The 115,343-nt window shown below is 45.8% G+C and carries 107 protein-coding genes, 1 other RNA gene and 3 pseudogenes (2 of these 111 only partly in view); 31 read left to right on the top strand and 80 right to left on the bottom strand.

Annotation, left to right across the window (positions count from 1 at the left end; translation table 11 throughout):
* Both VSQ62_RS08035 and VSQ62_RS08030 read right to left on the bottom strand, forming a co-directional pair.
* Window positions 1-542: the 5' portion of a flavodoxin family protein gene (locus VSQ62_RS08035; protein WP_334634209.1), read on the bottom strand. It extends 10 nt beyond the left edge of the window; the window shows 542 of its 552 coding nt (coding positions 1-542); its start codon is at window positions 540-542; its stop codon lies beyond the left edge, outside the window.
* A 10-nt stretch (window positions 543-552) separates the two neighbouring features.
* Complete coding sequence (locus VSQ62_RS08030) at window positions 553-1,098, bottom strand: flavodoxin family protein (RefSeq protein WP_334634208.1); 546 nt, start codon at window positions 1,096-1,098, stop codon at window positions 553-555.
* 145 nt (window positions 1,099-1,243) lie between these two features.
* On the opposite strand from VSQ62_RS08030, the gene VSQ62_RS08025 reads away from it, so the two are divergent.
* Window positions 1,244-1,579: a winged helix-turn-helix transcriptional regulator gene (locus VSQ62_RS08025; RefSeq protein WP_334634207.1), complete on the top strand. Its 336-nt coding sequence runs from the start codon at window positions 1,244-1,246 to the stop codon at window positions 1,577-1,579.
* 87 nt (window positions 1,580-1,666) lie between these two features.
* Here VSQ62_RS08025 and VSQ62_RS08020 read toward each other — a convergent pair whose 3' ends face one another.
* From VSQ62_RS08020 to VSQ62_RS08010, 3 genes are all read right to left on the bottom strand, one after another.
* On the bottom strand, window positions 1,667-2,335 hold the full coding sequence (locus VSQ62_RS08020) for a YczE/YyaS/YitT family protein (protein ID WP_334634206.1): 669 nt from the start codon (window positions 2,333-2,335) through the stop codon (window positions 1,667-1,669).
* Between the two features lie 33 nt (window positions 2,336-2,368).
* Window positions 2,369-2,551 carry a MarR family transcriptional regulator gene (locus VSQ62_RS08015; RefSeq protein WP_502957811.1) on the bottom strand — a complete coding sequence of 61 codons (183 nt, stop codon included), beginning with the start codon at window positions 2,549-2,551 and terminating at the stop codon, window positions 2,369-2,371.
* A 185-nt stretch (window positions 2,552-2,736) separates the two neighbouring features.
* On the bottom strand, window positions 2,737-3,630 hold the full coding sequence (locus tag VSQ62_RS08010; RefSeq protein WP_334634204.1) for a LysR family transcriptional regulator: 894 nt from the start codon (window positions 3,628-3,630) through the stop codon (window positions 2,737-2,739).
* A gap of 210 nt (window positions 3,631-3,840) precedes the next feature.
* On the opposite strand from VSQ62_RS08010, the gene VSQ62_RS08005 reads away from it, so the two are divergent.
* The 4 genes and pseudogenes from VSQ62_RS08005 to VSQ62_RS07990 form a co-directional block, all read left to right on the top strand.
* The gene (locus VSQ62_RS08005; protein ID WP_334634203.1) at window positions 3,841-4,983 is read left to right on the top strand and encodes a M20/M25/M40 family metallo-hydrolase; all 1,143 of its coding nucleotides are present in this window, start codon (window positions 3,841-3,843) and stop codon (window positions 4,981-4,983) included.
* Window positions 4,984-5,003: 20 nt separating this feature from the next.
* Complete coding sequence (locus VSQ62_RS08000; protein WP_334634200.1) at window positions 5,004-6,188, top strand: hypothetical protein; 1,185 nt, start codon at window positions 5,004-5,006, stop codon at window positions 6,186-6,188.
* 16 nt (window positions 6,189-6,204) lie between these two features.
* Window positions 6,205-7,086: an alpha/beta fold hydrolase gene (locus tag VSQ62_RS07995; protein ID WP_334634199.1), complete on the top strand. Its 882-nt coding sequence runs from the start codon at window positions 6,205-6,207 to the stop codon at window positions 7,084-7,086.
* A 32-nt stretch (window positions 7,087-7,118) separates the two neighbouring features.
* A pseudogene (locus tag VSQ62_RS07990) lies at window positions 7,119-7,283 on the top strand (NAD-dependent malic enzyme); the annotation flags it as partial.
* Window positions 7,284-7,523: 240 nt separating this feature from the next.
* Here VSQ62_RS07990 and vapC read toward each other — a convergent pair.
* The 14 genes from vapC to VSQ62_RS07920 form a co-directional block, all read right to left on the bottom strand.
* Window positions 7,524-7,928 carry a type II toxin-antitoxin system tRNA(fMet)-specific endonuclease VapC gene (gene vapC, locus VSQ62_RS07985; RefSeq protein ID WP_334634198.1) on the bottom strand — a complete coding sequence of 135 codons (405 nt, stop codon included), beginning with the start codon at window positions 7,926-7,928 and terminating at the stop codon, window positions 7,524-7,526.
* On the bottom strand, window positions 7,925-8,155 hold the full coding sequence (gene vapB, locus VSQ62_RS07980) for a type II toxin-antitoxin system antitoxin VapB (RefSeq protein WP_334634197.1): 231 nt from the start codon (window positions 8,153-8,155) through the stop codon (window positions 7,925-7,927). Before vapB ends, vapC begins: the two co-directional genes overlap by 4 nt.
* 707 nt (window positions 8,156-8,862) lie before the next feature.
* Window positions 8,863-10,554, bottom strand: coding sequence for an AAA family ATPase (locus tag VSQ62_RS07975; RefSeq protein ID WP_334637596.1), 1,692 nt, complete (start codon window positions 10,552-10,554; stop codon window positions 8,863-8,865).
* 122 nt (window positions 10,555-10,676) lie between these two features.
* On the bottom strand, window positions 10,677-12,614 hold the full coding sequence (locus tag VSQ62_RS07970; protein ID WP_334634195.1) for a ComEC/Rec2 family competence protein: 1,938 nt from the start codon (window positions 12,612-12,614) through the stop codon (window positions 10,677-10,679).
* Between the two features lie 312 nt (window positions 12,615-12,926).
* Window positions 12,927-13,448, bottom strand: coding sequence for a hypothetical protein (locus tag VSQ62_RS07965; protein ID WP_334634194.1), 522 nt, complete (start codon window positions 13,446-13,448; stop codon window positions 12,927-12,929).
* Entirely contained in the window at window positions 13,445-14,893 is a 1,449-nt protein-coding gene (locus VSQ62_RS07960; RefSeq protein WP_334634193.1) for a hypothetical protein, read from the bottom strand. Before VSQ62_RS07960 ends, VSQ62_RS07965 begins: the two co-directional genes overlap by 4 nt.
* A gap of 2 nt (window positions 14,894-14,895) precedes the next feature.
* Window positions 14,896-15,504 carry a DapH/DapD/GlmU-related protein gene (locus VSQ62_RS07955; protein WP_334634192.1) on the bottom strand — a complete coding sequence of 203 codons (609 nt, stop codon included), beginning with the start codon at window positions 15,502-15,504 and terminating at the stop codon, window positions 14,896-14,898.
* A complete protein-coding gene (locus tag VSQ62_RS07950) occupies window positions 15,491-16,324 on the bottom strand; it encodes an alpha/beta hydrolase family protein (RefSeq protein WP_334634191.1) in 834 nt (277 codons plus the stop codon). Before VSQ62_RS07950 ends, VSQ62_RS07955 begins: the two co-directional genes overlap by 14 nt.
* Window positions 16,325-16,419: 95 nt before the next feature.
* On the bottom strand, window positions 16,420-17,271 hold the full coding sequence (locus tag VSQ62_RS07945) for a glycosyltransferase family 2 protein (RefSeq protein WP_334634190.1): 852 nt from the start codon (window positions 17,269-17,271) through the stop codon (window positions 16,420-16,422).
* Window positions 17,271-17,507: an acyl carrier protein gene (locus VSQ62_RS07940; RefSeq protein ID WP_334634189.1), complete on the bottom strand. Its 237-nt coding sequence runs from the start codon at window positions 17,505-17,507 to the stop codon at window positions 17,271-17,273. Before VSQ62_RS07940 ends, VSQ62_RS07945 begins: the two co-directional genes overlap by 1 nt.
* 89 nt (window positions 17,508-17,596) lie before the next feature.
* The gene (locus VSQ62_RS07935) at window positions 17,597-19,039 is read right to left on the bottom strand and encodes an AMP-binding protein (protein ID WP_334634188.1); all 1,443 of its coding nucleotides are present in this window, start codon (window positions 19,037-19,039) and stop codon (window positions 17,597-17,599) included.
* Window positions 19,036-19,746 (bottom strand): NRDE family protein, encoded by a 711-nt coding sequence (locus tag VSQ62_RS07930; protein ID WP_334634187.1) that lies wholly within the window; start codon window positions 19,744-19,746, stop codon window positions 19,036-19,038. The genes VSQ62_RS07935 and VSQ62_RS07930 overlap by 4 nt, the downstream gene beginning before the upstream one ends.
* A gap of 289 nt (window positions 19,747-20,035) precedes the next feature.
* Window positions 20,036-20,392 (bottom strand): hypothetical protein, encoded by a 357-nt coding sequence (locus VSQ62_RS07925; RefSeq protein ID WP_334634186.1) that lies wholly within the window; start codon window positions 20,390-20,392, stop codon window positions 20,036-20,038.
* A gap of 372 nt (window positions 20,393-20,764) precedes the next feature.
* Complete coding sequence (locus tag VSQ62_RS07920) at window positions 20,765-22,315, bottom strand: IS1634 family transposase (protein ID WP_334634052.1); 1,551 nt, start codon at window positions 22,313-22,315, stop codon at window positions 20,765-20,767.
* Between the two features lie 498 nt (window positions 22,316-22,813).
* Between VSQ62_RS07920 and VSQ62_RS07915 the strand changes: the two genes are divergently transcribed.
* Window positions 22,814-23,251 carry a LytTR family DNA-binding domain-containing protein gene (locus VSQ62_RS07915; protein ID WP_334634185.1) on the top strand — a complete coding sequence of 146 codons (438 nt, stop codon included), beginning with the start codon at window positions 22,814-22,816 and terminating at the stop codon, window positions 23,249-23,251.
* A gap of 86 nt (window positions 23,252-23,337) precedes the next feature.
* Here VSQ62_RS07915 and VSQ62_RS07910 read toward each other — a convergent pair whose 3' ends face one another.
* The 16 genes from VSQ62_RS07910 to argC form a co-directional block, all read right to left on the bottom strand.
* Entirely contained in the window at window positions 23,338-23,727 is a 390-nt protein-coding gene (locus tag VSQ62_RS07910; RefSeq protein ID WP_334634184.1) for a DUF6262 family protein, read from the bottom strand.
* Window positions 23,702-24,451 (bottom strand): tyrosine-type recombinase/integrase, encoded by a 750-nt coding sequence (locus VSQ62_RS07905; RefSeq protein WP_334634182.1) that lies wholly within the window; start codon window positions 24,449-24,451, stop codon window positions 23,702-23,704. The genes VSQ62_RS07910 and VSQ62_RS07905 overlap by 26 nt, the downstream gene beginning before the upstream one ends.
* Window positions 24,439-25,209: a hypothetical protein gene (locus VSQ62_RS07900; RefSeq protein WP_334634180.1), complete on the bottom strand. Its 771-nt coding sequence runs from the start codon at window positions 25,207-25,209 to the stop codon at window positions 24,439-24,441. Before VSQ62_RS07900 ends, VSQ62_RS07905 begins: the two co-directional genes overlap by 13 nt.
* Complete coding sequence (locus VSQ62_RS07895; RefSeq protein ID WP_334634178.1) at window positions 25,199-26,218, bottom strand: tyrosine-type recombinase/integrase; 1,020 nt, start codon at window positions 26,216-26,218, stop codon at window positions 25,199-25,201. The genes VSQ62_RS07900 and VSQ62_RS07895 overlap by 11 nt, the downstream gene beginning before the upstream one ends.
* A 236-nt stretch (window positions 26,219-26,454) precedes the next feature.
* Window positions 26,455-27,963, bottom strand: coding sequence for an ATP-binding protein (locus tag VSQ62_RS07890; RefSeq protein ID WP_334634176.1), 1,509 nt, complete (start codon window positions 27,961-27,963; stop codon window positions 26,455-26,457).
* Window positions 27,964-28,147: 184 nt separating this feature from the next.
* Window positions 28,148-30,691 (bottom strand): ComEC/Rec2 family competence protein, encoded by a 2,544-nt coding sequence (locus tag VSQ62_RS07885; protein WP_334634175.1) that lies wholly within the window; start codon window positions 30,689-30,691, stop codon window positions 28,148-28,150.
* Between the two features lie 3 nt (window positions 30,692-30,694).
* Window positions 30,695-31,642 carry a GerMN domain-containing protein gene (locus VSQ62_RS07880; protein ID WP_334634173.1) on the bottom strand — a complete coding sequence of 316 codons (948 nt, stop codon included), beginning with the start codon at window positions 31,640-31,642 and terminating at the stop codon, window positions 30,695-30,697.
* Window positions 31,643-31,672: 30 nt separating this feature from the next.
* Window positions 31,673-33,166: a sensor histidine kinase gene (locus VSQ62_RS07875; protein ID WP_334634171.1), complete on the bottom strand. Its 1,494-nt coding sequence runs from the start codon at window positions 33,164-33,166 to the stop codon at window positions 31,673-31,675.
* On the bottom strand, window positions 33,096-33,785 hold the full coding sequence (locus VSQ62_RS07870; protein ID WP_334634170.1) for a response regulator transcription factor: 690 nt from the start codon (window positions 33,783-33,785) through the stop codon (window positions 33,096-33,098). Before VSQ62_RS07870 ends, VSQ62_RS07875 begins: the two co-directional genes overlap by 71 nt.
* Before the next feature lie 28 nt (window positions 33,786-33,813).
* Window positions 33,814-34,512, bottom strand: coding sequence for a helix-hairpin-helix domain-containing protein (locus VSQ62_RS07865; RefSeq protein ID WP_334634168.1), 699 nt, complete (start codon window positions 34,510-34,512; stop codon window positions 33,814-33,816).
* 64 nt (window positions 34,513-34,576) lie between these two features.
* A complete protein-coding gene (locus tag VSQ62_RS07860) occupies window positions 34,577-35,008 on the bottom strand; it encodes a DMT family transporter (RefSeq protein ID WP_334634167.1) in 432 nt (143 codons plus the stop codon).
* A 74-nt stretch (window positions 35,009-35,082) separates the two neighbouring features.
* Window positions 35,083-36,264, bottom strand: a complete 1,182-nt coding sequence (locus VSQ62_RS07855) for an aspartate aminotransferase family protein (RefSeq protein ID WP_334634166.1) — start codon at window positions 36,262-36,264, stop codon at window positions 35,083-35,085.
* Entirely contained in the window at window positions 36,261-37,166 is a 906-nt protein-coding gene (gene argB / locus VSQ62_RS07850; protein ID WP_334634164.1) for an acetylglutamate kinase, read from the bottom strand. Before argB ends, VSQ62_RS07855 begins: the two co-directional genes overlap by 4 nt.
* A 20-nt stretch (window positions 37,167-37,186) precedes the next feature.
* Window positions 37,187-38,410, bottom strand: coding sequence for a bifunctional glutamate N-acetyltransferase/amino-acid acetyltransferase ArgJ (gene argJ / locus VSQ62_RS07845; RefSeq protein WP_334634162.1), 1,224 nt, complete (start codon window positions 38,408-38,410; stop codon window positions 37,187-37,189).
* A 52-nt stretch (window positions 38,411-38,462) separates the two neighbouring features.
* Window positions 38,463-38,909 carry a GNAT family N-acetyltransferase gene (locus VSQ62_RS07840; protein WP_334634161.1) on the bottom strand — a complete coding sequence of 149 codons (447 nt, stop codon included), beginning with the start codon at window positions 38,907-38,909 and terminating at the stop codon, window positions 38,463-38,465.
* A gap of 33 nt (window positions 38,910-38,942) precedes the next feature.
* On the bottom strand, window positions 38,943-39,983 hold the full coding sequence (argC, locus tag VSQ62_RS07835) for an N-acetyl-gamma-glutamyl-phosphate reductase (RefSeq protein WP_334634159.1): 1,041 nt from the start codon (window positions 39,981-39,983) through the stop codon (window positions 38,943-38,945).
* Between the two features lie 242 nt (window positions 39,984-40,225).
* Here argC and VSQ62_RS07830 point away from each other — a divergent pair, with 242 nt between their 5' ends.
* The 5 genes from VSQ62_RS07830 to VSQ62_RS07810 all read left to right on the top strand — a co-directional run bounded on the left by VSQ62_RS07830 (window position 40,226) and on the right by VSQ62_RS07810 (window position 43,691).
* Window positions 40,226-40,852 carry a DUF1847 domain-containing protein gene (locus VSQ62_RS07830; RefSeq protein WP_334634157.1) on the top strand — a complete coding sequence of 209 codons (627 nt, stop codon included), beginning with the start codon at window positions 40,226-40,228 and terminating at the stop codon, window positions 40,850-40,852.
* Window positions 40,853-41,064: 212 nt separating this feature from the next.
* Entirely contained in the window at window positions 41,065-42,291 is a 1,227-nt protein-coding gene (locus VSQ62_RS07825; RefSeq protein ID WP_334634156.1) for an argininosuccinate synthase, read from the top strand.
* A gap of 169 nt (window positions 42,292-42,460) precedes the next feature.
* Complete coding sequence (locus VSQ62_RS07820) at window positions 42,461-43,204, top strand: gamma-glutamyl-gamma-aminobutyrate hydrolase family protein (protein ID WP_334634154.1); 744 nt, start codon at window positions 42,461-42,463, stop codon at window positions 43,202-43,204.
* A 30-nt stretch (window positions 43,205-43,234) separates the two neighbouring features.
* Entirely contained in the window at window positions 43,235-43,417 is a 183-nt protein-coding gene (locus VSQ62_RS07815) for a hypothetical protein (protein ID WP_334634153.1), read from the top strand.
* A gap of 13 nt (window positions 43,418-43,430) precedes the next feature.
* Window positions 43,431-43,691, top strand: a complete 261-nt coding sequence (locus tag VSQ62_RS07810) for a spore coat protein (RefSeq protein WP_334634152.1) — start codon at window positions 43,431-43,433, stop codon at window positions 43,689-43,691.
* A 120-nt stretch (window positions 43,692-43,811) separates the two neighbouring features.
* On the opposite strand, the gene VSQ62_RS07805 is transcribed toward VSQ62_RS07810, so the two are convergent.
* Genes VSQ62_RS07805 through VSQ62_RS07795 form a run of 3 tightly spaced genes read right to left on the bottom strand, consistent with a single transcriptional unit; the run spans window position 43,812 to window position 48,473 of the window.
* Window positions 43,812-45,641 carry an ABC transporter ATP-binding protein gene (locus VSQ62_RS07805; RefSeq protein ID WP_334634151.1) on the bottom strand — a complete coding sequence of 610 codons (1,830 nt, stop codon included), beginning with the start codon at window positions 45,639-45,641 and terminating at the stop codon, window positions 43,812-43,814.
* Window position 45,642: 1 nt separating this feature from the next.
* Entirely contained in the window at window positions 45,643-47,979 is a 2,337-nt protein-coding gene (locus tag VSQ62_RS07800) for an ABC transporter ATP-binding protein (RefSeq protein WP_334634150.1), read from the bottom strand.
* On the bottom strand, window positions 47,976-48,473 hold the full coding sequence (locus tag VSQ62_RS07795) for a MarR family winged helix-turn-helix transcriptional regulator (RefSeq protein WP_334634149.1): 498 nt from the start codon (window positions 48,471-48,473) through the stop codon (window positions 47,976-47,978). Before VSQ62_RS07795 ends, VSQ62_RS07800 begins: the two co-directional genes overlap by 4 nt.
* 263 nt (window positions 48,474-48,736) lie before the next feature.
* On the opposite strand from VSQ62_RS07795, the gene gcvPA reads away from it, so the two are divergent.
* From gcvPA to VSQ62_RS07775, 4 genes are read left to right on the top strand one after another with little or no spacing between them, the layout of a single operon-like run.
* Entirely contained in the window at window positions 48,737-50,173 is a 1,437-nt protein-coding gene (gcvPA, locus tag VSQ62_RS07790; RefSeq protein WP_334634147.1) for an aminomethyl-transferring glycine dehydrogenase subunit GcvPA, read from the top strand.
* Between the two features lies 1 nt (window position 50,174).
* On the top strand, window positions 50,175-51,743 hold the full coding sequence (gcvPB, locus tag VSQ62_RS07785; RefSeq protein WP_334634146.1) for an aminomethyl-transferring glycine dehydrogenase subunit GcvPB: 1,569 nt from the start codon (window positions 50,175-50,177) through the stop codon (window positions 51,741-51,743).
* Window positions 51,744-51,758: 15 nt separating this feature from the next.
* Entirely contained in the window at window positions 51,759-52,787 is a 1,029-nt protein-coding gene (locus VSQ62_RS07780) for a zinc-dependent alcohol dehydrogenase (protein WP_334634145.1), read from the top strand.
* Window positions 52,788-52,793: 6 nt separating this feature from the next.
* Entirely contained in the window at window positions 52,794-53,906 is a 1,113-nt protein-coding gene (locus VSQ62_RS07775) for an ATP-NAD kinase family protein (protein WP_334634144.1), read from the top strand.
* Window positions 53,907-53,970: 64 nt separating this feature from the next.
* Here VSQ62_RS07775 and VSQ62_RS07770 read toward each other — a convergent pair whose 3' ends face one another.
* Window positions 53,971-55,914: a glycoside hydrolase family 127 protein gene (locus VSQ62_RS07770; RefSeq protein WP_334634143.1), complete on the bottom strand. Its 1,944-nt coding sequence runs from the start codon at window positions 55,912-55,914 to the stop codon at window positions 53,971-53,973.
* Window positions 55,915-56,013: 99 nt separating this feature from the next.
* Between VSQ62_RS07770 and VSQ62_RS07765 the strand changes: the two genes are divergently transcribed.
* From VSQ62_RS07765 to VSQ62_RS07755, 3 genes are all read left to right on the top strand, one after another.
* Window positions 56,014-56,892: a helix-turn-helix transcriptional regulator gene (locus tag VSQ62_RS07765; protein ID WP_334634142.1), complete on the top strand. Its 879-nt coding sequence runs from the start codon at window positions 56,014-56,016 to the stop codon at window positions 56,890-56,892.
* A 97-nt stretch (window positions 56,893-56,989) separates the two neighbouring features.
* Entirely contained in the window at window positions 56,990-58,240 is a 1,251-nt protein-coding gene (locus VSQ62_RS07760; protein ID WP_334634141.1) for an AAA family ATPase, read from the top strand.
* 51 nt (window positions 58,241-58,291) lie between these two features.
* Window positions 58,292-58,576 carry a PD-(D/E)XK nuclease domain-containing protein gene (locus VSQ62_RS07755; RefSeq protein WP_334634140.1) on the top strand — a complete coding sequence of 95 codons (285 nt, stop codon included), beginning with the start codon at window positions 58,292-58,294 and terminating at the stop codon, window positions 58,574-58,576.
* A gap of 344 nt (window positions 58,577-58,920) precedes the next feature.
* Here the strand turns inward: VSQ62_RS07755 and VSQ62_RS07750 are convergent, their stop codons facing one another.
* The 10 genes and pseudogenes from VSQ62_RS07750 to VSQ62_RS07705 all read right to left on the bottom strand — a co-directional run bounded on the left by VSQ62_RS07750 (window position 58,921) and on the right by VSQ62_RS07705 (window position 66,713).
* Window positions 58,921-59,103, bottom strand: coding sequence for a hypothetical protein (locus VSQ62_RS07750; RefSeq protein WP_334634139.1), 183 nt, complete (start codon window positions 59,101-59,103; stop codon window positions 58,921-58,923).
* A gap of 206 nt (window positions 59,104-59,309) precedes the next feature.
* Window positions 59,310-60,768 (bottom strand): annotated as a pseudogene (locus VSQ62_RS07745) (transposase).
* 344 nt (window positions 60,769-61,112) lie between these two features.
* Entirely contained in the window at window positions 61,113-61,505 is a 393-nt protein-coding gene (locus VSQ62_RS07740) for a hypothetical protein (protein ID WP_334634138.1), read from the bottom strand.
* Between the two features lie 38 nt (window positions 61,506-61,543).
* A complete protein-coding gene (locus VSQ62_RS07735) occupies window positions 61,544-62,398 on the bottom strand; it encodes a hypothetical protein (RefSeq protein WP_334634137.1) in 855 nt (284 codons plus the stop codon).
* A gap of 53 nt (window positions 62,399-62,451) precedes the next feature.
* A complete protein-coding gene (locus tag VSQ62_RS07730) occupies window positions 62,452-62,607 on the bottom strand; it encodes a hypothetical protein (protein WP_334634135.1) in 156 nt (51 codons plus the stop codon).
* Between the two features lie 5 nt (window positions 62,608-62,612).
* Window positions 62,613-62,759 (bottom strand): hypothetical protein, encoded by a 147-nt coding sequence (locus tag VSQ62_RS07725; protein ID WP_334634134.1) that lies wholly within the window; start codon window positions 62,757-62,759, stop codon window positions 62,613-62,615.
* On the bottom strand, window positions 62,746-63,804 hold the full coding sequence (locus VSQ62_RS07720) for a helix-turn-helix domain-containing protein (RefSeq protein ID WP_334634132.1): 1,059 nt from the start codon (window positions 63,802-63,804) through the stop codon (window positions 62,746-62,748). The genes VSQ62_RS07725 and VSQ62_RS07720 overlap by 14 nt, the downstream gene beginning before the upstream one ends.
* 122 nt (window positions 63,805-63,926) lie before the next feature.
* On the bottom strand, window positions 63,927-64,373 hold the full coding sequence (gene dtd / locus VSQ62_RS07715; RefSeq protein WP_334634131.1) for a D-aminoacyl-tRNA deacylase: 447 nt from the start codon (window positions 64,371-64,373) through the stop codon (window positions 63,927-63,929).
* Window positions 64,374-64,379: 6 nt separating this feature from the next.
* Window positions 64,380-65,729: a hemerythrin domain-containing protein gene (locus VSQ62_RS07710; RefSeq protein WP_334634130.1), complete on the bottom strand. Its 1,350-nt coding sequence runs from the start codon at window positions 65,727-65,729 to the stop codon at window positions 64,380-64,382.
* Window positions 65,730-65,831: 102 nt separating this feature from the next.
* On the bottom strand, window positions 65,832-66,713 hold the full coding sequence (locus tag VSQ62_RS07705) for a DMT family transporter (RefSeq protein WP_334634127.1): 882 nt from the start codon (window positions 66,711-66,713) through the stop codon (window positions 65,832-65,834).
* Window positions 66,714-66,879: 166 nt separating this feature from the next.
* Here VSQ62_RS07705 and VSQ62_RS07700 point away from each other — a divergent pair, with 166 nt between their 5' ends.
* Together VSQ62_RS07700 and VSQ62_RS07695 are read left to right on the top strand one after the other, a co-directional pair.
* Window positions 66,880-67,539 (top strand): TMEM164 family acyltransferase, encoded by a 660-nt coding sequence (locus tag VSQ62_RS07700; protein WP_334634125.1) that lies wholly within the window; start codon window positions 66,880-66,882, stop codon window positions 67,537-67,539.
* Between the two features lie 31 nt (window positions 67,540-67,570).
* Complete coding sequence (locus tag VSQ62_RS07695) at window positions 67,571-67,918, top strand: hypothetical protein (protein ID WP_334634124.1); 348 nt, start codon at window positions 67,571-67,573, stop codon at window positions 67,916-67,918.
* A 46-nt stretch (window positions 67,919-67,964) separates the two neighbouring features.
* Here VSQ62_RS07695 and VSQ62_RS07690 read toward each other — a convergent pair whose 3' ends face one another.
* The 3 genes from VSQ62_RS07690 to VSQ62_RS07680 form a co-directional block, all read right to left on the bottom strand.
* Complete coding sequence (locus tag VSQ62_RS07690) at window positions 67,965-68,852, bottom strand: YitT family protein (RefSeq protein ID WP_334634123.1); 888 nt, start codon at window positions 68,850-68,852, stop codon at window positions 67,965-67,967.
* A gap of 114 nt (window positions 68,853-68,966) precedes the next feature.
* Window positions 68,967-69,845, bottom strand: a complete 879-nt coding sequence (locus tag VSQ62_RS07685; protein WP_334634122.1) for a MerR family transcriptional regulator — start codon at window positions 69,843-69,845, stop codon at window positions 68,967-68,969.
* The gene (locus tag VSQ62_RS07680; protein WP_334634121.1) at window positions 69,776-71,053 is read right to left on the bottom strand and encodes a PstS family phosphate ABC transporter substrate-binding protein; all 1,278 of its coding nucleotides are present in this window, start codon (window positions 71,051-71,053) and stop codon (window positions 69,776-69,778) included. The genes VSQ62_RS07685 and VSQ62_RS07680 overlap by 70 nt, the downstream gene beginning before the upstream one ends.
* 159 nt (window positions 71,054-71,212) lie before the next feature.
* Between VSQ62_RS07680 and VSQ62_RS07675 the strand changes: the two genes are divergently transcribed.
* From VSQ62_RS07675 to VSQ62_RS07665, 3 genes are all read left to right on the top strand, one after another.
* On the top strand, window positions 71,213-72,532 hold the full coding sequence (locus tag VSQ62_RS07675) for an MATE family efflux transporter (RefSeq protein ID WP_334634120.1): 1,320 nt from the start codon (window positions 71,213-71,215) through the stop codon (window positions 72,530-72,532).
* Between the two features lie 80 nt (window positions 72,533-72,612).
* On the top strand, window positions 72,613-73,983 hold the full coding sequence (locus VSQ62_RS07670) for an NAD(P)/FAD-dependent oxidoreductase (RefSeq protein ID WP_334634118.1): 1,371 nt from the start codon (window positions 72,613-72,615) through the stop codon (window positions 73,981-73,983).
* Window positions 73,984-73,997: 14 nt separating this feature from the next.
* Window positions 73,998-75,593 carry an AAA-like domain-containing protein gene (locus VSQ62_RS07665; protein WP_334634117.1) on the top strand — a complete coding sequence of 532 codons (1,596 nt, stop codon included), beginning with the start codon at window positions 73,998-74,000 and terminating at the stop codon, window positions 75,591-75,593.
* Between the two features lie 97 nt (window positions 75,594-75,690).
* Here the strand turns inward: VSQ62_RS07665 and VSQ62_RS07660 are convergent, their stop codons facing one another.
* The 19 genes from VSQ62_RS07660 to VSQ62_RS07570 form a co-directional block, all read right to left on the bottom strand.
* Entirely contained in the window at window positions 75,691-76,290 is a 600-nt protein-coding gene (locus VSQ62_RS07660; protein WP_334634116.1) for a DUF1349 domain-containing protein, read from the bottom strand.
* Window positions 76,290-78,329 carry a hypothetical protein gene (locus VSQ62_RS07655; protein WP_334634115.1) on the bottom strand — a complete coding sequence of 680 codons (2,040 nt, stop codon included), beginning with the start codon at window positions 78,327-78,329 and terminating at the stop codon, window positions 76,290-76,292. Before VSQ62_RS07655 ends, VSQ62_RS07660 begins: the two co-directional genes overlap by 1 nt.
* Before the next feature lie 345 nt (window positions 78,330-78,674).
* Window positions 78,675-79,574 carry a hypothetical protein gene (locus tag VSQ62_RS07650; RefSeq protein WP_334634114.1) on the bottom strand — a complete coding sequence of 300 codons (900 nt, stop codon included), beginning with the start codon at window positions 79,572-79,574 and terminating at the stop codon, window positions 78,675-78,677.
* 140 nt (window positions 79,575-79,714) lie between these two features.
* Window positions 79,715-79,864, bottom strand: a complete 150-nt coding sequence (locus tag VSQ62_RS07645; RefSeq protein WP_334634112.1) for a hypothetical protein — start codon at window positions 79,862-79,864, stop codon at window positions 79,715-79,717.
* Window positions 79,865-79,992: 128 nt separating this feature from the next.
* Window positions 79,993-82,101: a glycoside hydrolase family 36 protein gene (locus VSQ62_RS07640; RefSeq protein WP_334634111.1), complete on the bottom strand. Its 2,109-nt coding sequence runs from the start codon at window positions 82,099-82,101 to the stop codon at window positions 79,993-79,995.
* Window positions 82,102-82,169: 68 nt separating this feature from the next.
* Window positions 82,170-83,012, bottom strand: coding sequence for a carbohydrate ABC transporter permease (locus VSQ62_RS07635; protein ID WP_334634110.1), 843 nt, complete (start codon window positions 83,010-83,012; stop codon window positions 82,170-82,172).
* A 17-nt stretch (window positions 83,013-83,029) separates the two neighbouring features.
* Window positions 83,030-83,938 (bottom strand): carbohydrate ABC transporter permease, encoded by a 909-nt coding sequence (locus tag VSQ62_RS07630; RefSeq protein ID WP_334634109.1) that lies wholly within the window; start codon window positions 83,936-83,938, stop codon window positions 83,030-83,032.
* A 74-nt stretch (window positions 83,939-84,012) separates the two neighbouring features.
* On the bottom strand, window positions 84,013-85,317 hold the full coding sequence (locus VSQ62_RS07625) for an ABC transporter substrate-binding protein (protein ID WP_334634108.1): 1,305 nt from the start codon (window positions 85,315-85,317) through the stop codon (window positions 84,013-84,015).
* A 184-nt stretch (window positions 85,318-85,501) separates the two neighbouring features.
* Window positions 85,502-87,076: a response regulator transcription factor gene (locus tag VSQ62_RS07620; RefSeq protein WP_334634106.1), complete on the bottom strand. Its 1,575-nt coding sequence runs from the start codon at window positions 87,074-87,076 to the stop codon at window positions 85,502-85,504.
* On the bottom strand, window positions 87,069-88,928 hold the full coding sequence (locus VSQ62_RS07615) for a cache domain-containing sensor histidine kinase (RefSeq protein ID WP_334634104.1): 1,860 nt from the start codon (window positions 88,926-88,928) through the stop codon (window positions 87,069-87,071). The genes VSQ62_RS07620 and VSQ62_RS07615 overlap by 8 nt, the downstream gene beginning before the upstream one ends.
* 10 nt (window positions 88,929-88,938) lie before the next feature.
* Window positions 88,939-90,294 (bottom strand): ABC transporter substrate-binding protein, encoded by a 1,356-nt coding sequence (locus VSQ62_RS07610; RefSeq protein WP_334634103.1) that lies wholly within the window; start codon window positions 90,292-90,294, stop codon window positions 88,939-88,941.
* A gap of 14 nt (window positions 90,295-90,308) precedes the next feature.
* Window positions 90,309-91,076 carry a ZIP family metal transporter gene (locus VSQ62_RS07605; RefSeq protein WP_334634102.1) on the bottom strand — a complete coding sequence of 256 codons (768 nt, stop codon included), beginning with the start codon at window positions 91,074-91,076 and terminating at the stop codon, window positions 90,309-90,311.
* A 45-nt stretch (window positions 91,077-91,121) separates the two neighbouring features.
* On the bottom strand, window positions 91,122-92,954 hold the full coding sequence (locus tag VSQ62_RS07600) for an ABC transporter ATP-binding protein (protein WP_334634101.1): 1,833 nt from the start codon (window positions 92,952-92,954) through the stop codon (window positions 91,122-91,124).
* Window positions 92,955-92,957: 3 nt separating this feature from the next.
* Window positions 92,958-94,745, bottom strand: a complete 1,788-nt coding sequence (locus tag VSQ62_RS07595) for an ABC transporter ATP-binding protein (RefSeq protein ID WP_334634100.1) — start codon at window positions 94,743-94,745, stop codon at window positions 92,958-92,960.
* A gap of 112 nt (window positions 94,746-94,857) precedes the next feature.
* Window positions 94,858-95,039: non-coding RNA, 6S RNA (gene ssrS, locus VSQ62_RS07590), on the bottom strand.
* Window positions 95,040-95,124: 85 nt separating this feature from the next.
* Window positions 95,125-96,606 carry a threonine synthase gene (gene thrC, locus VSQ62_RS07585; RefSeq protein WP_334634098.1) on the bottom strand — a complete coding sequence of 494 codons (1,482 nt, stop codon included), beginning with the start codon at window positions 96,604-96,606 and terminating at the stop codon, window positions 95,125-95,127.
* Between the two features lie 16 nt (window positions 96,607-96,622).
* Window positions 96,623-97,111, bottom strand: a complete 489-nt coding sequence (gene leuD, locus VSQ62_RS07580) for a 3-isopropylmalate dehydratase small subunit (protein ID WP_334634097.1) — start codon at window positions 97,109-97,111, stop codon at window positions 96,623-96,625.
* A complete protein-coding gene (gene leuC / locus VSQ62_RS07575) occupies window positions 97,111-98,385 on the bottom strand; it encodes a 3-isopropylmalate dehydratase large subunit (protein WP_334634096.1) in 1,275 nt (424 codons plus the stop codon). The genes leuD and leuC overlap by 1 nt, the downstream gene beginning before the upstream one ends.
* 167 nt (window positions 98,386-98,552) lie before the next feature.
* Window positions 98,553-99,494: a putative ABC transporter permease gene (locus VSQ62_RS07570; protein ID WP_334634095.1), complete on the bottom strand. Its 942-nt coding sequence runs from the start codon at window positions 99,492-99,494 to the stop codon at window positions 98,553-98,555.
* A 133-nt stretch (window positions 99,495-99,627) separates the two neighbouring features.
* Here VSQ62_RS07570 and VSQ62_RS07565 point away from each other — a divergent pair, with 133 nt between their 5' ends.
* The 8 genes and pseudogenes from VSQ62_RS07565 to VSQ62_RS07530 all read left to right on the top strand — a co-directional run bounded on the left by VSQ62_RS07565 (window position 99,628) and on the right by VSQ62_RS07530 (window position 107,873).
* A complete protein-coding gene (locus VSQ62_RS07565) occupies window positions 99,628-99,858 on the top strand; it encodes a FeoA family protein (protein WP_334634094.1) in 231 nt (76 codons plus the stop codon).
* Window positions 99,855-101,894, top strand: coding sequence for a ferrous iron transport protein B (feoB, locus tag VSQ62_RS07560; RefSeq protein ID WP_334634092.1), 2,040 nt, complete (start codon window positions 99,855-99,857; stop codon window positions 101,892-101,894). Before VSQ62_RS07565 ends, feoB begins: the two co-directional genes overlap by 4 nt.
* A gap of 126 nt (window positions 101,895-102,020) precedes the next feature.
* Window positions 102,021-102,382 (top strand): annotated as a pseudogene (locus VSQ62_RS07555) (TnpV protein).
* 655 nt (window positions 102,383-103,037) lie between these two features.
* A complete protein-coding gene (locus VSQ62_RS07550; RefSeq protein ID WP_334634090.1) occupies window positions 103,038-103,220 on the top strand; it encodes a helix-turn-helix domain-containing protein in 183 nt (60 codons plus the stop codon).
* A complete protein-coding gene (locus VSQ62_RS07545; protein ID WP_334634089.1) occupies window positions 103,217-103,879 on the top strand; it encodes a response regulator transcription factor in 663 nt (220 codons plus the stop codon). The genes VSQ62_RS07550 and VSQ62_RS07545 overlap by 4 nt, the downstream gene beginning before the upstream one ends.
* On the top strand, window positions 103,876-104,880 hold the full coding sequence (locus tag VSQ62_RS07540) for a sensor histidine kinase (RefSeq protein WP_334634088.1): 1,005 nt from the start codon (window positions 103,876-103,878) through the stop codon (window positions 104,878-104,880). Before VSQ62_RS07545 ends, VSQ62_RS07540 begins: the two co-directional genes overlap by 4 nt.
* Window positions 104,881-105,073: 193 nt before the next feature.
* Window positions 105,074-105,844 (top strand): ABC transporter ATP-binding protein, encoded by a 771-nt coding sequence (locus VSQ62_RS07535; RefSeq protein ID WP_334634086.1) that lies wholly within the window; start codon window positions 105,074-105,076, stop codon window positions 105,842-105,844.
* Window positions 105,831-107,873, top strand: coding sequence for an FtsX-like permease family protein (locus VSQ62_RS07530; RefSeq protein ID WP_334634084.1), 2,043 nt, complete (start codon window positions 105,831-105,833; stop codon window positions 107,871-107,873). Before VSQ62_RS07535 ends, VSQ62_RS07530 begins: the two co-directional genes overlap by 14 nt.
* Before the next feature lie 119 nt (window positions 107,874-107,992).
* Here the strand turns inward: VSQ62_RS07530 and VSQ62_RS07525 are convergent, their stop codons facing one another.
* From VSQ62_RS07525 to nadA, 9 genes are all read right to left on the bottom strand, one after another.
* A complete protein-coding gene (locus VSQ62_RS07525; RefSeq protein WP_334634082.1) occupies window positions 107,993-108,823 on the bottom strand; it encodes a PHP domain-containing protein in 831 nt (276 codons plus the stop codon).
* 173 nt (window positions 108,824-108,996) lie between these two features.
* Window positions 108,997-109,869 carry a hypothetical protein gene (locus tag VSQ62_RS07520; RefSeq protein ID WP_334634081.1) on the bottom strand — a complete coding sequence of 291 codons (873 nt, stop codon included), beginning with the start codon at window positions 109,867-109,869 and terminating at the stop codon, window positions 108,997-108,999.
* Window positions 109,870-109,884: 15 nt separating this feature from the next.
* Window positions 109,885-110,496 carry a DUF6465 family protein gene (locus VSQ62_RS07515; RefSeq protein WP_334634080.1) on the bottom strand — a complete coding sequence of 204 codons (612 nt, stop codon included), beginning with the start codon at window positions 110,494-110,496 and terminating at the stop codon, window positions 109,885-109,887.
* 92 nt (window positions 110,497-110,588) lie between these two features.
* A complete protein-coding gene (locus tag VSQ62_RS07510) occupies window positions 110,589-111,431 on the bottom strand; it encodes a putative manganese transporter (protein WP_334634079.1) in 843 nt (280 codons plus the stop codon).
* A gap of 3 nt (window positions 111,432-111,434) precedes the next feature.
* A complete protein-coding gene (locus VSQ62_RS07505; protein ID WP_334634078.1) occupies window positions 111,435-112,058 on the bottom strand; it encodes a cytidylate kinase-like family protein in 624 nt (207 codons plus the stop codon).
* A gap of 80 nt (window positions 112,059-112,138) precedes the next feature.
* Window positions 112,139-112,651, bottom strand: a complete 513-nt coding sequence (locus VSQ62_RS07500; protein ID WP_334634076.1) for a transcription repressor NadR — start codon at window positions 112,649-112,651, stop codon at window positions 112,139-112,141.
* A 28-nt stretch (window positions 112,652-112,679) separates the two neighbouring features.
* The gene (nadC, locus tag VSQ62_RS07495; RefSeq protein WP_334634075.1) at window positions 112,680-113,531 is read right to left on the bottom strand and encodes a carboxylating nicotinate-nucleotide diphosphorylase; all 852 of its coding nucleotides are present in this window, start codon (window positions 113,529-113,531) and stop codon (window positions 112,680-112,682) included.
* A complete protein-coding gene (locus VSQ62_RS07490) occupies window positions 113,528-114,724 on the bottom strand; it encodes an L-aspartate oxidase (RefSeq protein ID WP_334634073.1) in 1,197 nt (398 codons plus the stop codon). Before VSQ62_RS07490 ends, nadC begins: the two co-directional genes overlap by 4 nt.
* A 16-nt stretch (window positions 114,725-114,740) precedes the next feature.
* A protein-coding gene (gene nadA / locus VSQ62_RS07485; protein WP_334634072.1) for a quinolinate synthase NadA crosses the window boundary here: on the bottom strand, window positions 114,741-115,343 show its 3' portion. It continues 300 nt past the right edge of the window; only the last 603 of its 903 coding nucleotides appear in the window; the start codon falls outside the window, past its right edge; its stop codon occupies window positions 114,741-114,743.

Genomic DNA, 115,343 nt, shown 5'->3' with positions numbered 1-115,343 from the left:
GATTTTCCAAGCTCATAGGCTTTTTGAAGTTCTGGTTTCCCTTCAATGTCACCTACATCCCCATTCCCTCCAGCAAGGACAGCTCCAAGGTTTTCCCATTTCAGATGCTCCATCAAATGGTCATAGTAAAGAAGCACATCTTCAAAACCATTTCCTTCCGCAGCCATAAGCAATGCAGAAGCCCTGCCATGCCCTCGCAGGAGATTCCCATCGCCTTCCTCTAATGCAAACAGGCGGTCGATAGCCGTTCTGATCTGGCCGCTCATATTCCAGTAATACAACGGCGTGGCGAGTACGATCACATCACATTCTTTCACTGCCGGATAAATTTTATCCATATCATCTCTTTGGACACAGGGACATTCCCTGCTGCTATGGCCGCCAAAGCATCCCTTACACCCATGGATATCCATACCGTCAAGGAAAAATTCCGTAACTGCATTTCCTGCTTCTTTTGCGCCTTTCGTAAATTGTGCTGTCAAAGCTGCAGTATTCCCCGCTTTTCTGGGACTTCCATTCAGAATCACAATCTTCTTGCTCATATTCCCCTCCTTAAATCTTGTCAGCTAAAGCCGCCGCCTTTTTGCAGCCATCCGTCTTGTCAATATCACCCACATTCAGAACACCAGGAATCAGAACCTCGCCTACCATCTTCCATTTGTTCAAAGCACACATACGCTCCATGGGGATACGAACCCCATCCATGACTGACATATCATCTTCCTCACAGCAGGCAATCAGTGCACATTCTTTGCCAGAAATATCTTTACCGCCTACTACGAAAGAGAAAATCCGGTCAATAACCCCCTTAATCTGTGCCGGGATAGAATACCAATAGACCGGCATAGTGAACACAAGGGCATCTGCCTCCAGAATAGCTGGCGCTATCGTATTGAAGTCATCATCAAAGGTGCAGGCTTTCCCCGTAGAAAAGCAGGTTTCACAAGCACGGCATCCACCCACTTTTTTCGAAGCGGCATCAAAACGGGTTACTGTATGCCCTATCTCCTTGGCGGCCTTAATAAACGCCTCCGTCATGGCAAAACTGTTACCATTTTTGCGCGGACTCCCTGTAATAACAACAATTTTCTTACTCATACAACGATTCCTCCTTTACTGCAGGATTGACTTTTCCTGCTGTTGATATTATAATTATAGCGAGAATGAAATAGAACACAAGTACGCACCTTCAAGTGCGATACTAACCTAGAAGTTATATACTTACCTAGAGGAGAGTGTGAAAATGGGCAAACGGTGTATATCGCAAGAATGCTTAGAAACAACCGGTTTCAGCTACACATTATCCCTCATCAACGGGAAATATAAAATGACAATTCTTTATACGCTTATGGAATTTGGTATTGTCCGATTCAATGAAATGAAAAAATATATTGGTGAAATTTCTTTTAAAACATTAAGCTCTACACTAAAAGAATTAGAAGCAGACCAATTAGTACACAGAAAAGAATATCCTCAAATACCTCCAAAAGTGGAATATAGCTTGACAGAACGTGGGAAATCGCTCATTCCTATATTAGATGGGATGTGTGAATGGGGAGATAAAAACAGACTGCCATAAATTCCTATCGTTAATCCAATACACCCAAAGACTCATACTTGGGTGCATTGGATCTGTTGGATGAATACAAAACAGAAGCTCTCTGTCTTAGCCCGTTGATTTGTGAGATAAGACAGCATTTACAGGGGTTTTCAGATTACTGCAAAAAAATTTTACCACTATTCCGGTAAACAAAGCAGAAATAATAGTGCCCTCCCTTGTCCCCACAACAGTAAAATCAAAAAACAGTAAAGATAAAGCGATAGCTATAATAACATAAAAAACATCAAATGCGATTTTCACATTTCCAAAATCCTTGTCCAGTGTATCTGAAACTGCTTTTACAAAGGCTTCGCCGGAATTCATAATAACATCCGCAATAACAGAAAGAGAGATGCCAAAACCAAGAACTAAAATTCCAATAACCACCATTATAATACGCACCAGATATGAATTTGCCGGAATAAATGACATCAGCCACATTCCAAAATCAGTGAACCAACCAAATACAAAAGACAGTGGTATCTGCAGCAGCTGTATGAGCTGGAATTTTCTTCGAAGTATGAAAATCTGCCCAACTATCAACATACAATTCCAGATAATAAGCCATGTCCCCAAAGAAAGCGAGGGAAACTTATAACTCATGACATTTGCCACGGAAGAAATAGGTGATACTCCCAATTCACCATGTTTTGTAAATGCCACGCCTAAAGCAGAAAAAAAGAGGCTGATTATAAATAGTATATACCGCTTTGCAATTTCACTTTTACTCATCATTGACATCTCCCTGTATATTTTTACTTATTCTCATTAAAAAAGCAGTAAGCATTTCCTTATCTTCTTGCGCCGGCTTCCATTGAGATTCTTCCGCAAAATATAACCCTTCTTCTCCATCCCATACAATACCGATGTCATGGTTGCCGGTTCAATGTGGCAGGCGCTGGCAATTTCTTTTTGAACAACACCATCATGATACAATAAATAATCAAGAATCTTTGGCTGTCCTGGAGCCAGATTTGTTTCTTTAACATCGGCAAAAAGGCTTTCTGGAACAATAAATAGTCTGTCATAAGCAAACGCCAGCGTTTTTATACACGTACTCTCGAAAAAGCATGCTCACCGAAACGAGGCTGATGTCTTATTTTTGTGCAATTTTCAGATTTGCTCATTTATAGTTATCATAATGAAACAAGCTCATTGTGAAGATATGTTAAATACTGTCTGGAAACCACATCTAACGGATATCCCTCTTTATACACATAGGCTATATTAATCTGCAATCCCGGATAGGGGATAGAGACCCATCCCCTCCAATTCTGCTCCCGCCGGGATAAGGGCATCCCTATACTATATGCATTAGTCCTTGAAACAAGCCGACAGCGCAGTTCCCGCTCATCCACATAAATAATCCTGGCCGGATTGATTATATTGGCACCGCCGATCTCATGGTAAGAAGAAAAACCGCTGCCCGTATAATCTACAAATGGATAATTCCATAATTTTTCAAATTTGAACGTCTCCTCCAAAGCGGGATGTCCTTCCCGGAAATTAATATTACATAAAACCGTTTTGACATGCTTCATAGCCAGATGATATTTAACAGTCAGCTCGTTGATTTCCACCTTTTGCCCATTCGAGTAAAGCAGCACCCCCAATTCACAGGTTCCTTTATAGACTTCTTCCAGAAGCGGCATTGCTGTGTTATGTGTCATGCTGAACTGAAAACGCGGATATTCTTGATATTCCATACATAGAGTATAAAACGGTTCTTCGAGAATGCTCGAAGCTGCTGTTACAATATGATACTGTAGTTTTTCAAACCTGTCTCTCACTGTCATCATTTTCTCATAATTATTCAAAATATTCTTTGCGAAAATGATAAATTCCTTCCCCTTTTCCGTAAGCTGAACCCCTTGGTTAGTCCGGATAAAAACAGGGTAACCCAGTTCTTTCTCCAGTGATTGGATTGCTAAGCTTAAATTAGGCTGAGAAATATATAATTTTGACGAGGCTTTATTGAAAGACCCGCATTCTTCCACGGTCAAAGCATAAGATAACACATTTATTTTCATGGCAGTTAACCTATTCCCTTTATAACAAAAGCATCATTTTATATATATTATACCATAATGTATATAAAATAAAAGCTTTGTTATAAAAAAAACTGATATCTATATAAAAAAGAAAGATTATTCCCCTTTATCTTACTTTGTTATAATCAAAAAAACAAATCAATATACCTGCCGCCTATCAAAGACGGCAAGAGAAAGGAGTGAAACACAATGGAACTCAAACAGACGCCCGATATAACGCAATACGTTATGCAACATCGTGACGAAACACTTTTACTTCTACGGAAACTGGCGTCCATCGGCGCCCCCACATTCCATGAGGAGCAGCGGGCTGCCTTCTGCCTAGAATGGTTAAAAGAACAAGGAGCAAAAAATGTGTACATTGACGAGGCAGGAAATGTCATTTTCCCTTTTCAGTGTTCTCCTGGCAGATCCAGTATCGCCTTCATGGCGCATATGGATGTGGTTTTTCCGGAGAAAGGACAGATTCCGGTAAAAGAAGAGGGAAATCTGCTGAAGGCACCTGGGATCGGTGATGATACCGCAAATCTGGTCAATCTGCTGATGTGTGCCAAATATGTACTGATGTATCCGCCGGAAACTCTAAAAAACGGCCTGCTTTTCGTGGCAAATACATGTGAGGAGGGACTTGGAAACTTAAAAGGTTCAAAAATGGTTTTCCAACAGCACCTAAATATAAAAGAAATGATTTCTTTCGATATTTATATGGGACATCTGGTCAGCACTGCCGTAGGCTCTCACAGATATCAGATTGAAGTTAAAACACAAGGCGGTCATTCCTATGAAGATTTTGGAAGGAAAAACGCAATACAAGTCCTTGCAGGCATTGTACAGAAGCTATATGATCAGTCCCTTCCCACAAAAGGTAGAACGACTTATAATGTGGGATTTTTTGAGGGTGGGATTTCCGTAAATACAATTCCACACTATGCCAAAATGTATTATGAATTCCGTTCAGACCATAAGAAAGCACTGGAAGATATGGAACAAAAATTGTATGAGATATTGGAGCTGTATAAAACAGATGAAGTGGATGTATATGTGGAATTTTTAGGAGCCAGGCCATGCGGCAGTGAAGCCCTTCCCCAAGCCAGGATGGATGATCTGATTGGGAGACAGAGGAAGCTGATCGAACATTATACCAGGCAAAAAGCGTATATCCATGAAGGCTCCACAGATGCCAATATTCCTTTATCTCTCGGGATACCCGCAGTAACCTTGGGCACGGTTGCCGGAGACGGTGCGCATACCTATGACGAGTGGATCGAAAGTGAAAGTCTGATTGCCGGACAACAGCTTGCTCTGGCGACCGTACTGCAATACTGTATTTAAAAAGTGAGGAGAATAAAATTATGACATTTACATTTGAGTGGGCAATCACAATCTGTGTAGGCATTTTTTTGATTGGCTCGGCCATCTCGTTAAAAACGAATTTCAGGATTCCGACCATGCTAACTGTAGCCATTTTATTCTTAGCAGGTTTCTGGACCATTTTCCCTCAAGATCTGATCGAGATATCCGGATTGAAAACCGTATACAATATATGCTTCTTAGTGGTATTAATCCATGTAGGTGCGATGTTTGAATGGAAAAATTTAAAAAAGGACTGGCGTATTGCGATTGTCGTAATCACCGCAATCATAGCGATCACTGTCCTTGTATCTACCATCGGCGGAGTAATCTTTGGCAAGGAAATTGTTATAAGCTCCATCCCACCATTGACCGGCGGCGGGATTGCCGGAATCATTATGATGGATGCAGCAAACGCAAAAGGGTATACACAGGCAGCACTGCTTGCCATGATGATCATGACCCTGCAGATGTTCATTGGATTCACATTATCAGGAATTGTGCTGCGCAAAGAAGCGGCAGTCAGACTTGCGTCAGGTCTTTTAAATGCTGATACGGATGAAAAAGATTCTGACATTGTAACAAAAAAATCACGGCTCATCGACAGGATACCGGACAAGTATAAGGATACCACCTTTCATTTCTTTGCCTGCTGTCTGTTGGGCGCCACCGCGTATTTCCTTGGAAATTATACCGGCTCAGTCACCGGCGGAATTGTAAATCGTTCTATCTTAGCGATTATTTTCGGAATTCTAGCAAATGCCATAGGAATCATAGAAAAAAATCCGCTCGAAAAATCCGGCTCTTATCCATTCCTGATGCTGGGACTTAACATTGGAATCATGGACAATCTGAAATCCGTAACTCCTGGGATGGTATTGGAAACGCTCATTCCGTTTATAGGTGTATTTGTGATATCCTCCATCGGAATATGGTTCTTATGCCCTCTTATAGGCAAGAAGCTGAATTTTACACCTGCATTTTCCCGTGCCATCGGACTGAACTGTTTTCTTGGATATCCATTTAATCATCAGATTACGGTGGAATCCATCAACGCGGTCACGGAAGATCCGCAAGAGAGGAAATTACTGGAGAAAGATCTTCTTCCTCCAATGGTTCTAAGCGGTGTCATTTCGGTTTCCGTGGTTTCCGTGCTGGTTGCCGGCGTTTTTGTCGGATTGCTCTAACAGGGAGGGATCAAGTATGTATCCAAAAAAATTGGAAAAACTGGAATTGTGTTCTTATCAAATCAACGGAGAGTCTTATTCTCTGCAGGCTTTCACGGCGGGAAAAGGAATTCCGATTGTCATCCTACATGGAGCCATGTTGGATCATTCCATGATGGAAGCCTGTATGGAACCTGTTTTTGAGAAGGTAGCGGGTTATCAGCGTTTTTATCTGGATCTTCCCGGAATGGGGGAGACAGAGGCATCCATAGCTTCTGCCAGTTCCGATCAGATTTTAGAGCTTTTATGTGAATTCATCAAAGACCATATCCCAAACGAATCTTTTGTTCTCGCCGGTGAATCCTACGGGGGATACCTGGCAAGAGGTCTTTTGAAAGATTTTTCAGACAGGATCCGTGGCATGCTCCTCCTTTGCCCTGTGGTCGAACCGGTCAAATCGAAACGCCGTGTACCGGAGCATCACGTTCTGGAACATTATTTTACGAATGACCTTGACATGGAGCAGCCCATGAACCAAATGTACTCCAATATGTTTGTAATCCAGAACTCTTATACCTACGAAAGATTTCTTGCTGAGATCTATCCAGGAATTCAAAAAACTGACAATATGTTCCTGAATCAACTTCAGAAAAAGGGATACACATTCACCTTCCCTTTGCCAGACACACAAAAAGAATTCCTTTTTCCTGTACTACTTTTTGCAGGAAGGCAGGATTCCTGCGTAGGATACCTTGATGCTCTGGAACTGGCCAATTCATACGAGCATTCTACTGTTATGATTGCAGACAGGGCGGGACATAATCTACAGATCGAACAGTCTGTACTGTTCACTCAGACAGCAGAACTCTTTTTTATAGAACTAACTAAGAAACGCCAAACCGAAAGTCCCCACATCTAAATTCGCGGGAAAAAAATCAGGCGAGAAAACCCATGAACTATGCAGAGACATCATTGAAAATGCATTATGACCTAAAAGGAAAAATTGAGATTACGTCGAGAGCTCCAGTAGATTCAGCGGAAACTTTAAGCCTTGCTTATACGCCGTACGTCGCGGAACCCTGCCCAGAGATTCAAAAAGATTCGGGCAAGAGCTTCTAGTACATCATTGCATTAATTCTTGAGTAATAAGCACTTGCTATCCATGCCATCTGAACAGCTGACACGAATATCAAGCACTATTACTTCAAGATTAATGCCATGATCACTCCGTTCTCCCCAGCTCCGCCGGGGCTTAATAGATGTTCAGTAAACATATGTTTTTCTTTGTGTCTCAATAGGTCGGAATTTCCTATAAAGGTACAAAGCGTTTCTCTGACAGATGCTTTCTTCCACACCTCATTCGATTGTCCAGTCCTCCACTTCCAGCTTTTGCACCCGGAGGAACTCTCTGGTATTATTTGTGGCCAGAATCAGACCTTCCGATCTTGCATGTCCAGCGATCAGCATGTCCATCGGACCGATTGGAGTCCCTTTTCTTTCAAGTTCTGCCCTGACCCTGCCGTATTCCTCTGCCGCATAGTGATCAAATTCCAGAATGGAAATGGCAGAAAGGAACATGGTAAGGGCCGCACGGTTTCTTTCCCTGGCCTGGCTCTTCTCAACACCGTGCATCAGCTCCGCGTAAGTAATTGCAGAGATGCATATTTCATCTGGGTCACGCTTCAGAAAATTCCTGATTACTGCCTCCGGTTTCTGTTTGATCGTATAAATGCAAATATTCGTATCCAACATATATTTCATAGCGATTCACGCTCCTGCACGACAGGCTGTTCCCGGCCATCGGACATAAAATCATCCGAAAAGAGCTCAAGGCTGTTCAGAAATCCGGACCACTTGTTGTCCTTTGGCATCAAGATGACAATATCCCCCATCTTGCTGACTGCCACTTCATTTCCTGAAAAACGGCACTCTTTTGGCAATCGGACCGCCTGGCTCCTGCCATTTTCAAATAACTTCGCAGTCATCATAGCAATACACCTCCTATGCCCTTAATATATATCATGATATATATTGTGTCAAGGGGCACAAGCATATTCCGCACACAACTCAGAAAACAGTTCAGCAAATCGAAAATCTGCTTAATGTACATTTTGAACTTTCCTGTCCGTTGCGTTCGCTTTTGCGATATTGTACTTTATTCCAAGTAATTCATTCACCATGTCCTCAGCTCTCCCTTGTCTGCATGACCTTGATTTACTTGAAGCTGTAATGTGTCCCCCCTTCCCTCCACTGTGATCGGCAGTTTCTATGGTACTATGAGTGTATCGGACTTCCTGCTGCCCATTTAGATTCCTGCCTCATTCCTTCGGTTTGGTTTCCATACCCTTTTCAGGGAGACATATCTGACGTTACCGCTTCGACTCCAAGGACTCGGTACAGGCGGTTGGCTAAACCTTACCTGACAGGATTTTCCTGCTTTATATTATCAGCTTACAAAGACAGACAAAACCTCTGTCTATCAGTGGAAATCCGCTATGCTGATTTCTCAGCCCGCGCTCCATACAGGATATGGATCCCTGCATAACAACTGATGGTGCCGTCTGCGCATCGACAGGCATGCTATTAGAAAGTAATGCTCCTTCCATAATAAAGATTTCCATTCTCCATACACGACGGCATGAAAAAACTCTGAAACATACTTGCTCCAGAGCTTTCAGTTACCTCTATTTTTTAATTATTTTTCTGCGAGCATAACTCTGCACCGCTTCTTATAACATGCAATCCCATATTTCAGGATGTTCTCTACTCCGTCATCAGATAGATCATCCTCATATCTAGTATACTCAATCTGTTTCAATGCCTCCTTACATGCCTCGTCCAAATCTCCGTCATGTGCATATTTTACTTCTATGATAATCCCCATATCTCCAGTATCCGGTTCTGCAAGAATGTCCGCATATCCTTCTCCCATTTCCCGGTTAGAAGAAATTCCCCACCGATTTTTCACGCTTAAAATTCCAAGCAGAACACCATGATAAAAATTTTCTTTCATTCCCGTTCTTACAGCTGTATCACGGATACTGATGGTCTTCCTTAAATAATCATTAAAAATCTTTTCGACATTCTCTGCATCCTTATTTTGCAGGGCATCACAGAAACAATTCAGCGTATCCCCATCTTCCCGGACGTTCTCCCTAAAGAATTCCATAATCTGCGTCACGAAAATATCCCGGATCTCCAGATTAGGAATTGCCAGTTTCATCTGCCTTCCCTCTGCTTTTCCCCGCCGGGTCAGATAACCGGTGGTAAAGAGCAGGCTCCAGATATTATCTATCGTCTGATAAATCTCTGGATATGTGAGCTCCTGGTGAATCTCCTTCGTAATAACCTCACCTGCTATCAGGCTCTCAATCTCCCGTTTGGTCGTATAATTCGCCGACTCCTGAATAAAACGCTTCACTGCATCGTTACTGCTGGTATTGATCCAGTAATTCTCCGGCTGCGCCTCCTTATCATCCAATAATGAATCACAATAATTTAAAACATCCCATGGACAATATACATCTACATTGCCAAAATGGTATCCGTCATACCATTTCTTCGCTACATCATAGCTATCTGGATACCCATAATATTGTAAAAGCGTCTTTACTTCCATATCTGTAAATCCAAAATACTCATCAAACCGTACATCCGTAACAGAACGTACCTTCAGATTATTAAGTCCGGTAAAGATACTCTCCTTTGAAATTCGAAGGCAGCCCGTCAATACTGCAAGTTTCAAACTGCTGTTTGTTTTGAGCGCCTCTCCGAGAAGACTTCGGATCAGTGAAATCATCTGATCATAGTATCCATTCGCATGAGACTTTGCCAATGGGACATCATATTCATCAATCAGCAGGATAACTTTTGTACCATAATGTTTCTCCAACATTCCCGAAAGCAGTTTCAGGCTGCTGCCAAACATGCCTTCATTCATAGTATCATCCAAAAGCTTTTGATACTCTGCTTTATCATGCGCATTTAATTTTTCACTGTCCAAAAGGAAATAAAATTTTGCCGCTGCGTCTATGATAACCCGGACTGCCATCTGATATGCCGTCTCATAAGACCATGCATCAATCCCTTTTAAGGATATGGATACAACCGGATATTTTCCCATATATTCTTCACAAAGCGCAGTCTCTTTTGAAATCTCCAGTCCATCAAAAATACTCTTATCTCCATCCAACGAGAAAAAGTTTTCCAGCATGCTCATATTCAGAGTTTTCCCAAATCTCCTGGGGCGAGTGAACAGATTCACCTCTCCCCAGTTGTTAAGAAGTTCCCTGATGAGTCCTGTTTTATCAATATAGTAAAAATTCTCTAAACGTAATTTTTCAAAATTTTCAATTCCAATAGGAAGTTTCTTCTTTCGCATCTCCATCTCTTTCCACGCTCCTTCCATCATCCTTAATCCGTTTCCTGCCTTAGTTTATTATTTACATTATAGCAACTAAGCGACGGCATTTCCATAGAAATTCCATTGCATAGTATCCCTTTTTCAATCTATCTTTGCCATTTCTCCATTCTTGATAATTCCCCATCCTCCACCTCCACTATAATCGCCCCATTTTCCTGCGTAGAATAGATTTTACAGCCAACGTCTGCAAGTCTCTCTATCGTTTCCTGATGCGGATGCGCATACCGATTCTCTTGTCCTGCGGAAATGAACGCATAAGCTGGCTGAATCTGTTGAAGAACTTCTTCTGTTGACGAATTCTTAGAGCCATGATGCGCTACTTTAAGAACCTCCCACGTACAATCTGGATAGCTCTCTTCTAATTGCTGTGTAAGCTGTTTTTCTCCTTCTCCCTCTACGTCCCCGGTCAAAAGCATATCAAACTTCCCATGCTGTACAGCCAATACCATAGATGCCTCGTTACCCGATTCCAGTTTCTCGGTCACAGGTATTATACTGCCTGTCTCCGGCACAGTATTTTCCTTCCGTAATCCGGCGTTCTCTGATTTTATTCCCAGATTCCCCGGCTGTATACACGTAATTGCCATTTTCCCTTCCCGGATATTCCGTCCAGGCTCTATCACAACCACACGGATTCCATAATCTTTTGCTTTCTTTGCCAGACCCGCCAAAGCCTCATCCCACGCCTCCTGCACCGGCAACACCAGCGTCCGGATCTTCACTCCGATATCCTGTCTCTCAATCAGCTCTTCTACACCGTTCCTGTGATCGCCGTCGCCATGGGAGATCAGTACATAATCAAGCACCCCGACTCCTTGGGATTTCAGGAATGGCTCCAGCCTGTATTGTCCCACCTTTTTTACATCACTGCTCCCACCATCCACCAGATAGGTGCCGCCCTCCGGTCCTTTCATGAAAATCCCGTCTCCCTGCCCCACATCCAAGACCGCTATCGTAAGTTTCCCTGACTCTCCAAAATGAGTCGTTAAAATAATAACTCCCACTGTCCACAGAAAAACCACAGGCCACCCTTTCCACGCACTCCTGCCTGCTCTTCCACTCATTCTGTTATTAAAACTGATGGATTTATCCACTCTGTTAGATTGTATGAACCTTCGATCCTTTCCATACCCCTGATAGTCTTGACCCCTTTCCTCCCCTTGCTTATCCTGTTCCTTCATTGATGCGATATACCTCAGCAGAATCAATCCTAAAAACAAAAATACATAATATACCGCAATCTGCCACATCTCAGGCCTTCCGGCCACAAGCCTCGCTCCCGGAAGATGAAGCGCTACCTTGCAGCTCATCTGATAGAAGCATAGAATCTTTCCGCATACCCAAAATAGAAAGGAAGATACCGAGGGAAGCCACAATGCCAGCAGGCTTCCCGCCATCCCCAAAAACAGCAACACGGACATCAATGGGATCACAAAAAGATTCAGGACAAAAGAATACATCGGAAATTCAAAGAAATAATAGAGCAGAATCGGAAGAATAACCAGATTGATACCGATGCTGGCCGTCAACCCCTGTAAAATCACCTGCCCTACATATTCCCAAAATCTCCTTAAATATACAGGCCAAGGACCGTCTTTCTTATTCTGCTTCAAGGAACTCTGCTGCGTCCTTGTCCCCACCTGTTGTCCATTGTTATGTAATGTGTACACAGATATTTCTTCCTGCACCACCTGCACCACAGTAAGAACCGCAAGCACCGCCCCAAAGGACAGCCAGAATCCGCCGTCATACAGACTGAGCGGCCGCCACACTAACACCGCAACCGCCGCCGCAGAAAGCGCTGTCGGCGCATCATAATGCCGCCCCGCCATATCCGCCCCTACCCGGAATAGAAACATCACTAAGGCCCGCACCGCGGATACGGTAAATCCAACCATAAGAATATACAGCGCCAGAAATAAAATACCAAACGCCCCTCCAACCGGATAAGACCCCGTAATCCTCCGCAGTATCTTATACATCCCAATCCCTATAAAGGATAGATGCAGCCCCGAGATCGCCATAATATATACCTTGCTCTCAGGAATATAGAAAAATCAAGGCCTCTACACAATACACAATGTTTATAGTGTTCTTCGAATGATAAACTATTAACAATTTTCTTTTATGTGCTATCTCAACAAATAAGAAGTAAAGTATTTTCCTGATTCTGTAAAAATCCAAACAATTTTTAACAGCGGAATCCCTGATTCTTAAGTTTCTCCTATAATTGTAGTTGAAAGATATTTAAACTATTCACTACAATTATAGTGGAAATCAGGAAATCCGCTGGAATATTTGGTGCTTACTTTCTTTTTATGAAAATAAACTGATATCTAACATAAAATAAAATTGATTAATTCTTTAATACAATTTTCTACAAATCCACTATAATTTTTACACACAAAGCAAAAACAAAAAGCAAATAACATAAATATAAAGAATATTACCGTACAGACTGATTTCTTTTTTAAATATTTCAAATTACTATATCCTGTCTCAAATAACTTATTATTATAAACCTCAATATTTTTTTCACCATCTACACTATTTCTAATTTCTATATGCCTAATTGTTAAAGCAATATAATTTATCGACAAAAATAAAGAGGAGAAAAAAGAAAAAATATAACTAACTATGTATATATCATCTGCCAAAGTAAATATCATTTCATAACTCACTATGTTTAATAATATAGTCACCGGAATAGAAATTAAAACTCCTCCTAAAAAAACAAATAAGTTACTATCAATTGCTATAATGCAGTATAATAAAAACCCTTCAAACCTACTCAATTCATTATATTTTTTTTGCAAGCCAGGTTTTGTAGGTATTTGTATTTTTAAACTCTTTTTCATTTTCTCGTAATTTCTTTCCATTTCACATAAATATCATTAAAAATTGTATTAATTTCATTTATATTCTCATTCTTTTCTAGCTCATATAGTATTTTCAAATTTTTCTTAGTTTCCTGATAAGTTTTAGGAGCTTCTGTTTTAAAACATGGCAATTCTCTGTTCATGTCACTAATGAGTATTTTTATTTGATCCATAATCTCTCTATAATCGAAATTTTCTTCATTAAATACGGATCCTTTTTCCTCTTTTTCTTTAGAAAAACTGTCTTTATCTCTAAGCGGAAAAACATTGTCCATCTCTAACACCGGGCAAAAAGCTTCTCCATTTAATACATCAACTTTAAAAAAAGTTTCAAAATCTATACCTATTTTTGCTCCCTGATTAACAATCCATTTATAAATAGTTTCATAATTATTTTCTGCATCTCGTTCATCTGAAAACACTCTTGCAGCCCCCAACACTCCAAGAGTATGAATTCCATGAATCAATATAATTCTATTTTTCAAATTAGAAGGATTTTGTACTGCCGAAAAATAACCAATATCCTCACACATAATTCCCTTATCGTATTTTGCCCTATATCTTTTGTCCAGAATGAGCATCTCCTCACAATCATTAGTGTACGAAATTCTGCTGTGAATATTTTGGCTCAATTTCCGACAAATTTCATTTCCTTCACTTTCCATTTTAGTTCCATCTGCTCTTACATATTCATCTCCACCTGGTCCTCCTATAACAACTAAATTTTTTCTAATATCTTGAGGATTAAAATTTTCAATTTTGCAAACCGTAATTCTCGCTTTAGGATATTTTCTTGACAATAATTTTGATACTTCTAAAACAGCATCCTTATCTGCAATACTATCAACAAACCCATAATTATGGGAAGTTAATGCAGAATCTACAGGTCTTTCGTCATCTACAGCTACTACAAGCGTAATGTCTGATGTATTTGTAGGAAACCACAATTTATAAAACAATTCATTACGATAAAGTCTTTTATTAACAATTTCCTCAATATTATTAAGTATAAAAGACATATACTGCTCGTTTCTAAATATATTAACATTTAATCTACACGGCACAATATTCTTACTATCAACATCAATGATTATACTGTTTAAAACAATGTCTTTTACAAATATTGTATAGTGCATTTTTTTCAATAAAATAAATCTCAAGAACCACATTCTATTATCATCAATTATATCAATATCTGTCCAATCGATGATAAAATAGTCTGTTTCCGTAAAAACTTTTTCCAACTTATTAATTGCATATTTTTCGACCGATTTATTTAATAGATGAATATTAAAATTAAAGTACTTAATTTTTTCTTCTGACGATATACCAAGTACACTATTTATTGCATTTTCAACATTCTTTTTTCTTTTATTTGTCAAAATACTTATGTTTATATTATTATATCTCTTGTCTTCATTCATAATTATAATTGATATCGTGTCCTGATTAATCCTTTAAATTCATTTATATGATAAACTTTCCCTTTATAATATACATGATCGTCTGATAAATTATGTCGAAGGATTTCGCCTGCCGAGATGTAACAGTTTTTTCCAATTTCAATTCCTCCTATCAATAATGCATTAACACCTATTATCGATCCCTTTCCAATCCTTGGAGAAGGTTCATCTGTTATATCCCAATCCAATTTAGGATTATAATGGCTATGTGCTACTTCCCCCATAAATGTTACACTATCGTCTAAAACCATTCTTTCTGGCACATCTCCACCTATAATACACCTTTCCCCTATTTCAGCTTTGCTATAGATTTTTTTCCCATATAATAATTTAACGCTGTTTCCTACCTGCGCCCCGCTATAGATAGCACAATAATCATCTATTTCAGTATTATTTCCAATTACGCTACCTGTTTCTAATAAACAAAAAGAACCTATTGTAACATTTTTTCCTATTGTTAATGGACTATTATTGCTACCTTCTCTGCCAATATATGAATAGTATCCAATCTTTATATTTTCTCCCCAAATAACATTTTCTCCTATATAAGTCATATACTCATTTTTTGTCATTCTCTAATATCTCCTCATACACTTTATTATAAACTCGTATATGATTTTCTTTGGTTCCCGCTGTTGTCAAATCATCATCTCCTAGAATTGCAAACCCGTGATCAGCACCAGGAATTTCATAAAGTTCTATATTTTTTTTAACTTCTAGTAAAATCTCTTTTGTTATACTAATTGGCACCACTGTATCTGACGCACCTTGAAAAATAGTAATATCACAATCTACTTTATTTAATTCGTCAACTGGATCAAATAAACGGGCATCATTTAAAATTGATAACCCATATTTAACATCGGAATCAAAATAACCTTGTTCTAATATGACTTTTTTGGAACTAGCATCCAAAATTCTAAATTGGGAAAAATCACTCTTTCTCCTCTTTCCGTAAACTTCATACTCATAATCAAGAACAGGTGCCATTAAAAAAATTTTGCAGACTTCTCTTTTATATACATTTTTCCATTTAACAGTCACACCACCACCACAACTTGTGCCAACCATATAAATCGCAATTTGATTTCCAACAATATTTCTCATCTGATTATATGCCGCATCAATATCATTAATTAATTGTGTTAATGTCAAATTTTTTGTATCACGTTTCTGACTTTCTCCATTATCTCTAAAATCAAATCTAAAAGTAGCATACCCCTTTTGTTCTAAAGTATCTGCCATTCTACTATAAAATCCCCATTCATCTTTGTCCGAAGGTATGCCATGAACTAGCACAAATGCCCCTTTTAACTTCATTATCTGACTACTTTGAAATATTCCAACCAGTTGTGTGCCATCGAAACTTTCAAAACTAATTCTTTGTTTCATTTTTTTCTCCTTTATAAAGTTAAATTTTAATTGATACCTGATTTTTATAATCTACAATCTGATGTTACTAAAACTATTTTTAGATAATTATTGATTTAATCACTTAATAAAAAAATTCGACTATTAATTATACTAATATAATTGGGCCAAAGGATTTTGTTATCTTTAACACAAAGATATGTCTGCATTTTTGTATTTTCGCTTCTTCCAAGATATATTATGTTATCTATTGGTAATTTCTTATATTGGGCATATCTTTTTAATGCAAGTAACCTATATTTAAATAATGTCTTTCTATTTGATGACATACTACTATTTCTTAGCCTATAGTAATTATATATTGCATCACTAATAAAACAAATCTCATCACTATGAATCACTAATAAACACCTCAAAAAAAAATCTGTCATCTCGGCATATAAAAAAGTTTCATCAAATCCTCCTATCTTATCAAATACTGATTTAAGGATCATTTGAGGTTGCACCGATACAACATTGGAGACAAATGGATCAAAATATGTATTTTGATACTTTTTATAAAGATTAAAATACAAACTAGGCTCCCTCATTTCTACGCTATTTGCTTCATGAACAAGACATTGCCCCACAACCAGTACATGTTTTGTTGAATTAGCAATCATCCTCTCAATACATAAATTATCCAATGTGTCATCTGAATCTAGCCATACTAACCACTTACCCTTTGCAATTGACGCAGCCAAATTCCGTGCGCATGATATTCCTTGTCTCCTAGTATTATGGACTATTTTGACATTATCAGCTTTTAATTGTTCTAATTGTACCGCATAGTAATCTGCCGAGCCATCATCACAAACAATAACTTCTAATTCTTTATATGTCTGATTCATTACACTTTGAATGGCCCTTTTTAATTCAAAAATACTTCCATTATAAAAAGGAATAATTATTGTAACTAAATCAAACATTATAACTCCATAGAATTTAAGTATTCTTTAATTGCTTCAACACTCATTAACAAATCAATGTTGTCCTCACTCACTTTTAATCCGTACAGTTCTTCAAGTTTTGCCATTATCATCACATGTCTTAAACTATCCCACTGAGCATTGGTTCCTATCCCCGAATTTTCATCCAACTCATTTTTATTACATTGAATTACATCTGCTATAATTTCAATAATCTGACCTGTAGTAATCTTCATTTTTATCCATTTTGGATGTCGATAAAATTATCCTCAACATCTTTCCTTTCTTTAATCTTCCTTTCAATGCAAACATTTCTTTTCCTTAATTAGGAAAAACAATTCTCTATTTCCTCATAAAGCTTCTTTACATCAACTTTTCCATTTTTGTTAAATGGAAATCCCCCCTTATGAATAATTTTACTCGGTATATAATAATATGGTAAATATAATTTTAAATAATCTCTTATTTTATTTTCATCAAAATCATTACAAACAACAAATGCCACTAGTTTCTTTTTATAATAGATAACTTTTGAAGAATAACACCCATAATTTCGTAAACAAGCCTCTATTTCAGACAAATCTATTCTAAATCCCATATGTTTAATCTGACTATCTTTACGACCCGCAAAATATAACTTTCCTGATATTACTTTGACAAAGTCTCCTGTTCTATAGCATCTAATAAGTTTCCCATTTTCCATTTCTTTTAAAAAGAAGCTCTTATTATTCATATCATTTAAATAACCTGCGCCAATATTATCACCACAAATGATTAATTCACCAATATTCTGATTATTTTTTCGGTCAACATACATTTGCCATCCTTCAAATGGAGTTCCTATCGAAACAGAATCTTCGCAATACTCTTGATAGTTAAATGAGTCCAACAAAATTCCCATGCAAAATATAGTGGTCTCTGTCGGACCATATGTATTATAAACTTTGCATTTACTATTTAAATCAAAAATTTTCTTAAGTTGTATAGAGTATAATGTTTCCCCGCAAAATGTATACGTTTTAACTGTCGATAAATACTCAGAAGATAAATGATTTGTAATATCCATCAAATCAAGTACACTAGGTACAGAATGCCAAAAAGTAATGCTATATTTTTTTATCAATAAAGCTGGATACATCTTAGCTTTCGGTGTAGCAAAAGGAACTAATGTTGCTCCTGAAGATATAGCAGTAAATATGTCACATAGACTTAAATCAAATCCAATATTAGAATATTGTGCCCATCTGTCATTTTCATTTACCTTATAATGACTAATAGACCATAAAAGAAATTTTTCAAAAGCACTTCTTTTAATAGCAATTCCTTTCGGCTTACCAGTAGATCCTGACGTAAAAATAACATAAGCAATGTCATTTTCTTCTTGAGCATAGTCCTTAACATTTACTTTGCTTTCTAATATTTGCATTACCTCCACACTATTTTTGTATTCGTTTATCGAATCACTGTCATTATCAAAAACAATTAAATCCGGATTAAATATATTTTGACAGTACTTTAATCGTTCGAAAGGAGTCTCTGAATTAACTGGACAAAATATAATACCCGCAAGGTAGGCAGCTATTATAGCAGAGTACGAATAAAATCCTTGTTTCATTACTATCATTATCTTTTTCAAGTGATTTCCCCTATAATATTTTATAAATTGAGAAACCACTTGCCCCATCTGGCTATAAGTCCATTCCCGATTTTCCTCAAGTACAGCCACATTTTCCATTATTAAAAAATTATTCATTATTTTCTCTTTCATAATTTATCCCCATACATTACTTTAAAAACATCTCGTCCTCTATTGATATTTAAAGCAACCATCGTAGAAGACAATGTACGCCATTTTGTAGATATTAAAAACATTTTTCTTTCTTCTTCTGCACTTTTACAATAACAACTATCTGTAAGGTACTCTTTCCAAGTATTCCACCAACTACAAGAAAATAAATCTCTATTCGATAATTCAAAAAATCTAGAATAATTACTTCGTATTCTAACCTCATTAAAATCATTGGGATAACTTCTATTCAATAAAATGAGACTTTGCTTCATCTGATAGGAATAAATATTATTTTTTTGGAAACACAAATAATAAACATCTATGCAATCCAAAATGACTAAATTAAATGGGCGCATATTTTCTAGGTCTAAAGTATATACTTTATTCTCAGCTTCTTTAGCAGATTTCATATTTTTCAGAACATTAAGTATAATTTTTCCCCTACTTTTATTTTCTCTAGTTGTATCCAGAATTTCTCTGTTAAGCAAGAATGCAACTACATTATTGTCATTAATCGCAAACCAAGTTCCTCGCGTTTCTTCATCTAAGCATCCATAAATATCTTGATACTCATCCCAAAAATATCCCCATAATTTAAATGACTTTCCTACTTTTTCATCTCTATTAAAAGCTATAATATATTTATAGTCACTATTATTTATTTTTTTTATAACTGCAATGCACATTCACCAACACCACACATTTAATAATCTTGAAAGCATTGTAAAGACTTTTACTAAGCCTATTATTTTCTGGATATCGGAGAACCTTTATCCCCCTCTTCGTTAAATTTAAAATCATCAAAAATATCCGGATCTAGTTTCCCTGTCAGACTTATGGTAATTAGTTCTACGTTTTTATTTACTGCGAGCTGTATGTTTTCTGTTCCGCCGTATGCACCGTCCGCGTAACTATAGCAGTCCGCTCTTTCTGTTTATCCATCTATTCAAGATGCCCAGGATAAACTAGCTGTTACTATGGTTGTCTTGAGTCATACTGATACTCTGTTACGACCGAATCATTCTCTCCTACAAATTCCTCCAAGTTGACTGCATAACCCCAATACTCTTTTACCACTTTTCTTCGATATACAACTTCCGAATCGAAAGAATTCTGTATCATGAAAGTTTTCATGCTGCCGTTTTCTTTTGATTGGGGTCTGAGTTTTCCATTTTCAACACTTGTTTGTTCTAACAAGCATCTGACAAACTGATCATACTCTGTTGTCTCATGGTACCCAAAATCACATAAGACAAGAAGTTTATCTACATCCGCTATAAACTGTTTTATATGCTCTTCTGCCTCTGTACTTCTCTGGTGATAGATCATCACCCCGTTAAAATCATTTGAATCCAAATAGTATTTTAATTAGCAAAAACATTAACTTTATTCACATGAACCACCAACTTGGATATACAGGTATATATCAGTTAACCTGAATGATTACAGTCTTGGTCCATATTCCTCACAATATGATATTGACATGTTCCATATGGTGAACTATGTTTTTATCTATCCAAATCAAAATACTCTTAATAACATCTAAAACAAAAACCAAAATAAGACTTATAAGAAAATCTTTAAAATGCTCCGAACCCCCCTTGAAATTATTTCAATTTGCGTTTGTAAAGTTTTCGCAAATAATTTCATACTTCTCATCCACAAAATAACTATCCTAAAATCCCGTTCAAATTATACACATGTTTAAGGTGTCAGCCCATATAACTCATATATGTCTTTTTGAAATGGCGTAAGTTCCGTTGTGTATTTTTTTCGTGTTCCATTTATACTGACACTACGGACAGTTTTCATTTCACTTATTACTTTTTGAAGATCATGATTTTTATACCATCCGGCTTCATTCATCACCTGCTTTAGACGAGTTGTGATCAGAAGTGCAATAAACTGTATGAAGATTCTGCCTTCCATAGCTGCCGCTGAATGGATACGCAAACGTTTCATATCAAGATCATTTTTGAGATCATCGAAACATTTCTCAACAGCATCCTTGCTCCGGTACACCTCAAGAGCTTTTGTCGTATCCTTAATGTGATTACTTACAAGCACGAACCAGCCGATATGGTTCCTTTTATGCTTGCTAATGGCTTCCTCATTGTAATCCACCCTGATGCCTCTTATAGGAGTTTTATGGATCAAGAAGAACTTATCATAATAAGAGGCATGCTCCTTTACATGCCTGCCGGCCATAAGTTCTTCATAACAGCAGTGCAGGGTATGGTCAAAATTCCGTTCGTCTGACGCCGCCTTGAAAATATCGTGGTAGATGTGGATATAGAACCGATGCCCTTTCCAATTGGAAGATTCCGTGACCGCATACAGTCCATCCCCAAAGACTGTACAGTAATTATGATGGGAACGGATGCTGTCTCTGTGGTGTTCCACTGCCTTGCAGGCAAAACCGACAGTAAAAGGTACTCCAATCAGGAACTTTTTATGGCTGGCATACATTGCGTCAAGGTTCGGTTCACTATAAAAGCCTTTGTCCATGACAAAATGGCATGTTGGGCTCTCCAGAACGGATATATTAGCTATGCTGTCTTCCAGAGCGTTCACATCTTTAATGCTGCCGGGAATGATCCTGTAATACAGCGGCATATGGGAAGTGACACCAGTGAGCATAAGGAGGTTGATCTGTGGCAGTTTTTCCCCGTCACGGTTGTATCCCCAGCGGACAAAGTCGATCAGTTCGCTATAGGAAGATACACTGGTGATATCCATTGCATAGACATCCTTCTGGCTGTTTACATCAATCCACCTGCTGAAAAAGTCCTGTTGCAGTGTGGGCGTAATCCTTACAAGGAGTTCGCTCACCCGCTGGCTTGCAAGCAGGGAACGGCACGGTGATGGATACATCCGCTGCCACTGGTCAACGTGGCGCAATGCCCCGCCTTCGCTGACAAGGTAATACGCACATGTCAGTATGCATCTCCAGTCATCCGGAAAGACTGTACTGAGCGGTTCCATCAGCCCTATGTCTGAAACAGCTTTATCCAAAAGGGACTGTATGCCGGTATTTTTCACAACACAGCGGCCAGCAGGTTCTTCCGTTTGAGCCCTTTTACGGGCAGCATCGCCTTTCCTGCGGTTGGGAACCACTTCACCTGTTACTGGATCCAGATGCCCAATGCTCTTGCGGATGTGTTTGACTTTTTTAGTTTCCTTATCATAAATTGAAGTGTTGCTGTAAACATAGGTTTTACCATTTGGATTTTTGACGTAAACAAGTGATGACATGCCGTTGCTCCTTTAAATATGTGTATAATATTTCTACTTATATTATAAAACTTATACACATATTTGTAAAGAGGGAGCGCCTAAAAACCCCGTATTTTCAATGGATTCATACTATCATACAGTCAATCTGTGTATAATTTTTTCGGGAGATTAGGATCTATAGCTACAACCAATCTTCTATATATGAAAATTAATTTCCATTTAAACATCCTCTGCACCAAAATTGCACTACTGGATTTTCATATTGAACATTTAAAAAGGCTTTCTATCCAACACATATTTTGATATGTGTTGGCCATACAAATTTCATATATTACAAAATGTGATATTATTATACAAAATTTTCCATTTTCCATCAATCTCGAAACATCATATAAAAGTTCCCAAACATCATATCAGGAAAATAAAATATAATTTTTCAAAAATTGCGTAAGTTTTTCTCGAATAAATTGTCTTAATATATAGAAGCATGAATATACAAAGGAAAAGACAAATGAATTGGTCAAAAAAACGCAAATAAATGATAAGCTAAATAAAACTCTCTCTGATTTTTTGGATTTATATGGGACTTCTGGCTTAGAAAATGCTTTACAACTTTATAGAAATTCTCATCAAGAATACATTTGCAAAACGCGAACATCTGTCTCGAAAATGAGTGTATGGGATATATACTATATGGAAATACGAGAACATCAAATTACCATTTATACTCAACATGGCACATATCATAAGTATGGAACCTTAAATAATGAATTAAAATCACTATCTTCTTATGGTTTTATCAAATGTGCCCAAAACCGTATCGTTTCATTAGGGAAAATTCGTTCGATATGTTCTAATGATATCATCTTAATTAACGGTGCCAAAATACACATGAGCAAAAAATATGCTATTTCCATTATTTCAGAATTCTCAAAAACCAAAAAGCAATTTTGAGAACGACATATTAGGTACTTAATCCATAAAACAGCAGATAGAATATCCCCATAATTTCTAAGATATCCTATCTGCTGCCATATTTCCTATAATCCTTTAATAAACGCCACTTCCTTTTTCTTAAGTGCCTTCTTCAATTTTTCATTTTCCGCCTTCAAATCCTTATTCTCTCTCTGGGATTTTTCATACTCTATCTTAATCAGCTCATTCTGCCGCTCCAGTGCATAATCCAGAATCACCTTTTTCTTCTGGTGGAACACCTTGCCCTCCTGATGCTGCCTCGCCTCATTCAAGAATTTATTCACCACCGGATTCTTATAAAAGAAAGCCCTCGACAATCCCGTTTTCCGAACCAAATCACAAACCAAGAGCTGCTCTTCTTTCTCCAGCATCTCTTTGATCGTCCGGATCGCATAATCAATTTTCTCCTTGCTCGCCTTGTGATTGGATTCAACCATTTTGGAATACTTGCTCATATCCATCCCACTCCTTGATAATTTCACTCAATATCTCATCCATTGTTTTCCTTAGTTCTTCAGTCTCCTTTACCATCAGCTTTCCGCTTGTCCGCCGGTACCGATAAACCGTATTTACGCCCCTATGCCCTAATAAATGTGCGATGGCTGCATCATCCAGATGCAGTTCCACAAGCTTCATGCCATAGCAGTGCCGAAATAAATGTGTGGCAAACCCCATCCGTTCTCCATTATCTTTACAGATATTGTTTTCACGAATCAGCGTGTATACACGGTGTTTCAACATAGAATATTGAAACGGTAAGGAAGGATTCGATTCATTCACAAAAATATATTCGGTTTCCCCATACTTTTCATAGGTATATTCCATTGATTTCTGAATTATCTTAGCCACATCATCCGGAACTGGTTTTTCATAATAAGAGGTCTTTACCTGATACATCCGAACGATATAATGCCCGTTCTCCTGATATAAGCAGTCTGTGCGCAAGGTAAGGGTATCGGAAATCCTTCCTCCAAGCATCTGATGCAGGATCAACGCACGCGCCACCTGTTCTTCCATATTGACGATATAATAATTTAACCGCCTTATTTCTTCGTCAGAATAGGTTTTGAATACCACTTCCGGCATTTTGGGCATATCCTGTTTGATAAATAATTTCTCCAACTTGGGATTGCCAATCACTTTCCCTACCTGCCGCAGCATATCTTTTAGATTTGCCATTTCAGGTTTCTTTCCTGGCCTCTTTCCAGATTGATGTGAGTTAAATATTCCTCAATATTTAACCGCCCCACCTCTCCTAAGCTTGTGATCTCCGGGTTCCTCTCAGCAAGGAATTCTGAAAAATGTCTTACCGCACGTATCTCCCCCTGCAGTGAACCTACGGATAAATATTTAATCCTGATATAACATGCCTGTTTCACTTCTTCTTTTATTGTCTCTTGCCTGATTCCTGTAAATCTTATCGTCCTTATCATCTGTATCGGATTCTGCCTGACCTCAAATCCCAGATTGTCCAGCTTCCACACGTCTTTTTCCCACTCCGGCCGTTTGTCTTCCGGTTCCAGGAAATGAAGCAAGAGACGCAAGTACTTTACCGGCCCTGCCTCCTCCTGTAAATTCCTTCCCATGCTCTTCATATAATGTTTCCGCGTAATCTGATATCCGTGGTTTAAAAGCCATGCCTTAAATTTCTTAACAAGGACCTCTTCCGGTACTGCCCGGAAGCTATTAAGCAAGGGAAATTTCTCTTTCATAAACCTGGCAATCACATTATAGCGGATAATATCCGCATCTACGGTAGCCATACTCAGTTCTTCCCCACGGCTCCGTATGAACGCTTCCATTTCCTTTTTCTGCCCCTCCGCTACCAAGAGCCCTAAATCGTAAAAATGCCGCTCCATAACCCTGATTCTTTTTTCGGAAGCATTTCCTTTTCTTTGATAACAGGGAAGTTCTTTTATGTAAATCTTAGCTTCCATCTTTCCCACTTCCTTCTTTCCATTCACTTGCCAGACTTTTCTGCTCTTTATAATATTGTTCACTGGAACGGTCTACATGCCTCTGGATACAGTCAATATACCGCCGCGTCATGTTTTCATGCTTATGTCCGAGGAATTCCCTGATCGCCTGAATCGAAGCCCCATGTTCATACAATGCAGTGGCTACGCTGTGCCGGTAATCGTGTGTTTGGAATACATGATCCCCACACCTGATTCCCAGTTCATTGCACCAGTCCACCATCTCATGCCAGTAACGTGTTGATAAATACGGGCCTCCTTTCGAGTTTTGAAATACATAGGAATCCAACCCGATTTTTCTTCGTTCTATGTATACCATCATGCTCCGGTACAGCAGCATTGGGATTGGGATTACCTTTTCCATCTTCATCTTATGCTGGTAAATCCGAAGCCAGGCAACCCCTTCCTTCAGATAATATCCTTCCCGTTTTATAGAGCATACTTCATTAATCCGTAGTCCAAGACACCATAAATGCAGATACATAAGCCGCATATCTTCCGGCAGCCCTTTTAAATTCTTAAAGATCTCTGTCACAGTATTCTGCGGCACAGACCGGTAATGATGCGGCACCGTTGCCCGCTTGATATAGTATTCCGGGTAAAACGGAACCTTGCTATAGTATCCCCTTGCTGTCAGGAATCTAAAAAAGCAGTGAATCTCTGCCACTTTATCATTAAAAGTTATCATTTCAACATCTTCTTCCTGCAGCTTCCTCATATACAAATCAATCTCTGCCGCAGTCAGTTTATCTACCGCAAGTTTTTCTTGATCCAGAAAACGCAGAAAAGCTTTTGTAATATATGTCCGTGCCCAAATATTCTGGACAGAAGCTCCTGTCACACCAAGCTGATATTTTACATATTTCTTTAGATATTCCCGATTTCCTTTATCCGCTATATCCAAAAAGGAAATCCGCTTTACCGGCCTTGTCGGATCATAACGTGTTGCATCAAACTGAAAACGCTCCAAGTACCATACATTTGCCTCCCAGTTTATATCCTTAGCCTCTATAAAAAGGATTCTCTGTACCTTATCCACAATCTGATGATACCGGTTCTTTTATGGTTTTAAATTGTTTATTGCCCTTCATAGTAAGAAGGATACCAGATACTTGTAAAAAAAGTGAGATGGTATCCCCACAAAACATACCATCCCTTCCTTATTAGATTTGCATATACAATCTTGCTTTCATCCTCAGACGTAATCTAAATATTAAATCGATATCTGCCTTTTCCGTGTCCAATCACCGGTACGATCAATTTTTCACTTTTCATTTTTTTAATTAACTCTCCTGCTGGTGACGATGTAATTCCAGCTATTCTCATTACATCTGCTCTGGAAAAATACATATCATCGCTATACTGTTCATACAATCGCAAGATCTTTTCCTTTGCAAGTGTACTAATCCTCGATTCATTTATTTTCTTTTCAAACAACTGTTTTTTCTTCGAAACAACTGTTTTTTTATCCCCAAACAACTGCTTTTCATTCAAAACAACTGCTTTTTCCTTTGCAAAAAACTGTTTTCGATCCCCTACATCCACTCCTTCAACCGTAACATTATAATTCAGATTATAAAGCGTCACCCAAAATGAGGATGCGTCTGAATAGAATACAGGTTCTAACTCCGGGCGATAATTAACAGATCTGTGATAATCATGCTTAATCTTTTTGAACCCGCTTCCTCTGCGCTCCATATAATTCATTCGGCTGAAAACATCTGCGATGATCGGATTCCGCCGTCTGGAAGGCACATGATCCGTGTCAAGATTCTGCACAAAAGAACCGTCAAACATACCGCCTGGAGAATAGATCTCCATACGGTCGTCAAAAATATCAATGTGTACTTCACTTCCTAATTCCAGATAATCTCGATGGATCAATCCATTCACGATACATTCAAGCGCCGCCCGCTCTGGTATATCTGGCATCTCAAGACGGCCATCTAAGGTTTTCTTCCAACGTTTTTTCGTATTATTTTTTATAAATTCTTCCCCGCCCTGAAGCAGTATAAGCAGGCTTCCGCTAAATTCCTTATCATCCAGTGCTTCCATTACTCCCGATGCTTTATTCAGCCCATTCCAGCGAGTACAAAAAAGTCTGGAATGGCGCATTGGTGATTCGTCTGCTAATAAGACTCCCGCATTGGTGAGCATCCCATTCTCGTCTACCAGCCCGAAAGAAATAAAATCTGCCTCTTCCAGCTTCTTACCGGTTCGCTGCCGATATACAGACCGAAGCTTTGTAAAAGCATAATTCTCATATGGATAATACGAAGACAGACTATCGTAAGTTTGATTACTTCCACGCAATACAAGGCGTTTCAGTTCAATTGCTCCAGCTTGTACACTTTCATTTCCAACACGCACAAACGCTGTCCTGCTTCCATCACCCACATAATAGTACGGAGTTTCTACTCCTGGCAATATCCGCAGAATAATAAACTGCTTTCCGTTCTCTTCATGAAGTTCCAAGTCTGTCTGCGGAATCGGATCCATTCTTGTCTTGATTATTTCACTGATTTTTTCAGAAACTCGCCTAGCATCTTCAAGACCGATCAACGTATCATCATCTGCCACTCCAAAGAATAGAATACCACCTTTGCCATTTGCAAAAGCACTGACACTTTTCAGCCAGCTCTTCGGTCTCTTTTCTTCTAATATAAGCTTTTTATCATATTCATTTGACTCACCAACAAAATCTGAAATAAACATAAATACTCCTTTATTTCCCATATTTCATTTCCATAAATTTCCATGCCGTCTCGCAGTTACAACAAACAAATGATGCTGCATACTTTTTTATCTATTAGATTTTCCGTTTATTCCCAAATACATTATAACAACTAAACAACGGCATTTCCATAGAAATTCCGTTTCATAGTATCCCTTTTTCAATCTATCTTTGCCATTTCTCCATTCTTGATAATTCCCCATCCTCCACCTCCACTATAATCGCCCCATTTTCCTGCGTAGAATAGATTTTACAGCCAACGTCTGCAAGTCTCTCTATCGTTTCCTGATGCGGATGCGCATACCGATTCTCTTGTCCTGCGGAAATGAACGCATAAGCTGGCTGAATCTGTTGAAGAACTTCTTCTGTTGACGAATTCTTAGAGCCATGATGCGCTACTTTAAGAACCTCCCATGTACAATCTGGATAGCTCTCTTCTAATTGCTGTGTAAGCTGTTTTTCTCCTTCTCCCTCTACGTCCCCGGTCAAAAGCATATCAAACTTCCCATACTGTACAGCCAATACCATAGATGCCTCGTTACCCGATTCCAGTTTCTCGGTCACAGGTATTATACTGCCTGTCTCCGGCACAGTATTTTCCTTCCGCAATCCGGCGTTCTCTGATTTTATTCCCAGATTCCCCGGCTGTATACACGTAATTGCCATTTCCCCTTCCCGGATATTCTGTCCAGGCTCTATCACAACCACACGGATTCCATAATCTTTTGCTTTCTTTGCCAGACCTGCCAAAGCCTCATCCCACGCCTCCTGCACCGGCAACACCAGCGTCCGGATCTTCACTCCGATATCCTGTCTCTCAATCAGCTCTTCTACACCGTTCCTGTGATCGCCGTCGCCATGGGAGATCAGTACATAATCAAGCACCCCGACTCCTTGGGATTTCAGGAATGGCTCCAGCCTGTATTGTCCCACCTTTTTTACATCACTGCTCCCGCCATCCACCAGATAGGTGCCGCCCTCCGGTCCTTTCATGAAAATCCCGTCTCCCTGCCCCACATCCAAGACCGCTATCATAAGTTTCCCTGACTCTCCAAAATGAGTCGTTAAAATAATTACTCCCACTGTCCACAGAAAAACCACAGGCCACCCTTTCCACGCACTCCTGCCTGCTCTTCCACTCATTCTGTTATTAAAACTAATGGATTTATCCACTCTGTTAGATTGTATGAACCTTCGATCCTTTCCATACCCCTGATAGTCTTGACCCCTTTCCTCCCCTTGCTTATCCTGTTCCTTCATTGATGCGATATACCTCAGCAGAATCAATCCTAAAAACAAAAATACATAATATACCGCAATCTGCCACATCTCAGGCCTTCCGGCCACAAGCCTCGCTCCCGGAAGATGAAGCGCTACCTTGCAGCTCATCTGATAGAAGCATAGAATCTTTCCGCATACCCAAAATAGAAAGGAAGATACCGAGGGAAGCCACAATGCCAGCAGACTTCCCGCCATCCCCAAAAACAGCAACACGGACATCAATGGGATCACACAAAGATTCAGGACAAAAGAATACATCGGAAATTCAAAGAAATAATAGAGCAGAATCGGAAGAATAACCAGATTGATACCGATGCTGGCCGTCAACCCCTGTAAAATCACCTGCCCTACATATTCCCAAAATCTCCTTAAATATACAGGCCAAGGACCGTCTTTCTTATTCTGCTTCAAGGAACTCTGCTGCGTCCTTGTCCCCACCTGTTGTCCATTGTTATGTAATGTGTACACAGATATTTCTTCCTGCACCACCTGCACCACAGTAAGAACCGCAAGCACCGCCCCAAAGGACAGCCAGAATCCGCCGTCATACAGACTGAGCGGCCGCCACACTAACACCGCAACCGCCGCCGCAGAAAGCGCTGTCGGCGCATCATAATGCCGCCCCGCCATATCCGCCCCTACCCGGAATAGAAACATCACTAAGGCCCGCACCGCGGATACGGTAAATCCAACCATAAGAATATACAGCGCCAGAAATAAAATACCAAACGCCCCTCCAACCGGATAAGACCCCGTAATCCTCCGCAGTATCTTATACATCCCAATCCCTATAAAGGATAGATGCAGCCCCGAGATCGCCAAAATATGCCCGATCCCATTAACCTGATAAAGCATCTTCAGCTCCTGATCCATCTCCGATTTCTCTCCAAGCATCATTGCCCCCATAGCGGTCCCGTCCTCTACTCCCAGAGCCGATACGAGCGTCTCCTGCCACCGTCTGCGAAATTCAGCAAGCTTCGAACGCCATCTCCACACGCCAGCATCCAACAGAGCAATCTCCTCTGCCCATACCATCCCGTGGATATCCCTGATCTGATAATAACGCTTCTGGTCAAAGTTTCCTGGATTCCTCGCGTTTTCAAAAAAAGAGACCTCTCCCCTGACCTTTATCTTATTCCCCATATGAAACTGTAAGTTGGAATCTGTATAGATGATAATCCTTGATTCTTGAACTGTCTGTTCCTGATATTGAATAGAATTGTCCTTTAGATATAATCTCTGATAATCTGATCTTTGTTCTGTCTGGTACACCTGCCCCTGCAGTACGACCGCACCTCCCGGCGGTGCCGCCGACTCAAGCGGCGAAGGACGAAGCTCCCTGACAAGCTTCTCCCTCCCGCATGTGACCGCCAGCATTATCAATACCAATATTACCAGACAGGTATACATTAACGGTCTGTCTTTCACGTTTCACTCTCCTACCAGATCCAAGTCCCTCGACAGCGGCTTGCTTAGATCCACGCTTCCCATATATTTGATATTAGAATCCCCGTTCACCGAGATCTGCACCTGGCTGGACGCTCCTCCGTCGACGATCGAATTCACGATCGCATAGACCGTAATCCTTGGATCCGTGACATATGTGTTGTTCAAGAATCCTTCATCCAGATTCACATAACAGACGCTGTCCTTCACCGACACCCCGATCACCTTCGTCTCCGGCGGCATCACCGGCCCGATGCCTTCCGCGGAAGATCCCTTGATCAACTGGTCCACGATCAGTCTCTCGATGGACATATTGCTGTTGTACCGGATACTCACTTCTCTCTGTACCAGCCTGTCGCCCTTGTCATTTGCGAAATACAGCTTCAGATTCCCCAGTTGGTACAAATGTAACGAGGATCCTTTGTACTGAAGGAAATTCTCCGCGTTCATATATCCGATCGCCTCTCCCACACTGTCCACGAGCGGCTCATCCTCTATATAAAAATCTATATAATCCACCCCATGGATCTGTGCCAGCGATTGTACGACTCCTGCCCGAAGAAGCAGCTCCTCCTCCGGCTTCATGCCTGCATACTTACTGTTAAAATGGATATCCAGAATAGATTCCTCGGTCAGCACCCAGCTCTGAACTCGGATCCCTTTCGGAAATACACTCTTATAATCGATCGAATCCGGCTCCTTCTGCATAGTTTTCAGCATATCTCCAATGGATTTCTCTATCGTAACATCTTCTATCTGATAACTCTTCTTCACCAGATCCGTTCCCTCTGTATTCACATAATAAACGAATGTGCCGCCCTTTCCCGGACCGGAACCCTTGCCTCTCCCGCATCCGCCGATGAGCAGCAGACACATGATCAGACACACGCCCCGCGCCGTCAGGCAATATCTCCTATTAAGAATACTTCGCATTTGCCTTCCCCCAGTCCTGTAAAGTTCCCTCTATGAAACGTATATCAGAGGAATACGCACGGTAAATGTAGTTCCTGCCCCCACCTGGCTGTATACCCTGATCGCCCCGCGGTGCATGACCACCGCGCTCCTTGCAATGGCAAGGCCAAGCCCGGTCCCGCCGATCTCCCTGGAGTGAGACTTGTCCACACGATAGAACCTCTCGAACACATGCTCCACTGCCTCCTGCGGAATTCCGATCCCGGAATCTGCCACCTCAATATGGCAGTTCTTATGATCTGCATTCAAGGACACATGAACCCATCCGTTCTCCTTATTATACTTGATAGCATTCTCTACCAGATTCGTGATGGCAAGAGACAGCTTCATCTCATCCACCTCCGCAGTTACCGGCCGGAAGCTCTCAAACACCAATTCGATATTGCGTGTCGCCGCAATCGGGCGGAGTCTCTTTAAGATCTTCTCGATCAGCGTATTCATATTCTCAGACTTAATATTCAGCGTGTTCGCCGTCTTGTCCATCTTGACCAGAGACAGAAGGTCGTTGATGATCTTATTCTCCCGCTCTATCTCCTCCGACAGATCTCCCATGAATTCCTTATATAACTCAGCCGGCACATCCTCCTGGATCAACAGCGAATCTGCCAGCACCTTCATAGAAGTCAGCGGCGTCTTAAGCTCATGCGACACGTTGGATACGAACTCATTACGAGAATCATTCAGCACTTTCATCCTGCCAAGCATCTTGTTAAATGCATCCGATATCAGCATAGTTTCTGTATAGGCCTTCTCATGAAGATAATCGTCCTCATAGCCTTCCGTCACGGCCGCTATAGAATCACTGATCCTGCGGAACGGCCTCGTCATAACGAATCCCGCGGAGAACGCCAGTATCACAGCCACCATCCCGATGGTAAGGCACACGGCGATCACTCTGTCGTCCAGAATCTCCACACTGTCAGAGATCATATCCGTAGATACGCTGATCAGCATCACACCTACCGCTTTCTCTGTTCCCTTGTCATAGATCGGAGAAGTAACCTCGATATAACGATTCTTTGCATCATAATTACTGGTGCCTTTACCCTTAAAGCACCGGATCACATCTTCAGATACGATCGTCTTACCCTTGTCCATATCGTACGTATCTTCCTGAATGCGAAAATCATGATCTATAACCAGAACCCGTCCATTGTAGATATTAGACATCTGGACCAGCTCTGACTTTAACACCTCAGACATATCGCCAGTAATATAATTCACATCACTTAACTGGTTACATAGAATTGTACACTGATTCTGTATCTCTGCAGTCCGAACCTCCACTTCTCTTTTCTCGAAGCTGCTTAAGACTACTCCCCTTAAAACAAGCGCCGGAATCGTCCCCGCCAGTATGACGAGGAGGACGATCCGGGCGCGAAGGCTCTTCCATATACCCCATTTCAGATATCTCTTAACCCCTGAAATAATAACCAACTCCCCATTTAGTATAGACGTATTTCGGATCGCTTGGATTCGTCTCAACCTTTTCTCTCAGCCTTCGGATATGTACGTCTACCGTTCTCGCGTCGCCGGGATATTCATACCCCCACACAATATTCAGCAGATTCTCCCGGCTGTACACCTTATTCGGATTCATGGCAAGAAGCTCTAAGAGATCGAATTCCTTCGCCGTAAGATTCACCTCTTTGTCATCTATCACGACCCGCCTGCTCTCACAGTCGATCCGCATGCTGCCCTTGATGATCATCTTATCGTTGACCTGATTCTGATCCCGCTTGCCGGTACGCCGCATGATCGCCTTGATCCGCGCCTTTACCTCCAGGATGTTGAAAGGCTTCGTTATGTAATCATCCGCGCCGTATTCCAGACCAAGGATCTTATCCATATCATCATTCCTTGCCGTCAGCATCACGATCGGTACGTCGGAGAATTCCCGTATCTGCTGACACACCTCAAAGCCGTCATTCTTGGGAAGCATAATATCTAACAAGATCAGATCATAGGCATTCTCTTTCGCCAGCTTCAGCGCCTCTTCTCCGTCATAAGCACAGTCAACCTTCATCCCATCCTGTTCCAGGCTGAAACGAATTCCTTTCACGATTAGTTTTTCATCATCTACAACCAATACCCTTCTGCTCATCTACTCTCTCCCTCAATATCTGCCTTGATTACGAAACTTTTATCTGATCCTTTACTTTGTTAAATACGCCTTCCTTAATTCCGTCAACTTCCATCAGTTCTTCAATCTTCCGAAAGCCGCCGTGTACTTCTCTGTAAGCGATGATCGAATCTGCCTTGGCTTCTCCGATACCGCTGAGTGTCATCAATTGTTCTCTGGTTGCCCTGTTAAGGTCGATCTTCCCGTCATCAGAAGGCCCGGACGTTCCGGGAGTCGACACATTCTGACCTGCCTCTCCCATATTCGACACGCTTTGGCCCGCTTGAAGCTGCGCCGCTTCTTCTCTGGACGGTACATAGATCTGCTGCCCGTCCTCTATCTGCGCCGCCTGATTCAGCAGCTCGCCCGCCCCATTCTCCGACAGGCCTCCCGCCGCCTCGATCGCTTCATACAGACGGCTGCCCGCAGGGAGCAGATAGACTCCCGGACATGCAACCTGTCCGCACACATGGACATAGACCTCTTGGCTGTCATCCGTACACTGCATCTCTTCCTGCAAGGGTTCCTCGAGTTCTTCTTCCTTCGTCACCCCGGCAGCGGATTTATCCTCCTGTACCTCTTCTGACCCTGTATCTGTCAGCTCCTTAAGTTCTTCTCCCTGTCCTGTCCGGACACCGGAACATCCCGACAACAGGACCAGGCTCATCACAAACGCTGCTGTAACCCTATAAACAATTCTTCTATGCATACAAACTCCTTTACAGTCTGCCGAAACTGCAAATACCCCGTATATGCATTACCCATTTATTGTACTATTTCCATTGGAAAATTGCAACTCCAATCAACGCAATTCCCATCCCGATTATCTTCCTCCACTCCAATGGCTCCTTATCCACTCCAAAAAGCCCCAGAAGCTCTATCACATATGCGACAATGAGCTGGGCGATCACAATAAGGAGCGCGGCCTTCGCCGGTCCAAGCTGTTCCATACTCTTGATCACAGTCAGAGTGATCCCCGCGCCGATCACGCCGCCAAGCAGCACGTACTTAGGCTCCACCTTGGTAAGCGTCATGACATTATCACGCCCTGCGATCAGCCATGCCGCAAAACACACCGCAAATGCAGTCAGCTGCACCCAGGCATTGCTGACCCACATTCCAGTCGTCTTCGTCACTTGTGTGTTGAACACACCCTGCACACTCATCAGCGCGCCCGAGAGTAATGCAATAAAAAAACCAACCATTGAATATACCTCCGTTTCTGTCCGTGAAATTTCAGACTCTCTCCTTCGAAATAGTATATCCAATGATTGATTTTCTATGCCTCTATGGCGCGTTTAAGCTTCTCAAGCATCTCATCAACATGTTTTTTCTCGATGATAAGCGGCGGAACAAGACGGATCACATTATTTCTCGCGCTGATTACGATAAGTCCGGCTTCAAGCGCCCGGCTGATCACTTCGCCTGCCGGCTCCTCCACCTTGATTCCCTGGATCAGGCCGACGCCTCTTCGTTCCAGCACCGTATCGTACTCTGATACAAGCGCGTCAAGCTTCCCTGCAAGATAACCGCCGATTTCCCGTACATGCGATACAATGTCCTCCCGTTCGAAGATCTCAACCGTCTTGGCCACGGCCGCGCATGCCAGCGGATTGCCTCCATAAGTCGTCCCGTGATCTCCTGGCTCCAGAGAATACTCAGCCACCTTCTCCGTCATGGCAAATGCTCCTACCGGGATCCCATTCCCTATCGCTTTCGCCATAGCCATGATATCCGGCTTCGTACCGTAAGACTGCCAGGCGAACATCTCGCCTGTCCTGCCCATGCCGCACTGAATCTCGTCACAGATCATCAGGATCCCTTCCTCGTCGCAGAGCCTTCGGATCCCTTCCATGAACTCCCTGTCTGCCCGGTTGATACCGCCTTCTCCCTGCAGAGGCTCCAGGATAATAGCACAGGTACAGTCCGTAACCCTGGCCTTCACACTGTCAAGATCGTTGAACTTCGCGAAGCTCACCCCCGGAAGCATCGGTTCAAAGGGTGTGCGGTACGCCTCGCTTCCTGTCACGGACACCGCCCCGATACTGCGTCCGTGGAAGGAATGGTCCATCGCGATAAATTCATATCTCCCGGTTCCTTTCTTCCAGGCATATTTCCTCGCCGACTTGAGCGCTCCTTCGATGGCCTCCGTCCCGCTGTTGGTGAAAAATATCCTGTCCATCTCCGAGACTCGCTTAAGCGCCGCCGCCGCTTCCCCGCAGCTCGTATTATAATAGAGGTTGGAGGTATGTAAAAGACGGTCCACCTGGTCTTTAAGCGTCTGGTTCAGCTCTTGATTCCCATAGCCAAGACCGGATACTGCGATCCCCGCCGCGAAATCAAGATATTTCTTCCCGTCCGTATCATAGAGATACACACCCTCGCCCCGGTCAAGAACCACCGGGAAACGGTTATAAGTATGCACAAGTCCGTTATTTGTCTCTTCTATGTATTGATTCATCTCTCTTCTCCATGATAGTATTTTTCTTCTGTGTCATTCAAGATCGCCGTTCCGATCCCCTTATTCGTAAATATCTCAAGAAGCAGGCAGTGAGGAATCCGTCCGTCCAGGATATGCACCCTGGATACGCCGTTCTCAATGGCGTCCATGCAATTCTGAAGCTTCGGCAGCATACCGCCTTCGATATAACCTTCCTCCATCAATGCCCGTCCATCCGAGACACGAAGCTCGGAGATCAGAGTGTCCGGATCGGAAGGATCCTTGTACACGCCTTCGATATCCGTCAGGAACGCAAGCTTTTCCGCATTCACAGCCCTTGCGATCGCACACGCGGCATCATCCGCATTGATATTATATGTATTAAAATCCTCATCCATTCCTACTGGACATACAATCGGGAGGAAATCTTTCTCCAACAGGTCAAACAGAATATCCGCATTGACCTCCCTAACCTCTCCTACGAATCCGATATCCGCCCCGTCCGCGTACTTCTTCTCTACCTTGAGCAGCGCGCCGTCCTTGCCGCTGATCCCGATCGCGCGGACGCCTAAGCTCTCCACCAGCTGAACCAGTCCTTTGTTCACCTTCCCAAGGACCATCTCGGCAAGTTCCATGGTCGCCTCGTCCGTTACCCGAAGGCCGTTGACGAATTCCGGCTCCATCCCCACCTTGCCGACCCATCTGCTGATCTCCTTGCCGCCGCCGTGGACGATAATAGGTTTGAATCCTACCAGCTTCAGAAGCGTCACATCCTGGATGACCTGCTCCTTTAGCTGATCGTCCACCATGGCGCTCCCGCCGTATTTTACCACTATGATCTTCCGGTTGAACCGTTGGATATATGGAAGCGCCTCAATCAGGACCTCCGCCTTATCCAGATATTTCTGCATCGATTTATTCATGATCTGCCATCTCCTGTTATTTAACTTCTATAGTCCGCATTGATCTCAATATAGCCATGCGTCAGGTCGCATCCCCACGCCGTCGCTTCCTTATCTCCCATCTTGACATCCGCGATCGCCGTCACCTCCGGCTCAGACAAGATCTTCGTCGCCTCTTCCTCACTGTAATCCACAGCCGTTCCATTCTCGATGATCTGGATCTTTCCCGCCTTGCTCTCGAAGAACAGATCCACCCTCTCCGGGTCGAACTGTGCGCCGGAATATCCCATGGCACACAGAATCCTCCCCCAGTTGGCGTCATGCCCGGCGATCGCCGTCTTCGTAAGGTTCGAGCATACGATAGACTTGGCAAGCGCTCTCGCCTGCTCTACGCTCTCGCATCCCACTGCCTGTACCTCGAACAACGCAGTCGCGCCCTCTCCGTCACCGGCGATCTTCTTCGCCAGATATTCGTTGACTGTATGGAGAGCTTCTTTAAACTTCTGATAATCCTCCGTTCCCTCCACAATCTCTTCATTCTCCGCCAGACCATTTGCCAGCAGGATTACCGTATCATTGGTAGAAGTGTCTCCATCCACCGAGATCATATTATAAGTGTCCTTGATATCCTGGCTGAGCGCTTTCTGCAGCGTCTCTTTGGCAATCACCGCATCCGTCGTGATAAATGCAAGCATGGTGCACATGTTAGGATGGATCATTCCTGACCCCTTCGCCATGCCGCCGATGGTCACCGTCCTGCCGCCGGCCTCGATGGTCACTGCCAGCTCCTTCTCGAAGGTATCCGTAGTCATGATCGCCTTCGCCGCTTCAGTGCCGTTTGCGATCGTATCGTTCTTCTTCTCTGCCAGCTCCTTGATTCCCGCAGTCAGCTTATCGATGGGGATCTGCTTCCCGATCACTCCTGTCGAACCGATCAGCACGCCGGATTCTGATATTCCAAGCGCTTCGGCAGCCGCCTTTGCCGTATCCTTACAATATCCGAAGCCCTCTGTTCCCGTACATGCATTGGCGATCCCGGAATTCACGATCACAGCCTGAACGGAATCGCCGCCTGCTATCACCTGCTGATCCCATCTGACCGGAGCCGCCTTCACCACATTCGTCGTAAATGTCCCCGCCGCCGCGCACGGTGCCTGGCTATAGATCATCGCCATATCTGTCCTGTCTGTATACTTGATCCCTGCTGCCGTTGATGCAGCCTCATATCCCTTTGCCGCGGTCACGCCGCCCTTGATAATCTCCATCCTTCTTATATCTCCTTTTCTATCCTCACATTTGCACCGATCAACACGTTCGTTACTGCTCATTGAATGCGGTAATGTTTTTCTCATTTAACACAAAATCATAATAGTTCAGATCCTGCCTCTTCGTCCATCCTATGGTATTCCAGAATGCATTGCCGATATCATTTTTCGTAAATGCAATCAAGCAGACCTTGTTGATCTCTTCCTTCTTAAGCTCCTCCATAGCCTTTACAACCATGGCCTTGCCGATCCCGCGCCTCCTGTACTCCTCGTCCACACACACATGGTACAGACAACCGCGCCTCCCGTCATGACCGCACAAGATACTTCCTACTACCTTCCCGTCCTCGACTGCCACGACGCTGGTGGTCGGATTCCTTCTAAGGAAACGCTCAATCCCTTCTCTTGAATCATCCACGCTCCTTAAGCCAAATCCCCGGATCTTCGTCCAGAGCGCATAGACCCCGTCATAATCTTCCATTGCCATCGTTCGAATCATAATCTGCCTCTTTCTAAGCTCACTCTCCGGTTCTTAAGGGAATATGGGAACTAATTCAAGTCCTTCACTCTCCGGCAGCCCGAACATCAGGTTCATATTCTGTACCGCCTGCCCTGCCGCTCCTTTTACCAAATTGTCGATTGCTCCCATCATGATAATGCGTTTCGTCCTTGGGTCGATCTTGAAATTAATATCCACATAGTTGCTGCCTTCCACCCATTTCGTCTCCGGACAGACACCCTCCCCAAGCACACGGACAAATCTCTCGTTCTGATAATAATTGTCGTATACCGCTTTTACTTCTTTATATGTAACATCCTTCTTCAGGGACGCGTATTCTGTCGCCAGGATCCCCCGGTTCATGGGGACCAGATGAGGGGTAAAATTGATCACGACCGGTTCATTCGCCGCATATCCCAACTGCTCCTCGATCTCAGGCGTATGTCTGTGGGACGCGACACCGTAAGCCTTGATATTCTCATTGACCTCGCAGTAAAGGTTCGGCAATTTGGCTCCCCTGCCCGCACCGGAAGTCCCGGACTTGGCGTCGATGATCAATGTATTCATATCGATCAGTCCTTCCTTCGCCAGCGGATACGCCGTTAGGATCGAACAGGTGGTGTAGCAGCCCGGATTCGCGACCAATCTCGCCTTCTTCACAGCCTCCCGGTTCACCTCGCACAGCCCGTAGACCGCCTCCCCGATAAACTGAGGGCTCTTGTGTTCGATACCGTACCATTTCTCATATACCGCCGCATCCTTAATCCGGTAATCCGCGCTTAAGTCAATAATCTTCGTCTTACTTAAGATCTCATCATTCATCATGGATGCGCAGAAGCCCTGGGGGGTAGCCGTGAAGATCACGTCCGCCTGCTCGGCCAGTTCTTCCATATTATCATCCAGGCATTCGTCGTCTACGATCTGAAACATATTCTGGTATACCTCGGCATATTTCTTATCTATATAGCTTCTCGAACCATACCATACGATCTTCGCGTCTTTATGGCCCGTCAATATACGCACCAGTTCATTTCCGGCATAACCGGTCGCTCCGATAATTCCTACATTAATCATCTGTTCTGCATCCTTTCTATGTAATAACCTCAATCAATATAAACCAAATTGAGGGTTTTGTCCAGAGGGAGATACATATTGGTTATCAGCATTTGCATAATTATACATCTTCTATGAATATTATTCAATAGTTTTTTTGTTTTCTTGCATCTTGCCGGTTTTTCACAAGATTTATATGGCATATTTAGTTATTATGCATTATAATTACATCGATAATTTATTCAATATTGGAGGAATAAGAAATGAAATTGGAAGAGATGTCATGTATTGACTGTGCAGTGAAAAACTGTGATAAGATGGACAAGACTTATCCTGAGTTCTGTCTGACTACGAATATGGATCAGGATGTTTATAAGGATGCCATGGATTGTTACAAGGAAGAAGAGAATCATAATATTATGGTTGCGGCGGCAGAGGTGGAATGTGACCATTACTGCCAGTATACACGGGTTGAGGAGATCATGGCTTTCGCGGAGAGAATCGGGGCGAAGAAGATCGGCATCGCTACCTGCGTGGGGCTCTTGAAGGAGAGCCGGACTCTGGCGGCGATCTTCCGCAAGCGCGGCTTTACAGTATTCGGGATTACCTGTAAGGCAGGCTCCACGCCCAAATCGGACGTTGGGATTCCTGAGCGCTGCAACAAGATCGGAATCAATATGTGCAACCCGATCCTTCAGGCGAAGATGCTGAACCATGCGAAGACGGACCTGAACGTTGTCGTCGGATTGTGTGTGGGACACGACAGCCTGTTTTATAAATATTCCGAGGCGATCACCACTACGATGATAACGAAGGACCGGGTACTCGGACATAATCCGGCGGCGGCGCTTTATACAGCCGATACTTATTATAAGAAACTGCAGGATTAAGCGCATATCCCCTCCTAACATGCTTTTTTATTCAACTTTCCTGTATAATCCGCATATTTAATCTTTTTTACAATTTATTCTTGCATAATTATAAAAAATGCGCTATAGTATTTCTTGCAATTGAAGGTTACATATTTTCATATACAGATACCCATGAAGCATCCAGAGATGAAAGCTGCAGGGTAATGATACAAAAAGGAGGATATTCTATCATGAAGGAAAAAGTTGTACTGGCATATTCCGGCGGTCTTGACACCACAGCCATCATTCCGTGGCTTAAGGAGAATTTCGACTATGAAGTAATCTGCTGCTGCATTAACTGCGGACAGGGGGAAGAGTTAGACGGCTTAGAAGAGAGGGCGAAACTGTCCGGTGCTTCCAAGCTCTATATCGAGGATATCATTGATGATTTCTGCGATCACTATATCGTACCATGCGTACAGGCTCACGCTGTCTACGAGAATAAATACTTGCTCGGAACCTCTATGGCACGTCCGGCGATCGCTAAGACACTGGTTGAGGTTGCAAGAAAGGAAGGCGCTTCTGCAATCTGCCACGGTGCAACCGGCAAGGGTAACGACCAGATCCGTTTCGAGCTTGGCATCAAGGCGTTGGCGCCGGATCTTAAGATCATCGCTCCATGGAGAATGACGGATGTATGGACCATGAATTCCCGCGAAGAAGAGATCGAATACTGCAAGCAGCACGGCATCGACCTTCCATTCGACGCAAGCCACAGCTACAGCCGCGACCGCAACCTCTGGCACATCAGCCATGAAGGCCTGGAACTTGAGGATCCTGCCAACGAGCCGAACTATGACCATCTGTTGGTCCTTGGTGTTACACCGGAGAAGGCGCCGGATGAAGGCGAATATGTGACGATGACATTTGAAAAGGGTGTTCCAAAGAGTATCAACGGCGAAGAAATGAAGGTATCCGATATTATCCGCAAGCTCAACGAGCTTGGCGGCAAGCATGGAATCGGCATCTGTGATATCGTGGAGAACCGTGTGGTAGGTATGAAGTCCCGCGGTGTATATGAGACTCCCGGCGGAACCATCCTCTACGAGGCACATCAGCAGTTAGAGGAACTGGTATTAGACCGCGCCACTTACGAAGTAAAAGAAGAGATGGGCAACAAGCTTTCCCAGATCGTATATGAGGGCAAATGGTTCACACCGCTTCGCGAGGCCGTTCAGGCATTTGTAGAGAGCACTCAGGAGTATGTGACCGGTGAAGTGAAGTTCAAGCTCTATAAAGGTAATATCATCAAAGCCGGAACGACTTCCCCATATTCTCTGTACAGTGAATCCCTTGCAAGCTTCACGACCGGCGATCTGTATGACCATCATGATGCGGACGGGTTCATTAATCTGTTCGGATTGCCGCTCAAGGTTCGTGCGATGAAGATGCAGGAAGTGAATAACAGCCAGAAATAATATATAAAAGCATGTCTTTTCAAGGTTATCTGAAACAGACATGCTTTTTGTGCCGCATCATCCAATCTTGATTTACTCATATCTCCTGCTTTCCTCTCATATCTTGTGTTACAGTTCATAGCCTCGCCGGCCGTGAACCGCAACGTATCCAGACCAGAAGGAGGAATCTATGGAACCAGTAATCGGAATCGTATCCTGCGGATTCATGAACCAGCGCCAATTCGTACCGCAGACATATATCCAGACAGTCGAAGACGCCGGCGGCATCCCCGTTGTGCTCCCCTGTACACATGATGAGGGCAGCTATCCCCGCTACGGAAGGCTGTGCGACGGCTTCTTATTCTGCGGCGGCGATGACGTGACCCCGCTGTTATTCGGCGAAGAACTGATGACAGACCGCGGGCATACCGACTTTCGTACCGATCAATTTCACATATCCTTTATGAGATATACTCTGTCCTTGAAGCTCCCGATCCTCGCCGTCTGCCGCGGTATGCAGATCCTCAACATCGCCCTTGGAGGAACGATCTATCAGGATCTCTCTCTTCGCTGGCCTGCTTCTCTGAATCACATGCAGCTATCTGCCGACCGCTCGGACCCGTGCCACAAGCTTACAGTCCTCGAAGATAGCATACTATCTAATATCCTCAATAAAAATGAGTATGTCAACAGCTTCCATCACCAATGCATCCGCGATCTGGGCAGGGAGCTTAAGACCGCCGCTGTCGCCTCCGACGGTATAATAGAAGCCATTGAATCCGATTCCCATACGTTCGTCATCGGAGTACAGTGGCATCCGGAATGTATGTATCATGCCTTCCCCACCATGCAGAATCTCTTCTATGAATTTATCGAAAAATCAAAAAATGCTAAAAATATACAGTATATTTCTCCCAGACAACGGACACAATAATCCCGAAATTAGTTAAAGGAGGAAACAGATATGTCCGAATTATCAGTACTCGATTTACAAAACCTGCGCCACCTGATCGGTGGATATGACACCTGCCACTGCAAGATGCAGGACTATGCCTCCCAGGCACAAGACCCTGAAGTAAAGAAACTTTTCCAGGATGCCGCAAATTCTGCCATGAAGAACAAGCAGGACTTAATGAAATTCTTATAGGAGGTAAGCAGATATGTTAGACGAGAAAACAATGGTAAGCGACGCCTTGACAGGTGTCAACGGTGAACTGACCCGTTTTGGAGAGATGATCCCGCAGACAGAGAACAAAGAACTGAAACAATGCCTGAAACAGATGCGTAACGAGTGTGAGATGTCCCAGGAGAAGCTCTATCAGGTTGCAAGAGAGAAGAGCTATTATGTACCTGCAGCAAAGGCTTCCCAGCAGGAGATCGATCATGTGAAATCCGTATTGACAGGGAATTCTATGAGATAACTTCCTGTGACAGCTTCAATGCCGCAAACAGGACCGGGAATATCCCGGTCCTGTTTTTCTTGCCAATATTACATAACATGCTATGCATTTTCCTACGTTCTGCTTTGGTCCGCCAGAGCACTACGCACTTCTCTCAAACTGCGAATTATAGAGATCCGCATAGAAGCCCTTCTGTGCCAGCAGTTCTTCATGGCTGCCCTGCTCCACGATATCTCCATCCTTCATCACCAGGATCAGGTCCGCATCCCGGATGGTAGACAGACGGTGTGCGATGATGAAGCTGGTCCTTCCGCGCATCAGGTTATCCATGGCTTTCTGGATCCTCACCTCCGTACGCGTATCTACCGAGCTGGTCGCCTCATCCAGGATCAGAATCTTCGGATCTGCCAGGATCGCCCTCGCGATCGTAAGAAGCTGCTTCTGCCCCTGGGATACATTGCTCGCCTCCTCATTCAGCTCCATATCATAACCCCCCGGCAGCGTCTGCACGAACCGATGGACATAAGCTGCTTTGGCAGCCTCCACCACCTCTTCCCTGGTCGCGTCTAATTTGCCGTAACGGATATTCTCTTCGATACTGCCCTTAAAAAGCCAAGTATCCTGCAGTACCATCCCGAACATTTCCCGAAGCTCGCTCCGGTTGAAATTCCGGATATCATGCCCGTCCACCCGGATGGAACCGCTGTTCACATCATAGAACCGCAGGACCAGCTTCACCATGGTGGTCTTGCCCGCTCCTGTAGGCCCTACGATGGCAATCTTCTGTCCCGGCTCTACCTTCGCGCTGAAATCACGGATAATCGTGTGGTCCGCATGATAGCCGAACTTCACGTGATCAAACTCCACACGTCCTTCCAGTCCTTCTATGGATACCGGATGCTCCGCTGTCTGATCCTCCTCATCCTCCGCCAGGAATTCAAACACCCGCTCAGAGGCCGCAGCCGTAGACTGTAGCATATTCGCTACCTGCGCCGCCTGCTGGATCGGCTGTGTGAAGTTCCTTACATACTGGATAAACGACTGGATATCACCAACCTCGATCGCATCCCTCATGGCAAGCCATCCGCCAAGGATCACAACCGCAACATATCCCAGATTCCCCACGAACTGCATGATCGGCATCATCATTCCCGACAGGAACTGGGATTTCCATGCAGATTCGTACAGGATATCATTATCCCGGTCAAATGACGCAATCACATCCTCTTCTTTGTTAAATGCCTTCACAATAATGTGACCGCCGTAGATCTCTTCCACCTGACCGTTCACATGCCCCAGATATTCCTGCTGGCTCTTGAAGTATCTCTGAGAATTCTTCACGATCACCGAGATCATACCCACAGAGACCGGCAGTATCAGAAGTGCGATCAGCGTCATCAGCGGGCTGATACTGAGCATCATGACCAGCACACCGATGATGGTGGCAACAGACGTAATCATCTGCGTCGCGCTCTGGTTCAGACTCTGGCTTAAGGTGTCCACATCATTGGTGATCCTTGAAAGGATCTCTCCATGGGGCATCTTGTCAAAGTAATTCATAGGCAGGCGGTTGATCTTCTCTGATATCTCCTTGCGCATCCGGTACGTCAGCTTCTGGGATACGCCGGTCATGATATACCCCTGGACAAATGAGAACAGCGCGCTGCATGCATACAAGGCTAACAGCAGCAGCAATATCCTGCCGATCTTCCCGAAATCAATCCCCGCTCCGCCGGAAATCTTACCGACCAGCCCGTTGAATATCTCCGTCGTCGCCCTTCCCAGAATCTTAGGACCTACGATATTGAAAATGGTACTCCCGATCGCAAATATTCCCACCAGGAGTAGTTGGAACTTATAGGCGCCGAGATACACCATTAATTTCTTCATAGTGCCTCTGAAATCCTTCGCCTTCTCTCCCGGCATCCCATGTCCTCCGTGACCCATAGGCCCGCGTCTTCTTCCGCTCATATTATCCCACCTCCTTCATATCGTCTTCCAGTTCCTTCTCTGACAGCTGAGAAGACGCAATCTGATAATATTCCTCACAGTTCTTAAGCAATTCCTTATGCGTTCCCTTGCCCACGATCTTCCCGTCATCCAGCACGATGATCTGCTCCGCATGAAGGATCGTGCTGATCCTCTGCGCAACGATCATCACCGTGCTGTCCTTCGTCTTGGTCTTCAGGGCATTACGAAGCTTCACATCCGTCTTATAATCCAGCGCCGAAAAGCTGTCGTCGAAGATATAGATATCCGGATGCTTCGCAACCGCCCTTGCAATAGACAGTCTCTGCTTCTGCCCGCCCGACACATTCGAGCCTCCCTGAGCAATCGGGCTGTGATATCGCTTTTGTTTCTGCTCGATAAATTCCTCCGCCTGGGCGATATTTGCCGCCTCGGTCATCTCCTCTTCGCTGCCGTCAGGATTGCCGTACAGAATATTCGAAGCAATATCGCCGGAGAACAGGACTCCTTTCTGCGGTACATACCCAAGCCTGTCACGCAGATCATGCTGAGAAACCTCCCTGATATCCATACCGTCAATCGTGATCCTTCCGTCCGTTACATCATAGAACCGCGGGATCAGGTTCACCAGCGTCGACTTGCCGCTTCCCGTACTTCCAATGAATGCGGTCGTCTCCCCCGGCCTTGCGGTAAACGACAGATCCTGCAGCACATCCTCCTCAGCGCCCGGATAACGAAAGGATACATGGTCAAACACCACCTCGCCGGTTCCATTTCCCGCAAAATCCTTCGGATTCTCAGGGTCATGGATCAGCGTACTGCTTGTGAGGATCTCATCTACACGATCCGCGGAAACTGCCGCCCTTGGCAGCATGACCGAAATCATACAGATCATAAGGAAGGACATAATGATCTGCATCGTGTACTGGATGAATGCCATCATATCCCCGACCTGCATACTGCCGTCGTTGATGCTGTGCCCTCCGATCCACACGATCAGCACGGCGATCCCGTTCATGATCAGCATCATCATCGGCATCATGAAGGTCATCGCACGGTTCACGAACAGATTCGTCTTCGTCAGATCCCTGTTGGCGCCGTCAAAACGCTTCTCCTCATACCGTTCCGTGCTGAATGCCCTGATCACCTGCAGTCCCGTCAGAATCTCACGGCTCACCAGGTTCAGCCTGTCCACCATACTCTGAACCACCTTGAACTTCGGCATCACTACGATAAAGAGCACCGCAACCACCATCACGATCAATGCGACCGCTAACGCTATGATCCATGACATATCCACATTCGTACGGAATACCTTGAAGATCCCGCCTGCCGCCATGATCGGCGCATACATTACCATACGAAGGATCATCACCGTAAGAAGCTGAATCTGCTGGATATCATTCGTACTCCTGGTGATCAGAGACGCTGACGAGAACTTATCGAACTCACCGTTAGAGAAACCAACCACCTTGCGGAATACATCTTTCCTGAGTGTCTGACCGATCCTTGCTCCCACGCGGGATGCCAGAAGCCCTACCAGAATACTTGCCAACATACCAAGGGCTGCCAGCGCCAGCATCTTAGCCCCGGTCACAAGAATATATCTCGTCTCCCGGCGGTCCAGGTCAACTCCAAGCTTCTCATAGGCGCCGGCGATATAGACTGCAGCGGACTGCTCCACCATGGTCTCCGGCATCACGGCAAGCTGCTCCTCGATCGACTCTATGGCCGCGTCCCGCTGAGACTCCTCCATCATCCCGAATATCTCGTAGATCGTCATCTGGCTGACATCCGGCATCTGAGCTTCTGTCCGTTCACGCAGCTCTTCCGGCTGACCGTCCGGTGCCTGCCCGCTCGCTGACATTTCTTGCAGCTGCCGGTCAGCCTGCTCCTTCATCTGCTCTTCCATCTGCTGCTTCATCTGCTTCTCCATCTCAACCGCAGAATCACTGCCAGAGTCAAACCCGCTGCACAGAAGCATTGGTCTGCCAAGGATCTCCGATAGTTCCTCTACCCTGTCCTTATCTTCCTTCACATCCTCCGCAAGCTCCAGCACGTTCCCTTCATAGTTCTCAGAAACCGCTTCTTTGGCAACATAAGCTTTCTTTACTGTCTCCTGCTTTTCAGCCGGTACAAACAGCAGGAGATGATCCAGATCTTCCTCACCGATCATCTCCGGTACCTTCTCATCAATCCCCTTCTGCTGCAGCCCTACATTGACGATATCTGATGTGTAGGTCGGCAGAGACAAGTCGCAGTAGGCCTGTACAACCAATACACACAGGATTGCAAGGACCGCACCTCCATATGGTTTTAAGAACTTGAATAATTTTATCATATCTCACCTTTCCCTTCTGTCGTCTTCTCTATTATATCTTTGAAATCCATTCCCTTAAAATCTTTGGAATTCAGCAGATTCTCCCTCATCTCAAGAATCAGTCTCCGTAACAGCATTCTCTCCTCGGGTGTAATCCCCTGATACAGCATTTCCTCCATATCCTTCATGACACCCTCCAGCTCTTCGATACACTCCTTCCCCCGCCTGGACAGCTCTATACGGATGATCCGCTGATCCTTCGCATCCGATTCCTTCCTGATATAGCCTTGCTCTTCTAATTTCCTGAGCGCTACCGTCATCGACGGAGGCCTGATCCCGATCTTATCCGCCAACTGCCGCTGAGAGATCCCTCCCTCACAGTTCAGTATAAAAAGTATCCCCGCCTGGCTCGGCTTTAATCCTAACGTCTCCATCCGCTTCATCGCCTGATATTTACTCAGATGCAGCAAATGATGCAGTACGATAAATATAGACGCTTCTTCTATATTCTTCACTTTCCCGTCTTCCTTCCTGTCTTTTCGAAGCACACGCTTCAATATTAATTAGATATCTAACGGTTATACTAGATATTTTTACCAGAAATGTCAATGTATTTCTGGTAATTTATAAATTATTGTGGAAATATTTATAGAAAATTAATTAGATAACAAAACGATAGAAAACACTGTCTCACTCTTCTTATTTACAAATCCGTTTTTTAGGATTACTATATTCATATATGATGAAAATACTGAACGAAAAGGAGATGAAAAAGCAAATGGGAGTTACAGGAAAGGACAAAGCATTTGTCCACCCTTACATGCCGAACAGTGTTCCCGAAATCAAGCAGCAGATGTTGGATGAGCTGGGCGTAGGGAGTATTGATGAGATCTACAAAAGCCTGATCCCGGACGACCTGCTGTACAAAGAACGGCTGGATCTTCCGGAGCCGATCGTTAACGAGTACGAATTGAAGCGGCATGTGATGGGGATCTTGAACCGAAACATTACCACAGAGGACTATGTAAGCTTTCTCGGGGCAGGATGTTACCGTCATCAGGTCCCTGCCATCTGCGACGAGTTGAACATGCGCGGGGAATTTCTGACCGCTTATTGCGGGGATACATACTCCGATCACGGAAAGATGCAGGCCATATTCGAATACACCAGCATGATGGGTGAACTTCTGGATGCGGATATCGTAAGCTATACGACTTACGACGCAGGGCAGTCGGTATCTTCTGCCTTTTGCATCGCACTTCGGGCGCAGGCGGCGAAGGGGCACGATAACCGCCGGATCCTGATTCCGTCTACCATGAACCCGGAGATCCGATCACAGGCTCTCGCATACTGCAGGAATGCAGGTGAGATTATCACGGTTGGCAGCGATCCCCAGACAGGCCTTATGGACTTACAGGATCTGGAAGAGAAGTTAAAGGACGGCGGCGCGGCGGCTGTATTCTATGAGAATCCGTCTTATCTGGGATTCTTTGAGACACAGGCAGAACAGATCGCCGCACTTGCACATCGTTACCAGGCTCTTTGCATCGCGCAGCCGGAGGCTGCATCTCTCGGCATCGTAGAGAGCCCGCTGAACCTGGGTGCGGATCTGGTATGCGGAGATATCCAGCCGCTTGGGATGCACATGCAGTTTGGCGGCGGGCAGGCGGGATTCATTGCGTGCAGTCAGGATCTTGGCCTTGCCGAACAATTCCCCACCTATATGTATGGCATTACCAAGACCGGGCAAGACGGGCGTTACGGATGGGGCCGCGCGATGAACTACCGCTGTTCCCACGGAAGCCGCGAGAATGCCAATGAGTATTTCGGGACAGAGACAGGCCTCTGGGGAATCACCGCCGGCATCTATCTTGCAAGCATGGGACCTCAAGGGATGTATGAGCTGGGCGAGACCATCCTGCAGAAGACAAGCTACGCCATCCGAAGACTATCTGAAATCAAGAACATCACGGTGAATCTGTTCGGCGGAGCGAATTTCCAGGAATTCGTGATCAATTTTGATCAGACAGGAAAGACGGTCAAGGAGATCAACCAGGAACTTCTTGCCCGCAGGATCTTCGGCGGCAAGGACGTAAGCCGGGATTTCCCGCAATACGGACAGAGCGCGCTGTACTGTATCTCAGAGCTGACAACAGAAGAAGAGATCGAGAATCTAAGAACCGCGTTGACGGCGATCACAGAAGGGAGGCAGTGATATGGGATATATAAGAACAGACCGTGATTTCCACGAAGCGAGATGGGACGAACCAATTATCATGGAACTGGGGAATCCGGGGGAACGGGGCGTGATGATCCCCCTTGCATCCGAGCATATCACCGAATGTGTGGGCAGCGGAGAATCCTTAGTCCCCCAGGGACTTCTAAGGAAGAAGATGCCGGCGCTGCCGGAGATGTCCCAGATGCAGGTGCTACGGCATTATATGCGTCTCTCCCAGGAGACCATCGGAACGGATATCAATATTGACATCGGTCTTGGAACCTGCACCATGAAGTACAGCCCCAAGATCAACGAGCAAATGGTTCGATCCCCCAAGCTTACTGAACTTCATCCTTACCAGGATGAAAGCACCCTTCAGGGAATCCTTGAGATCATGTACCGTGACCAGGAATACCTGAAGGCAATATCCGGGATGGACTGCGTAAGCCTCCAGCCGTCCGGAGGTTCCCAGGCGATCTTCGCCAATGTGCAGACCATCCGGGCCTATCATGAAGCCAACGGCGAAGGAGAACAGCGCAATGAGATCATAACCACTATCCTCTCACATCCCGCCAACCCCGGCACGGCTGCAACCTTAGGCTATAAACTGATCACGCTCTACCCGGACAAGGACGGGCTGCCGGACCTGGAAGCTCTGAAGGCATCGGTATCTGAGCATACGGCGGCTCTGATGATCACCAATCCTGAAGACACGGGAATCTACAACGACCGTATCCGCCAGTTTGTAGATACCGTGCATGAAGCAGGCGGTCTCTGTGTCTATGACCAGGCCAACCTAAACGGCGTATTCGGGATTACCCGGGCAAGAGACGCAGGATTCGACATGTGCCACTATAACCTGCACAAATCCTTCTCCTCACCTCACGGCTGCCAGGGACCGGCGGCAGGCGCCCAGTGCGTCTCCGATAAGCTTAGAAGATTTACGGCAGTTCCGACGGTAGAATTTGACGGAGAAAAATATTACTTCGACTACGACCATCCGGACAGTATCGGGAAATTAAGAAAGTTCTACGGCGTGCCTGCGGTTCTGGTACGCGCCTACGCTTATATCCGGTCTCTAGGTCCGGACGGAATGAAACAGATCGCCGAGCTGTCTATCCTGAACAATAACTATATGCTGAAAAAGCTGCTGACAATCCCGGGACTTAGTATGCCTATGGCCGAAGGAAGATTCCGTATGGAACAGGCACGGCTTAGCTGGGAGCAGCTTACAGAGGATACGGGAGTCACGACCGACGACATCTGCAGGCGGATCGTCGATTATGGATTCCAGGATTATTTTGCCAGCCACCATCCAAGAGTAATTCCGGAACCATTTACGCCGGAACCGGCGGAGACCTATTCCAAAGACGATATTGATGAATTCGTGGAAGCGTTCCGTTCCATTGCAAAGGAAGCCTACGAGAACCCGGAGCTGGTCAAGAGCGCCCCGCACAAGGCAGCGCTGGCATCACAGATCGACGAGGCCGGTCTGACAGACTGGGATAAATTCGCAACTACATGGCGGGCGTACAAGAAAATGAACCCGAATTGTGCCGCCGAATGATGAAAGGAGACAAAAATGCTAGCAGTAGTAAAAGAACATACAGGACCAGGCTTTGCGATAAAGGATGTGCCAATGCCGGTATGCCGGGAGGATGATGTCATAGTGAAGGTGAAATCCGTCGGCTTCTGCGGCTCTGACGGGCCGATCCTTGCAGGAACCAGGGAAGTTCCTTATCCCTTGATCCCAGGACACGAATTCGCGGGCGATATCGTGGAAATCGGGACAAAGGTAAGGGACTGGAAGGTGGGCGACCGTGTCAGCGCATGCATCGTGATCGGCTGCGGTAATTGTAAATACTGTATCGAGGGAAATGAGCCGCTCTGCGACAACCTGATCGAGACCGGTATCCACGTAGACGGCGCTTTTGCAGAGTATGTCCGCGTTCCGGCGAAGGTACTGGTGAAGCTTCGCGATACCACAAGCTACGACTTCGGGGCGGCAGCAGACCCGGTGGCTTCCGCGTACCGCACGGTCAAGCGTATGCCCCTCACATCCAAGGACACCGTCATGGTCTTAGGCCCCGGTCCCATCGGCCTGTATGCTACACAGCTTCTAAAGCTTCGCGGCGCACGCAAGATTATCGTTCTCGGAGCTGACTGCGACAGAGACCGTCTTGAACTGGCCAAGACTCTTGGGGCTGATGATGTGATCAATAATTCCATCGAAGACCCCATCAAGCGGATACGCGAGATCACGGACGGCGAGATGCTGGATTTCGTTCATGACTGCGCAGGAGCCGTTCCGTTAGTGGAGATTGCCATGAATTCCCTGAAGAAAACGGGCCACTACTATATCACAGGCCTGTTCCATCAGTTGGCGCCTACGGATCTTGGCAAGGTTGTGCGCAGCGAAATCGACATACATGGCACCATCTGCTATACTCGTGAAGAGTTCAAGGAATGCCTGCAGCTAATCGAGGACGGCCGCATAGACGTAACACCGATGATCACACATCATTATGCGCTTTCAGATATGGAAAAGGCTTTCGAAGTATTCATGTCCAGACAGGCCGTCAAGATCATGCTCCACCCGGAAGGAATGTAGAACGGCATGAAGAGAATCGGTTTTCTCGTTAATCCGATTGCCGGGCTCGGCGGTCAGGCGGGAATGAAAGGAAGCGACAGCCTGGACGGACGCATGGCTGCCCTGGGGCTTGGTTATAGTAAAACGGCCGGAGCAAGGGCATACGAGTGCATAGCCAGAATCAGAGAAGACGCAGGCTTTCATATGATTGCCCCCGAAGGGGAAATGGGCGGAAATATATTAGAAAAAGCTCAGATTCCATATGAAAGTCTCGGGAAACATGGGGAGATCACTTCAAAGGAGGATACCCTGTATTACGCGCGCTTATTAAAAGACAGGGGTGTGGATCTGCTCGTCTTCTGCGGCGGAGACGGTACGGCACGGGACATCTGTGAAGCGGTGGGCGAACAATTCCCGGTTCTGGCTATCCCGGCCGGGGTGAAGATGTATTCTGCCTGTTACGCCGTAAGCCCCTATCAGGCAGGCGAGCTGCTTGGAAGCTTCGTCCGGGGAGAGCGGCTGTCCTTGGAATACCGGGAAATTATGGATATTGATGAAGCGCAGCTTAACGATCCCTTGGCAACCCCCGCTTTATATGGATTCCTGCAAAGCATCCATGATAAGAGCCGACTGCAAAAAGCAAAGGAGATCTGCCCGGGAGATTCATCGGGCAGAGAATTGCTCACAGATTATATCATTTCTGCTATGGACGAGCGCGCCTTATATATCATCGGTCCTGGAAGCACTACCTATTGTCTTAAGGAGCAATTAGAAGGCAAAGGGACGCTTCGGGGCGTGGATGTCGCAAGAGGGAGAAAAATCATTTTAAGGGATGCGGACGAACAATCCCTCTGCAAACTGTTAGGAAAGGGCATACCTGCATGGATCATCGTAACCTGTATCGGCGGCAATGGATTTATCTTCGGGCGGGGAAATCAGCAGATCAGCCCCCGGATCATCCGGATGGTAACCAAAGAGAGGCTGATCCTGGCCGTCACAAAGGATAAGCTTGCAACTCTTAAGGGCTGTCCTATGCTTGTGGACACGGGCGACAGAGATACGGACCGGTATCTGTGCGGTTACTACAAGATAGGAGTGAGCAGTTACGAGACTGTATTATATCGGGTTGACATGGTCTAAGCGTGATACAGGCCTGGTACAGCGTTGCATTAGTTCTTGAATAATACAACGCTGTACTAGCCTTCTATTCCTCCAATATCCAGACACGCATCTGGTTCTCTCCCCGATTCGCCCAGGTATAATAAGGGATTGCCGTGAGTACCGCCTTCTCTCTCACCGGCCGTTTCTCACTGTATAATTCCTGTCCGCCAACCATGCGCCATCCCTCTATCCGAAGCAGGACATTTCCTCTGAGGACTCCATCTTCACATACATAAGGAACTGCATTCAGATCTCTGGGAATCCGCAGGCTTTGGAGCAGTTTCCCATTGTCCGCACCTTCCAGGCAGTAGACGATCGGGCCTCGCAGAAGAGCCACACAGCCCGCGTCTTCACGCACATTCTGATTGGCGTATACCTTGCGCACCTCCATGGGGAAATGAACAGAAACTTTATCCCCTTCCTTCCATTTTCTTGTGATATATACATACCCCTTCTCCATAAGTTCTGCCATATTAAGCGGTTCTCCGTTCACTGTCACAGATGTTTCCTCACTGTCAGTATCCACATAATAGGGAATATGAATCGCCAGGGTGAATTCCTCATTTGTCTTAGGCGTAACCCTATACTCTGTCTTACCTTCCCATGGATAGCTGGTTTGTACGGTAATATCTGCCTTCTGAAGCTCTGCCTCCTGTCCGATCATCAGATGAGAATAAATAGCAGAATCACTCTCACTGAAGCAATATTTCCCCAGGGATGTGATCAGCCTGATCAGATTCGGCGGGCAGCAGGCACATGCATACCATCCTGGTCTCGTCGGCAATGCATGCTCATATCCAAACAGTTCCCCCGATACTCCCGGCTCGCACTCCAGCGGATTCACATAGAAATACCTCTTCCCATCCAGCTGCATCCCGCTGATGGTGCTGTTATACAATTCTTTCTCTATGATATCCGCATAAGCGCCGTCCATGTCCATTTCCAGCATATGATGTGCAAAAAATATCATGGCTATAGATGCACAGGTCTCTGCGTATGCCATATCATTCGGCAGCTCATAATTGCAGGCGAAAGCCTCTCCTTCCGAATCTCCGCCTAATCCGCCGGTAATGTACAGCTTCCGGCCTACGATATTATCCCACAGAGTCCTGCATGCCTGATACAGCCTGTCATCCCCGTCCGTTCCGGCCAGGTCTGCCATCGCCGTATACATATACAGGGCGCGGACCGCATGGCCGACTGCCTCTTTCTGCTCATAGACCGTCTGGTGCGCCTGATAATATCTTACATCCAGACGGTCTGTGCTGTACTGTCCGGAGTGCTGCCATCCCCTTCTCAACTTCTCTTCATAGAAATAATCCGGATTCTTCCCCCTCTCTTCCAGGAAATATCTCGCCATGTTCTTATACTTCTCTTTTCCTGTAACATGATAGAGCTTCATCAGACCAATCTCTACCTCCTGATGACCCGGGAAGCCATGCTCTTTCTCCTCCTCAGGTCCGAACCTCCCAATAATGTGATCTGCCAGTCTCTCTGTCACGTGCAGCAGCTTATCCTTCCCGGTCACGCGGTAATACGCCGCAGCCGCCTCCATCATGTGGCCTGCACAATACAGCTCATGACATTCCTGAAGATTCTGCCAGCGATGCTCCGGTTCCTTGATGATAAAATACGTATCCAGGTACCCATCCGGCTGCTGTGCTTTTTCGATGATCTCAATCATCTCGTCTGCCCTTGCCTCCAACGCCGGATCCGGCTTGACTGCCAGCGAATATGCCACGCCTTCCAGCCACTTCGCCACATCACTGTCCTGAAACACCATTCCATAGAACTCTCCCTGACTTAATCCTGCCGCAATCCGGAAATTCTCTATCGCATGACTCTTCTCCACACCCGGGATCTCGTCATTCAATACCTTCTCCTGAAAAGGGATTACCACATCGATAACCTTCTCCTGAATCTGTGACCAGAACGCGTCTGTAATCTTTACCTGATTTTCCCTGACTTCACTTACTGTTTTTTTCATCTTATTTCGTCCTCCGATTGTCACTTTTCATCAACTATGCTATCATTTTTATAGGATTTTGCAACACACAGATTTCAAAGAAAGGTGGACAAATCATAGATGATATATATCTTGTCGGATGCCTCACGGCCGCTCACATTTTTGACTGCAGGCAACCTTATAAGTGAAGACAGGTTTCTGCACCCCAGACGAACGATAGACTCTTTTGAATTTATCTCTGTAACCAAAGGGATCCTGCATATCCAATCTGATGCCCGCAGCTACCATCTCTCTTCCGGACAGTTCGTACTGCTGCCCCCGGGAGAATGCCATCATGGAACAGTACCTTCTGACGGTGAATTATCCTTCTACTGGACTCATTTTCACTTCGGTGCAGAGTACACTATAGTACATGACGACCAACAGGCTGCGGCAGCTTTCCAGGAGAAGGACTTCCCTCGTTATATCCTGCCCGAAACCGGCACATTCTCCTCGAACAGCCGGATCAATATCCTGTTCGTACAGCTTCTTGACCTCGCAAAGCGTCTCGGCCCCATCTCTTCAATGCAGTGCAGTTATGCCCAGAGCACACTGCTGCTTGAGCTGACCAGCGAATACTTCTTTCACTATCATCTTATGCAGCAGAATGAGCACATACCCTTAAGTATCATAACTCTTATGGAATGGCTGCAGCTCAATTATGATACCGCACTCTCTGTCACTGACATTGCCCGTAAGTTCGGATATCATCCTGCTTATCTGACCTCCGTTTTCAGGCAATACAGCGGATATACGGTTACGGAGTATCTGAACCGCCAGCGTATCCGGGCCGCCAAAAATTACCTGACCTCTGAGCCGAAATTCACACTGGCTGAGATCAGTAATCAGGTCGGTATCATGGATGAAAAGTATTTCATGCGCCTTTTCAAACGGTATGAGGGCGTTACCGCCACATCATACCGTGAAGCATTTTTCCAGAAGAAGAAAAACCGTATCTGACAGCCGGCTATCTGCTATTTCATGCTTAAGATATTATTGAGATTTTTATTGCCAGATGATATACTGAACCCACAACCTATAGAAAGGGGAGTAATGTATGGGATTTTATGTGAACCCTCCGGCAGATGCATTCAAAGCCATCTTAAGAAGCAAGACATATATAGATAAGTCAGGACTGATCGCATATATGAATCAAGTGCTAGAAACCAGCAGAATGCTGACTTGTTTCAGCCGTCCCAGACGGTTCGGCAAATCTTTCGCCGCCAAGATGCTGGCCGCCTATTATTCCAGAGGCGCAGATTCCAGAGAGCTTTTTGAGGATCTGGAGATTGCCGGAATGAAAGATGCACAGTTCGAAGAGAATCTGAACAGACATGACGTACTGTTCTTTGATATGACATCTTTCATTTCGATGGCAGATTCAATCAATGATACCATTCGTGATCTGCAGTCAGACATTATTCATGAATTAAAAGAAATATTTCCAAACTGTATTAATGAAAATATAAAATCATTATTCAAAGCGCTCATGCAGGTCCATGCAAAAACAGGCAGGAAATTCTTCATCATCATTGATGAGTGGGATGCTCTGTTCCGGGAGGCACAAGAGAACGAAGAATTACAGAAAGAATACATCCAATTACTGCGGAGCATGTTTAAAAGCAGTCAGACTTCCCAGGTAATCATCGGAGCTTATATGACCGGCATCCTTCCGATCAAAAAATACGGTACCCAGTCTGCTTTGACTGATTTCAAAGAATATACCATGTTAGAACCAGGAGTATTAACCAGTTTCATCGGATTTACAGACGAGGAAGTCCGTAATCTATGTGCAGAATATAACCTAGAATTCGATTCAGCCCGTAAGTGGTATGACGGATATTTCCCGAATAAGACAGGACATATATATTGTCCGAACTCCATAATGGAAGCGGTTTCTAATCATCGGTTCGGCGACTACTGGACAAAGACCGAAACATATGAATCCCTGAAAACTTATATTGATATGAATTACGACGGACTGAAAGATGCAATCGTAGACTTGCTAGGCGAAAAGCGCTGCCGAATTGATACAGGTACTTTCCAGAATGATATGACCTCTCTGTCCGGCAAAGATGACATCTTCACATTGCTTGTTCACCTTGGTTACCTCGCATATGATATGGAGACAGAAGAAGTCTTTATCCCAAATGAAGAAGTTCGCAATGAATTCATAAGAGCAATCCGGGAAGGCCGCCGTCCAGAGTTAGCGAAAGCTGTCCGGATGTCTGATAAACTCTTAGAGGCAACACTGTGTTCGGATGAAACTACTGTTGCCAGGATACTTGAAGATACACATGAAACTTAAACAATGCCCATAAACTACAATAACGAACAGGCGCTTCGTTATGTAGTCATTATGGCATATTTAAGTGCTGTGGACCATTATCTGAGATTCGAAGAGCTGGCAAGCGGAAAGGGCTATTCAGATATTTTATTTTTGCCAAGGAATACTTCTTCGAAGCCGGCACTTCTAATCGAATTAAAATGGAATAAGAATGCAGACAAGGCACTCTCTCAGATAACGGATAAGAATTATGCTCATATTTTAAGAAAATTTAACTATACAGGTGAGGCCCTTTTGATTGGTATTAACTACAATGCTAAATCAAAAAAACACACTTGTAAAATCAAAAAGATCTAAATACAATGTCACTTCCTACAAAAGCATAGTTATATGAAAGCTCTGGAACAAATAAGATTCAGAGCTTTTTCATACTATATTTTCAATTAATATTGACCAAGGAGTATTCTTTAATGCGAAAGAGATTTCAAAAAATAGCATAAACCATAAGCCAAACACTTAAAATAGATAAAGTAAATCCTGCAATAAATGAGGTACTTATAACCGGCAAAAATACAAGAATTAAAACCTCATATAAAAAAAGTATCAGAAAAACAATCCAATGTTTCTTAGATATTTCCCTCATTTTATTCCTTAATTAATTTTTTGTTGTAACATACGGTAAGCAAAAAAACAAACATATGTTATCCTATTCCTTTTCTATGGTAAATCTTCGTTTTCTTCCTCATCAAGTTCTTGAACCTGCTCATAATTGTTTGTGAAAGAACTTCAAGCATCTTACGTATCTCATTTTGGGCTATGGGACTTGAGTCCAGAGACAGACTCACTATCAGAGTGAGAAATAATTTATATATTCTTTTTTTCATTCACATCCTCCAATTCAATCTCTGAGCACTCTCGGAAACTCAATAGAGAATAAGCAGGAAAGGGTTGATTTTCAGAAATGAGAGGGATAAGGGATGGATGATTATGGGGCTTGAGCAGTCCAGAGAGCATAAAGAATAAAAATGTGCATGACTTTAAAACCTGTCGGAAAACAGGCCTGAAAGAATCCAGAAGCAGGAAACTTGGTTTATGCCGCTGCCTGCACCTGCTGTTTATAGCGGGCATCCAGATGGATGCAGATTCCAATCATGGTCGTCATGAAAGAATAATGCTCCTTTGTGTGTATGAACATACGGTGCAGTCCGTAATCATTGAGGATGCGGTTGTTGATACGTTCCGTGGCGGTGCGTTGATTATAAATCTTCTTATAAGCATCTGTGCCGCGGGGGACGTCGGTGTAAAGCCGGATATCCCATTCGGGCCGGGTCTTGACGACTCTCCCATATTTGGAATCGGTGCAGGAGTTTTTACATTTGGAACAGTGATCTTTCCCATAGGGGCAGCGCCACATGAGGTAACCGCTGGATTTGTCATAACCGTTAGGCTTCATGCGCAGTTTTTCCTGACATAAGGGCGTTCCATCTTTGTCAATGGTGATGGTATCAGGAATTGTTTTTGGCCGGCCGCATTTGTCGTTCAGGTCGATGAAGGCCCGTATTCCCCTGTTTTTAAGGATCCGGTAGGTGGGGTAATTGTCCATTGCAGAATCCAGGCACATATTCGAGGTGGAAACAGCCGGCATATGTTTTTCTAGTTCATGGAAAGCGACAAGGAAATTGACCGAATCATGACGCTTTGCACTGGTAAAACGCAGAAGCAGGGGGAGATCTGTCCTGAGTTCACTGTTATAGCAGGATAATTGGAACAAAGTGTAGCCGAAGTAATATTTTTCCAGGTCGCTGTCCCAGCCCCAGGAAGCATCGGGGTCGGGGAAATGCCGCAGGTTTTCCGGTGCGCCAACCCTGTGGTGCCCGCGTGGGCAGGCATGGGTATGCACGGCGGTGCCGTCTCCGGAAACCGTAAGGTGTTCCCTTGGTATGAGACCGGATTCCATGGAAGGCAGGACAGCCACGTGATAGAAGAAGCGCTGCAGCCGCCCTTCAAAGTTAAAAGGGATATCCTTCCCGCTCATGAGCCGTTTTTCGATAGATTCTGTGATTTTGGGCTTTGCCTCCTGTGCTTTCTGTTTTTTGCCTTTGGGCTTATCCGGCTTTTTGGTGTTCCAGGAAGCCGGAAGCAGTTTGTCCCGCGCATATAAGTCCGTTGGCGGTGCAGTCCAGAGCCTGTCCATGAAGTCAAAATAAGAACCGAGGGGCGGCAGGGAATCCGTAGTGCAGCCGATGAGAGCGGCAAGGAGGCGGTCATGTTTGAGCCTGTCGACCCAAAGGGTAAGGGATAGCTTGGCCAAACCTTCTGAAAATAGAAGAAAGAAAAGGATAAAAGACCTTAAGATTTGTGGCTGGTTCTTAGCGGGCCTGCCAGTGTTGGAGTAAAAGGGCAGAAGGAACTCCATGGCCTAGGCGGAGTTTCTGCCAAGGTTTCCAAAGCTCCGTATGGAGCCGGACTCTTTCAGAGGAATCGAAATGGACTTTGGATTCGTTGAGAAAGTACTTGTAATCTTGCATGGACTGCCAGTACTTGATCATAAAGTGCACCTCCTAGTAGTTTAGTTTAATGCTGTGCGTGTGGCACAGACGCTTCTTAACTACAAGGGGCGCGTTTGGTGACTGGCGTATATGGTCACCAAACGCGCCGCACATTTTGACTTATATGTCAATACTTTTTTGAAAATTTAACAAAAATGTTTTCCGGGATATGGAGGAAAGCAAAAAAGAAGAACATGAAAAAAGAGCGGAAATTCGGGCTTAAAGAGTTTCCGAGACTGCTCTCTCTGCTTCATTATTTATGCATACAAAAAGAAAGCCATGTCTGATCCTGAAAATGGCTTATACCTGTTATCACACTTGCAATGATATAAAATGAAGCTGATTCAATTATCCAGACGTACCTTCTGATCAATTAATGTCCATCTCTCAGATAATACTATAAATAAAACCTTATAGAAAAACAGAAAAGCTATAACAAGAAAAATAAATTGACCATATCCTTTTGAAAGTACCATGCTCACGGGTATTGGACATTTGTTCCTCGTTATATTGTCATCACCGTCTCCCTTTGCAGCCAAACCTGTATCTATTCTTTTTAAAGCAGCCTGTGTCTCAATTATACCTGCCTGATCTGACTGTTCATAAAGATTATGATTGCAGTCAAATACCCTGCGTGAACAAACAACTGCATTCACAGTTAAACAAGCAGCAAAAAGAAGCATAATGAAAAAGATCATGATATGAGACAGATGATTTTTCTTGCTATTTGTTTTCATTATAATTCTCCTCTTAGTTATTGCTGCGATTAATGGGGTTAGACCAAGCCACACTGAATCAGTATTTTCACAATCCATTCCCAATAATTTTTCAGACCCTTCTTCTCCATTTCCTCACTAACTGCATATGCCCGTTCAACAATTTCCCGAAAAGTTACAAAGATAATACCTTTTTGCAGATATTTGGATATTTGTTTTTCTGAGTGCAAAAGATAAAGCAATTTTATCTGTTTGCAATTCCACCATTTGTCGTCTTTCATATTGTCAAGCATCTGTCCGGCAGTGAATATGTATTTTTTTGATGAAGTTGCTTTCTCCTTTTTTAAGTAAGAGATTGCCCTGGCTGCGTGAGTATTGTCTTCTTCCCAACCTTCAGGAATCTTTCCGTCATTTTTAGGATAGTTTATAATCACCTCAAATAACTGTTTTAAATCATCCTTTTCTTTCTTGCCTTGATCGTTATGTGGGTATCCTGTTTTACTTACATGATTTAATAAATCAATAAAAGCTCTACCCGAAACATCTGCAAATCTCTTATTTTCACAATTCGCGAGGTAATTTAAGTAATTTTTCATCTGGAATTTATTAATACTTTTCTGCGTCGTCTTCAATTCTACAAAGTATACGGTATTATTATCACACATAAGGTAATCCGCATTACAGTTACGGTAATTGTTTTTTTCATTCTCTTCGTTTAGTTTTAACATCGGAAATTCCTTTGCAAGTAGCTTCATTTCTCCATTTATTTTTAACTTTTTATTTTCCCGTCCAATTACGGTTAAAATTTCACCGATAACAGGAGTCAGTATTGTATCAAATATCACTTCTGTCTTTACTTTTGCATTAAAATAATCTTTTGTGATATTTTCAGCTAATATTTCGTTTATCTTCATGTAAATCCCTTTCCACACATATTCTTAAAATCTAAAAGAATCCAATGGCATATTTAAGTGTTGTAGTCAGCTTTAATCTCTTCAATCCTTCTCCCAATCTCTTTTGCCGGCAACCGAACTTTACCGCCATTAAATTCTTGCAATCTAAGCAAACATTCTAAATAAACCTCTTTATCAATGTACTCCCTTTGATATAACTGATCCAGCACACCAATCATCCCAACTCTGGCGGTGCCAAAAGTTCATCATGTACTGCATCCACATTCATCAAATACGTATATGGCAATCTGAATGGCAGTTCTAAATGTCCTATATTCGCAAAATCCAGCCAAATATTTGTATCACTGCTAATATATTCCATCCGCTTCCCCTTCTTCCGCCAAACACTGCTCCATTACATATGAATATGGCTTCTTCAGCAACTCCGCTCCTTTCTGCACAGATATCCCATTCTCACTGACTGCCCGGAACACTAACTGCATAAAAAGTGTCGGTTCCTCTTCCGGAATCCGCGATGGTTCATTCTTCTTCCATCCCGCCCGGCCAGCCTTAATATAAAAATTCTTTGCCGCGTTATCCCTCACAATACCACAAAGATTCGCCCTCTTAACCAGAAGATACATCGATATTCCATATTCTTTACATACCAGTAGCATATCTTTCGTTACGGAAGTCCTTCGAATCCCTAATTCCCGCTTTGCATCCTCTTCTGGGAACAGAAAAGCTCCGCTGATTGCAGTCGCCATTTCTTCCATTTGCTTTTCTTCCATATCTTTCGGCCATTCAAACAAAATATGCGCCATTTCATGTGCAATCGTGGATCTGATTCTTTCCGTATTCATTTTTCCATTTACCACAATAAAGGGGCGTCCGTTTACCGTACCATTCATTCCTGAAAATGCATCATTATCAATATCAGACACATAAACAAGAATTCCCTTGTTTTCCAGAATTCCAATCAGATTACCAACAGGCCCAAATTCTGAGATATGAAGATATCTACGCATTGAAAAAGCATTTTCTTCTATATCCTCTACAAGCCTAAGACCATGACAGACTGGCGCTTCCGGTAAAACCTCACCGCCAAGCATATCAATCACACAATAGAATCTGCTCAGATATTCTTCAACCGATTCTCTTATATAGTCCTGTTGTTTTACAGGTAATCTGCTTCCTTTGCGGAATTCTCCATGTGAAAAGACCAGATTTTGATTCCGACTGTTCAAGAAATCCGTTACTCTGACATCTAACACTTCTGCCAATGCCTTTATGGTCCCCATCCCTGGTCTTCGTTCTCCGCTTTCATAATAACTGATCGTCATCGGGGTTACCCCTATGGAAGAAGCCAGTTCTTTCATAGACATATTATTTTTTAATCTATAATATTTCAAATTCTTACTGAACATAAAATCCCCTCCTCCTGTTTATATTTTACCATTTTTCAGATAAATATAAACACAAATAAATATTTTCTGTTCAAAAAATGCCCAAGGATTCCTTGAGCATTTTCTTGCAAACTATATTTTCCTTATAACATATCCGAATCCAAAATAATCGTAAACGGCCCGTCATTGACCAGGCTTACCTTCATATCTGCTCCAAACTGCCCCCGCTCTACGACCGGAACCTGCTCCTTGCATTTCCCGATGATATATTCATACATCTCTTCTGCCATATCCGGCGCACCTGCTTCTATGAAGCTTGGACGGTTCCCCTTCTTACAGTTGGCATACAGCGTAAACTGCGAGATCAGCAGCAATTCTCCGCCGACCGTATCGAGAGACAGGTTCGTCTTCCCCTGCTCGTCCTCGAAGATCCGAAGGCCAAGCATCTTCTTCACCATCTTATCCGCGATCTCCTTCGTGTCGGAATCACTGACCCCGATCAGCACCAGGAAACCCTTCCCGATTCTGCCAAGGACCTCGCCGTCTACCTGCACTTCACTCTCTGTCACTCTCTGGATCACAAACCGCATCTTCTCTTACCCCTGCTTCTTCTTCTCGAAATAATCGTCTATCTTCTGCTTAATCTCCGCAGGCTTCAAATACTTGGCCAGATATCCGTCCGGCTTCAAGGATACTAATTTCCGAACAGTCTCCGGATCTGTCCTTCCGGTCAGGAACATGACCGAGATACCTGCAAATGCATTCTCCGAGCGGATCATCTCCAACACCTGCTTGCCGTCGCAGACCGGCATCTCATAATCCAACAGAACCAGATCCGGCTTATCTAAGATAAGGCACCGGATCGCGGCAGTTCCGGACGCGGCAACCGACACATCATAATCCTCTTCTAACAGATTCTTAATCCCCTCGCGGATAGTGATTGAATCATCCACCACAAGTACCTTTGGCTTCGGACTCTCCTCACGCTTCTTGAGATATCTCTCAACCTCGGCCATGGCATTATCCGCACCGATCGGCGTAACATCTCCCTTCTTAAGAAGATGCGGAGCCACCGTACAATATGCGAAATATCCCTTGCCCGTATCAACCAGCAGGCTTACCTGCAGCTTTTCATTCTCAAATATACTCTGGAATTCCTCATAAGTAAGAAGATTCTCTTCCTTCAGCCTATATCCTTCCATGTCCGGCATCTGCTCTATAACCCGCTCTACGAACTGGCGCGCCGTATATCTTGCCGCATTGACCAGCATAGTCTCCAGCTTGTTCGTCTCGATTCCCATCACCTTGCCGACCGTATTGATCAGGAGCCTTTCCTCAAATACCAGGAAAACTTCACACTTCTCTTCACTCTGGTCCGTACCATAGACCAGCCGATAATATACTCCTCTTCCGAACTTCTCCCCGCCGTATGTATCACTGATCACATGCGATTCCAAATGGAACAGATCATACACCAACTGGATGATGATCTTCTTCACAGCCTCCTGCCTGTCCTCCGGCAGAAGCTCATCCCATCTGCTCACGCCTGCCCCCGTGATCGCACGATCCTCCATCATGGTATGCCCGATCAGCCACCCGACACAGACCCCAAGGAAATGTTCTACCGAGTCGGCACAATACTCCATCTGTTCAAGTTCCTTTTCAAGTAACGGCAATGTCTTCTCACGGAATTCCCGATGAAGCCGCCCATGGGATTCCAACCCCTCATAACCAATAGAAGCCATATACTTCTCTTCATCTACAAAATGCTTCGCCGCATGATCCTTAAAATACTTGATCCCTTCCTGACATGCCCACTGGCTCTTATTCTTCTCGTCACTGAACGCAAATAATTTATTGATAATTCTAAAAAGTCTTTGGTGTTCTCTGTCAATTATATCCACACCGATATTATACTCGTCCTTCCATACCAATTGACTCTCCATCCTTCATCCTCCTCAACGGCTCAACTCTGTTTTATAATTTCAATGAGTAAACAAATGTTTACTCATTGAAATTATACACTACGCATTTTCTATTTGCAAGATTTATTTTTCTTTCTCCGGCAACTGAGCCAGTATGATCGCAGCAAACATCAACACGCAGCCGGCAGACTCCCTCACCGAGAGCCTTTCGCCAAGAACAGCCCATCCCGCAAGCACGGAGAAACAGGATTCCAGGCTTAAGATCAGCGACGCCACCGCAGGATTCACATTCTTCTGTCCGATGATCTGCAGTGTATATGCGACACCGCAGGACAGCACTCCTGCGTAGAGAAGCGGCATCCACCCAGCAATCATCGCCCCGATCTCCGGCGTCTCCATCGCAAACATAAACGGCATAGACGCAAGCCCGCAGACGAAGAACTGGATACAGGACATCTTCACCCCATCCACCTTCGGCGAGAAATAATCGATCACAAGAATGTGCAGGGAGAATACCAGTGCACACAGAAAGATCAGTGCATCCCCCTTTCCTACAGTAAAATGCTCCGTTATGCACAGGAAATACAGACCTGCAAGGGCGATCACAACGGCAAGCCACACCTTCCATCCGATCTTCTTTTTTAGGAATATTCCAAACACCGGGACAATCACGATATAGAACGCCGTGATAAATCCTGCTTTACCTGCCGTCGTATACTGGATTCCTATCTGCTGAAGGCTGCTTGCCGCGAACAGTAGCAGCCCGCATGCAATCCCCCCGGTCACCAGATCCTTCCTGCTCCCTTCTCCCTCTTCTGCTCTGCTCTTCCCATTAATCACTTGAAGCAGCGCAATACAGGGAAGCAGCGCAATACCTCCTATCATACTCCTGACTCCATTGAACGTAAATGGGCCCAGATAATCCATTCCCACACTCTGGGCAACGAATGCCGTCCCCCAGATAAATGCTGTCAACGCTAATATAAATGCATTCTTTGTCTTCATACTCTCTTATCTCCTCGTATCATTATGCCGTCATAATACGCGCACAAGTTACTGTTTGCACTCACGGCAATGAACCTGGCGCACGGTTTCAATTATAGCATATTTATTCAATCAGGTGTATAATAAATATGTTTTCAAGGGAAACTATTACGGGAGACGAAACCATATGCTAAAACATAATTTCAAACAAGTATCCGGCCGCTTTTTCCTGTCCTGCGGAATCCTGATGCTTATAAGCGAGATCTGGAAACAATATTGTCTTACTTATATCGTAAATAACGGAAACTATAACTGGTGGTATTTCCCCTTCCAGTTATGCAGCATCCCTATGTACATCTGCCTGATCCTCCCATGGATTACCTCCCCCCGCATCCGCGGCATATTGCTTGCATTTCTCATGGATTACGGGCTGCTTGGCGGCATCTTCACCTTCTTCGATACTACCGGCATGCATTACAGCTATACTCCGCTTACCGTCCACTCCTTCGCCTGGCATATCCTGCTGATCGGGATCGGGATCCGCGCCGGAGTAAGCCGCGCTTCCGATCATTCCTCAGCAGGATTTGCCAAATGCTCCTGCATCTTCCTTGCCTGCTGCATGACCGCAACCCTGATCAATATCGCTGTACATCCTTACGGGCAGATCAATATGTTCTATATCAGTCCTTATCATTTCATGGGGCAGATTGTTTTCCGCGATATCGCAAGGGCTCTTGGCAATGAAGCCGGAATACTGATCTATATTCTTTCTATCATTATGGGGGGCGGGATCTTGCATCTAATCTGGAAACGCTTGCTTTTTTCTCCTGTTTCTGATACTTTTTAAGTAAGATAAAATCTAAGGGAGGCGCTTTTTCATGATATCCGAACAGTTACTTAAATCCCCTGGTTTTTTATACCAGATCGGGAACAAATATTACTACCTCGGCAAATGGATCTGTAAAGAATGTACGGAAACTGACGCAACAGACTGCGTCATGATGTATCATATGTGCCGCAGCGGCAAAGAAGAACCGGACACAGCTATGTATTTCAACAAACTCCGTGCTTACAGCGACTTTGCATTAGAGGTTCCCTGCAATCCTGTCGGAACAAAAGCCAATATAACCGCCTTAATCGGCAGTCTTTCTGATGCAGAGCTTGCTTCTCTTAAGACGCAGGTTCAGGATTTTGAAGAGGATTGTGGGAAATATTGCGGGAACTAAAAAGAGTGGTTGAACAGCCACTCTTTCTATTCTAAAAAGGAAATCTTTATAACCGCTTCTCAAAATTCCCAACCACAGCAGACCCTTCCGTCAGGATCATAAACGCATCCGGATCAATGCTATGCACAATCTGCTTAATCTGGTTCACCTCATATTTGGAAATCATCACAAATAAAATATAAGACCGCATATGTGTATACGCTCCTTCACCATCCCAGGTCGTAACTCCGCGTCCGGTCTGTTCCATGATTGCCTTAGAGATTCCAAGCTTCTTGGTAAATATCATCACACTTGTATTAATATTCTGAATATGTATCTTATCAACCGTCAATGCAAATACCGTCGCATAGATCAGAGAATACACCACAATCTCAATATTAAACATGAACAGACAGATTCCGTATACCACCATATTCAGCAGAATATTGACCTGCCCCACACTCAGGTTAATCCGTTTCTTCAGGCAGCACACACCGATGATGTCCGGACCGCCTGCCGATCCTCTTCCCCGCAGGATCAGACCGCTCCCAAACCCTGCGATGATACCGCCGATAATACAAGCAGTCAGATAATCTTCGATGATCGGCGTTCCCGGCACCGGAACCAGCACCAGGAAGATACTGATCACAGTCGTACCGAACAATGACTTCATGAAGAATGCTTTCCCCATGATACGCCATCCCATATAGAACAGCGGAACATTCATGACATAGTAGATCGCACCCGCAATATCCATCCCCTGCGGTATCCGGATATGCAGGACACTGACCATAAAGGTACGGATCAACTGCGCAATACCCATGAATCCCCCATTATATAATGCGAGCGGCGTGATCAGCATATTCAGGCCTATCGCATAGATCAGACATCCCGCGACGATAGATGCCGTCTGAATGATCTCCTCTTTTTTCTTATCATTTATCCCCTTCAACATCACTGTACCTCTCAATTGTATCTCTTGAATATTCTTCGTAACAGGGCAGCTCGTCTGTACCATTACTATCTTTCGTTCATTCTAGCATTCCATATAGAAATTTACAATAATAACTTATAGAAAAATCTCCACCCGGAACTGCAGCTCCGTGATATGCTCTTCCACCTTCTCCGACACATGAATATCCACCCACAAGATCTCATACACGTCGCTCACCATCCGATACCCCTTCTCCTTAGCATATCTTAGAAGCTGCGGCAGGAACTCATAATTCTGCCTGCAATCCCCGCGATAGCTGACGGTCAGATAATCTCCGCCGGGGATCACTGTATCACCTTCCCCATCGATCATGAACACTCCGGAATACTCCCTGCACCGGCCGCTCTCGGCATTCTCTGCTAAAATAACAGACCCGATCCGGTTGCTTCCTATAATGTATAATTTCTCCGGACTCCTGTTCAGCAGACGCTTGATCAGCACGTCCATCTCCTCGTCCTTCTGGTATCCTTCGTCAATATAATGACAACGCCTGTCCGGCAGACGGATAAGCCTGACCTTCCCCATCTCCTTATTCCCGCATTCAGTCAGCATCCGGACCCGCTCTTCTACATTCCTTTGAAGCTGCCTTAACTTCTCCTGCTTCGCTTCGATCATACGGAGCTCATCTTCTAACATCGCCCTGGCCGTGTCCACCGTATGATCCTTCAGGTAATCCCCGATCTGCTCCATAGAGAATCCCAGCTCCCTGAGCTCCCGTATCACATTCAGCCTCCAGATATCCTCCGTGCGGTAGAGCCGGTACTGGTTCTCTCCCCGCCTGGGCTTTAAGATTCCAATCTTCTCATAATACCGCAGGGAATCTGCGCCGATATGATACAGCTTCGATATCTCACCTATCTTAAAATACTTTTTCATAATCAGTCCTATTCCATTTCCAGCGGCGTATACCCCGTCCCCTTGATGATATCCTGCCCCTGCTCTCCTTGTATCCATTCTACCAGCTTCTTCGTGTTCTCGCTGGCATCCGGTCTGGTCACCGCGTAGAATTCTGATGCCAGAGGATAGGTCCCGTTCTCAATATTCTCTTCCGTCGGGGAGATTCCGTCCACTTCAAGCAGCTTGATCTGCTTATTCTGAATCATTTCCATAGAGTAAAAACGGAACGAAAAACCCAGCGCATTCCTGTAGTTCTTGTAATCCGCCGTCCGTTCTATGATTCCCGCCATCATATCCACCACGTCTTCCTTGGGCGCTTCCATGAGATCTTTGCCTTCCATCAGCTTCTCAAGGGTGCTCTGGCTCCCGCTGCCCTCACTCCTCTGAAATGCCTGGATCTCTCCAAATCCTTTCACACCAAGTTCATCCCACTGCGTGAGCTCCCCGGAATAGATCTGCTGAATCTGCTCCACCGTGATCTCCTCAATCGGGTTCTTCACGTTGACGAAGAATACGAACGCTTCCCTGCCGATGGGCGTCAGTTCGAATTCTACTCCCAGATCCTTCGCATACTTCACCTGTTCATCCGACGGAGCCGCGGCAAAGATCACATCCACCTCTCCATTCGCAAGATTCTCATACGCCTGCGGCGTCTTGGTACACTGCAGATACTCATTATTATAGATCTCATACTCTTCTCTCTCCAGAACTTCCTTTGGATACACCATCCTTGCAAATGACGAGTAGATCGGATACAGCGCCGTCGCGCCGTCCATCCTTGGAATATCCTCCGTGAACCGGATCTCCGGTTCCTCATCCGGGATATAGACCTTGCTGCCGCTGCCGTAAGGCGCATAGGTATACAGCAGGTTGTCCTTCTCGCTGATCTTGGGGATGCTCCTCTGGTAAATGTCATATGCCGCATTTCCTCCCAGGGCAAGCGCCAGAATCCCGCTTATAACACAGATGGGAACATAGACCTTCTTCTTCTTAAGGACACCCCATATGATGCAGAGGAATATGGCAATCACCAATGCGGCGATACCTGCCAGCACTGCCACATACCGGTCCGGTGACACTCCAAGCACCGCCTGTACCGTCAGCGCCGCGACTGCCAGACTAAGATATGCCGCCGGCACCGCCAAGACCAGCAGCCAGACCGTCAGGATACTCCTCCCCAACGTCCGTTTCCCCCGCTTGATCAGGAATATTCCTCCTAGCAGCATTCCCAGATGCACCCACAAAAATAATAAAAATATTAACATCTTCTCCTCCTCCAACTGAATCATCCATCCGCGAAACCCGTATATTTGATATATTTTCATTATAGAGGAAAACCATTCTGAATACAATCTTAAAAACCCTCTTGACCTTAGTATAATACTAAGGTTTAATATGAATACAGATTCAGGAGGTCTATATCTATGAAATTAGAAGGCAAATCATTAAAACATGATTTTTTCCGTTTTATCATTCCGTCGCTGATCGCACAGTGGGTCTTCACCCTCTATACCATGATCGACGGGCTGTTCGTGGCAAGGGGCGTATCGGAGCTTGCGCTGTCCGGCGTCAATATCGCCATGCCCTTCGTCACCCTGCTGTTCTCTGTTGCGCTGATGTTCGCAGTCGGTTCATCCACCGTCATTGCGATCCTGCTTGGCAAGAAAAAAGAGACACAGGCGAAGGAAGTATTTACCCAGAATATCCTGACGGTAATCCTGGTGTCCGCGCTGATCACCGCCGCCGTACTGTGGAAATCCGAAGAGATCGCCTTGTTCCTTGGCGCCACTAAGCTTACAATAGAATACGTCAGGACTTATATTACCACGATCGCCTGTTTCAGCGTGTTCTTTATCAGCTCTTACTCTTTGGAGGTACTGATCAAGACCGACGGCTATCCGATGCTGGCTACGGTCATCGTCACAGCCGGAGCCGTACTAAACTGCATCCTTGATTACCTGTTCGTGATCGCATTTCACAAAGGCGTCTGGGGAGCCGCATTCGCAACAGGGCTTTCACAATTCATCGTAGTCCTGCTGTACCTGACGCATTTCTGCAGCAAAAGGACACATATGAAGCTGGTACGGTTCTCTCCGTCCCTGTCTCTCACCTGGCGGACGATGAAGATCGGGCTGTCCTCCGGCATCACAGAATTCTCCGCCGGAATCGTGATCTTCCTGTTCAACCATGCGATCCTGACATACCTGGGCGAAGAATTCATCGTAAGCTACACCATCGTCACCTATGTCAGCACCATCATCGTCATGTCCATGGCAGGTATCGCACAAGGGATACAACCGCTGGTCAGCTACTATTACGGCAAAGGAATACCCGGCAAATACCACAGGCTGCTGAAATACGCCTTAACGTTCGGTACGGTTTTCTCTATTGCAGCCTTCCTCATATCCCGGGGCATCGCAGCGCCTCTGGTGAGCCTGTTTATCTCGCCAGAACTGTCAGAACTGCGCGGCGCCTCTGTAAGGATATTTGACACCGTCTCGTACTCCTTTCTGCTCTGCGGTTTTAACGTGATCATCGGAGGGTATTTTACAGCTATCGAATCCCCTAAGTCTGCCATGGCGATTTCCCTTGGCAGAGGCTTTCTTTTTGTCGCCTTAAGTCTTCAGATCCTGACGGCGCTCTTTGGCGGAAGCGGAATCTGGTGGGCGGCCACTATGGCAGAAGGACTGTGTCTGCTGCTTACCGCTGCTCTCTTCCTGTATTATAGTCGAAAAGAGTCTTGACTGAATCTGGCCCTCACTCTATAATGGGAGATACTTACGGTTGAGTGTCATGGCAGTTTTTTAGAAAGGAGTCACACACTATGAATTATGATGTAATTATAGTAGGCGCGGGTCCCGGCGGGATCTTCTCTGCCTACGAGTTGGTTAAGAAAAGCAGCAGCCTTAGGATCGCCGTCTTCGAAGCAGGTGTTCCGCTTAAGGACAGGCATTGCCCCATCGACGGCAAGAAGGTGAAGTCCTGCATCAAATGCAAGACCTGCGCGATCATGAACGGATTCGGCGGCGCAGGGGCATTTTCAGACGGGAAATATAACATCACCAACGACTTCGGCGGCACTCTCTACGAGTATATCGGGAAGGAACAGGCCCTTGACCTGATGCGTTATGTGGACGATATCAACACCAGCCACGGCGGCGAACAGACGAAGATGTATTCCACTGCCGGTACCCAGTTCAAGAAGGTCTGCCTGCAAAATAAGCTCAAGCTTCTGGATGCTTCCGTCCGCCATCTGGGAACAGATATCAATTACGTGGTTTTGGAGAAATTATATGACGAGTTGAAGGACCAGGTTGATTTTCATTTTAACACTGCGATAGATAACGTGGAATGTCTGGAAGACGGCTACCGTGTTCATTATGGAGAACAGTCTGCGGATTGTAAGAAATGCATCATCTCCGTTGGAAGAAGCGGAAGCAAGTGGATGGAGAAGATCTGCCACGAGCTTGACATCCCTACCAAGTCCAACCGTGTGGATATCGGGGTACGCGTGGAGCTTCCTGCCGTTATCTTCTCACATCTGACCGATGAATTATATGAGAGCAAGATCGTCTACCGCACGGAGAAGTTCGAAGACAATGTCCGTACCTTCTGTATGAATCCTTACGGTATCGTGGTGAATGAGAATACCAACGGCATCGTCACCGTCAACGGACACAGCTACGAAGATGCCGAGCATCAGACAGAGAATACGAACTTTGCCCTGCTGGTTGCCAAGCATTTCTCCGAGCCTTTCAAGGACAGCAACGGCTACGGTGAGAGTATCGCCAGGCTTTCGAACATGCTCGGCGGGGGTGTGATCGTACAGCGGTTCGGAGATCTGGTGAGAGGACGGCGGAGCACCGCCAACCGGATCCAGGAAGGGCTGGTAACTCCAACCCTTGCCGCCACGCCCGGAGACTTAAGCCTTGTGCTGCCTAAGAGGATCCTGGACGGCATTATGGAGATGATCTATGCCCTGGATAAGATCGCACCGGGAACTGCCAATGACGATACCCTGCTCTACGGTGTAGAGGTGAAGTTCTACAACATGGAAGTAGATATCAATGAGAACCTGGAGAGCCGGTTTAAAGGGCTCTATATCATAGGGGACGGAAGCGGAGTAACACATTCTCTCTCCCACGCTTCGGCAAGCGGCGTGTATGTAGCACGGCATATTGCAGAATCGTTATAAAGGAGCGATTGCATATGGCAAGATATTTTAACACAGAGGGCCCCTGTTATCCTGATGAACACTATATGGTGAATCTGGATCCGCGAATCAGACAAATACAAAAACTAGTTGATAACAGGAAGTATTTCTCTATCAACAGAGGACGTCAATATGGAAAGACAACCACCCTTGACAGGCTAAGCGAACAGCTTCGAAAATCTTATTCTGTGTTCTATATCAGCTTCGAAGGACTGTCCGAAGAATCCTACCGCAGTGAATCTGCTTTTTGCAAGATATTCTCCGGGCTTCTGTTCGATGCTATTGCATATGGCGAGACAGATGGCATCGCTGATTCTGCAAGGGATGCTTTGGAAAATATACGGCAGTCTGACACTACTGCCGTTAATTTCCCTGCTATATCCAATTTAATCTCAAACATATGTAAAACAGCTGACAAACCGGTTGTCTTGCTTATCGATGAAGTGGATCAGGCGGGAAATCAAGAGATTTTCTTGTCATTTTTGGGTATGCTTCGTAATAAGTATCTCAAGATGCGGCAGCGACCTACCTTTCATTCTGTGATTCTGGCTGGTGTATACGATATTAGAAATCTAAAATTAAAAATTCGCTCAGATAAGGAACATCAAAAAAACAGCCCGTGGAACATCGCGGCAGAATTTGATGTATCTATGAGTTTTCAGTCTCTTGAAATACAGGAGATGCTTACAGAATATGAGCAGGACCGTCATACAGGAATGAATACTGCTCTGATCGCAGATCTCCTTTATGCCTATACCTCCGGGTATCCATATCTGGTTTCCCGGATCTGTAAACTTATAGATGAGAAAATTGCCGGCACTCCCAACTTCCCGAATCCATCTTCTGCCTGGACAAAAGAAGGATTCCTTGAAGCAGTGAAGATCTTGTTTTACACAAAAAATCCTCTGTTTGGTTCTCTTATTAATAAGCTTATCGATTATCCTGAATTAAAGGAGATTGTACAGGCGATCTTATTCAAAGGTTACAGAATCTCATACAATCCTGAGAACACCGTTATTGATATCGCATCCATGTTTGGTTTTGTGAAGAACGAACAGGGAACCTTGGTAATCGCCAACCGGATTTTCGAGACTTGCTTCTATAATTACTTCTTATCCGAGAAGGAAGTTGGGAATCAGCTCTTTACAGAAGGGAACATTGACAAGAACCAATTTATTAAAAACGGCTTCTTAGATATGGATCTGGTACTGAAAAAATTCATGACACACTGGAACGATCTATACAGTTCTGCCGATGAAAAATTCATCGAAGAAAATGGGCGGAAATTTTTCCTGCTGTATCTAAAACCAATCATCAACGGCACTGGGAATTACTATATCGAATCACGGACACGGGATAATGGACGAACCGATGTAATCGTCGATTACCGCGGAGTACAATACATCATAGAAATCAAGATTTGGCGCGGAAACGAATATAATAAACGCGGAGAAGCCCAATTGGCAGACTACCTGGACGCATATCATGTTCAAAAAGGCTATCTGCTCAGCTTCAATTTTAATAAGCATAAGATACCGGGCGCAAAGGAAATTATCTGCGGCGATAGAGTGATCCTTGAAGTAGTAGTTTGATTCTGTTACTGCGAAGATAATCACTCCCAAGCTTTCAAAGATAAAGAGATAACTGTCAAAGCTCTCGAAGTCTGACAGTTATCTCTTTCTAACTATATTAGTCTGGCTGCTGCCCGTCATGCGCCTTCCACTGGCATTCCATCATCTGCAGATTAGAAAATACCGCCTTAAATGAAGATTCCTCCGGCGAGCAGGCATAGATCCCAAACTGAATCTTCCCCTTTCCGCCGTGCATATGGCAGATTCTCATCTGTTCAAATCTAATACCGTCTCTTGAGCATTCGATACAGTAATCATCTTCTCTCCGGCTAAACCGATACCACATGGATTTCACCGAAGCGTCAATCACTGTCGTCGCCCAATCTGAATACCCGTTATTCGTCACTACGCTTCCCAAATGCTGATACTCATCATTTTCATATTCGATAGAACCTTTCAGCCAATTCTCACTGTCCAGATACATGACGATACCGCACTGGTCAAACCTGTGATGACTCTCATGAAATTCCGTCTTTACAACGAAACTAAAATATTTCTCCTCTGTCTCCATCTGCAGTACCGGAGCATTGTCATTCTGAAAATGATAATAAGTTCTCTGCCACAGATCCGTATGCGGTTTCGTAATAATCTCAATTGTATCCTTGCCGATGACATAATGCTCAGGCTCTCTCGTCCATTTAAATTTGTTTAAATCCATTATAATCGAATTCTCCTCCTATAGACACCTCTAGTTCCCACTGCCAACAACATTAGAACTACATAGAACATAATGGCACTGTCATCCGCCGTCTTCGGACTTTTCGTGCGGGTTTTCTGCTGATCGCTTCCAGAATCTGATCGCTGAGAAGTATTCCTGCTCGTCTGATCGGACACAGCTTCCTGGGAGTCCGTTGCATCCTCTTCCGTTTCTTGATCACTCCATCCAATAGACACCGGTGACAATCCATGTACAACGAAGGATATTCCGCCGTCCTCCTTCGTGATCTCCAGATTTTCTATCGTTCCTGCTTTATATCCGTTCACGTCTTCTGCAAACAGATGCTGCCCGTAGAACTGGAAATTCTTATTCGTTCCCGTTGGATAAGGCATAGTGATCTTGATTCCGCTCTTGGGGAACTTCTCTGCCGCGGCATCCTCCCACTCACCCTTGTCATTCTTGACCTTAAGCGCAATCTCATGAACCTGGACATCCGTTGCAGCAAGCTTATGCTTCTGTGTTAACTTGCCCCTCACCACATCTTCAATCTTAGACGCGTCGACGAATTCCAGATCATCACCATTCTTCACATATGTGGCCCTGATACCCTCTTCTACCACCTGATATTCACCTTGAACGGCAGGGTCAAGGATTTCCATGCCAAGTTTTGATTTCTCTATGTTGTCTGTCTCTGATGTATCCTGTTTTTTAGCGTTTCCTGTCTTCTTTGTCTTCTTTTTCTTCTTGGTATCATCAGTTTTCTCTGACTGTTCTTTCTTGTCTGAGGTATCGGAGCCTGCCGAATTATCCGGCTGCGCAATAGGAGCCGGCTGTCCGGAAGCATCCGAATTCCCGGTACTGCCCGAATTATCTGAGATAGCCGGATTTCCTGAATTATCTGGCTGCGCAATAGGAGTCTGATCACCGGAATTATCCGGCTGCCCAGACGAGCCAGGGTTAGCCGGCGCTTCATAGCTCTTGTCAGCCAGCTTCAAAATACTCTCGCCGAACAATCCGTTCATAACATTATCGTACTTATAGTTAATCCCTGCCGAGAAATTATACTGTGTATCCCAGCTTCCTTCTGAAGGAGCCGCCAGAAATAACAGATTCGGCGCGCCGACAGTGCCCGCGTCACAATTGGTCACATCCGTCATATAATTCGCACCGTCAATAGTAACGATATTCCACATATGAAATCCTGATCCCGTCCCGCCTGCCATCCCGCCGGAAACCGTGTAGCATCTTGCATTATCGAACTCTGACAGATCACAGAGATACTGAAACGCTTTGGAATACCCCTCACAGACAACATTGGTGTTCGGATCTCCGTCAAATACGGATATCAACTGCCACGGCTCGTTAGAAAGCTGATAATTCGGCCCGACAGCAGCCTCATCGTAGACTACCAGATCGCAGATCGCATTCTTATAGGCAAGCAGCTTCTCATAATCGGACTTATCTGCATGAGCATTCACAATATCCTGAGCTATCGCAGGAATCGTCCTTGCCTTCTGGGTACGCCCTGTATCTACAGTATAGTACCAGGACTCACCGCTGCCCGCCGAATTCTCTGACCGGTACTCCTTGGAAACCAGCATCCTGACGATCACATCCTTGGCCTGCCCGCTGCTTGTATAATTATAATTGAGCCTGATCGCACCCGCCACGCCCGGGTTCGCATCCTTGGCAGATTTGTCATACCAATATAAATCATACGGGCAATCCATCAGAAGATAATCGTTAATGGTCTCAAGACTGGTGTTGAGTTCCTCTGCTTCTCCCAGCGTCTGAACTATAGACGAGATATCATATTCCGCACTCTGCCTGCTTCCTGCCGCTGTCTTCTTGATCTCTTCTTTCAAGTATCTATATACATCCAGGCTTACACCTGTCAATTTGCCAGAACCAAAATCCCCGGATTGGTATTGGTCTTCCGCAGATACCGGCAATGCCGTAAGACTCAGCCCGCCAACCAGCATTCCGGTTGCCAGCATACATGCAAAAACCTGCCTGAATCTGCTTTTTAGATTTGCCATTCTGTCTTCTCCTTTCGCTATCATACTTCTTTATAATAATAACATGTTTACGCGTCAAGTCAAGTTTGCATGCATAAATAATATCGAAAAATACGCCCTGAATATTCCCCGCAAAAAGAGCATGGACAACTCCATGCTCTTGCAATACCCTTTTTAATCACAGAGGATCAGAAATTCATATTCAAGTTTAAGAAGAAAGGGGATAGATTCATGGGAAGACGAATAATAATCTTGGAATTACTGGATCTCCCAAATACACTGGACGAATCCTGGGCGTAGGAATTGCTTATGATAAAACTGTAAGGAAACATAGCTGTAAAATCGGAATACTACGCAACGCTATTATTAATCAACCTTCACATCCATAAGCTGTCTCGGTGCTTCCATCTGCACGCCTTCGTATGCCGCTCTGGCCTTGGCTCTCTTCACCTTCAAAGCCTCCGGGGTTGTCTCAGCTTCCATGCGGGTCAACTCATGCTTCTGCAGGGCTGCCCTGCTCCTTTCAACGGCTTCATGAGCCTTCGCTGCGTCAATCTGATTCTCCTGCGATGAATCATCCACTCCGTCTGCCCGCTCCGTCTCTTTCACGTCATCCGCCTCAGAATCACTCTTGGCTTCGGTCTCCTCCTCGATCTTCTCTTCCGGATCTTCGATGCCCTTCTCGGCCTTCTTCGCCTCTTCCAGTTCCTTCTCGGCCTTGGCCTTCTCTGCCTCTGTCGGAAGCTTAGCATACTTGCCGCTCTCCACGAATTCCTTCGTGACTTCCTCCAAAGCCTGATTCTTCATATGTTCCTGCCAGATCAGCTCCAATTTTTTACCCTCAGGTATGTTCGGATTATTCTTGATATTATTTACCGCACTTAGAGAAGCTGCCGCATGGTTCGTCCTCACGCGCTGGACTTCTTCCTTCGTCTTACATCTCTTAAGCTCATTCTCATAATTCTTCTGCTCTGCTTCGATAGACTTCACCTTCTGATACATCTGCGGATCGTTCTTCTGCAGATACTCCATCTCTTCCGCCGTCAGCTTCTTACCGTTCGCAAGCTTCGTCCTGATCTGTGCGGCAAGCTTCGCCGAACCATCCGCCTGGGCCTGTCTGATCTCTTCCGCCTGCCGGCTTACCGCATCCAGCTTCATACTCCCGTCCGCAGTAAAGTCGCTGTTCGCCTTCTTCTGCTGCCACTTCATCTGCATCTCCATATTCCTTGTATATGCATTCAACGACTGGATCATATTAAAATTCACAAAGATACACCTCCCTTAACCAGATACCTACCAAACACTATAAATCATTATTTATATTTTATATCGGCAATCAGAGAAAAATTATAAGAATAGTAAAGGTGTAAAGTCCTTACTAATTCGCTAAAGACTTTACACCTTAATTAGTTTATTTCTTTATTATTCGCAAGAATGTTTTTCTTGCGTATTTTTAGCTTTTCTTTTTCATTTTCATCTGTCTCTCTGTCAATTAATTCATCAACAAAAGTTATCAAAGCGTTATAAACTTCAAATTGCTGGTCGCTCATACCCATATCGTTCACCACCTTTTAATAAGTGCCGTTTACTTGTCACTTTTATTATATCAACCGGTGATCGCAGTGTAAAGCCTTTGCTATAATTTATTTGCAAAACAATCCATGATTAAAGCCCACATCCGTTCTTAATATCTTAACCGGAACACACGTGCACTCACCGGCGCCGGAAGCTCAACCGTAAGCTCCCCTGCCTCTTTATTCCATCTCCACTTGCAGTCTCCCGCCTTCGGGTACCCGCACACGACCTCTACATCCTTCCCTCTCAGATGTTTTACCGGAATAGCCGTCATGGCAAACTGGCTGTTTCGTCTCCACACGGCCAGATAATCCTTCCCCGGCACACGTAGTCCAAGGCTCACCCACGGATCCTTGTAAGCCGAGATACCCAGCGGCCAGTAGGGCAGCGACTCTTTGATATCTCCCCGGATCGACTTATAGAAGTCAAGCGCCTCCTTCACACAGTCCATCCGCTCTTCGCTAAGCTCCGCCAGATGACCGCTCTGATGGATCCTCATAAGGATTGCATTGACCATATTGTAGATGACCTCTTCCCGATCCCCTTCGGTCAGCGGATAAGACCAGATCGCCGACTGTTCCGGCGTCAGCGCAGAAGGTGAATTCGCCGCGATCGTAGCGTACCGCACATAGTTCTCTTGGTCGCTGGTGGACTGGATGCTGTAACGGGACAGCATGGCATAATCCATCCGAAGCCCTCCTGACGAGCAGTTCTCGATGATCAGCTCCGGATATTTCTCAAATATTCCGTCCAGCCACGCAAGATATGCCCGGTTGTGCCCCAGAAGCCCGTCGCCGAAACTGTCGGCATTCAACTCTGTTCCGATTCCCGGCTCGATATTGTAATCCATCTTAATGTAACCCACACCATATTCATTTACCAGTCGGTCAATGACCTCCGTCGCATGCTCCCGAACCTCCGGGTTTCTGTAATCAAGCTGATAACGGCTCCTGTCGTAGACCCTCTTCCCGTGGCGGGTAAAATACCAGTCGTCCGGAACCCGGTCTGCCTTGGGACATTTGATCCCCATGACCTCAAGCTCCAGCCAGACTCCCGGAATCATGCCTTTGCTTCGGATATAGTCCATCACTTCCCGAAGCCCGCCCGGGAAACGCTTCCTGGACGGAAGCCACTCTCCGACTCCGTCCCACCAGTAGCCGTCAGAATACCAGCCGCAGTCCACACAGTAGTATTCGCATCCGGCTTCCGCAGCCTTGTCGATCAGCGGGATCTCCTTCTCCGTGGTCGGATCGCCGAAGAGACAGTTCATATAGTCGTTGAAGATGATTTTCAGGTTCTTATTATCGTCATTCACACGGCGGATCGCCCTGCGGTATTTCGTCAGTTCTCCCATGGCCTCGTCGAATCCGCCGGCGCAGCTTCCCACGCTCACCGGTACCGTGACGAAGGTCTCCCCAGGCTTCAGGTTCTTCCACCAGTGGTTATGATGCTCTGTAGGACCGCTTAATTTCAGATACACATGCCCGTCCTGGTCGCTGATCTCCCAGTACCAGGAGCCGTTGTGCTCGATCTGCCAGTAGAGCGCCGAGTTCGTCTCCAGATTCTCCAGATACCCCATAGGCAGGTATTCTTTGGCAGACCAGTTACCGGTGTTCCCTATTCCGATCGTCTTGGAAGAACGGTACATCCCATAAGGCTGAGATAAGGATAACCCCAGGTCTTTGGGCAGATAGCTGTTCCAGTGCAGCTCCTTCTGCCATGCGTTGTGAGGAATATAGAGCTTGAGCTTATCATCGAAGTCCTTCATTCCCTCCTTCTCGATTCCATTTAACGCGAAGGAAGACACATACTCCAATCCTTGCGGTTCCTCCCCTGCATTCGTCACTTCCGTCCAGGAGCGGATTACCGCGATCCCGTCATAGAACTGCACATGGCTCACTGCCAGGATCCCTGTCTCCTTGTCCTCCGTTGTGACCTCAAGCTTGCGTCCCTTTTCATTCCTGTAATCCTTGAAATCCTTATATTTCATGCGGTATCCGGGCGAAGTCTGGATGTATTTCGATCCATGACGCTCTCCTACCCGGTCCTGTCCGGACACCAGTATCTCAACCGGATAAAAGGACTGGGTACCCGTATCTGATGTAAGATCCGTCTCCGAAAATGGCAGCGCCGAGAAATGCAGCAGCTTGATCTCATTACTGTCCGTGATCTCCCACACCATGTGAAGTCCATTCTCACATATCTCTATCCGTCTCATTTTAACACTCTCCTTTCTGCACTACTGTTCATACCAATGGTACTCGCAGCAGTGAATCCGTCCTATTGCTACCCCTTCACAGACCCGCTCATTAATCCGGCCAGGAAGTACCTCTGCAGGAACAGGAAGATCAGCGTCACCGGGATCACCGCGATCACGGATCCAGCCATCAGTCCGCCCCAGTCAATGGTATTGGCCCCTTTAAAGAGCATAATCGCCGGCGTCAGTGTACGGTACTGATCCGTGGAAATGAAGATATACCCGAACATGAACTCATTCCACGCATTGATAAATGCATACAGCCCTGTAGACACCAGACTTGGAATCGACAGCGGCAGGATAATCCTGAGGATCGTCTGTGCCTTGCTGCATCCGTCTATCTCCGCCGCCTCCTCGAGTGCAAGAGGCACCGTGTCGAAGAAGCTGCTCATCATAAAGGTACACAGCGGGATCACGAACGTCGTATACGCCAGGATCAATGACAGGTAAGATTCCAGCACATGGAGCCTCTGCATGATCAGATACAGCGGAACCAGAAGCAGTACGCCCGGAATCATCTGTGACAGCATCATGGCAAGGTTGGATGCCTTCACCAGCTTCAATTTAAAATACCTGCTCAGCGCATACCCCGCCAATATGGCAACGATCATGGACAGCACACAGGCCACTACCGACACCAACAGGCTGTTCTTGATATAATTCAGGAATCCCACATCGAACAGCACTCTCTTGAAATTCTCAAGGGTCGGTTCTATGATAGCGAAGGAGGGCGTCGCCGTTCGGATCTCCGTCTTAGGCTTCAGCGCAGAGATCACCATCCACACGAACGGGAAGATACAATATACAGAAAATACTACCAGCAACACGTATGTAACCACTTGGGCGATCTTGCGGTTTCTCTTGTTCAACATCTCACATCTCTCCTTTCCTATGCCATATCTTCGCTGAGCTGTGATCTCTTGCGGTAATAGAAGATGAATAAGACCACCATCACCGTAAACATCATGGTAGACAACGCGGAAGCCGCACCTACATCAAACTTGCGCATGGAGTACCGGTAGATCATAACCGGAAGCGTCTCGGTCGCATAGTTTGGGCCGCCCTCTGTCATAACCCAGATAAAGTCGAAATTCACTGCCGTCCAGATCACATGGATGAATAAGATGACCAGCGATACCGACCGAAGCTGCGGCAATGTTACGCTGAAGAACCTTCTAAACATCCCGGCCCCGTCGATGGACGCCGCCTCTGCCAGATCCCCCGGGATCGACTGCATCGCCGATAAGAAGGATATGGTATAATACGGGAAGCTTCGCCAGATATTAACGAAGATCACCGTTGCAAGGGCATATTTCGAATCTCCCAGGAAATTAATAGAATTACTGATCAGTCCCATGTTTTTCAGCATATAGTTGACGATACCGAACTCCGGGTTCAGCATCCAGTCCCAGGTCATACCGGCAACGATAATCGGAACCAGCCATGGGATAAAGATGCAGGTCCGAAAGATCGCGCGCCCCTTAAACTTCTGATTTAACAGCACAGCCGTGATCATCCCCATCAGATATTCTCCCGCAACCGAGAATATGGTCCAGAGTATCGTATTCTTCACCGCCTGGACAAAATGCTCGTCTTCTGTGATCGTCTTAAAATTCTCAATCCCAGCAAATCCGGTCATTGACTTATTGATCAGATGTACATGGGTAAATGCATCATGGATTACCTTCCCTAACGGAAATGCGATCAGCAATGCAAGGAACACCAGGGCAGGCAGCAGCATAATAAATGCAGTCTTAAGCTTCCTCTGGTCTCGTGTCAATTTGGATGACGTTTTCATATCTTCCCTCCAGTTCTACTGCCAAAAGGGGCTATGCTGCATCCTCTGCAGCAGCCCCTTTTCGTTGAATTACATTATTCGCTAAGCTCTCCTGAATCTTCCAGAGACTTATTCACCGCGTCACACAGCCACTTCGCTGTCTCTTCCGGTGATTCGCCTTCCTGAAGGACCTTCGCCATGGCGTCCTGCATTGCCTGTGTCACGCCGCCTAAGGTTACCGGCGGGAATGTGATACCGGTATCGGACAATGCCTGGAAATCCTTGCTCCATTTGCTGTCTGTAGATACGTCTGAACGAGGAGATCTGTCGGCAAATCCTGCTTCCTGCCACTCTTTGCTGCAGAATGCACATGCCAGATCAAAAGCTTCCTCCTTGTTCTTGCTGTCAGACAGGATAAAGAGCGGTTTACATTCCATGTATGTAGCAGCCTGTCCGTCAGACGGATATGGGATCGGAGCAACCAATACGTCACCCATGGTATCTGCATTGCCTTCTTCTCTCTCAGCAAGCCAGTTTCCTGTTACATAGGAACCTACGATACCTGTTGCAAAGTTCTCGTCTGTCTCTTCCCAGCCCCAGTTCTTGCAGTTCTCGTCGATAATTCCCTTGTCAACCAGATCCTTATAGAACTGGAATACCTTCGTCGCGTTCTCAAGCTCTTCTTTGTTGTCATTCCAGGTACATTTGTATTTTCCGCCGTCCTGGGCAGATGCAATCTCAAGATCATACTGTGCCAGATATACCAGAAGCTCCTGGGCAGAACGCACGCCCGTGCAGGCAAGCTCTGTCGGATACTCTCCGTTCTTCTCCTTATAATCTGTCAGTTTCAGCAGATCCTCCCAGGTAGCAGGTGTCTCAACGTTTGCATCCTTGAACTGATCCTCATGCACCAGATACGCACGAACGGTCATTTCATACGGAATTCCTACAATCTTGTCGTCAATGGTCATAGCATTCACAACCGCATCAGACAGGGCGCTCTTGTCATCCCATCCGTTAAACCGGTCTGTCAGATCCTCAAGGATTCCCATATTGTAGAACTCGCCTACATACTCTGGAAGTCCCCAGATCAGATCCGGAACATTGCCGCCGGCCGCAGCCGTCAGGATCTTCTCGTGAAGCATATCATAAGTGAAGTTTGTCTGGTTTACCTTATTGCCAGTCTCTTCTTCCCACTTCGCGATCTGCTCTGTGCCGGCCTTTTCCGTATCCGCGCCTTCTGTCCAACAAGTCCACAGTTCTACCGTCTTCCCGCCGTCTGAGGAAGCTTCCCCATCTCCGCCTCCGTCTGAAGAACTGGAATCTCCGCCGCCGGAGCATGCCGCCATGGACAGCACCATTGTTCCGCATAATAACGCCGCAATCAATTTTCTTTTCATAATCCTACCTCCTTTAATGTAGCGCCCCCTCACTTTTCGTTCGGCGGCAATTCGTCGGAAGACGTTTTCAAAAATGCTTCGCATTTGTCTTCCTTCTATACATTTTGTATAAAATGAGGATAATATGAATTGTTTTTTTAATCAATATTTCCGATTCCAATTCTTAAATTCCCACCAGAAGATATTAAAAAACCCCGTTTTCTTTCCTGTTTTTTTTATATTCCGTCGGCGTCTCCCCGTAATATCCTCTGAATTTCTCCACAAATGTCTTCACATCCTTATAGCCGACCGCATTCGCCAGATGATATGAGGTGACGTCTGATTCCATCAGAAGCTTGACCGCCGCCTTCATCCGCACCTCGATCAGATAGTTCTTGAAGTTCTGACCCGTCTCCTTCTTGAAGAAGGAACTGAAATAATAAGGATTCATATAAACCATATCTGCCAGCTTCCCCAGCTTGATATCCTCCGCGTAATGTTCCCTGATGTAATATTTTACATGCCGAATCACATCTCTCTCCTTGACATTCTCCGCCGAGAGCGCGCCTTCCACGAAGCTCTTGAGATTCTTCCTGATGAATAACCGCAATTCTCTGTATGTATTCATCTGCCTGGTGTTGGATACAAATGTCTCGAAACTCTTCCGGTCCTTCTCGTTAAGCTTCGTATATTCCTGTATCTCCCTGAGCAAATCCAGCAGCATGGCGACGCAGCGGTTCTCCGCTGCATAACGGTTGCCGTAATGCAGGTTCTCTATGGTATCCATCAACGCCTCCAGATCATTGATCCAATCCTCTTCCCTGTTGAAAATGGCCTGCCGCATCCGGCTGTACATCTCCGTATAATCATCGAAGGAGGAATGAAATTCCCGCGTTATCCCGTCATACCGTATTACATCCTCCTCACAGAAATAATAAAGCTGGCAGGAGAACTTGGCCGTCTTATACGCATATTTCAGTTCGCTGATCTGCTCCGCCGCCTTCCCGATCCCAACGACCAGCCGCACATGATACTGCTCCCGGATCCACCGGCAGATCCACGCGACCTCCTCCCCCACCTCTTTCTCGTCATTCCCCAGAAGGATCAGATTGTTGATATCTATATCCCGCTTGATCACGAATCCGTTCTTATTCTGTTTCAGATGTTCATTGATCTTCTGGAAGATGGAGAACCGCATCAGCTCATACATATTCTGGTCTTCCATGCGCGCGCCGAAAGAAGGCGGAAGCATCAGGCTGACTCCCACGAACACCTTTCCTGCCGTATCGATCCCGATCTCCTGAAAATGCTGATACAGGTTCCTTGACTCATATTCCGAGTTGATCTTCTGGAACACCTGCTCTACATCATTCTTTCTCGCCTGCCAGTATTCCATGGGATGGTCTGTGCGAAGCATCTGCTCTGCCCTGGTAATGGCATGCTCCAGTTCTTCCTTCCCAACCGGCTTAAGCAGATAATCCACGGCTTCCCGGCTCAAAGCCTTCTTCACATAGTCGAATTCCTGATAGCCGCTTAAGAATATAACCTTCACATTCCAATCGTTCTTCCTGATCTCCTCGATCACATCCAGACCCGTCATCTTGGGCATCGCCACGTCTGAGACGATGATATCCGGCTGGAGCTTCTGCACCTTGCGAAGCAGCTCCTCTCCGTCGCAGGCATCCGCGATCACCTCTGCGTCCAGCTTGTCCCATGCGATCAATTTCCTAAGCCCTCTTATGATCACCGGCTCATCATCTGCCAGTATCACCTTAAACATGGCTCTCCTCCTCCTTCATTATCGGTACGGTCCATTTCTCCTCTTCTCTCATTACCGGTAATATGTATTTGACGATCGTCCCAATTCCTTCGCAGCTGATGATCTCCATCCCATACTCTTCCCCAAGGATCAGTTTTACCCTGTCATGGGCATTCTTAAGGCCGATACTCGCCTTCTTGCTCCTGGGATGATTCACCGTCTCCTTATTCTTAAGCAGCTCCTGCACTTCCTTAAGCTTCTGGGGCGTCATGCCAAGACCATTGTCCATCACACTGATCAGGAGCTTATCTTCTTCCACCTGTACATTGACCGCGATAATGCCGCTCGCCTCCCTCGGACGCAGCCCATACTTCACCGCATTTTCAACGACCGGCTGAAGAATCAGTTGGGGCACCTTAAGGCTTAGAAGCTCTTCATCCACATTGATCTCCAGATCAAACCGGTTCTCGTAGCGAACCCTGACGATCTTGAAGTAATTCTCCACATTCTCAATCTCATCCCGCAATGTGACGATCTCCCTCGCCCCGCCGATCAGGTATTTTAACTGCCCGGAAAGCCCGTCCAGAAGACCCGCCGTCTGGAAATCGTCATTCATCACCGCCGTCATACGGATCACATCTAATGTATTATAGAGATAGTGGGGCTGTATCTGCGTCTTCAAGATCTCGATCTGTGCCTCCCTCTGCCGGATCTCCGCGATATAGACCTTCTTGATATGCCCCTGCAGATTCTCCGTCATCTTATTCAATCCCTTCGCAAGAAACCCTATCTCATCATTAGACTCCACCGTCACCCTGGTATCAAGCTCCCCCTTCTGAATCTTCTCCATGGCTGTCTTCAGCTGCAGGATCGGCATGCTAGTCTTCCTGGAATAGAAATAATACAAGAACAGAAGCAAAACCACGCTGATACAGATGATCAGTATCGTATTGTTACGGATCTCCTGATAGCTGTTCTCCAGGTTGAACCTGGGAATCTTGTGAACCGCGATCCAGTCGGTCCCTTCGATGTAACTGTAGATATAGTACATGCCGTCTGCGATTATGTACTGATACCGGGCATCCATTTCAGGCAGATATTCTGCTAATTCTCCCAATTCCTGATTGATCCGGCCCGCATCCGGGTGATAGACGAATACTTTCTCCTTCTTGTCTACGATATACATCTCGCTTCCCGCGTTCAATTCCGTTTCATTTACCACATCGGACAATGCCTTGATATTGACGTCAATATACAAGGTTCCGATCACCTCTTCGTCGGCTGACTGGATCGTCTTGGTATTCCTGATATTCCTGGCTATGGTGAAATCCAACATCTGCGGATAGTAATAGTAATCCGTCAGATGCGTCGGTATCAGCTGCGCCTGCTTCCGATCCCTGTCATAATACTGCCGGTTCCATCTCTCGGCAGCCTCCGAAGAGAGCACAGCCTCCGAGGAACGGACTACCGAATACTGCCTTCCGTCCACCGTTATGAAGAACACATGGTCAATGCAGGGATTCCGGTACAGGATGGATTCAAGGATCCCCGACATCATCACCGTCCTTCGCTTCTCCTGTATAGAATCATCCTCCATGAGTTCATAGAAGTAATCATACCCGGTGATCCGGTATTCATACAGATAATTCGTATTGTCCACCATATCCTGGTACACACTCTCCACCCCTCTGCCGATAGACAACGTGGTCCGGTACATATTAGACAGCAGATTCTCCTTGATGGATTCCGCATACGCATTGTAGATCGCGATCCCCATCACCAGCAGCGGCAGGATCCCGATCAGTATCAGCACGACTACGGACTTGATAAACAGGCTGACAAACGGCCGCTCTTTCCCTTCTCTGTGTCTCATTCCTCTTCTCCTAATGTATGGTCTGCGCATCATTCCATGATTCATCCAGCCGCCTTGCCGCCGTCTCCACATGAATGGTATTCGTTGCCAGAGAATACAAGATATTCTCCATATCCTGCGTGAAATTCTCCGGCGTCTCAAAATTACCGAAATATGTCTCGATCTTATCCGCATACCGGTAAGAAGTAAGGAGATTCTGCTGCACGATCGGCGCCGCATACAGTACGGCGTCCTTCGTCGTAGGCATGGCATACATCGCCTGCAGAATCTTGCGGTAATTCTCCTTCTGATAGCTGAATTTCAGGAACTTCTCTGCCGCCGCCTTCTTCTCTGGATCCGCGGCACATTCCCTTGAGATCGCAAGCTGCGATCCTGACTTATGGATCACCACCGGTTCCCCCTTCTGATCCGGCATATAGAACCAGCCCATTCGGAACTGCACCGGATCCTCCTCAAGCTCTTCACCCAGGGTCGTCTTATCCGATTCGCTGGCCAGCGGGTAGGATTCCAGGATCTCTGTAAACATACTTGGCTCTGTCAGAAACATCGCAGCCTTCTGATTCAGGAGCTGTACAATGATCTGATTATCATTCATATTGATGGAATCTTCAAGAACGAAGCTGCCGCTCATGAATTCCTGATATTCCTTCAGGACCTCAAGCATATCCTCATCCTGGAAAGATACCTCTCCGGCTTCCCTCTTCTTCTGCCATCCGGGATTCTTCGCCTCTACCCTGGTGAGGAAGAAATAATTCAGCCAATTGCTGTTGGTGTCGCTTCGGCTTCCTCCCACTGCAAGAGGCGCCACATGATTCTCCTTAAGCGTCTCGCACACACTGATAAATTCATCATAAGTAGCCGGTACGGACAGCCCATACTGCTTGAATATAACCTGATTGTAGATGATCCCGATAGAAGTATCATAGAACGGGAGTGTATAGACCGCCCCGTCGATCTGGATGGGGTTCTTGGCAAGCTTCCCAAGATCGGCTGAGATCGGCCCAAGCTTATCTGCCTCAAGGAACATATATGGATCCTCTATCTCGAAGATATCCGGGAATTCCCCCAGCGCTTCCTTGGCTTTCAACTGCTCCGTATAGCTTCCGTTGTTGGAATGCTCTGTGACGATAGAGATACCTGGATGTTCGCTTGTGAATTCTTCGCACAGCTCCTCCATCGCAGCCGTCCATCCGATATTCTCTCCCGTATACAGGACAGACAGCTCCGTCTCATCCTCCAGATTCTCCTTCTCAAGTATGGACAGCTTCCCCTTCTCTATCTCTCCTTCATCCTTCGTACATCCTGCCAATCCGCATACGGCTGCGGCCGCCGCTAATGCAACGGCCGCTATATGGCTTCGTCTCATATGTATCTCCTTCCTTATCCAAGCGCCACATCCAGGATCATCATCACCAGAAAACCAACAATGAATCCCAGAGTCCCGGACTTCTCATTCTCTCCCGCATTGGCTTCCGGTATCAGCTCCTGAACGACCACATAGATCATCGCCCCCGCCGCAAGCGACAGGAACCAGGGCATACCCGCCCTCACCGTCCCCGCAAGCGCTGCCGCCGCAACACCGAACACCGGCTCCACCACCGCCGACATGCTTCCGATCAGGAATGCTTTCTTCTTACTGAACCCGTTCTGGATCAGCGGCAGGGCAACCGCGGTCCCCTCCGGGAAATTCTGGATCGCGATCCCAAGGGCAAGCGCTGCCGCCCCGGAAAATAGCGCCGCATCCTCCGGATTCTGTGCCGCCAGTGCGAACGCAAGCCCGATCGCCATCCCTTCCGGGATATTATGGGCTGTGATCGCCGTCACCAACATGGCGGTATTCTTCTTCACCCCAAAATTCTCCCATCTCCCGATCAGATAATCCACCGCCAGAAGAAGCAACACGCCCAGAAGAAACCCGCCGGTCATCACAAGCCAGCTGATCTGCCCGTTCTCCTCCGCGAATTCGATCCCCGGAAGCAGCAGCGACCACACCGAAGCAGCGATCATCACCCCTCCGGCAAACCCTAGAAAGCCGCTCTGAATCCTGCCTCCCATATCCTTCTTCACGAAGAACACTCCCGCCGCTCCAAGCGTCGTCACCGAGAAGGTCAGAAGTGTCCCAAGTAATGTCCATATCATACCATTCATTTTCCCACCTCATCTCTAATATACGGCGAGAAACACAAATGGTTCTTAAAAATTCTGGAATGCCCTCATAGAAGCCTCTTCCTCAAACTGTCTGGAATACAGCTCATAATAATATCCTCTGACGCCAAGCAGCTCCTTGTGGGTTCCCCGCTCAATGATCTTCCCGTCCTTCACCACCAGGATCAGATCAGCCTGACGGATCGTCGACAGCCTGTGTGCGATGATGAAGGAAGTATGCCCCTTGAGCAGCCTCGCAGTCGCCTGTTGGATCAACTGCTCCGTCTGCGTGTCGATGGAGGAAGTCGCTTCATCCAACACGAAGATACTGGGACTGGCCAGGATCGCCCTGGCAAAAGAGATCAACTGCTTCTCTCCGGTAGAGAGCCTCCCGCCGCTCTCTCCTACGTCGCTGTCATATCCCTTCTCAAGCTTCCTCACGACCTCGTCTGCCGACACGTTCCCTGCCGCCTCCTCGACCTCCTCGTCAGTAGCCGTAAGCCTCCCGTAACGGATGTTCTCCCGGACTGTCCCTGAGAACAAATGCGGGTTCTGCAGTACATAGCCGATCTGGCTGTGCAGCCATAACTGGGATCGCTCCCTGTAATCTACGCCGTCGATCAGGATCCTTCCTTTCGTCGGTTCGAAGAAGCGGCCCACCAGGTTCACAAGGGTAGATTTGCCCGCCCCGGTCTCTCCGACGATGGCCACGTTCATGCCCGCCGGTACATGGAGATCGAAATGCTCCAGAACGAACTCTTTCCCGTCCGGATACCGGAAGGATACATCCTCGAACACAATATCTCCCTTGATCTTCTCCCAGTTCTCTCTCTTGGGATTAAATGCATCTCCGTATTTCTCAAGCACCTCCGCTCTGTCCACCACATTCGGCTCCTGCTCCAGAAGATCCATCACACGTTCGATATTCGCCTGACAGGAGATCAGCTCCGCCAGAAGCCTTGCAAGCTGCTGGATCGGCTCGAAGATGATCACCGCGTAAGAGATGAACACCGACAGCGTCCCAAGCTTCATGATCTCCTCCTTCACCATGTATCCGCCCTGTGCCAGCACTACCGCCGCCGCAATCGAACCAAATAGCAGGATCGTAGGGATATAGACTGCGTTCAGCTTCGCCGAATGGCTTGCCGCCCTGTGCATCTGTGCCGTCCTCTCGAAGAAAGCCTTCTCATTGTCCTCCTCGATCCCCATGCTCTTGGAGGTCTTGACCCCCGTGATCCCTTCGTTATATGCGCTCGTGATCTGTGCGTTGATCTTCCTCACCTTCCGGTTCCAATGAAGGATCTTATTCTGGAAATAGACCGTCAACACCGCGATACAGGGCACGATCAGCAAGATCACCAACGCCAGCCTCACGTTCAGGAAAAACATGATCCCAAACACGCTGACCACATAGAGCAGCGCCCAGAACATATCCACAAGCCCCCAGGCAACCACCGTGGCAATTCTTAAAGTATCGCTCATCACCCTGGCATGGATATATCCCACCGGAGTCGTATTATAGTAGGAGAATGATAATCTCTGCAGATGTTCGAACTGCGCCCACTTCAGATCCTTACCCACATTCATCTCAATGGTCGTCGCCGCGCGGACCGAGAAATAGACGCACATCGTCTGGATCACGATCACGGCCACGTAAGCAAGCGCGAACCCGGAAAGGCCCGTTAGCCTGTCCGCAGTAATAAAACGGTCGATGGCGTAGCTCTGGAACAGAGGCACCGCCACGTCGATCCCCGCAAGGAAGATATTGAGTCCCAGAGTAACAGCGAAATATCTCTTATAAGGCCTGAAAAACGGCAGCATCTTCCCCCATACCTTGATGCTGAACGGTTTGTCATATTCCTGCTCTTCGTATGCCGCCATCTTCTACACCTCCATCCTCTCTCTGTCATCCTGGCTCATCTGTATCTCATAGATCTTCTGATACAGTCCGCCATTCTTGATCAGCTCATAATGCGTACCTGATTCCTCCATGCGGCCGCGGTTCAGCACCATGATCTGATCCGCTCCCATAAGCGTGGTGATCCGATGGGAGATCAGGATCACCGTCGTCTCCTTCATATGCTCGCCAAGCGCTCTCCGTATCCGTGCATCTGTCTGGGAATCCACCGCAGACAGGGAATCGTCAAACACCATGATCGGCGCCTTTTCAAGCAGCATCCTGGCGATCGCAACCCTCTGGCGCTGGCCGCCGGAGAGCGTGACGCCCCGCTCCCCTACCAATGTGTCGTATCCGTCCGGAAATGCCATGACCGCATCATCAATACAGGCAATCTTCGCCGCACGGCGGATCTCCTCCATGGACGCATCCGGCGCAGACGCGGCTATATTCTCCCGGATCGTCCTGGAATACAAGAACGGCTCCTGCAGGACCATACCCACCAGGCCCCGCAGTTCGTGAAGCGGGATCTCACGGATATCCTTCCCGCCAATCCTGATACTTCCCTGTCCGTCCGCAAGTTCATAGAGACGCATCAACAGCTGCACGATCGTCGACTTGCCGCTGCCGGTGCCCCCAAGGATACCAAACGTACATCCCGCCGGGATCCGGAAGCTGATATCCGATAACACAGTCTTGCCGTCTTCGTATCCGAAATTCACATGGTCGAATACGATATCGCTCTTATCCGGCATCTCCCTCAGGGAACTGTCCGCCTTCTCTGGTTCTTCATAGGATTCCTCTCCGGCCCGGATGATATAATCCACACGCTCGAAAGAGACCCCCGCCTTGCTCATATCCGAAAGGATACGTCCAAGCCCGCGGATCGGCCATACCAGCGTCGTATTGTACGATGCAAATGCAATAAATTCTCCGACGGAGATGCTGCCTTGTACTGCTTCCGCCGTTCCCAGCACGATAACCGTAACCACCTGAAGCCCCGTGATCAGATCGCCCACGCCCCAGTATAACCCTGACAGGGTCCCAAGCCTGATCCACAGATTCGCAAATATCTCATTCTTCTCCCGAAACCGGTCCATCTCAAACCGCTCACGGCCGAACGCACGTACCACACGGACTCCGGTGGCGTTCTCCTGCACCACCGTCGACAGCTCCCCTTCCGCCTCGTCCGCCACTATGAAACGCTTCGCGATCAGCCGGTAGAATACCGCCGAATATATGATAACAACCGGAACAAACAACAGAACCACCAGAGACAATCTTACATTCATCGACATCATCATCGCGAAAGACGTCACAATCAGAAATACGGTACGAAATACCTCCAGCAATTGGGTCACCACGAAATTACGGATCACCTCCACGTCCGAGGTACACCTCTGTATGATATCGCCGGTCTGGTTCTGATCATGCCACTCCATAGGCAGCTTCTGCACATGGGTAAACAATTCATCCCGCATATTCTTCGCAAATGTCTCTCCCGCCATAGCCGTGTTCGACCGGCATATGTACTGTGATATCCCTGACAGCAGCGCAACGGCAACCAGCAGAACCGCCAGCATCCAGAGGTGTTCTGACAAATACTCATACTTATCCCCTCCCAGCACCGAATCAATACTGAACCGGAAGATCTGAGGCGTCAGCGCATTCAGACCCGTCGTCGTCAGAGACGCCAGCACCGCTATTGCAAAATATCTCTTAGACCCGTCGAAAAAATGGCGGATCAGATTCCTCTTCCTGTTTTTCACATCCATTATATCTCTCCACACAGTAAGAACCCGGCTTCGCCGGATCCGATACAACAATCAAAGTTTCCTAAATATGTACAAAAAAGACAGCCATAAAAGACTGCCTTTTATCATTTGTAGCTCCCCCAAAATGCCGGTTCCTGTATTTTGACTCCTAGCATATGCTAGGTGGGTGTCCGCATCCGCTTTTCTGCCTTCCACTGCATAACTTGGAGGCCTGGCATATTACGGAGATATAAGAGTCCCGTTTAAAGTTTTGTAGGTTCAAAATTACAAGAGTATCGAGCACCCCAGGTTTCCTGAGACTTATTATACTCTATTATTTCACTTTTTTCAATAACAATTACAAAAATCCGTAAAACCCATTTTTTTACAGTTTTGTCTTCTATAACAGATCTCTCACAAGCTCCTTCATCTTGTCCGCATCGCACTCCAAAGTATGCAGCGCCTTGGCATCAAGGATATCCCGGATCGCCTGGGGCAGCTCTACGCCCGACACTCTCTTCAATTCCTCAAGGAGCGCGAATTCATCCTCGGACTGATATTTCCCGTCGATCGCCGTCATAACGCTCTTGACGAATTTGTACGGACTGGCAGTCGATGCGACCACACACTTCCTGGCGTCTTCGCTTCTGCTCCTGTACTGTCCGCAGACATGCGCTGCGACAGCCGTGTGCGTATCCATCACATATCCTGTCTTATCGTAAATGTGCTTGATGCAGGCGGCAGTCTCTTCCTCCGACGCGAAACCAGCCGCAAAATCAGCAAGCTTCGTCCGCATCTCGTCCGTGACCGCGTAGCTTCCTCCGTTCTTAAGCCCCGCCATCAGCTCCTTCGTCTTGTCTGAATCCTCTCCGGTGATCAGATAGATCAGCCGTTCCAGGTTACTGGAGATCAGGATATCCATAGAAGGAGACGAGGTCAGCACAAACTCACGGTTCTTGTCATAGGTACCCGTCTCAAAGAAATCAAACAGCACCTTATTCTCATTGGACGCGCAGATCAGCTTCGCGATCGGCACACCCATCTGCTTCGCATAGTATGCGGCAAGAATATTGCCGAAATTCCCTGTAGGAACCGCCACATTGATCTCTTCTCCGTCCGCGATCTCTTCATTCTCCAATAATTTCGCATAGGCATAGACATAGTAAGCAACCTGGGGAACCAGCCGGCCGATATTGATGGAATTGGCAGATGAGAACTGATAGCCCTTCCCGGCCAGCTCTTTCGCAAATTCCTGATCCTCGAAGATCGCCTTCACCCCGTTCTGGGCGTCGTCGAAATTCCCATGGATCGCAGCCACAGCTACGTTCCCTCCCTTCTGGGTCACCATCTGCAGCTCCTGGACCTTGCTTACGCCGTTCTTAGGATAGAATACGATGATCCTGGTCCCCTTCACATCAGCGAAACCTGCAAGCGCCGCTTTCCCTGTGTCCCCGGAGGTAGCCGTCAGGATCACGATCTCATTCTCCACATGGTTCTTCTTCGCAGATACAGTCATAAGATGCGGCAGGATCGACAGCGCCATATCCTTGAACGCGATCGTCGCTCCGTGGAACAACTCCAGATAATAAATCCCGTCCACCTTCGCAAGCGGCGCGATCTCCTCCGTGTCGAACTTGGCGTCATATGCCCTGGCAATACAGTCCTTCAATTCCTCTTCGGTAAAATCCGTAAGAAACTGCTTCATCACCGCATAAGCCGTCTCCTGATAAGACAGACCCTTTAATTCCTCCATCGAAACATCCAGAACCGGCAGCTTCTCCGGCACAAACAATCCGCCGTCCGGCGCCAGCCCCTTAAGGATTGCCTCAGACGCGCTCATTCTTAATTCAGAGTTCCTTGTACTTTTGTAATACAGACTCATCTTCTTCTCCTTCTTCTTACCTCTTGCTGTTGGTGTACTTAACCAGTCCGCCCGCCGCGATCAGCTTCTGCATGAATTCCGGGAATGGCTGTCCCTTGAATTCCGTACCTTTGGTGCGGTTATAGATCATCCCGCTGTCGAAATCTACTTCCACCTCGTCCCCTGCCTCGATTCCCTTCGCAGCCTCCGGGCACTCGATGATCGGCAGACCGATATTGATGGCATTCCGGTAGAAGATTCGGGCAAATGTCTCCGCGATCACACAGCTCACCCCCGCGGTCTTAAGACACAGCGGCGCATGCTCTCTGGAAGAGCCGCATCCAAAATTCTTATTGGCAACGATCATATCTCCCGGCTTCACCCTGTTCACAAATTCCGGATCAATATCCGCCATTGCATGGCTCGCCAACTCCTGGGCGTCAAAAGAATTCAGATATCTTGCCGGAATGATCACATCCGTATCCACATTATCTCCATATTTGAATACATGTCCTGTCGCTCTCATTATCTGCCACCTACTTTCTCTGGATTCGCAATCTGTCCCGCGATCGCGCTCGCTGCCGCCACCTCCGGCGATGCGAGGTAGATCAGGGAATCCACATGTCCCATACGTCCTACAAAGTTACGGTTCGTCGTGGATACACATCTCTCGCCTGCCGCCATAACACCCATATGGCCGCCCATACAAGGCCCGCAGCTCGGTGTATTCACCGCACATCCCGCATCCACGAAGATATCCAGAAGACCCTCCGCGATACACTGCTTATAGATCTTCTGTGTCGCCGGTATCACCATCACACGCACATCCGGATGCACCGTCTGTCCCTTGAGGATCGCCGCCGCCTTGCGCATATCCTCCATACGTCCGTTGGTACAGGACCCGATCACAACCTGATCGATCCTGATCGGTTCCATCGCCTCGATCTCGTCGATGGTCTTCGCGTTGCCCGGAAGATGCGGGAATGCAACCGTTGGGCGCACTTCCGCGAGATCGATCTCAATTACCTCGTCATACTCGGCGTCTGCATCCGCCTCATAGATCTTATATTCCTTCTTCGAATGCTCCTTCATATATGCTTCCGTCTGCTCATCCACCGGGAAGATCCCGTTCTTAGCGCCCGCTTCGATCGCCATATTCGCCATGGTGAAACGGTCGTCCATAGAAAGATTCGCAATGCCGCTGCCTGTGAACTCCATGGATTTGTAGAGCGCCCCGTCCACACCGATCTTACCGATGATATGGATGATCACATCCTTGCCGCTGACATACGGTCCCGGCTTCCCTGTCAGCACGAACTTGACAGCGCTTGGCACCTTGAACCACAGCTCGCCGGTCGCCATACCCGTCGCGATGTCCGTTGTACCCACTCCGGTAGAGAATGCTCCAAGCGCTCCATATGTACAAGTATGAGAATCTGCCCCGATGATGCACTCTCCGCCAACGACAACGCCTGCTTCCGGAAGAATCGCATGCTCAACTCCTGACTTGCCCTGTTCAAAATACCAGGTAAGCCCCTGCTCTCTTGCGAATTCCCTGATCGACTTGGAATTCTCCGCTGATTTGATATCCTTATTCGGTGTAAAATGATCCGGCACAAGAACTACCTTGTCCTTATCATATACCTTCTTGGCCATCTCATTAAATATGGGCAGCGCCATCGGTCCTGTGATATCATTGGCCATAACTACGTCAAGCTTTGCCTCAATAAGCTGCCCTGCCACTACAGAATCCAGTCCTGCATGAGCAGCTAAAATCTTCTGCGTCATTGTCATTCCCATCACGACATTCCTCCTGTTCTTCTATTTAATCAAACAATCATATGTGGTATTCTACCACAGATGCACCTACTTTACAAGAAGTTCGGTTATTCGCAATGAGCCGGATCCTTTCAGAACCTACTCTATGACACGGTCAGCGCAGTACATGCTCAGACCTGCCTGAACTGTTACTCTGCCTTTCTTCTCATGCGTGACCTCAGCTCATTAAGCATCTCTCCATGATGCCGTGATTGCATCCGCGGAAATGCTCCAAGCAGACGTCTGGTGATCCGTGTAGTGCGTTCCGAAAGTTCTGTATATCTTCCCTTCAATTCTGCGTACTTGCCGCGAAGCTCTGCCGTGATCGCTCTCTGCTCTTCCCTGTAACGGTTCTCCCGTATCTTCTCCTCCATACGCTCAATCCGCTCTTCTATGAATCTCTTCTGTTCCTCCGACGCATTCTCAAGCTTCCCGCGCAGTTCTGCTGCCGACTCTTCCAACTGCCTTCTCGTCTCCTGAGACCGCTCCAGAGTCTCCATCACATTCTCATGGATATTCTCACCCAGCCTGTCCGAGATCTCCTTGAGTTCTCCGGCGATCTTATCCATCGTTTCAAGCTTCTTGTTAAGCTTCAGGACTTCCGCCGCCGTAGCGCACATATCAACGAATGTAACTCCCGAAAACACTACAGCCAACACGATTCCCAAAGTAAACGGAAGCATCTCAACCCCTTTGCGGAACACCGGATGGATCACTCTTACGATCACCACACAGGCAACGCCCCAGGCAAGAGAGAAGACCAGACACACATATCCTCCGATATTCAGCGGTTGGTTCGAATAGTCCCACCACTTGTGATGGAAGATCTTGTCCATCAGATAGCCCGTCATTCCCTCGATCGCAGTGACCAGCGCCGTGGACACCAGATACAGCGCCGCGATACTCAACTCCTTCGTCTCTAACAGAATCACGACACTGCCGACCCCTATCCCGTAGACCGGGCAGATGGGCCCGTTCAAGAATCCCCTGTTCACGAACCTCCTCTGCTTAACCGTTGCAAACGCAACCTCCGTACACCACCCTAAAAAACCATATATAAAAAAATACGAAACAAAATAGTATATCTGCATCTTTCTCCTCCGGTAACTGTCAATAAATCTTATGTTTACCAGTATACTTCACATTGCTATCTTCGTCAAATAGTGATATGATAGATTTACAATAGATAATAAGAATCAATAACATTTACAAGGAGCGATACATATGACACTCAAACAAGGGAAGAATCATCTCACCTACCGTGTCCGGTCCATAGATATGGAACTTCAGTTAGAACGGCGCCTCGAAGCGCTTGGACTCACCGAGGGGTCTCTCATCACGATACTGAACAATGATAAGAAGGGATCTCTCACCGCAAGATTCCGCGGTACCCGGTTCGCTCTGGGCAGGCGGATCGCAGACCACATAGAAGTTACGGAGGTGCAGGAACTATGAAAAAGACCGTCAATGTAGGCTTTATCGGCAATCCAAACTGCGGGAAGACCACCCTCTTTAACGCATTTACCGGGGCGAACCTGAAGGTTGCCAACTGGCCCGGCGTAACGGTAGAGAAGAAAGAAGGGAAAACGGTCTACGAAGGGCAGGAATTCAAGCTTATTGACCTGCCAGGTATCTACAGCCTGACTTCCTATACTATGGAAGAGACTGTTTCCAGGGAATGTATTATGAGCGATGAAGTAGATGTGATCGTCGACGTCATCGATACTTCCTGCCTGGAACGCAACCTGTACCTGACGCTACAGCTCATCGAGCTTGGCAAGCCTGTCGTTCTTGCATTGAACATGATGGATATCGTGGAAGAGCGCGGTATGGAGATCGATCTCCATCGTCTCCCTGAGATGCTCGGCGTACCGGCCATCCCCGTCTCCGCCAGGAAGAAATCTGGCCTCTCCATTCTGATGCATGCGGTTGCCCACCACAGCCAGAACAAAGAGGCCGGTCCGTTTATCCACCACCATACCGGCAAGTCCTCCTCCCACATGCACAATCATCACGAAGAGTACGCCATGGTCTACGAGGACTATATTGAAGACAAGATCGACATCATTATGAGACATTTGACCGAACAATACCCCGACGTGGCTAATCTGAGATGGCACGCCATCAAGCTGCTTGAGATGGACAAAAATGTAACCGAAAGCCATCCTCTTGACCTTCACGATGTCATTGACCGCAGCTATGAGAAGGATATCATCAACCAGAAGTATGATTTTATCGAGGAGGTCATCGACGAGATCCTGGTCAACAAATCCGCCAAGGAAGAATCCACCGACAGGATAGACCGTTATCTCACGCACCGGTTCTTCGGACTTCCCATCTTCCTTGGGATCATGGCGCTGGTATTCTTCCTGACCTTCACGATCGGCGACTGGCTAAAGGGATATTTTGAGATCGCGCTGGAACAGATCTCACTGCTTACCGCCGGCGGACTTGACTCTCTCCATGTAAGCCCGATGCTGAAATCCCTGGTCATCGACGGGATCATCTCGGGCGTTGGCGGGATCCTGACCTTCCTGCCGAATATCTTCATCCTATTCCTGGCGCTGGCCCTGTTGGAGGACAGCGGATATATGGCGAGAGTAGCCTTCGTCATGGACGATATCATGAGCGGGCTTGGCCTGTCCGGGCGTGCTTTCCTCCCCCTCCTCTTAGGGTTTGGATGTTCCGTTCCCGCCATCATGGCCTCCAGGGCATTGGAACACCGGCGCGACCGTTTTAAAACCATACTGATCACACCGTTTATGTCCTGCAGCGCCAGGCTTCCCATCTACGTCCTGTTCTCTTCGATGTTTTTCGGAAGATACGCCATGATCGTCTGCTATTCCATGTATCTGCTTGGTATCGCCGTCGCCATCACAACCGCGTACATTCTCTCAAGGATCGACGGAAGCAAGGCCGAGCACGCGCTGCTTATCGAGCTTCCGGAATACAAGTCCCCCAATGCCCGGACCATATTCATCTATGTATGGGAGAAGATCAAGGATTATCTGAGTAAGGCCGGAACCGTCATCTTCGTTGCATCTGTGATCATGTGGGTCATCTTAAACTTCGGTCCCCATGGATACGTCACGGATATCACCCAGAGCTTCGGTTCTCTGATCGGCAAAGCAATCGTTCCTCTGTTTGAACCCGCCGGACTTGGGTACTGGCAGATCATTGTGGCTTTGATCGCCGGAATCGCGGCAAAGGAAGTGGTCGTATCAAGCTGCAGCGTACTGTTCGGAATTCAGAATATCACGACCGCGGGCGGCATGGACGCCATGGTCGCCACCTTAGGCGGTCTTGGCTTCGGCATGGCGAACGCCTACGCACTGATGGTATTCTGCCTGCTGTATATTCCCTGTACCGCCACCATCGCTACAATCCACAGGGAACTGAAAAGTGTGAAACAGACCTTAGAGATCCTGGCTTATCAGATGTTCATCGCGTGGCTGATGAGCGTGATCGTGTATCATATCGGAATACTATAAATACAAGAACCCTCAAAAGGATGACATTTCATAAGGAAGTTAAAACAAAAGACTTCGTAATCAGCCAGAATGATTGGATTGTAGGCAAATTCAAATCATACGGAGGAATTCCAAAATGGCAAATCAATCTTTGAGAGATTAGGCGGCGAATATGAACAGCAAGGAGATTCTCTAATACCGTGCTTAACTGTACCCGCTGAAGAAGAACAGGCAATAGGAATATGGGGACAGCGGCATCTGGACTATCTGAAGCAGTACCGCAAAGTTACATATACCAATCTTCTCACAAGCGGCAGACTGAACGCCTATCTTGCTGACATCGACAGGCAGGCACAGGAACGCTCCCACAGGCTCATAGAGGACATGAAGCAATCACAGGGCAGAACGGAACAGCTTAAGGCAGAAACGCCTTAGAATGTACAGGAAAAGTCAACAATCTTAGCGTATATGCAAGGGAAATCGTAGAGCAGGAAATAATTTATACATAAACATATTGTTACCCCACTTATAATATGTAGTTTTTGAAAGCGATGTTTTCTATATATTGCACAAGTACACCCGCATTTTTTCTCTTGCACTAAAATATGATATGCTATATTATAGATAGAAATGGGAAAGCCACAGAAGCGGCTCTACCCCCGAACAATAACTTTTTACCTCATAAGAGGCAAGCCGTCACTATTGCGAGTAGTGGCGGCTATTTCTTTTTCCCTTGTAAATCTGATAAAACAAGTTAGCAAGGGCAACAATGAGTATTCCAATCTGAATTAAATCAGCATATGTAACATACATTGTATCGCCCTCCTTTCTTTCGTCTAGAGGGCTGTTACACCCTCCGAAAATACAAGAGGGGTAAAGCCGCCATTTTTTCGTTCCAAAAAAACTATATCGGAACAGGCAGGAATGGTAAGAGGAAAATGCGCCGTTTCCTACAGCGCGCTCTGATAGACAGTATTAAGGAGATGAGATTTTAATTCGATGTTTTTGTGCGGGAGATAGGAACTTTAGTTTGCTGGGCGACACCATGTTTCCTGCTTTGGGATTCTTCCGGAAATGTCAAGTAGTATTTAATTTCTTGATTTTATTCGTTTAACCGTATATAATTATAGCGAAGGAACTTATAGAAAGTGAGGGAGACAGAAAATGTTAGAGTTTATTTCTGCCCCGGAAGCGGCGAAAAAATGGGGCATTTCAGAAAGACGAGTGCAAAAGCTATGTGAAGAAAACCGTATACCGGGCGTGGCAAAATTCAGCCGCTTGTGGCTGATACCAAAGGACGCTGAAAAGCCAGCAGATAAAAGAAAACGGGAGGAAAACAGAAAGTGAAAATATTTATTGTTGAAGATGAAACAGAGATTTGTAAAGAGCTGTCCGTTCTGTTACAGAAATATGGCTATGCTTATGAAAGCAGCACTGATTTCGCACATATCACAGATCATATTTTGAAAGCGGAAGCAGACCTTGTACTGTTGGATATAAACTTGCCATATCAAGACGGTTATACGATATGCCGTGAGATTCGGAAACAATCGGATATTCCGATTATCGTTCTGACAAGCAGAAACACAGACTTTGACGAATTGATGAGCTTGAATATCGGTGCAGACGATTTTATATCAAAGCCTTATAACGCACAGGTATTGATAGCGCGTATTCAAAAAATATTAAAAAGGACTTATGAAGCACAACTTAATTCTGTCCTTATTCATAAAGGTCTGACAATCAATCTGCTAAAGGCTGCTGCTTCTTATGGGGATAAAGAGGTAGATTTAACAAAAAATGAACTTGGCATACTGCGTTTGCTGATCGTAAACAAAGGCAATGTGATACCGCGTGACGCGATCATAGATGAATTATGGCAAAGCGACGAATTTATAGACGAAAACACACTCAATGTCAATATTGTGCGATTGCGTAAGAAGTTATCGGAGATCGGTGCGCCCGATTATTTGGAAACAAAACGTGGATTGGGGTACAAAGTATGAAACTGACCGATTATATAATTGACCGCCTTTTTTCTGCTGTACTGTTTTTGGCAGCTATTATTTTTTCTATGGGGCTTCTTTGGTTAATGGGATTGCGTTATGAATTTATTATTTATATCGAAATAATATTCGGGTTTTCCTTTCTTGCAGCGTTTGTTTGGGACTACATAAGAAAAAAGAAATATTACTACGGATTTATGGCTTTATTTGACGGACTTGACGACAAGACTTTATTAGCAGAGCTTGTAGAAAAGCCGGGATTTCTTGACGGGAAATTGTTATATCAAATTCTACACCTGTCTAATAAGTACATGAATGATAAGTTGGCAGAAGCGGGAGCTGCTAATCAAGAGTACCGGGAATATATCGAAATGTGGGTACACGAAATAAAAACGCCGATAACCTCTGCCCATTTAATCATTGAGAATGACAAGAATATTTCTACAATCCGCATAGATGATGAATTGAATAAAATAGACCATTTTATAGAACAAGCTCTTTTCTATGCGAGAAGTACAACATTGGAAAAAGATTTTAAAATAGAAGAGACAACCTTGAAACCATTGGTACAGGAAGCGTTGAAAAGCTATTCCAAACAGATCATTGATGCCCACGGCAGACCTGTATTTGAGAATTTGGATATTCCAGTATTTGCTGATCGGAAATGGTGTGTATTCATTATAGGGCAGATTATAGCTAATTCTGTTAAATATGCAAAAGAAAATCTGATCCTCACTTTTGAGGGGAGTTCTTTTGATAACGGGTGCAGCCTTTCTATCTCTGATAATGGAATTGGTATAACCGAAGCAGATATTCTGAGGATTTTTGATAAGGGATTTACCGGGGAAAATGGGCGTAAATTTGGAAAGTCAACAGGTATTGGGTTATATTTATGCCGGAAATTATGCCATAAGATGAATATGGAAATATCGGCGGCAAGCAGTTTTGAAAATGGGACAACCGTAAAGATTACGTTCCCCAAAGAAAATCTTTATTCATGACAATAGAAGACTCGCGAAGCGTGGAACCTTACATTTCGGTAATGTAAATGTAATTTTATTTAATGGCACATTTTAATTTCTGAATGTACAATATGAAATATCAAAATCGCATGGCAATTTTGATATTTCAACGAAAGAAAATACTTCGTATTTTCTTGAGTCTGGCGAAATCAACGATGAAAGGAGCAAAATTATGACCCCCACGATTTTAGAGGTTTCAAACATTCAAAAATATTATGGAAACAAAGGAAACATTACCAAAGCTGTTAATCGTATTTCCCTGTCTGCCCACAAAGGGGAATTTGTCGGTATCATGGGTGCGTCCGGCTCTGGTAAGACAACATTGCTGAACTGCATTTCCACAATCGACACAGTAACCAGCGGAAAAATTTTAGTTGAGGGGAAAGACATTACTACTTTACGCGGAAAACAGTTGTCAGCTTTTCGGCGCGAAAAGCTGGGCTTTATCTTTCAAGACTTTAATCTGCTTGATACATTGACTGCGTATGAGAATATCTCCCTTGCCCTGTCCATTTCCGGCATAAAAGCAAAAGAGATTGATAAAAGGGTACAGAAAATTGCAAGGGCATTGAATATCACGGAAGTCTTGGAAAAATATCCCTATCAAATGTCCGGCGGACAGCAGCAGCGTGTAGCCGCCGCCCGTGCAACGGTAACAAATCCGGCTCTTGTTTTGGCTGATGAACCTACGGGAGCGTTGGATTCCCGTTCTTCCCATATGCTTTTGGATATGCTGGAAGAATTGAACCAAAACCTTTCTGCAACAATCCTCATGGTAACGCATGATTCTTTCACAGCCAGTTATTGCCGCCGTATTCTTTTTATTAAGGACGGGAAAATTTTCAATGAAATTCACCGTGGGACAAAATCACGGAAAGAATTTTTTGAAGAAATCATGGAGGTAGTTTCTGTATTGGGAGGTGAAAACAATGATAGAAGGTAAATTGATTATTCGCAATGTACGCAAAAACATACAGGACTATATGATTTATTTTCTGACGCTTACGGTTTCGGTAAGTATGTTTTACGCTTTCAATTCCATTCAGACCCAGCCAGCATTAAATGATCTTGACACAACAAAGCAAATGCTTTCTGACCAGCTAGGGATATTGCTTTCTGTATTATCTGTTGTAGTGGCTATTGTGCTTGCATTTCTTATCCTGTATGCAAATCAGTTCCTCTTAAAACGCAGGAAAAAGGAATTAGGGATTTATACATTGTTAGGAATGGAAAAAGGGAAAATATCAAAGATTTTTGCAGGGGAAACCTTATGCGTGGGTATTCTGTCCCTTGTGTTTGGGATTATATTAGGGTTGCTTTTGTCACAGGGACTTTCCATATTTTCTTTACGCCTGTTTGCAATAGATATGAGTAAGTTTCAAATTGTTTTTTCCATAAGTGCGCTGAAAAAGACAATCAGCTGTTTTGTATTGATTTTTCTGATTGTTATGATTTTTAATGTGCGCACGGTTTCTTCGGTCAGGCTGATTGATCTGTTGACCGCCGGCAGGAAGAATGAAGTCATGGCATTAAGGAACAAAGCCGCCGGGATTTCTTTAGCCGCGCTTTCTATCCTTTGTATTGTTTCTTCCGGCGTGATTATTCAGCACTATGGTATACTTCCCAGCCGCGAAAATTCATGGTTTCAGATTGCAGTAGTTTTATTAGCAGCAGGGACAGCGCTTTTCTTCTTTTCTGTATCGGCAGTATTGCTTACAGCAATACAGGCAAACAGAAAAATTTATCTGAAAGGGCTGAATACCTTTTTAAGCCGACAGATTGGAAGTAAAGTGCAGACAGATTTTATGACTATGAGCATAGTATGTGCTTTGCTTACCATATCTATTTGTGGTATATCCGTGGGGATAAGTTCTGCTTTAACCATGAATGAAACGTCTAAGGCTGCGCTTCCTTATGATCTGAATGTTGTTGCGGATATTGATGTAGCGGGAGAAACAGACATTGCGGCATACCTGAAATCAAGGGACGTGGATATGGGTATCTATGCAGACAGCTTGGCGCAGATCAGCCTTTATGAAGCAGAAATAACCTATGGAGATTTATTTGAAGGGCAGGACTTAAACTTATGGCACATTGACGAAAACATTCCCGAAATGGGTGTTTCGGTAGTTTCCATTTCAGATTTTAACCGAGCATTAGCGGCACAGGGGAAATCCCCCATAAATCTTGCTGATAATGAATTTCTCTTGAACTGTAATTACAAAGGTACTTTGCAATATATTGATTCGTTTTTGCAGTCCTGTACGGAAATTGACATGAATGGGACAATTTTACAACTGGGTGGGAAGAAGCCGCTGGGTGAAACCGTTTTGATGACTTCGGTAGGCAATAATGACAGGGGAACCTTTATTGTTCCCGATCATATCGCTGCATCTTTAGCAAAAGACATGAATATTTTGTTAGTACAGTATAAACCCGGTATAAATACAGATGAAATATTGCAGAAAATGATACCGATTGGGCTAGAATGGGAAACAGAGGGGTATCGGTATACTGAAAAAAACATGCTGAGCAGTATGTATTACGGCTCCTGCGCGTTGCTGGTATTCTTATGCTGCTATATCGGGCTGGTATTTCTGCTGATATGCGCCGCGCTGCTGTCCCTAAAACAGTTGACAGAAACCGCAGATAATATTTACCGATATGGTTTATTACAAAAGCTGGGAACGGATAGCCGGTTGCTTTTCGGAGCATTATTCAAGCAGATAGCGATATTCTTTGCCTCGCCGCTTTTGCTTGCAGGAATGTTTTCAGTCTTTGGAATTGGAAAAATCACAGCGATTGTAGAAGAATTTCTAAATATGCACATATCTACAAATATTGGTATTACTGTTTTGATGTTCTTGATCGTGTATGGTGGATATTTCATTGCCACTTACCTGTCATGTAAACATATGGTTATGGAAAAACAAATATCAGCAAACTGTATGGACCTTGCAGGAGTTCGATAAACCGCCGGAGAATTGATAAATTTTTCAGCATTAAAAATTTAGAGAGATGCAACTCATACAATCACATCTCTCCCTGATCCGGACTGCAGATATCTCTAAAGTCCCTATATGCTGTTCTCTTAACCTCTTCCCCGCAGCTTAAGATATGGGATCTCGATCGGATCTATCGGATCGATCGGGTTCTCCACCTGGCCCTTTTCCTTCCTCTTGCGCATCTTCAACAAAGCTCCGCCCTTGTTATAGAACCAGAAAGAGTACACCAGAAGCTTGTTCGCCTTCCCAATCTTGTCCTTCGTCGTCTTCCCATATATCGTGCCGCCTACTCCGATCGGAACCTTGCTACGGATCAGCGAGATCAGCTCCGTCTCGCAGGTCACCCGCTCCGGCAGCTCCGTATACGCCAACGACACACAGTCCAGCTTATGAGAATCACTGCCCCCAATGGCAGGCTTCTTATACTTCATGGCAAGCTTCATCGCGCCTGCGTTGGACTCCTCCGGCTCACACGCGTTAAATCCTTCAATAAAATCGAATCTCTTAATGATCTCCGGCGACTTATAGAACTTCTTCGTATGCGCGAAACTCAGATACTTCTCTCCGCAAGGGTGTGCCGGCCCTAAGATCCCGCCGTGTCGGTGTACGAAATCAATCAGGACGCTCACAGGCAATCCCTTGATCTCCAACAGGCGCATCTTGACCCCCTCTGGCATGATACAGATAATATGTCCCGCATCATAAGTGTCATACTCGATCCCCTTCAATACAACAAAATCCTCGTGGACCTTCCCCTTCATGTGATATTTCCAATGGCGGTATCCCTTGTAAGTATCATGGTCCGTAATCAGCATTCCCTCAAATCCATGCTCTTTCAACTTCGTGATATATTCATCCAGACCCACTTTACTGTCGATAGAGCCCTCTTTAACATGACAATGCATATCAATCTTCATATCTAAGGCCTCCTTCACTCATATTTCTCTGGTTCTAACATTCCTGTGTCTTGTTCTATTATATCACATCTGCTCTAAAATACAACCAAATCGAATCCTCATGGATGAAATTCCCTATAGTAAAATAAAAAAGTTACCGCTCACCGGCACGCCCGTAAACAGTAACCCCTGAATCATAATTCTTCGTTGATGATCGTTATGTCATCATCCTCTTCTTCCATATCATCACTGCCGGTATCCCTGGCAGAAGTCTTCTGGGTGGTCTTGCTCTTCTTACTCTTCTTGACACCTCTGATCTTCCTGCTGCCAGATTCGTCGTCGTCCTCTTCCTCCTCCAGTATACGCCTAGCCTTCTCGACCTCTGATTCCCTGGACACCTGGTCTCTCATCTGTCTGGCATATACTTTCTCTTTCTTCCCGATCTTCCTGGACTGCACCATGAACTGTGTCCAGATTCCGATTAATGCCAACACAGCTCCTACTCCATATCCAAGCCATATATTCCCGCCGGCAAAAAGCAGCGCCGCGGCCGATATCCCGGCAGACAGAGCTCCCGATATCCCGGTAATGATTACCACAATCGGATCCGTCCAGATCAAAGACAGCACCGACATCAGCAGTGCAGCCCCTCCGCACACAGCCAGCAGAATTATAATCTGAGGGATGCGCAGAGACATCACGATGCCCGCCGTATATAGGAACACTACCAGAAAAACACCCAGCTTACGGACTGCCGCTGCAAACACAGCAACCATAACCGCACATACCAGTATCGTAACCGGAATCATCGTACCGGAAAATTGAAACCCGAAAACCACGGCTGTTCCGATCCCTGCTCCCACTGCCAATCCTGCGATCGCCGATAATACCCGGATCAGTTTCAGCCCAAGGAAACAGACGATCAGCCCAATCACGACTGCCACGATCCGTACAATAAATACCATCTGTGAAGTCCACGCCAAAAATGTCTCAAGCTGTCCATTCATTGACAAAAGCGAATCAATCTGTCCGTTTGTCATCTCAAGTAAATTATCTCCAATCCACATTCCTCAAAACCAATCCTATTCGTACAATGCAATTGCTCCCGTCTCTGTTCCGTTCACAACATAGTAAACGGCATTCTCTTCCGGCTTGATGTATAATTCTATAGATTTGATATCCTTGATCTTCTTGCCGGATGCCGTCCATGCCTTCTTCACATTCGCAACGATCGCGTTCTCTTCTATCTGTTTTCCATAATGCTCAACAACCGCGTTCACCTTGATCTCCTTTTTGGCTGTCTCTTTCTTCACGGTCTCTTTCTTCACAGTCTCCTTCTTCGCTGTTGTCTTCGCAGGTGACTTCTTCACTGTATCCTTCTTCAAAGTAGCTTCTTTCTTTACTGTTGTATCTTTCTTCGTTGTTGTTGATCTCGCAGACGTCTTCTTCTCAGGTTCTTTCTTCTCAGGTGTCTTCTCAGGCGCTTTTGTTTCTGCTTTCTTTGCTTCTGCAACTGGTTTCACTGATTCTGCCGCAGCTTCTGCCGTCGTCTTCTCAGGCGCTTTCGTCTCTGCTTTCTTTCTTACTGCCCTTGCCGGTTTCGCTGCTTCTGTTGATTCTGCTGCAACTTCCGCGGCAGATATCTTCGCAGTTTCAGTCTTCTTAGTTTCGGATACTTCCTTCTTTGTAACCATTATAATTCCTCCTAATTTCTCCTAAGCTTCTTCACCGAGTCGTGAATATTATAACACATTCTTCCAGAAATGCAATCACAACTTATAGTATCTCAGAGAATCAATCCTGCAGCCACACCGAATCCAAACAACGTAAGAATGATCTTCAGGTTCTCCATCTTATCATGATTCACCCTGCACAGCACCGCGAGTCCGACTCCTGCCCCCGTACACAGACCTGCGGTCACAGACGCAAAAGTTATGGCCTTGCCCAGATACAACTGCGTCAGAATGACCGAGGCCGCACAGTTTGGAATCAGCCCGATCACGGCTGCGATTACGGGCTGGAAGATCGTATCTCCCAGTAAAAAGGCTGATAACTGCTCAATCCCGAATAATTCTACTCCAAGATTCAGCACACCGGTAAATATAAACAGATATACAAGAATCTCTGCCGTATGTCTCCATGCCGCCCTGGCGATCCCAGTCTCTTCCATGCGATCTTCCCCATGCGTCCCCCACTCCCTGCGCAGGCTTCCTCTCTCCTTGGGGACTGTTATCCACCTGGCAAGAAACAGGTCTGTCAGATAACCGGCGAGAACAGCGATCACGACTTTCGCCGCCAACAGCGGGCCGATCGCCGCAACCGCATCCGGATTCCCCAGCAGGATCAGCACCGCCTCATCAGAAGTCGCTATGAATACCGACAGAAGCGTCCCCGTCGAGATGATCCCGCCCGTATAGAGATTCGCTGCAACGACACAGAATCCACACTGGGGAATACATCCAAGCAACGCACCCGCCACCGGACCTGCCCTCCCCACCTTCAAGAGTATCTTCTCGGTAAATGCTCCCGAATACTTCTCCAATACTTCGATCAGCATAAAAGCCGCGAACAGGTAGGGCAGCATCTTCAATACGTCCAAACTGGTGTCAATGAGAATTTCTTTCATCATCTATCAACTCTGTCCACGGTATACCGTCTCTAATATATCTGCCGTACCTTCTATCCCAAACCTGCTTACATTCAGAAGCATCTGATGGGATAATATGCTTCCCCACTCCAGTCCTGTGTGGGATTCGTAATAATATTTCCGCTCACGGTCAACACGCTTGATCTTATCTGCCGCCTTCTTCTCCGACAGATCGTATCTCTTTGCAATCCTTTGTATCCTGTCTTCCATATCCGCGCAGATGAACACATCAAGACACATCGGATGACCCTTAAGTATCTGTCCCGCACATCTTCCCACAATCACACAGGGTCCTCTCTGTGACAGCTTACGGATAATCTCGGATTGCAGCTCATATACCTGCTCGTTCAAAGGCTGCGTGTAATCTGCCGACCGAATCGCTTCCCGGTATTCCATCGGAGCGATCACATATCCTGTCAGGAAACTGTTCAGGGTCGTCTCATCTACTGCCCTGGCTGTCTCCTCTCTGATATCCAACCTTTCTGCCGCCATCCTGACCAGATTGTTATCATACAATGGAATATCAAGCCTTGTTGCAAGTATATTGCCAATCTCGTGCCCCCCGCTTCCAAACTGACGTCCAATCGTAATAATCTTGTGTTCTGCCATTGGTATTCCTCCTTCCTGGTACAAAATACTCTTTACTGCTACTTCCATTATACCCCTATTTCAAGGAAAAATGCCAACTTTTATTTCACATCTACCAGATAATTCTTCTCCCGCAGTACATCTTCTATCATATCCAGAGTCTCTTCTTTGTCAGCAATCACCTTATGATAATGGTAATTGGAAGTAATATTCTTAAGAGGCCTGGATTTGCCGCTATGAATGTCCGCTATGAATTCGGCTACCTTTCTTCTGGAATTAATATTCAATTCCGCTTCTATCCGTCCGTACACTCTGTGATTGATCATTACATTCTTAATCATTCCTCCAAGATCTACGATCGCGCATAATTCCTCTTCTAATTGTTCATCCGTGTGCTGCACCTTGAACACCCTGCTCACGGAACCTGCCGTATTCAGAATATATCCCCTGTTCGTAGAAATGATGTCATAGCCTGCCGCACGGATCAGGGCTATATCCTGCACGATCACCTGGCGGCTCACCTTATATATGGCAGCCAGCTTCGTACCTGACAGCGGAACCGCGCTCTTCTGAATCTGCGCAACGATATCCTCTCGTCTGTCCAAACCGGTCATAAATCTGCCCTCCTTCATAAAACCTCATCTATACCGCGTGAAGGTTCTTAAGAGAGATATCCAGTATCGGCGCGGAATGTGTCAGCGCCCCGCTTGAAATATAGTCCACGCCCAGGGATACCAGACGTCCGATATTCTCCTTCGTCACATTGCCTGAACATTCCGTCTCGGCACGTCCGCCGATCACACGGATAGCTTCTTTCATCTCTTCCGAAGACATATTATCAAGCATGATAATGTCGGCGCCTGCTTCCACAGCCTCCTTTACCATGTCAAGGTTCTCTGCCTCAACCTCTATCTTCCTCACAAAGGGCGCATACTCCTTCGCCATCTTCACCGCCCTGGCAACGCTTCCCGCTGCGCCGATATGGTTGTCCTTAAGCAGCACCCCGTCTGACAGATTATATCTGTGATTATACCCGCCGCCTACACGCACCGCATACTTTTCGAATATCCGCATATTAGGCGTTGTCTTCCGGGTGTCTAACAGCTTCGTTCCGCTGCCCTTGAGAAGCTCTGCAACAGAATGCGTATATGTCGCGATCCCGCTCATACGCTGGAGATAATTTAATGCGACACGCTCACCGGACAGGAGGACTCTGATATCACCTGTTACCTTCCCCATCAACTGCCCTTTCTTCACTTCGTCTCCGTCCGCACAATAGAACTCGACCTCAGTCTTCTCATCCAGCAGTTGGAATACTCTCCTGAAAACATCCAGGCCCGCTATGATCCCATCCTGCTTGCAGATCAGGTCCACCTCTCCTTTTACTGCTTCCTTCATCACAGAATTCGTCGTCACATCCTCACTGGATATATCCTCTCTCAGCGCCTCCAGGATCAATTGATCCGCCTGCAGGATCATCGTTATCTTATTCATATCAATCCACTCTCCTTATCTTCTTTTATCTTTTCGGCTGCTCTTCCTGCGAACACCAGACTCTCAAGCAGAGAATTGCTTGCCAGACGGTTCGCACCATGAACACCGTTACAGCTGGTCTCTCCTACCGCATACAGCCTGTCCATCGACGTATGGCTGTCCGAATCCACCCAGATCCCTCCCATAAAATAATGCTGGGCCGGCACCACCGGGATCCACTCCTTCGTCACATCATACCCCTCTTCCAGACAATGCCGGTAAATATTCGGGAAATGCTTTAAGATCTTCTCCCTTGGGATCGGCTCCATAGAGAGCCATACATAATCTGTACCCTCTGCTTCCATCTGTTCCCTGATGGCCTGTGCCACGACATCACGCGGAAGCAGTTCGTCCACAAACCGCTCTTTCTTATGGTTATACAGCACTGCCCCTTCTCCCCGCACAGATTCCGAGATCAGAAATCTGCGTCCAGGTTTCAGGGAATAGAGCGTTGTCGGATGAATCTGAACATAATCCAGATTCTCCAGACGTATCCCATGCGCCTTCGCTATTCTGACCGCATCGCCGGTCAGATGCGGGAAATTCGTAGAATGCTGATAATTACCGCCGATTCCGCCGCTGGCAAGAATCGTATGATCTGCATAAATCTTAAGTGTCTCCCGCTGCTCCTGATCCGTCCCATCCGCCTTCCCGGCCAGAATTCCCGCACATGCGCCATTTTCTTCTATAATATCTGTCATCTCCGTATACTCATAGATCGTCACGTTCGCAAGCTCCTTCACCCGCTCAAGCAGAGTACTGGTAATCTCTTTCCCTGTAATATCCTCGTGAAATAATATCCGCGGCCTTGAATGCGCCCCCTCTCTCGTATATATGAATTCCCCGTTCTCCTGCTCGAACCGGACTCCGTAACCGACCAGGTCCTGGATCACCGCCCGTGAACCCCGGATCATAATATCTACAGACTCCCGGCGGTTCTCATAATGCCCTGCCTTCATCGTATCCTCAAAATAACTGTCATAGTCTTCCTCGTCTCTCTGTACACAGATTCCGCCCTGTGCCAGAAAGGAATCACTGCTCTCCAGATCTGATTTGGTGATCAGCACAACCTTCATATCTTCCGGAAGCTTAAGTGCGCTGTATAAGCCTGCTACCCCACTTCCTACTATGACTGCATCCGTATGTATCTCCATCTTCATCTTCCCCCGATTACGCCAGCTCAAGCATCCGCTCAAGAGGCCTGACCGAACCTTCCCTGAGCTCTTTTGTCACATGAATCTCATTTTCGCCGTTCTTCAGCACATCTCTGATCTTCTCTAATGTGATCATCTTCATATCCTGACAGACTGGTTCCGTCTCGGTGAAATAGAATCTCTTCCCAGGGTTCTGTCTTTCAAGTTCAAACCGGACCCCCGTCTCCGTACATATAATGAATTCCTGACACTCACTCTTATGGGCGTATGCAATGATCCCAGACGTACTCCCGATATAATCCGACATCTCCCGCACCGCCTGCGGGCATTCCGGATGAGTCAGAATCTCTGCCTGCGGGTGAAGCTCCTTCTCCTTCTGAATCTCATGTACCGCCATCTTCTCGTGGACCGGACAGTACCCTTCATTATATACAAAATGCTTCTTTGGCACCTGTTCTGCTACAAAGTGTGCAAGATTCCTGTCCGGTATGAAAAATATGTTCCGATTCGGCAGCGCTTTCACAATTTTCACCGCATTCGACGAAGTGACACAGACATCCGAATGCTTCTTTAACTCGGCTGTAGAATTAATATAGCACACCACCGCAAGATCCTCGTA

Origin of the sequence: Sporofaciens sp. JLR.KK001 (assembly GCF_036941055.1) — a bacterium.
Classification (GTDB): domain Bacteria; phylum Bacillota; class Clostridia; order Lachnospirales; family Lachnospiraceae; genus Sporofaciens.
The sequence above is the reverse complement of the archived record's forward strand: the minus strand, read 5'-3'. Positions and strand labels throughout refer to the sequence as shown.

What these genes read in the sequence shown, in the direction of transcription:
- VSQ62_RS08030 (WP_334634208.1), bottom strand. Translation starts at nt 1,098, where the DNA reads ATGAGTAAGAAAATTGTTGTTATTACAGGGAGTCCGCGCAAAAATGGT.
- VSQ62_RS08025 (WP_334634207.1), top strand. Translation starts at nt 1,244, where the DNA reads ATGGGCAAACGGTGTATATCGCAAGAATGCTTAGAAACAACCGGTTTC.
- VSQ62_RS08020 (WP_334634206.1), bottom strand. Translation starts at nt 2,335, where the DNA reads ATGATGAGTAAAAGTGAAATTGCAAAGCGGTATATACTATTTATAATC.
- VSQ62_RS08010 (WP_334634204.1), bottom strand. Translation starts at nt 3,630, where the DNA reads ATGAAAATAAATGTGTTATCTTATGCTTTGACCGTGGAAGAATGCGGG.
- VSQ62_RS08005 (WP_334634203.1), top strand. Translation starts at nt 3,841, where the DNA reads ATGGAACTCAAACAGACGCCCGATATAACGCAATACGTTATGCAACAT.
- VSQ62_RS08000 (WP_334634200.1), top strand. Translation starts at nt 5,004, where the DNA reads ATGACATTTACATTTGAGTGGGCAATCACAATCTGTGTAGGCATTTTT.
- VSQ62_RS07995 (WP_334634199.1), top strand. Translation starts at nt 6,205, where the DNA reads ATGTATCCAAAAAAATTGGAAAAACTGGAATTGTGTTCTTATCAAATC.
- vapC (WP_334634198.1), bottom strand. Translation starts at nt 7,928, where the DNA reads ATGAAATATATGTTGGATACGAATATTTGCATTTATACGATCAAACAG.
- vapB (WP_334634197.1), bottom strand. Translation starts at nt 8,155, where the DNA reads ATGATGACTGCGAAGTTATTTGAAAATGGCAGGAGCCAGGCGGTCCGA.
- VSQ62_RS07975 (WP_334637596.1), bottom strand. Translation starts at nt 10,554, where the DNA reads ATGGAGATGCGAAAGAAGAAACTTCCTATTGGAATTGAAAATTTTGAA.
- VSQ62_RS07970 (WP_334634195.1), bottom strand. Translation starts at nt 12,614, where the DNA reads ATGGCGATCTCGGGGCTGCATCTATCCTTTATAGGGATTGGGATGTAT.
- VSQ62_RS07965 (WP_334634194.1), bottom strand. Translation starts at nt 13,448, where the DNA reads ATGAAAAAGAGTTTAAAAATACAAATACCTACAAAACCTGGCTTGCAA.
- VSQ62_RS07960 (WP_334634193.1), bottom strand. Translation starts at nt 14,893, where the DNA reads ATGAATGAAGACAAGAGATATAATAATATAAACATAAGTATTTTGACA.
- VSQ62_RS07955 (WP_334634192.1), bottom strand. Translation starts at nt 15,504, where the DNA reads ATGACAAAAAATGAGTATATGACTTATATAGGAGAAAATGTTATTTGG.
- VSQ62_RS07950 (WP_334634191.1), bottom strand. Translation starts at nt 16,324, where the DNA reads ATGAAACAAAGAATTAGTTTTGAAAGTTTCGATGGCACACAACTGGTT.
- VSQ62_RS07945 (WP_334634190.1), bottom strand. Translation starts at nt 17,271, where the DNA reads ATGTTTGATTTAGTTACAATAATTATTCCTTTTTATAATGGAAGTATT.
- VSQ62_RS07940 (WP_334634189.1), bottom strand. Translation starts at nt 17,507, where the DNA reads ATGAAGATTACTACAGGTCAGATTATTGAAATTATAGCAGATGTAATT.
- VSQ62_RS07935 (WP_334634188.1), bottom strand. Translation starts at nt 19,039, where the DNA reads ATGAAAGAGAAAATAATGAATAATTTTTTAATAATGGAAAATGTGGCT.
- VSQ62_RS07930 (WP_334634187.1), bottom strand. Translation starts at nt 19,746, where the DNA reads ATGTGCATTGCAGTTATAAAAAAAATAAATAATAGTGACTATAAATAT.
- VSQ62_RS07920 (WP_334634052.1), bottom strand. Translation starts at nt 22,315, where the DNA reads ATGTCATCACTTGTTTACGTCAAAAATCCAAATGGTAAAACCTATGTT.
- VSQ62_RS07910 (WP_334634184.1), bottom strand. Translation starts at nt 23,727, where the DNA reads ATGAGCAAGTATTCCAAAATGGTTGAATCCAATCACAAGGCGAGCAAG.
- VSQ62_RS07905 (WP_334634182.1), bottom strand. Translation starts at nt 24,451, where the DNA reads ATGGCAAATCTAAAAGATATGCTGCGGCAGGTAGGGAAAGTGATTGGC.
- VSQ62_RS07900 (WP_334634180.1), bottom strand. Translation starts at nt 25,209, where the DNA reads ATGGAAGCTAAGATTTACATAAAAGAACTTCCCTGTTATCAAAGAAAA.
- VSQ62_RS07890 (WP_334634176.1), bottom strand. Translation starts at nt 27,963, where the DNA reads ATGTTTATTTCAGATTTTGTTGGTGAGTCAAATGAATATGATAAAAAG.
- VSQ62_RS07880 (WP_334634173.1), bottom strand. Translation starts at nt 31,642, where the DNA reads ATGCGAAGTATTCTTAATAGGAGATATTGCCTGACGGCGCGGGGCGTG.
- VSQ62_RS07870 (WP_334634170.1), bottom strand. Translation starts at nt 33,785, where the DNA reads ATGAGCAGAAGGGTATTGGTTGTAGATGATGAAAAACTAATCGTGAAA.
- VSQ62_RS07865 (WP_334634168.1), bottom strand. Translation starts at nt 34,512, where the DNA reads ATGCATAGAAGAATTGTTTATAGGGTTACAGCAGCGTTTGTGATGAGC.
- VSQ62_RS07860 (WP_334634167.1), bottom strand. Translation starts at nt 35,008, where the DNA reads ATGGTTGGTTTTTTTATTGCATTACTCTCGGGCGCGCTGATGAGTGTG.
- VSQ62_RS07855 (WP_334634166.1), bottom strand. Translation starts at nt 36,264, where the DNA reads ATGAATCAATACATAGAAGAGACAAATAACGGACTTGTGCATACTTAT.
- argB (WP_334634164.1), bottom strand. Translation starts at nt 37,166, where the DNA reads ATGAATAAATCGATGCAGAAATATCTGGATAAGGCGGAGGTCCTGATT.
- argJ (WP_334634162.1), bottom strand. Translation starts at nt 38,410, where the DNA reads ATGGAGATTATCAAGGGCGGCGTGACCGCGGCAAAGGGATATGAGGCT.
- VSQ62_RS07840 (WP_334634161.1), bottom strand. Translation starts at nt 38,909, where the DNA reads ATGATTCGAACGATGGCAATGGAAGATTATGACGGGGTCTATGCGCTC.
- argC (WP_334634159.1), bottom strand. Translation starts at nt 39,983, where the DNA reads ATGATTAATGTAGGAATTATCGGAGCGACCGGTTATGCCGGAAATGAA.
- VSQ62_RS07830 (WP_334634157.1), top strand. Translation starts at nt 40,226, where the DNA reads ATGAAATTGGAAGAGATGTCATGTATTGACTGTGCAGTGAAAAACTGT.
- VSQ62_RS07825 (WP_334634156.1), top strand. Translation starts at nt 41,065, where the DNA reads ATGAAGGAAAAAGTTGTACTGGCATATTCCGGCGGTCTTGACACCACA.
- VSQ62_RS07820 (WP_334634154.1), top strand. Translation starts at nt 42,461, where the DNA reads ATGGAACCAGTAATCGGAATCGTATCCTGCGGATTCATGAACCAGCGC.
- VSQ62_RS07815 (WP_334634153.1), top strand. Translation starts at nt 43,235, where the DNA reads ATGTCCGAATTATCAGTACTCGATTTACAAAACCTGCGCCACCTGATC.
- VSQ62_RS07810 (WP_334634152.1), top strand. Translation starts at nt 43,431, where the DNA reads ATGTTAGACGAGAAAACAATGGTAAGCGACGCCTTGACAGGTGTCAAC.
- VSQ62_RS07805 (WP_334634151.1), bottom strand. Translation starts at nt 45,641, where the DNA reads ATGAGCGGAAGAAGACGCGGGCCTATGGGTCACGGAGGACATGGGATG.
- VSQ62_RS07800 (WP_334634150.1), bottom strand. Translation starts at nt 47,979, where the DNA reads ATGATAAAATTATTCAAGTTCTTAAAACCATATGGAGGTGCGGTCCTT.
- gcvPA (WP_334634147.1), top strand. Translation starts at nt 48,737, where the DNA reads ATGGGAGTTACAGGAAAGGACAAAGCATTTGTCCACCCTTACATGCCG.
- gcvPB (WP_334634146.1), top strand. Translation starts at nt 50,175, where the DNA reads ATGGGATATATAAGAACAGACCGTGATTTCCACGAAGCGAGATGGGAC.
- VSQ62_RS07780 (WP_334634145.1), top strand. Translation starts at nt 51,759, where the DNA reads ATGCTAGCAGTAGTAAAAGAACATACAGGACCAGGCTTTGCGATAAAG.
- VSQ62_RS07775 (WP_334634144.1), top strand. Translation starts at nt 52,794, where the DNA reads ATGAAGAGAATCGGTTTTCTCGTTAATCCGATTGCCGGGCTCGGCGGT.
- VSQ62_RS07770 (WP_334634143.1), bottom strand. Translation starts at nt 55,914, where the DNA reads ATGAAAAAAACAGTAAGTGAAGTCAGGGAAAATCAGGTAAAGATTACA.
- VSQ62_RS07765 (WP_334634142.1), top strand. Translation starts at nt 56,014, where the DNA reads ATGATATATATCTTGTCGGATGCCTCACGGCCGCTCACATTTTTGACT.
- VSQ62_RS07760 (WP_334634141.1), top strand. Translation starts at nt 56,990, where the DNA reads ATGGGATTTTATGTGAACCCTCCGGCAGATGCATTCAAAGCCATCTTA.
- VSQ62_RS07755 (WP_334634140.1), top strand. Translation starts at nt 58,292, where the DNA reads ATGGCATATTTAAGTGCTGTGGACCATTATCTGAGATTCGAAGAGCTG.
- VSQ62_RS07750 (WP_334634139.1), bottom strand. Translation starts at nt 59,103, where the DNA reads ATGAAAAAAAGAATATATAAATTATTTCTCACTCTGATAGTGAGTCTG.
- VSQ62_RS07740 (WP_334634138.1), bottom strand. Translation starts at nt 61,505, where the DNA reads ATGAAAACAAATAGCAAGAAAAATCATCTGTCTCATATCATGATCTTT.
- VSQ62_RS07735 (WP_334634137.1), bottom strand. Translation starts at nt 62,398, where the DNA reads ATGAAGATAAACGAAATATTAGCTGAAAATATCACAAAAGATTATTTT.
- VSQ62_RS07725 (WP_334634134.1), bottom strand. Translation starts at nt 62,759, where the DNA reads ATGGAATATATTAGCAGTGATACAAATATTTGGCTGGATTTTGCGAAT.
- VSQ62_RS07720 (WP_334634132.1), bottom strand. Translation starts at nt 63,804, where the DNA reads ATGTTCAGTAAGAATTTGAAATATTATAGATTAAAAAATAATATGTCT.
- dtd (WP_334634131.1), bottom strand. Translation starts at nt 64,373, where the DNA reads ATGCGGTTTGTGATCCAGAGAGTGACAGAGAGTGAAGTGCAGGTAGAC.
- VSQ62_RS07710 (WP_334634130.1), bottom strand. Translation starts at nt 65,729, where the DNA reads ATGGAGAGTCAATTGGTATGGAAGGACGAGTATAATATCGGTGTGGAT.
- VSQ62_RS07705 (WP_334634127.1), bottom strand. Translation starts at nt 66,713, where the DNA reads ATGAAGACAAAGAATGCATTTATATTAGCGTTGACAGCATTTATCTGG.
- VSQ62_RS07700 (WP_334634125.1), top strand. Translation starts at nt 66,880, where the DNA reads ATGCTAAAACATAATTTCAAACAAGTATCCGGCCGCTTTTTCCTGTCC.
- VSQ62_RS07695 (WP_334634124.1), top strand. Translation starts at nt 67,571, where the DNA reads ATGATATCCGAACAGTTACTTAAATCCCCTGGTTTTTTATACCAGATC.
- VSQ62_RS07690 (WP_334634123.1), bottom strand. Translation starts at nt 68,852, where the DNA reads ATGTTGAAGGGGATAAATGATAAGAAAAAAGAGGAGATCATTCAGACG.
- VSQ62_RS07685 (WP_334634122.1), bottom strand. Translation starts at nt 69,845, where the DNA reads ATGGATACAAGGAGAGCAGGGGCAGGATATCATCAAGGGGACGGGGTA.
- VSQ62_RS07680 (WP_334634121.1), bottom strand. Translation starts at nt 71,053, where the DNA reads ATGTTAATATTTTTATTATTTTTGTGGGTGCATCTGGGAATGCTGCTA.
- VSQ62_RS07675 (WP_334634120.1), top strand. Translation starts at nt 71,213, where the DNA reads ATGAAATTAGAAGGCAAATCATTAAAACATGATTTTTTCCGTTTTATC.
- VSQ62_RS07670 (WP_334634118.1), top strand. Translation starts at nt 72,613, where the DNA reads ATGAATTATGATGTAATTATAGTAGGCGCGGGTCCCGGCGGGATCTTC.
- VSQ62_RS07665 (WP_334634117.1), top strand. Translation starts at nt 73,998, where the DNA reads ATGGCAAGATATTTTAACACAGAGGGCCCCTGTTATCCTGATGAACAC.
- VSQ62_RS07660 (WP_334634116.1), bottom strand. Translation starts at nt 76,290, where the DNA reads ATGGATTTAAACAAATTTAAATGGACGAGAGAGCCTGAGCATTATGTC.
- VSQ62_RS07655 (WP_334634115.1), bottom strand. Translation starts at nt 78,329, where the DNA reads ATGGCAAATCTAAAAAGCAGATTCAGGCAGGTTTTTGCATGTATGCTG.
- VSQ62_RS07645 (WP_334634112.1), bottom strand. Translation starts at nt 79,864, where the DNA reads ATGGGTATGAGCGACCAGCAATTTGAAGTTTATAACGCTTTGATAACT.
- VSQ62_RS07640 (WP_334634111.1), bottom strand. Translation starts at nt 82,101, where the DNA reads ATGAGACGGATAGAGATATGTGAGAATGGACTTCACATGGTGTGGGAG.
- VSQ62_RS07635 (WP_334634110.1), bottom strand. Translation starts at nt 83,012, where the DNA reads ATGTTGAACAAGAGAAACCGCAAGATCGCCCAAGTGGTTACATACGTG.
- VSQ62_RS07630 (WP_334634109.1), bottom strand. Translation starts at nt 83,938, where the DNA reads ATGAAAACGTCATCCAAATTGACACGAGACCAGAGGAAGCTTAAGACT.
- VSQ62_RS07625 (WP_334634108.1), bottom strand. Translation starts at nt 85,317, where the DNA reads ATGAAAAGAAAATTGATTGCGGCGTTATTATGCGGAACAATGGTGCTG.
- VSQ62_RS07620 (WP_334634106.1), bottom strand. Translation starts at nt 87,076, where the DNA reads ATGTTTAAGGTGATACTGGCAGATGATGAGCCGGTGATCATAAGAGGG.
- VSQ62_RS07615 (WP_334634104.1), bottom strand. Translation starts at nt 88,928, where the DNA reads ATGAGACACAGAGAAGGGAAAGAGCGGCCGTTTGTCAGCCTGTTTATC.
- VSQ62_RS07610 (WP_334634103.1), bottom strand. Translation starts at nt 90,294, where the DNA reads ATGAGACGAAGCCATATAGCGGCCGTTGCATTAGCGGCGGCCGCAGCC.
- VSQ62_RS07605 (WP_334634102.1), bottom strand. Translation starts at nt 91,076, where the DNA reads ATGAATGGTATGATATGGACATTACTTGGGACACTTCTGACCTTCTCG.
- VSQ62_RS07600 (WP_334634101.1), bottom strand. Translation starts at nt 92,954, where the DNA reads ATGGCGGCATACGAAGAGCAGGAATATGACAAACCGTTCAGCATCAAG.
- VSQ62_RS07595 (WP_334634100.1), bottom strand. Translation starts at nt 94,745, where the DNA reads ATGGATGTGAAAAACAGGAAGAGGAATCTGATCCGCCATTTTTTCGAC.
- thrC (WP_334634098.1), bottom strand. Translation starts at nt 96,606, where the DNA reads ATGAGTCTGTATTACAAAAGTACAAGGAACTCTGAATTAAGAATGAGC.
- leuD (WP_334634097.1), bottom strand. Translation starts at nt 97,111, where the DNA reads ATGAGAGCGACAGGACATGTATTCAAATATGGAGATAATGTGGATACG.
- leuC (WP_334634096.1), bottom strand. Translation starts at nt 98,385, where the DNA reads ATGGGAATGACAATGACGCAGAAGATTTTAGCTGCTCATGCAGGACTG.
- VSQ62_RS07570 (WP_334634095.1), bottom strand. Translation starts at nt 99,494, where the DNA reads ATGCAGATATACTATTTTGTTTCGTATTTTTTTATATATGGTTTTTTA.
- VSQ62_RS07565 (WP_334634094.1), top strand. Translation starts at nt 99,628, where the DNA reads ATGACACTCAAACAAGGGAAGAATCATCTCACCTACCGTGTCCGGTCC.
- feoB (WP_334634092.1), top strand. Translation starts at nt 99,855, where the DNA reads ATGAAAAAGACCGTCAATGTAGGCTTTATCGGCAATCCAAACTGCGGG.
- VSQ62_RS07550 (WP_334634090.1), top strand. Translation starts at nt 103,038, where the DNA reads ATGTTAGAGTTTATTTCTGCCCCGGAAGCGGCGAAAAAATGGGGCATT.
- VSQ62_RS07540 (WP_334634088.1), top strand. Translation starts at nt 103,876, where the DNA reads ATGAAACTGACCGATTATATAATTGACCGCCTTTTTTCTGCTGTACTG.
- VSQ62_RS07535 (WP_334634086.1), top strand. Translation starts at nt 105,074, where the DNA reads ATGACCCCCACGATTTTAGAGGTTTCAAACATTCAAAAATATTATGGA.
- VSQ62_RS07530 (WP_334634084.1), top strand. Translation starts at nt 105,831, where the DNA reads ATGATAGAAGGTAAATTGATTATTCGCAATGTACGCAAAAACATACAG.
- VSQ62_RS07525 (WP_334634082.1), bottom strand. Translation starts at nt 108,823, where the DNA reads ATGAAGATTGATATGCATTGTCATGTTAAAGAGGGCTCTATCGACAGT.
- VSQ62_RS07520 (WP_334634081.1), bottom strand. Translation starts at nt 109,869, where the DNA reads ATGTGGATTGGAGATAATTTACTTGAGATGACAAACGGACAGATTGAT.
- VSQ62_RS07515 (WP_334634080.1), bottom strand. Translation starts at nt 110,496, where the DNA reads ATGGTTACAAAGAAGGAAGTATCCGAAACTAAGAAGACTGAAACTGCG.
- VSQ62_RS07510 (WP_334634079.1), bottom strand. Translation starts at nt 111,431, where the DNA reads ATGATGAAAGAAATTCTCATTGACACCAGTTTGGACGTATTGAAGATG.
- VSQ62_RS07505 (WP_334634078.1), bottom strand. Translation starts at nt 112,058, where the DNA reads ATGGCAGAACACAAGATTATTACGATTGGACGTCAGTTTGGAAGCGGG.
- VSQ62_RS07500 (WP_334634076.1), bottom strand. Translation starts at nt 112,651, where the DNA reads ATGACCGGTTTGGACAGACGAGAGGATATCGTTGCGCAGATTCAGAAG.
- nadC (WP_334634075.1), bottom strand. Translation starts at nt 113,531, where the DNA reads ATGAATAAGATAACGATGATCCTGCAGGCGGATCAATTGATCCTGGAG.
- VSQ62_RS07490 (WP_334634073.1), bottom strand. Translation starts at nt 114,724, where the DNA reads ATGGAGATACATACGGATGCAGTCATAGTAGGAAGTGGGGTAGCAGGC.